General features: G+C 42.2%; 103 protein-coding genes, 4 tRNA genes and 3 pseudogenes. 54 read left to right on the top strand and 56 right to left on the bottom strand.

Annotation, left to right across the window (positions count from 1 at the left end; genetic code table 11):
• Positions 1 to 106 precede the first annotated feature (106 nt).
• Complete coding sequence (locus V7K25_RS19465; RefSeq protein ID WP_335160149.1) at positions 107 to 652, bottom strand: hypothetical protein; 546 nt, start codon at positions 650 to 652, stop codon at positions 107 to 109.
• A 346-nt stretch (positions 653 to 998) separates the two neighbouring features.
• On the opposite strand from V7K25_RS19465, the gene gor reads away from it, so the two are divergent.
• The 3 genes from gor (at position 999) to V7K25_RS19480 (ending at position 4,378) form a co-directional block, all read left to right on the top strand.
• Entirely contained in the window at positions 999 to 2,375 is a 1,377-nt protein-coding gene (gene gor / locus V7K25_RS19470; protein WP_335160150.1) for a glutathione-disulfide reductase, read from the top strand.
• Between the two features lie 101 nt (positions 2,376 to 2,476).
• Positions 2,477 to 3,112, top strand: coding sequence for a YqiA/YcfP family alpha/beta fold hydrolase (locus V7K25_RS19475; protein ID WP_335160237.1), 636 nt, complete (start codon positions 2,477 to 2,479; stop codon positions 3,110 to 3,112).
• Positions 3,113 to 3,232: 120 nt separating this feature from the next.
• Positions 3,233 to 4,378 (top strand): histidinol-phosphate transaminase, encoded by a 1,146-nt coding sequence (locus tag V7K25_RS19480; RefSeq protein ID WP_335160151.1) that lies wholly within the window; start codon positions 3,233 to 3,235, stop codon positions 4,376 to 4,378.
• 8 nt (positions 4,379 to 4,386) lie between these two features.
• Here the strand turns inward: V7K25_RS19480 and V7K25_RS19485 are convergent, their stop codons facing one another.
• The 3 genes from V7K25_RS19485 to V7K25_RS19495 form a co-directional block, all read right to left on the bottom strand.
• Complete coding sequence (locus V7K25_RS19485) at positions 4,387 to 4,947, bottom strand: hypothetical protein (protein ID WP_335160152.1); 561 nt, start codon at positions 4,945 to 4,947, stop codon at positions 4,387 to 4,389.
• Positions 4,948 to 5,496: 549 nt separating this feature from the next.
• On the bottom strand, positions 5,497 to 5,646 hold the full coding sequence (locus V7K25_RS19490) for a hypothetical protein (RefSeq protein WP_335160153.1): 150 nt from the start codon (positions 5,644 to 5,646) through the stop codon (positions 5,497 to 5,499).
• A 139-nt stretch (positions 5,647 to 5,785) separates the two neighbouring features.
• Entirely contained in the window at positions 5,786 to 6,418 is a 633-nt protein-coding gene (locus V7K25_RS19495; RefSeq protein WP_442948101.1) for a GNAT family N-acetyltransferase, read from the bottom strand.
• 1,242 nt (positions 6,419 to 7,660) lie between these two features.
• Between V7K25_RS19495 and V7K25_RS19500 the strand changes: the two genes are divergently transcribed.
• The 3 genes from V7K25_RS19500 (at position 7,661) to V7K25_RS19510 (ending at position 12,631) form a co-directional block, all read left to right on the top strand.
• Entirely contained in the window at positions 7,661 to 11,191 is a 3,531-nt protein-coding gene (locus V7K25_RS19500) for a response regulator (protein ID WP_335160154.1), read from the top strand.
• Positions 11,192 to 11,259: 68 nt separating this feature from the next.
• Positions 11,260 to 12,510, top strand: a complete 1,251-nt coding sequence (locus V7K25_RS19505) for a hypothetical protein (RefSeq protein ID WP_335160155.1) — start codon at positions 11,260 to 11,262, stop codon at positions 12,508 to 12,510.
• A 50-nt stretch (positions 12,511 to 12,560) separates the two neighbouring features.
• Positions 12,561 to 12,631: transfer RNA gene (locus V7K25_RS19510), tRNA-Gly, on the top strand.
• Between the two features lie 530 nt (positions 12,632 to 13,161).
• Here V7K25_RS19510 and pstB read toward each other — a convergent pair.
• The 4 genes from pstB to pstS form a co-directional block, all read right to left on the bottom strand.
• The gene (gene pstB / locus V7K25_RS19515; RefSeq protein ID WP_335160156.1) at positions 13,162 to 13,968 is read right to left on the bottom strand and encodes a phosphate ABC transporter ATP-binding protein PstB; all 807 of its coding nucleotides are present in this window, start codon (positions 13,966 to 13,968) and stop codon (positions 13,162 to 13,164) included.
• 57 nt (positions 13,969 to 14,025) lie between these two features.
• On the bottom strand, positions 14,026 to 14,907 hold the full coding sequence (pstA, locus tag V7K25_RS19520; RefSeq protein ID WP_335160157.1) for a phosphate ABC transporter permease PstA: 882 nt from the start codon (positions 14,905 to 14,907) through the stop codon (positions 14,026 to 14,028).
• Positions 14,908 to 14,926: 19 nt separating this feature from the next.
• Positions 14,927 to 15,877, bottom strand: coding sequence for a phosphate ABC transporter permease subunit PstC (gene pstC, locus V7K25_RS19525; RefSeq protein WP_335160158.1), 951 nt, complete (start codon positions 15,875 to 15,877; stop codon positions 14,927 to 14,929).
• A gap of 184 nt (positions 15,878 to 16,061) precedes the next feature.
• Complete coding sequence (pstS, locus tag V7K25_RS19530; protein WP_335160159.1) at positions 16,062 to 17,246, bottom strand: phosphate ABC transporter substrate-binding protein PstS; 1,185 nt, start codon at positions 17,244 to 17,246, stop codon at positions 16,062 to 16,064.
• 878 nt (positions 17,247 to 18,124) lie between these two features.
• Here pstS and V7K25_RS19535 point away from each other — a divergent pair.
• A complete protein-coding gene (locus V7K25_RS19535) occupies positions 18,125 to 18,712 on the top strand; it encodes a biotin transporter BioY (RefSeq protein WP_335160160.1) in 588 nt (195 codons plus the stop codon).
• A 93-nt stretch (positions 18,713 to 18,805) separates the two neighbouring features.
• Complete coding sequence (gene lspA / locus V7K25_RS19540) at positions 18,806 to 19,282, top strand: signal peptidase II (protein WP_335160161.1); 477 nt, start codon at positions 18,806 to 18,808, stop codon at positions 19,280 to 19,282.
• Positions 19,283 to 19,490: 208 nt separating this feature from the next.
• On the opposite strand, the gene V7K25_RS19545 is transcribed toward lspA, so the two are convergent.
• Complete coding sequence (locus V7K25_RS19545; RefSeq protein ID WP_335160162.1) at positions 19,491 to 20,192, bottom strand: hypothetical protein; 702 nt, start codon at positions 20,190 to 20,192, stop codon at positions 19,491 to 19,493.
• A gap of 432 nt (positions 20,193 to 20,624) precedes the next feature.
• Between V7K25_RS19545 and V7K25_RS19550 the strand changes: the two genes are divergently transcribed.
• Together V7K25_RS19550 and V7K25_RS19555 are read left to right on the top strand one after the other, a co-directional pair.
• Entirely contained in the window at positions 20,625 to 22,895 is a 2,271-nt protein-coding gene (locus V7K25_RS19550; RefSeq protein WP_335160163.1) for a transglycosylase domain-containing protein, read from the top strand.
• A 208-nt stretch (positions 22,896 to 23,103) separates the two neighbouring features.
• A complete protein-coding gene (locus tag V7K25_RS19555; protein ID WP_335160164.1) occupies positions 23,104 to 23,469 on the top strand; it encodes a four helix bundle protein in 366 nt (121 codons plus the stop codon).
• 41 nt (positions 23,470 to 23,510) lie between these two features.
• Here V7K25_RS19555 and V7K25_RS19560 read toward each other — a convergent pair whose 3' ends face one another.
• Together V7K25_RS19560 and V7K25_RS19565 are read right to left on the bottom strand one after the other, a co-directional pair.
• Positions 23,511 to 24,923: a DUF4335 domain-containing protein gene (locus tag V7K25_RS19560; protein WP_335160165.1), complete on the bottom strand. Its 1,413-nt coding sequence runs from the start codon at positions 24,921 to 24,923 to the stop codon at positions 23,511 to 23,513.
• Complete coding sequence (locus tag V7K25_RS19565) at positions 24,920 to 25,546, bottom strand: DUF3038 domain-containing protein (RefSeq protein ID WP_324977801.1); 627 nt, start codon at positions 25,544 to 25,546, stop codon at positions 24,920 to 24,922. Before V7K25_RS19565 ends, V7K25_RS19560 begins: the two co-directional genes overlap by 4 nt.
• A 399-nt stretch (positions 25,547 to 25,945) precedes the next feature.
• Here V7K25_RS19565 and V7K25_RS19570 point away from each other — a divergent pair, with 399 nt between their 5' ends.
• The 3 genes from V7K25_RS19570 to V7K25_RS19580 all read left to right on the top strand — a co-directional run bounded on the left by V7K25_RS19570 (position 25,946) and on the right by V7K25_RS19580 (position 27,931).
• On the top strand, positions 25,946 to 26,464 hold the full coding sequence (locus V7K25_RS19570; RefSeq protein WP_335160166.1) for an adenine phosphoribosyltransferase: 519 nt from the start codon (positions 25,946 to 25,948) through the stop codon (positions 26,462 to 26,464).
• A 59-nt stretch (positions 26,465 to 26,523) separates the two neighbouring features.
• The gene (locus V7K25_RS19575; RefSeq protein WP_335160167.1) at positions 26,524 to 27,570 is read left to right on the top strand and encodes an ABC transporter permease; all 1,047 of its coding nucleotides are present in this window, start codon (positions 26,524 to 26,526) and stop codon (positions 27,568 to 27,570) included.
• A 79-nt stretch (positions 27,571 to 27,649) separates the two neighbouring features.
• Positions 27,650 to 27,931 carry a hypothetical protein gene (locus V7K25_RS19580; protein WP_100898347.1) on the top strand — a complete coding sequence of 94 codons (282 nt, stop codon included), beginning with the start codon at positions 27,650 to 27,652 and terminating at the stop codon, positions 27,929 to 27,931.
• 74 nt (positions 27,932 to 28,005) lie between these two features.
• On the opposite strand, the pseudogene V7K25_RS31670 reads toward V7K25_RS19580, so the two are convergent.
• From V7K25_RS31670 to purL, 5 genes and pseudogenes are all read right to left on the bottom strand, one after another.
• Positions 28,006 to 28,426: pseudogene (locus V7K25_RS31670) on the bottom strand (type II toxin-antitoxin system VapC family toxin).
• Positions 28,423 to 28,704, bottom strand: a complete 282-nt coding sequence (locus V7K25_RS19595) for a type II toxin-antitoxin system Phd/YefM family antitoxin (protein ID WP_335160169.1) — start codon at positions 28,702 to 28,704, stop codon at positions 28,423 to 28,425. The pseudogene V7K25_RS31670 and the gene V7K25_RS19595 overlap by 4 nt, the downstream one beginning before the upstream one ends.
• A 41-nt stretch (positions 28,705 to 28,745) precedes the next feature.
• Positions 28,746 to 29,332 (bottom strand): annotated as a pseudogene (locus tag V7K25_RS19600) (Uma2 family endonuclease).
• 124 nt (positions 29,333 to 29,456) lie between these two features.
• Complete coding sequence (purF, locus tag V7K25_RS19605; protein WP_335160170.1) at positions 29,457 to 30,956, bottom strand: amidophosphoribosyltransferase; 1,500 nt, start codon at positions 30,954 to 30,956, stop codon at positions 29,457 to 29,459.
• A 170-nt stretch (positions 30,957 to 31,126) separates the two neighbouring features.
• Positions 31,127 to 33,499, bottom strand: a complete 2,373-nt coding sequence (purL, locus tag V7K25_RS19610; RefSeq protein ID WP_335160171.1) for a phosphoribosylformylglycinamidine synthase subunit PurL — start codon at positions 33,497 to 33,499, stop codon at positions 31,127 to 31,129.
• A gap of 363 nt (positions 33,500 to 33,862) precedes the next feature.
• On the opposite strand from purL, the gene V7K25_RS19615 reads away from it, so the two are divergent.
• Together V7K25_RS19615 and V7K25_RS19620 are read left to right on the top strand one after the other, a co-directional pair.
• Positions 33,863 to 34,291 carry a hypothetical protein gene (locus V7K25_RS19615; RefSeq protein WP_335160172.1) on the top strand — a complete coding sequence of 143 codons (429 nt, stop codon included), beginning with the start codon at positions 33,863 to 33,865 and terminating at the stop codon, positions 34,289 to 34,291.
• On the top strand, positions 34,288 to 34,497 hold the full coding sequence (locus V7K25_RS19620; RefSeq protein ID WP_335160173.1) for a hypothetical protein: 210 nt from the start codon (positions 34,288 to 34,290) through the stop codon (positions 34,495 to 34,497). The genes V7K25_RS19615 and V7K25_RS19620 overlap by 4 nt, the downstream gene beginning before the upstream one ends.
• Before the next feature lie 627 nt (positions 34,498 to 35,124).
• Here the strand turns inward: V7K25_RS19620 and V7K25_RS19625 are convergent.
• Positions 35,125 to 35,610 (bottom strand): allophycocyanin subunit alpha-B, encoded by a 486-nt coding sequence (locus V7K25_RS19625; protein WP_109007747.1) that lies wholly within the window; start codon positions 35,608 to 35,610, stop codon positions 35,125 to 35,127.
• A 214-nt stretch (positions 35,611 to 35,824) separates the two neighbouring features.
• Between V7K25_RS19625 and rlmD the strand changes: the two genes are divergently transcribed.
• On the top strand, positions 35,825 to 37,231 hold the full coding sequence (gene rlmD / locus V7K25_RS19630) for a 23S rRNA (uracil(1939)-C(5))-methyltransferase RlmD (RefSeq protein WP_335160174.1): 1,407 nt from the start codon (positions 35,825 to 35,827) through the stop codon (positions 37,229 to 37,231).
• A 389-nt stretch (positions 37,232 to 37,620) separates the two neighbouring features.
• Positions 37,621 to 38,070 carry an ATP-binding protein gene (locus V7K25_RS19635; RefSeq protein WP_118168487.1) on the top strand — a complete coding sequence of 150 codons (450 nt, stop codon included), beginning with the start codon at positions 37,621 to 37,623 and terminating at the stop codon, positions 38,068 to 38,070.
• Positions 38,071 to 38,232: 162 nt separating this feature from the next.
• Here the strand turns inward: V7K25_RS19635 and V7K25_RS19640 are convergent, their stop codons facing one another.
• Complete coding sequence (locus tag V7K25_RS19640) at positions 38,233 to 38,508, bottom strand: DUF6439 family protein (RefSeq protein ID WP_335160175.1); 276 nt, start codon at positions 38,506 to 38,508, stop codon at positions 38,233 to 38,235.
• Positions 38,509 to 38,552: 44 nt separating this feature from the next.
• Between V7K25_RS19640 and V7K25_RS19645 the strand changes: the two genes are divergently transcribed.
• Together V7K25_RS19645 and asnS are read left to right on the top strand one after the other, a co-directional pair.
• A complete protein-coding gene (locus V7K25_RS19645; RefSeq protein WP_335160176.1) occupies positions 38,553 to 38,915 on the top strand; it encodes a hypothetical protein in 363 nt (120 codons plus the stop codon).
• Positions 38,916 to 38,917: 2 nt separating this feature from the next.
• Positions 38,918 to 40,309, top strand: coding sequence for an asparagine--tRNA ligase (gene asnS / locus V7K25_RS19650; RefSeq protein WP_335160177.1), 1,392 nt, complete (start codon positions 38,918 to 38,920; stop codon positions 40,307 to 40,309).
• 110 nt (positions 40,310 to 40,419) lie between these two features.
• Here asnS and V7K25_RS19655 read toward each other — a convergent pair whose 3' ends face one another.
• Entirely contained in the window at positions 40,420 to 40,635 is a 216-nt protein-coding gene (locus tag V7K25_RS19655; protein ID WP_335160178.1) for a hypothetical protein, read from the bottom strand.
• Between the two features lie 55 nt (positions 40,636 to 40,690).
• Positions 40,691 to 41,359, bottom strand: a complete 669-nt coding sequence (locus V7K25_RS19660) for a cadmium resistance transporter (protein ID WP_335160179.1) — start codon at positions 41,357 to 41,359, stop codon at positions 40,691 to 40,693.
• 360 nt (positions 41,360 to 41,719) lie between these two features.
• Between V7K25_RS19660 and V7K25_RS19665 the strand changes: the two genes are divergently transcribed.
• The gene (locus tag V7K25_RS19665; RefSeq protein ID WP_335160180.1) at positions 41,720 to 42,838 is read left to right on the top strand and encodes an aliphatic sulfonate ABC transporter substrate-binding protein; all 1,119 of its coding nucleotides are present in this window, start codon (positions 41,720 to 41,722) and stop codon (positions 42,836 to 42,838) included.
• 39 nt (positions 42,839 to 42,877) lie between these two features.
• Here the strand turns inward: V7K25_RS19665 and V7K25_RS19670 are convergent.
• Positions 42,878 to 43,096: pseudogene (locus tag V7K25_RS19670) on the bottom strand (Rpn family recombination-promoting nuclease/putative transposase); the annotation flags it as partial.
• Between the two features lie 582 nt (positions 43,097 to 43,678).
• Between V7K25_RS19670 and V7K25_RS19675 the strand changes: the two are divergent.
• Positions 43,679 to 43,987 (top strand): NIL domain-containing protein, encoded by a 309-nt coding sequence (locus V7K25_RS19675; RefSeq protein WP_335160181.1) that lies wholly within the window; start codon positions 43,679 to 43,681, stop codon positions 43,985 to 43,987.
• A gap of 77 nt (positions 43,988 to 44,064) precedes the next feature.
• On the opposite strand, the gene V7K25_RS19680 is transcribed toward V7K25_RS19675, so the two are convergent.
• Positions 44,065 to 44,742 (bottom strand): response regulator transcription factor, encoded by a 678-nt coding sequence (locus V7K25_RS19680; protein ID WP_012407592.1) that lies wholly within the window; start codon positions 44,740 to 44,742, stop codon positions 44,065 to 44,067.
• Positions 44,743 to 45,243: 501 nt separating this feature from the next.
• Positions 45,244 to 45,549, bottom strand: a complete 306-nt coding sequence (locus tag V7K25_RS19685; protein WP_335160182.1) for a hypothetical protein — start codon at positions 45,547 to 45,549, stop codon at positions 45,244 to 45,246.
• A gap of 307 nt (positions 45,550 to 45,856) precedes the next feature.
• Here V7K25_RS19685 and groES point away from each other — a divergent pair, with 307 nt between their 5' ends.
• From groES to V7K25_RS19705, 4 genes are all read left to right on the top strand, one after another.
• On the top strand, positions 45,857 to 46,168 hold the full coding sequence (gene groES, locus V7K25_RS19690) for a co-chaperone GroES (protein WP_100898362.1): 312 nt from the start codon (positions 45,857 to 45,859) through the stop codon (positions 46,166 to 46,168).
• Positions 46,169 to 46,276: 108 nt separating this feature from the next.
• A complete protein-coding gene (groL, locus tag V7K25_RS19695; protein WP_335160183.1) occupies positions 46,277 to 47,911 on the top strand; it encodes a chaperonin GroEL in 1,635 nt (544 codons plus the stop codon).
• Between the two features lie 181 nt (positions 47,912 to 48,092).
• Positions 48,093 to 48,293, top strand: a complete 201-nt coding sequence (locus tag V7K25_RS19700; RefSeq protein ID WP_335160184.1) for a hypothetical protein — start codon at positions 48,093 to 48,095, stop codon at positions 48,291 to 48,293.
• A gap of 41 nt (positions 48,294 to 48,334) precedes the next feature.
• Entirely contained in the window at positions 48,335 to 48,394 is a 60-nt protein-coding gene (locus V7K25_RS19705) for a hypothetical protein (RefSeq protein WP_335160239.1), read from the top strand.
• Positions 48,395 to 48,437: 43 nt separating this feature from the next.
• Here the strand turns inward: V7K25_RS19705 and V7K25_RS19710 are convergent, their stop codons facing one another.
• Both V7K25_RS19710 and V7K25_RS19715 read right to left on the bottom strand, forming a co-directional pair.
• Positions 48,438 to 48,665 (bottom strand): type II toxin-antitoxin system HicA family toxin, encoded by a 228-nt coding sequence (locus V7K25_RS19710; RefSeq protein WP_335160185.1) that lies wholly within the window; start codon positions 48,663 to 48,665, stop codon positions 48,438 to 48,440.
• A 7-nt stretch (positions 48,666 to 48,672) separates the two neighbouring features.
• Entirely contained in the window at positions 48,673 to 48,903 is a 231-nt protein-coding gene (locus V7K25_RS19715; RefSeq protein ID WP_335160186.1) for a type II toxin-antitoxin system HicB family antitoxin, read from the bottom strand.
• A 144-nt stretch (positions 48,904 to 49,047) separates the two neighbouring features.
• Here V7K25_RS19715 and V7K25_RS19720 point away from each other — a divergent pair, with 144 nt between their 5' ends.
• From V7K25_RS19720 to V7K25_RS19765, 10 genes are all read left to right on the top strand, one after another.
• Positions 49,048 to 49,827 (top strand): class I SAM-dependent methyltransferase, encoded by a 780-nt coding sequence (locus V7K25_RS19720; RefSeq protein WP_335160187.1) that lies wholly within the window; start codon positions 49,048 to 49,050, stop codon positions 49,825 to 49,827.
• 66 nt (positions 49,828 to 49,893) lie between these two features.
• Positions 49,894 to 50,832 (top strand): SPL family radical SAM protein, encoded by a 939-nt coding sequence (locus V7K25_RS19725; protein ID WP_335160188.1) that lies wholly within the window; start codon positions 49,894 to 49,896, stop codon positions 50,830 to 50,832.
• On the top strand, positions 50,825 to 52,111 hold the full coding sequence (locus V7K25_RS19730) for a photosystem II assembly protein (protein ID WP_335160189.1): 1,287 nt from the start codon (positions 50,825 to 50,827) through the stop codon (positions 52,109 to 52,111). Before V7K25_RS19725 ends, V7K25_RS19730 begins: the two co-directional genes overlap by 8 nt.
• Positions 52,112 to 52,168: 57 nt before the next feature.
• Positions 52,169 to 53,008 (top strand): urease accessory protein UreD, encoded by an 840-nt coding sequence (locus tag V7K25_RS19735; RefSeq protein ID WP_335160190.1) that lies wholly within the window; start codon positions 52,169 to 52,171, stop codon positions 53,006 to 53,008.
• A 39-nt stretch (positions 53,009 to 53,047) separates the two neighbouring features.
• Entirely contained in the window at positions 53,048 to 53,350 is a 303-nt protein-coding gene (ureA, locus tag V7K25_RS19740) for an urease subunit gamma (protein WP_335160191.1), read from the top strand.
• A gap of 18 nt (positions 53,351 to 53,368) precedes the next feature.
• On the top strand, positions 53,369 to 53,674 hold the full coding sequence (locus V7K25_RS19745; RefSeq protein ID WP_335160192.1) for an urease subunit beta: 306 nt from the start codon (positions 53,369 to 53,371) through the stop codon (positions 53,672 to 53,674).
• Between the two features lie 60 nt (positions 53,675 to 53,734).
• The gene (ureC, locus tag V7K25_RS19750) at positions 53,735 to 55,450 is read left to right on the top strand and encodes an urease subunit alpha (RefSeq protein WP_335160193.1); all 1,716 of its coding nucleotides are present in this window, start codon (positions 53,735 to 53,737) and stop codon (positions 55,448 to 55,450) included.
• Positions 55,451 to 55,563: 113 nt separating this feature from the next.
• Entirely contained in the window at positions 55,564 to 55,779 is a 216-nt protein-coding gene (locus tag V7K25_RS19755; protein ID WP_442948102.1) for a hypothetical protein, read from the top strand.
• Positions 55,776 to 55,958, top strand: coding sequence for a hypothetical protein (locus tag V7K25_RS19760; protein WP_335160195.1), 183 nt, complete (start codon positions 55,776 to 55,778; stop codon positions 55,956 to 55,958). Before V7K25_RS19755 ends, V7K25_RS19760 begins: the two co-directional genes overlap by 4 nt.
• Before the next feature lie 43 nt (positions 55,959 to 56,001).
• Entirely contained in the window at positions 56,002 to 56,148 is a 147-nt protein-coding gene (locus tag V7K25_RS19765) for a PIN domain-containing protein (RefSeq protein WP_335160240.1), read from the top strand.
• Here the strand turns inward: V7K25_RS19765 and V7K25_RS19770 are convergent.
• Both V7K25_RS19770 and V7K25_RS19775 read right to left on the bottom strand, forming a co-directional pair.
• Positions 56,127 to 56,345 carry a trypsin-like peptidase domain-containing protein gene (locus V7K25_RS19770; protein ID WP_335160196.1) on the bottom strand — a complete coding sequence of 73 codons (219 nt, stop codon included), beginning with the start codon at positions 56,343 to 56,345 and terminating at the stop codon, positions 56,127 to 56,129. The genes V7K25_RS19765 and V7K25_RS19770 overlap by 22 nt on opposite strands.
• Positions 56,346 to 56,354: 9 nt before the next feature.
• Entirely contained in the window at positions 56,355 to 56,699 is a 345-nt protein-coding gene (locus V7K25_RS19775) for a CU044_2847 family protein (RefSeq protein WP_335160197.1), read from the bottom strand.
• Between the two features lie 186 nt (positions 56,700 to 56,885).
• On the opposite strand from V7K25_RS19775, the gene V7K25_RS19780 reads away from it, so the two are divergent.
• Positions 56,886 to 58,031, top strand: coding sequence for a hybrid sensor histidine kinase/response regulator (locus tag V7K25_RS19780; RefSeq protein ID WP_335160198.1), 1,146 nt, complete (start codon positions 56,886 to 56,888; stop codon positions 58,029 to 58,031).
• A 190-nt stretch (positions 58,032 to 58,221) separates the two neighbouring features.
• Positions 58,222 to 59,604 (top strand): aldehyde dehydrogenase, encoded by a 1,383-nt coding sequence (locus V7K25_RS19785; protein ID WP_335160199.1) that lies wholly within the window; start codon positions 58,222 to 58,224, stop codon positions 59,602 to 59,604.
• 132 nt (positions 59,605 to 59,736) lie between these two features.
• On the opposite strand, the gene V7K25_RS19790 is transcribed toward V7K25_RS19785, so the two are convergent.
• The 3 genes from V7K25_RS19790 to V7K25_RS19800 all read right to left on the bottom strand — a co-directional run bounded on the left by V7K25_RS19790 (position 59,737) and on the right by V7K25_RS19800 (position 61,403).
• Complete coding sequence (locus tag V7K25_RS19790) at positions 59,737 to 60,342, bottom strand: sulfite oxidase-like oxidoreductase (RefSeq protein WP_335160200.1); 606 nt, start codon at positions 60,340 to 60,342, stop codon at positions 59,737 to 59,739.
• 306 nt (positions 60,343 to 60,648) lie between these two features.
• Positions 60,649 to 60,822: a 50S ribosomal protein L32 gene (gene rpmF, locus V7K25_RS19795; protein ID WP_094328804.1), complete on the bottom strand. Its 174-nt coding sequence runs from the start codon at positions 60,820 to 60,822 to the stop codon at positions 60,649 to 60,651.
• A gap of 113 nt (positions 60,823 to 60,935) precedes the next feature.
• Entirely contained in the window at positions 60,936 to 61,403 is a 468-nt protein-coding gene (locus tag V7K25_RS19800; RefSeq protein WP_335160201.1) for a hypothetical protein, read from the bottom strand.
• A 200-nt stretch (positions 61,404 to 61,603) separates the two neighbouring features.
• Between V7K25_RS19800 and V7K25_RS19805 the strand changes: the two genes are divergently transcribed.
• Entirely contained in the window at positions 61,604 to 63,484 is a 1,881-nt protein-coding gene (locus tag V7K25_RS19805) for a caspase family protein (protein ID WP_335160202.1), read from the top strand.
• A gap of 84 nt (positions 63,485 to 63,568) precedes the next feature.
• On the opposite strand, the gene V7K25_RS19810 is transcribed toward V7K25_RS19805, so the two are convergent.
• The gene (locus V7K25_RS19810) at positions 63,569 to 63,946 is read right to left on the bottom strand and encodes a Mo-dependent nitrogenase C-terminal domain-containing protein (RefSeq protein ID WP_335160203.1); all 378 of its coding nucleotides are present in this window, start codon (positions 63,944 to 63,946) and stop codon (positions 63,569 to 63,571) included.
• A 558-nt stretch (positions 63,947 to 64,504) separates the two neighbouring features.
• On the opposite strand from V7K25_RS19810, the gene V7K25_RS19815 reads away from it, so the two are divergent.
• Positions 64,505 to 65,701 carry an anion transporter gene (locus tag V7K25_RS19815; RefSeq protein WP_335160204.1) on the top strand — a complete coding sequence of 399 codons (1,197 nt, stop codon included), beginning with the start codon at positions 64,505 to 64,507 and terminating at the stop codon, positions 65,699 to 65,701.
• A 71-nt stretch (positions 65,702 to 65,772) separates the two neighbouring features.
• Here V7K25_RS19815 and V7K25_RS19820 read toward each other — a convergent pair whose 3' ends face one another.
• The 5 genes from V7K25_RS19820 to V7K25_RS19840 form a co-directional block, all read right to left on the bottom strand.
• Positions 65,773 to 66,366: a hypothetical protein gene (locus V7K25_RS19820; RefSeq protein ID WP_335160205.1), complete on the bottom strand. Its 594-nt coding sequence runs from the start codon at positions 66,364 to 66,366 to the stop codon at positions 65,773 to 65,775.
• A 399-nt stretch (positions 66,367 to 66,765) separates the two neighbouring features.
• A complete protein-coding gene (locus tag V7K25_RS19825; protein ID WP_335160241.1) occupies positions 66,766 to 67,044 on the bottom strand; it encodes a Uma2 family endonuclease in 279 nt (92 codons plus the stop codon).
• A 166-nt stretch (positions 67,045 to 67,210) separates the two neighbouring features.
• Positions 67,211 to 68,983: a ribonuclease J gene (locus tag V7K25_RS19830; RefSeq protein WP_335160206.1), complete on the bottom strand. Its 1,773-nt coding sequence runs from the start codon at positions 68,981 to 68,983 to the stop codon at positions 67,211 to 67,213.
• A 279-nt stretch (positions 68,984 to 69,262) separates the two neighbouring features.
• On the bottom strand, positions 69,263 to 70,147 hold the full coding sequence (gene dapA / locus V7K25_RS19835; RefSeq protein WP_335160207.1) for a 4-hydroxy-tetrahydrodipicolinate synthase: 885 nt from the start codon (positions 70,145 to 70,147) through the stop codon (positions 69,263 to 69,265).
• A 133-nt stretch (positions 70,148 to 70,280) separates the two neighbouring features.
• Positions 70,281 to 71,324 (bottom strand): aspartate-semialdehyde dehydrogenase, encoded by a 1,044-nt coding sequence (locus tag V7K25_RS19840; RefSeq protein ID WP_335160208.1) that lies wholly within the window; start codon positions 71,322 to 71,324, stop codon positions 70,281 to 70,283.
• A gap of 849 nt (positions 71,325 to 72,173) precedes the next feature.
• Here V7K25_RS19840 and tig point away from each other — a divergent pair.
• The 4 genes from tig to V7K25_RS19860 all read left to right on the top strand — a co-directional run bounded on the left by tig (position 72,174) and on the right by V7K25_RS19860 (position 76,987).
• Positions 72,174 to 73,613 carry a trigger factor gene (gene tig / locus V7K25_RS19845; protein ID WP_335160209.1) on the top strand — a complete coding sequence of 480 codons (1,440 nt, stop codon included), beginning with the start codon at positions 72,174 to 72,176 and terminating at the stop codon, positions 73,611 to 73,613.
• A gap of 300 nt (positions 73,614 to 73,913) precedes the next feature.
• Positions 73,914 to 74,612 (top strand): ATP-dependent Clp endopeptidase proteolytic subunit ClpP, encoded by a 699-nt coding sequence (gene clpP / locus V7K25_RS19850; RefSeq protein ID WP_190730227.1) that lies wholly within the window; start codon positions 73,914 to 73,916, stop codon positions 74,610 to 74,612.
• A 9-nt stretch (positions 74,613 to 74,621) separates the two neighbouring features.
• The gene (gene clpX, locus V7K25_RS19855) at positions 74,622 to 75,962 is read left to right on the top strand and encodes an ATP-dependent protease ATP-binding subunit ClpX (RefSeq protein WP_109007714.1); all 1,341 of its coding nucleotides are present in this window, start codon (positions 74,622 to 74,624) and stop codon (positions 75,960 to 75,962) included.
• Between the two features lie 104 nt (positions 75,963 to 76,066).
• Positions 76,067 to 76,987, top strand: a complete 921-nt coding sequence (locus V7K25_RS19860) for an alpha/beta fold hydrolase (RefSeq protein WP_335160210.1) — start codon at positions 76,067 to 76,069, stop codon at positions 76,985 to 76,987.
• Between the two features lie 14 nt (positions 76,988 to 77,001).
• Here the strand turns inward: V7K25_RS19860 and V7K25_RS19865 are convergent, their stop codons facing one another.
• Both V7K25_RS19865 and V7K25_RS19870 read right to left on the bottom strand, forming a co-directional pair.
• Positions 77,002 to 78,198 (bottom strand): FAD-dependent oxidoreductase, encoded by a 1,197-nt coding sequence (locus tag V7K25_RS19865; protein WP_335160211.1) that lies wholly within the window; start codon positions 78,196 to 78,198, stop codon positions 77,002 to 77,004.
• A 151-nt stretch (positions 78,199 to 78,349) separates the two neighbouring features.
• On the bottom strand, positions 78,350 to 79,333 hold the full coding sequence (locus tag V7K25_RS19870) for a GntR family transcriptional regulator (RefSeq protein WP_229471108.1): 984 nt from the start codon (positions 79,331 to 79,333) through the stop codon (positions 78,350 to 78,352).
• A 279-nt stretch (positions 79,334 to 79,612) separates the two neighbouring features.
• Here V7K25_RS19870 and V7K25_RS19875 point away from each other — a divergent pair, with 279 nt between their 5' ends.
• From V7K25_RS19875 to V7K25_RS19895, 5 genes are all read left to right on the top strand, one after another.
• Positions 79,613 to 80,353, top strand: coding sequence for a dienelactone hydrolase family protein (locus V7K25_RS19875; RefSeq protein WP_335160212.1), 741 nt, complete (start codon positions 79,613 to 79,615; stop codon positions 80,351 to 80,353).
• 115 nt (positions 80,354 to 80,468) lie between these two features.
• Positions 80,469 to 81,371, top strand: a complete 903-nt coding sequence (locus tag V7K25_RS19880) for a S1 RNA-binding domain-containing protein (RefSeq protein ID WP_335160213.1) — start codon at positions 80,469 to 80,471, stop codon at positions 81,369 to 81,371.
• A 1,538-nt stretch (positions 81,372 to 82,909) separates the two neighbouring features.
• On the top strand, positions 82,910 to 83,785 hold the full coding sequence (locus tag V7K25_RS19885) for an SDR family oxidoreductase (RefSeq protein WP_335160214.1): 876 nt from the start codon (positions 82,910 to 82,912) through the stop codon (positions 83,783 to 83,785).
• 71 nt (positions 83,786 to 83,856) lie between these two features.
• Complete coding sequence (locus tag V7K25_RS19890; protein ID WP_335160215.1) at positions 83,857 to 85,365, top strand: HlyD family efflux transporter periplasmic adaptor subunit; 1,509 nt, start codon at positions 83,857 to 83,859, stop codon at positions 85,363 to 85,365.
• Between the two features lie 394 nt (positions 85,366 to 85,759).
• The gene (locus tag V7K25_RS19895; RefSeq protein WP_335160216.1) at positions 85,760 to 87,445 is read left to right on the top strand and encodes a flavin monoamine oxidase family protein; all 1,686 of its coding nucleotides are present in this window, start codon (positions 85,760 to 85,762) and stop codon (positions 87,443 to 87,445) included.
• Here V7K25_RS19895 and V7K25_RS19900 read toward each other — a convergent pair.
• Complete coding sequence (locus V7K25_RS19900; protein ID WP_335160217.1) at positions 87,424 to 89,067, bottom strand: S8 family peptidase; 1,644 nt, start codon at positions 89,065 to 89,067, stop codon at positions 87,424 to 87,426. The genes V7K25_RS19895 and V7K25_RS19900 overlap by 22 nt on opposite strands.
• A gap of 245 nt (positions 89,068 to 89,312) precedes the next feature.
• On the opposite strand from V7K25_RS19900, the gene V7K25_RS19905 reads away from it, so the two are divergent.
• A complete protein-coding gene (locus V7K25_RS19905) occupies positions 89,313 to 89,489 on the top strand; it encodes a hypothetical protein (RefSeq protein ID WP_335160218.1) in 177 nt (58 codons plus the stop codon).
• A gap of 18 nt (positions 89,490 to 89,507) precedes the next feature.
• Here V7K25_RS19905 and V7K25_RS19910 read toward each other — a convergent pair whose 3' ends face one another.
• The 3 genes from V7K25_RS19910 to V7K25_RS19920 form a co-directional block, all read right to left on the bottom strand.
• Positions 89,508 to 92,210, bottom strand: coding sequence for a type I secretion system permease/ATPase (locus V7K25_RS19910; protein ID WP_335160219.1), 2,703 nt, complete (start codon positions 92,208 to 92,210; stop codon positions 89,508 to 89,510).
• Positions 92,159 to 92,941, bottom strand: a complete 783-nt coding sequence (locus V7K25_RS19915; protein ID WP_335160220.1) for a peptidylprolyl isomerase — start codon at positions 92,939 to 92,941, stop codon at positions 92,159 to 92,161. The genes V7K25_RS19910 and V7K25_RS19915 overlap by 52 nt, the downstream gene beginning before the upstream one ends.
• A gap of 440 nt (positions 92,942 to 93,381) precedes the next feature.
• Positions 93,382 to 94,179, bottom strand: a complete 798-nt coding sequence (locus V7K25_RS19920; protein WP_335160221.1) for a TIGR00297 family protein — start codon at positions 94,177 to 94,179, stop codon at positions 93,382 to 93,384.
• Positions 94,180 to 94,597: 418 nt separating this feature from the next.
• Between V7K25_RS19920 and V7K25_RS19925 the strand changes: the two genes are divergently transcribed.
• Positions 94,598 to 95,029, top strand: coding sequence for a VOC family protein (locus tag V7K25_RS19925; protein WP_335160222.1), 432 nt, complete (start codon positions 94,598 to 94,600; stop codon positions 95,027 to 95,029).
• A 165-nt stretch (positions 95,030 to 95,194) separates the two neighbouring features.
• Here the strand turns inward: V7K25_RS19925 and V7K25_RS19930 are convergent, their stop codons facing one another.
• Entirely contained in the window at positions 95,195 to 95,830 is a 636-nt protein-coding gene (locus V7K25_RS19930; protein WP_335160223.1) for an esterase/lipase family protein, read from the bottom strand.
• Positions 95,831 to 96,341: 511 nt separating this feature from the next.
• On the opposite strand from V7K25_RS19930, the gene V7K25_RS19935 reads away from it, so the two are divergent.
• Positions 96,342 to 96,875, top strand: a complete 534-nt coding sequence (locus V7K25_RS19935; RefSeq protein WP_335160224.1) for a hypothetical protein — start codon at positions 96,342 to 96,344, stop codon at positions 96,873 to 96,875.
• Positions 96,876 to 97,036: 161 nt separating this feature from the next.
• On the opposite strand, the gene V7K25_RS19940 is transcribed toward V7K25_RS19935, so the two are convergent.
• The 5 genes from V7K25_RS19940 to V7K25_RS19965 form a co-directional block, all read right to left on the bottom strand.
• The gene (locus V7K25_RS19940) at positions 97,037 to 98,122 is read right to left on the bottom strand and encodes a tetratricopeptide repeat protein (RefSeq protein WP_335160225.1); all 1,086 of its coding nucleotides are present in this window, start codon (positions 98,120 to 98,122) and stop codon (positions 97,037 to 97,039) included.
• A gap of 68 nt (positions 98,123 to 98,190) precedes the next feature.
• Entirely contained in the window at positions 98,191 to 98,898 is a 708-nt protein-coding gene (locus V7K25_RS19945) for a 16S rRNA (uracil(1498)-N(3))-methyltransferase (RefSeq protein ID WP_335160226.1), read from the bottom strand.
• Positions 98,899 to 99,193: 295 nt separating this feature from the next.
• The gene (gene sir / locus V7K25_RS19955) at positions 99,194 to 101,110 is read right to left on the bottom strand and encodes a sulfite reductase, ferredoxin dependent (RefSeq protein ID WP_335160227.1); all 1,917 of its coding nucleotides are present in this window, start codon (positions 101,108 to 101,110) and stop codon (positions 99,194 to 99,196) included.
• A gap of 58 nt (positions 101,111 to 101,168) precedes the next feature.
• Complete coding sequence (locus V7K25_RS19960; RefSeq protein ID WP_335160228.1) at positions 101,169 to 101,363, bottom strand: hypothetical protein; 195 nt, start codon at positions 101,361 to 101,363, stop codon at positions 101,169 to 101,171.
• An 11-nt stretch (positions 101,364 to 101,374) separates the two neighbouring features.
• The gene (locus tag V7K25_RS19965; protein ID WP_335160229.1) at positions 101,375 to 101,914 is read right to left on the bottom strand and encodes a hypothetical protein; all 540 of its coding nucleotides are present in this window, start codon (positions 101,912 to 101,914) and stop codon (positions 101,375 to 101,377) included.
• A gap of 392 nt (positions 101,915 to 102,306) precedes the next feature.
• Between V7K25_RS19965 and V7K25_RS19970 the strand changes: the two genes are divergently transcribed.
• A complete protein-coding gene (locus V7K25_RS19970) occupies positions 102,307 to 103,248 on the top strand; it encodes an ADP-ribosylglycohydrolase family protein (protein ID WP_335160230.1) in 942 nt (313 codons plus the stop codon).
• Between the two features lie 203 nt (positions 103,249 to 103,451).
• Here V7K25_RS19970 and cutA read toward each other — a convergent pair whose 3' ends face one another.
• The 5 genes from cutA to V7K25_RS19995 all read right to left on the bottom strand — a co-directional run bounded on the left by cutA (position 103,452) and on the right by V7K25_RS19995 (position 106,659).
• Complete coding sequence (gene cutA / locus V7K25_RS19975; protein ID WP_335160231.1) at positions 103,452 to 103,784, bottom strand: divalent-cation tolerance protein CutA; 333 nt, start codon at positions 103,782 to 103,784, stop codon at positions 103,452 to 103,454.
• A gap of 5 nt (positions 103,785 to 103,789) precedes the next feature.
• Positions 103,790 to 104,791, bottom strand: coding sequence for a transposase (locus V7K25_RS19980; RefSeq protein WP_335160232.1), 1,002 nt, complete (start codon positions 104,789 to 104,791; stop codon positions 103,790 to 103,792).
• Positions 104,792 to 104,812: 21 nt separating this feature from the next.
• Positions 104,813 to 105,664, bottom strand: a complete 852-nt coding sequence (locus tag V7K25_RS19985; RefSeq protein WP_335160233.1) for a hypothetical protein — start codon at positions 105,662 to 105,664, stop codon at positions 104,813 to 104,815.
• Positions 105,665 to 105,788: 124 nt separating this feature from the next.
• On the bottom strand, positions 105,789 to 106,448 hold the full coding sequence (locus V7K25_RS19990; protein ID WP_109007685.1) for an Npun_F0813 family protein: 660 nt from the start codon (positions 106,446 to 106,448) through the stop codon (positions 105,789 to 105,791).
• A gap of 85 nt (positions 106,449 to 106,533) precedes the next feature.
• Complete coding sequence (locus V7K25_RS19995) at positions 106,534 to 106,659, bottom strand: hypothetical protein (RefSeq protein WP_335160234.1); 126 nt, start codon at positions 106,657 to 106,659, stop codon at positions 106,534 to 106,536.
• Positions 106,660 to 106,806: 147 nt separating this feature from the next.
• Here V7K25_RS19995 and V7K25_RS20000 point away from each other — a divergent pair.
• Both V7K25_RS20000 and V7K25_RS20005 read left to right on the top strand, forming a co-directional pair.
• Positions 106,807 to 106,879 (top strand) — tRNA-Arg (locus V7K25_RS20000).
• Positions 106,880 to 106,947: 68 nt separating this feature from the next.
• Entirely contained in the window at positions 106,948 to 107,646 is a 699-nt protein-coding gene (locus V7K25_RS20005; RefSeq protein ID WP_335160235.1) for a group I intron-associated PD-(D/E)XK endonuclease, read from the top strand.
• A gap of 323 nt (positions 107,647 to 107,969) precedes the next feature.
• Here the strand turns inward: V7K25_RS20005 and V7K25_RS20010 are convergent.
• The 3 genes from V7K25_RS20010 to nadA form a co-directional block, all read right to left on the bottom strand.
• Positions 107,970 to 108,041 (bottom strand) — tRNA-Thr (locus V7K25_RS20010).
• An 87-nt stretch (positions 108,042 to 108,128) separates the two neighbouring features.
• Positions 108,129 to 108,214 (bottom strand) — tRNA-Tyr (locus V7K25_RS20015).
• A 124-nt stretch (positions 108,215 to 108,338) separates the two neighbouring features.
• On the bottom strand, positions 108,339 to 109,313 hold the full coding sequence (nadA, locus tag V7K25_RS20020) for a quinolinate synthase NadA (RefSeq protein ID WP_335160236.1): 975 nt from the start codon (positions 109,311 to 109,313) through the stop codon (positions 108,339 to 108,341).
• Positions 109,314 to 109,450: the final 137 nt, after the last annotated feature.

Here is a 109,450-nt window from a genome sequence, read left to right on the forward strand (position 1 = left end):
GTAACCTCAACTACTTCAACGCCTGTAACCTCAACTACTTCAACGCCTGTAACCTCAACTACTTCAACGCCTGTAACCTCAACTACTTCAACGCCTGTAACCTCAACTACTTCAACGCCCGTAACCCCAACTCCTCTAACGCCCGTAACCTCAACTCCTCTAACGCCCGTAACCTCAACTCCTCTAACCCCTGTAACTCCAAATCCTCTAACGTCTGTAACCTCAACTCCTCAAACGCCCGTAACCCCAACTGAGCCAACACCCGTAACCCTAACTCCTCAAACACCCGTAACCCTAACTCCTCAAACACCCGTAACCCCAACTCCTCAAACACCCGTAACCCCAACTCCTCAAACACCCGTAACCCCAACTCCTCCAACGCCCGTAACCCCAACTCCTCCAACGCCCGTAACCCCAACTCCTCAAACACCCGTAACCCCAACTCCTCAAACACCCGTAACCCCAACTCCTCCAACGCCCGTAACCCCAACTGAGCCAACACCCGTAACCCCAACTCCTCCAACACCCGTAACCCCAACTGAGCCAACACCCGTAACCCCAACTCCTCCAACGCCCGTAACCCCAACTCCTCCAACACCCGTAACCCCAACTCCTCCAACACCTGTAACACCAACTCAGCTTCCAAGCACATAAAAACTGCTAATGGAGGTACAAAATGTTCTGCGAATGCCGAAGGCGGTTGGTTTTGTCATAATTTTAATTTTGCGTAAGTACTGTGGGACTTAGCTGCTCCAAGGCAGTAGCACAGATTTATGCCCGAAACCAGAGGCAGAACCATGACAAACAATTTTAGTTACTGCCTCTACAGCAACCAAAGCAAAAAGTGATATTCCCTACGACGAGAGAACATCTGCTAACGCTAGATTAAATCAAGGACAGGACTTACACAGGGTTCACCGGATATCCTTATATAATTCAATGACGTTTTCTGTGTAAGTTCCCAGGAACTAATTTATTGCTAAAGAGAACATAAATTTATGACTTTTGATTACGACCTGTTTGTAATTGGTGCGGGTTCTGGAGGTTTGGCGGCTTCCAAACGGGCAGCTAGCTATGGGGCAAAGGTGGCGATCGCAGAATATGATTTAGTTGGTGGCACTTGTGTTATTCGCGGTTGCATTCCCAAAAAACTCATGGTCTATGGATCTCACTTTCCTGCACTGTTCAGTGAAGCTTCAGGCTATGGCTGGAAAGTAGGTAATGCCGAGTTAGACTGGGAATATTTCATTACATCTATAGATAAGGAAGTTCGGCGACTGTCGCAACTACATATCAGCTTTTTAGAAAAAGCGGGAGTAGAATTAATTTCTGGTCGCGCCACATTGCTAGACCCTCACACAGTAGAAGTGGATGGACGGAAAGTTACAGCAGATAAAATTTTAATTGCTGTTGGTGGGCGTCCCATCAAGCCAGATTTACCAGGGATGGAATATGGCATTACCTCCAACGAAATCTTTCATCTAAAAGAACAACCAAAACACATCGTCATTCTTGGCGCTGGTTATATTGGCACAGAATTTGCCTGTATCATGCGTGGTTTGGGTTCTGAGGTTACACAAATTACCAGAGGTGAAAAGATTTTGAAGGGGTTTGATGAGGACATCCGTACAGAAATTGAAGAGGGGATGACGAACCACGGAATTCGGCTAATTAAGAATAATGTGGTAAAAACAGTTGAACGCGTGCCGGAAGGTTTTAAACTGACTTTATCAGGGGAAGACCAAGAACCAGTAATTGCCGATGTGTTTTTAGTGGCGACTGGTCGAACTCCCAATGTCGATGGACTAGGTTTAGAAAACGCTGGGGTTGATGTTGTTGCTACTTCTATGGAAGGGCCAGGTTACAATACCACAAATGCGATCGCAGTCAATGAATATAGTCAAACTAATCAACCGAATATCTTTGCCGTTGGCGATGTCACAGACCGAATCAATTTAACTCCCGTCGCCATTGGTGAAGGTCGCGCCTTTGCTGATAGTGAATTCGGTAATAACCGCCGCGAATTCAGTCACGAAACTGTTCCCACTGCCATATTTTCTACCCCAGAAGCCGCTACAGTCGGCTGGACTGAAGCTGAAGCACGGGAAAAACTCGGTGATGCCGTCAAAATTTTTCACACTCGCTTTCGACCTATGTACTATAGTTTGACTGGTAAGCAAGAGAAAACAATGATGAAGTTGGTGGTTGATAGCAACACTGACAAAGTGCTAGGCGCTCACATGGTGGGTGAACATGCTGGTGAGATAATTCAAGGTGTAGCGATCGCTGTGAAGATGGGCGCAACTAAAAAAGACTTTGACGCTACCGTTGGTATCCATCCCTCAGTAGCGGAAGAATTTGTCACAATGCGGTAATAAGATTTAGGAGTTAAGAGTTAAGAATTTTAAGTTATGAGTTGAAGAAAGAAACTCATAACTTAAAATTCTTAACTTCTCACTCCCAACTATCTACAGCTTTGCAATATATATATCTTCACGGTTTCGCTTCTGGCCCTAATTCTGCCAAAGCGCGGGATATAGGCGATCGCTTTGCCCAAATTCACACAAAGCTAAAAATTCCGGATCTAAATGCTGGCGATTTTTCGCAGTTGACAATCACTCGTCAAATTACTCAAGTTGCCGCAGAATTCAGTAATAATTCTACGCCAGTAACGCTCATTGGCTCAAGTTTAGGCGGCTTGACCTCTGCCCACTTAGGACAGCAATATTTACAAGTACAACGTCTCGTGCTGCTAGCACCAGCTTTTGAGTTTTTATCCCATTGGTTACCCAAGCTAGGCGATGAAGAACTACAACGTTGGCAGCAAGAAAAATATATCATGGTCTACCACTATGGCCAGGAGCGAAAGCTTCCCTTAAGTTACGATTTTGTTACAGATGCTGCCCAATACCAAGAGAAGTTTTTGCAACGTCCTATCCCCACCCTGATTTTGCATGGAAAAAACGATGAAGTTATCCCCATCGAAGCCAGTCGTAACTTTGGGCGTTCGCGTCCTTGGGTAGAGTTAGTCGAACTCGACAGCGATCACGCCTTGGGTAATGTTATAGAAGAAATTTGGCAGGCAATTCGCCTCTTTTGCCAATTACCTTGAAGCTGTAAAATATTAAACTCTTACATAAATAATGTCCTTAGTCATTTGTCCTTTCTTTAGTTACAAATGACAAATGACAAATGACAAATGACCAATGAATAATTACTAATTACTAAAATTATGCTTCCCTTTATCCGGTCAGATTTAGCCAAATTTAGTGCGTACAAAGCTCACCCTAGCAGCGATACAGCCGAATCTGTCCCCGGGCAATTTGATCGGCTAGATACAAATGAAAGCCCTTATGATTTACCACCTGAGTTAAAAGAAAAGTTAGCCTGGACATATCAGCAAGTAATTGAAACAAATCGTTATCCCGATGGCGGACATGAGACACTTAAAGATGCGATCGCCCAATACGTAAATGAATCAGCCGGTTTTTCGCTATCCAATACTGCTGCCAATATTTCTGTTGGAAATGGTTCAGATGAACTAATCCGTTCTTTATTAATCGCCACCTGTTTAGGAGGAGAAGGTTCAATTCTAGTTGCCAATCCCACTTTCTCGATGTACGGAATTTTGGCACAAACTTTAGGTATTCCTGTAGTTGCGGTGGGTAGAAATGAAACAAATTTTGAAATTGACTTAAAAGCTGCACAGGCTGCGATCGAAAATACTCAAAATCCCCCCATTCGCGTAGTTTTTGTAGTGCATCCCAATTCACCGACAGCCAATAGCTTAACTGCGGCAGAGTTGGCATGGTTAAGAAGTTTGAGTGAGCATATTTTGGTAGTAATTGATGAAGCTTACTTTGAATTCAGTCAAACTACCCTAGTAGGTGAATTAGCACAGCGTCCTAATTGGGTAATATTACGCACTTTTTCTAAAGCTTTCCGGTTGGCAGCTCTCCGTATTGGCTATTGCGTCGCTCATCCCGAAGCGATCGCCATCTTAGAAAAAGTTCGCTTACCTTACAATCTCCCTAGCTTTTCCATAGCAGCAGCATTAGTTGCTTTACAAAACCGTACAATCTTATTAGAGTCAATTCCCCAAATCCTGAGTGAACGAGCCAAACTCATCGAAATTTTATCCCAGCAACCAGAACTACAAATTACCGCAAGCGCTGCTAACTTTATTTACCTACGTCTTAAACCAAATAGCTTTAATTCACAAGATGCTGCGTTAAAAACTTTCCACCAGAAACTTAGAACACTTGGCACCGTTGTGCGACACATTAGCCCAGGATTGCGAATTACTGTAGGAACAATCGAGGAAAACGCCCGTACTATTAATCGAGTTCAAGCTGCTTTGGCAAATTTGGAATTTTAGCAATTCACTCAGTAATTAAATCGGCTGTTTACCTCACTGCCTAAACGGCGTACCATTCCCACTGTTTGCGGCAGCACACCTACTAAAAGAGCAAAAGCAACATCCGGCAGAAGAGCCACTATATCTGGTGGAAAGTATTGTTCAAATTGATCGAGAATTTTCTGAACTCGCTGCCCAGGCACTGGGTTTTCTGTAATTTGTTTGATCAATCGAATCCACTGTCGCCTAATCTTGTAAGCATTCTGGCGTTCTTGATTAGAATTAGATTCGAGAGTTAATAAAGACAGATTACCTATGGGCAGTGCCCTTTGGCAATCACAATCGTAATCCCCACCTACAGCAGCCCCAGGCCCAGCAAACTCTGCATGGTAGCGTTTAAAGAGGATTAATCCATTTCGTCTACGACTATTGACGATGAAAACTTCCCCACTGTGTAAACGTGTAAGGATATCCGAGCCTTGCGATTGCTCAGTTCCGTCTGGCATGACAAGAGAATCATGGAAACTAGCTTCAGGGTAATAAGTTGATACCATAGAGGTCTGATAGCGCCGATGCTGTTCGCTATCCATGTTTTTTAAACTTTCAACGAATTTGGTAGTAGTATGCACTTCAAAACAAAATTAGCTTTTATGTCAAATCAGGTTTTTGAATTCTTTATATTATCAAGACTATTTGTGCCAATTTTCCTAAGATAGTAATAAATAGGCAGTGTTTAGTAATTGAGTGATTATATTTTATGAGATATAACTACATTTGTCTTCCAATTATGAGAGGGTTTTCTTAAAGTTTTTATAAAGATGAATATCTTAATTAAAAAGTTATTATGAGCTATTGCTAGTTTTATCCGAGCAATTCTACAGCTATTTTCATTATAATTAATTTATTTATCTATATAAAATATTCTAAAATACTTGTCGTTTAATAGCAAACAAAAAAGGCAAAGTTTAATAAATTAATCCTTTAAGATAAGTTTTTCAAAGTTATATATTTTTTAATATTACGAATAAAAAGCTCTATAAAAAGTACAAACAGAATGTGCTTAAAAAAATTATTTAAAGCTATATAACAGTCCTAAATGATTCGTAAACTTTTTTGCTTCTTTTCTTCTTTACGAGACGCTACGCATCGGCGGAAACCTCTCGTAGATGTAGTGGTTCAATAATTTTTTCAAAAATATAAGTATGTGTAGGGTGCGTTAGAACGGAGTCTGTAACAAAGTCTTTGGACAGTGCTGTACTCTCGTCTGGCACACCTTGCATGTATTTCAAAAATAAAATATCAGTCCTTTAGCTAATAGTAGCTTAGTTTTAATTAAGTTATTTTGTGCTTTAATTATCTATATTAGTAAAAATTTTCCCAAAAGTAATTACAACATCAAAACTTGCTTATTCTCTGCCCAAATAAAATTCAAATAGTGGAATCAGTACTCAAAGGCTTGTGCAATAACATTTGGCTTGAGCGTCTTAGGAAAAATTTATTCCAATTCGATTCGACTTTATGCACCCGATATCCCAACTTGAAATAAAGTTGCCTTGCTTGATGGTTATTTTCCAAAACGTGGAGATATAAGTCTTGAAATCCCCAGTCACGAGAAACTTTTTCACAGCTAGTCAGTAACCCTGAAGCAACACCGTGTCTACGGTATTGTGGGTGAACTGCTAAATTAGATAAGTAAGGAAAACCCATGCCAACCTGGCTCCACGAATCACTGTAACGTACACCCAGTTCTACACTTCCCACTAAGTTGTTAGCCGCACCACTAGTAGCTTCAAAAGCGACTAAACAAATATGACGCGACGGAGGTGATGCCATGCGATGCCTTAAGTCTTCGTAAATACCGAGACGTAGCAATGGAAAAGCCCATCCCCACATACCCTGTTGGGAGTGAAAGCTTTCAGCAATAATTTGAGAAACACTGATCAAATCAGCGGATGTAGCTGTACGAATTTGAAATTGGCAGCAAGCTGGATTGATTGGCTGTTGCTGGCATGGATGAAAAAACCGATATTTCAAGGCTAGTTTAGTATTGATTTTATTCAACGAAAATTTTCTCAAATCTCCTCAAATACCATTTCAACTGAAGAAAAACTTTATATCTGCCCAGGATATTGAACTAACCTAAGATTGCTAATTCGCTTTTGCTTGTGGAGCATACAAAGTTTTCCACTTTAGTTTGGGGTTTTATAGCCTGTATTTTTGGAAAAGTCAAAGTCTTACAAGTTACAGCTTCATCAAGCTACAATCTTAAGTTCAGTAGGTTCAAGTGCATCCCTTGCTTTAGGTAGGGAGAATATCAGTTTGTTTACCACAAAAACATCTGTAAAGTGGAACAGGTTTAGGTGAATGGGTAGATAACTAGCATAACCTGTCCGTAAACATTACCTACAAAATTGTTAAGTAAGTACACTACTGACAAATTCTGCTTGCAAACCACCTTTAGTTACAGTACTGAACTCGCTTAGGCAATTGCCGCTACACTAACAGGACTTTACTACTACATACAGGTCGGCAGAAATAAACCTATCATTTCATTACAGCCAAACAGCTCAAAATTATAGACTTTTAACTTTTGAGAGCCAGTTGCTTCTCTTCTCTACGAGAGGCTGCGCCCTAAGCGAATCTAATGCCGCAGGCTTTACGAGACGCTGTGCGTAGCTTGCTTCCTCGGAGGAGTACAAGTCGGCACCGCAAGGGCGCACTGGCTTTGATAGGTCATAGTAACAGCCTGTGCAGGTGCTGGGGAAGAATCTTCAATATCTAAAATCCCTAACTTATTAACCCTACACTTGTCTTAATGATAGTTCTGATTGCTAAATTAGAAGGAGGTATTTGTCTAATAGTATACTTTAGGCTTTAAATCTTTTTATTTTAATATTACTGACTCTACCATGACTACCATAAATAAAATTTACCTGCAAGTGTTAGTACAACCGCTGCAAAGGGCAAACTTAATATGCAGCTTCATGTGGATTTGTCAGCTAGCTATGAGCGCTGTATGTAGTATCAGACATTACTCACAGGAGGTGAAGGAAGATTTGGCAAGGAAGCAGCGACTCTGTAACCCTAAAACTGATTATGAAAGCAATTACACTGCACCAACGCAAACGGTAATAGGCATAAGCCATTGAGACTAATTACTGTGCGTAAACGCTCCTACACTCAGCAGTCATGTAGCCAAAAAGCCTTATTGGTCGAAATGCTCTGCTCTTACCTGACTCAGAAAAATCCTTACCTGATCAGATTATTCTTTATCCGACTGCCGTTGCAGCAGGAAAGCGGTGCATGAAATCCCAAGCAAACAGTAAGCCTAAAATTTTGGTTGTCGATGATGAACCAGACAACCTTGACTTGCTTTACCGCACTTTCTATCGCGACTATAAGGTGCTAAGGGCAAACTCTGGCCCTGCGGCACTCGATCTGCTGGCTCAAGAGGGGGAGGTCGCGGTAATCATCTCCGATCAGCGGATGCCGATGATGAGCGGTACAGAATTTTTGAGCCTGACAGCAACTCAATATCCAGATATTATCAGGATTATTTTAACTGGCTACACCGATGTCGAAGACCTGGTGGAAGCTATCAACGCTGGTAAGGTATTTAAATATGTTACTAAACCGTGGGAAGCTGAGGAACTCAAAGCAGTGGTACGACAAGCTTTGGATACTCACAATGTCCTCAAAGCCCGCACCCGCGAACTTACCCGCACACTCCGACAAGAATCGCTGCTGAATACTGTCACAAATACGATTCGCAGTGCTTTAGACTATCGCCAAATTTTGCAGGCAATTGTAGATACAGTAGGTCACATGTTGGAGGTGGATGTTTGCCTATTGCGTCCCTTCCAAGATGAGCAGTTAGCAGATAAAGGATTTATTTATCAGAAGCCTCTTTCTGAAGAAACAGGGGTGCAGGCAAATAATTCTTCTGCTGTACCCCTCTCACCCTCTGTCCCTCTGCCTCTTTTGGCTCAAACTGTGTGGGAAACTCGTGAAGTCCAGGTGATTCACTATGTAAGTGATGATAAGCGGATTCATGGTAATACTCCCGAACTGCGCCAACGTGGGGAAGCTTTTACTGCCGCTAACATTTGCTCTAGTTTAGTTGTGCCATTGATCTGCCAACAAGAACTGATGGCAGTGCTGGCACTGCATCAGTGTTCTCTGCCTCGCTTGTGGGAGGAGGATGAGGTGCAGCTAGTGTTGATGGTGGCGGATCAGGCAGCTTTAGCTTTGTCTCAAGCTTATGCTTACGAGCAAGTACGTGCCCTTGCCAAGCGAGAAGCCCTAATTAATACAATTACTAGCGCGATTCGCTCTAGCTTAGACCCCCAAGATATTTTTGCGGCGATCACCCAGCAATTGGGACAAGCATTACAAGTCGATGGCTGTGTCTTGTCTTTGTGGACAGAGGAAGATGAGTTTGTCCAGTGTGTGGGCTTGTATGACAGTTTTCAACATTCGGAAAATTTACGTAGGCACAGCCCAACCCAGGTATCACCAACCCTAGACAGTAATTCCAGTAGCAATAATCACCTGTTACCTCCGAGATTACCCTATTCTCAAGCATCTATACAGGAGAATCCAATCCTCCAACAAATGCTACAGACACATGAACCTGTGGTAATTGGTAATGTGAGCCATTCTCCCTCAGATGTGCAGGGTTTTGATTTGCCGTTAAACATGCCAGCGCGATCGCTAATGTTTGTGCCATTATTGGCTGATGGTAAATGTATCGGTAGTATTACTTTACATGAAGGTAAAAAAGTACGCCGATGGCTGTCATCTGATATTGATTTGGCTAAAGCAGTAGCAGCTCAAGCAGCGATCGCTGTACAGCAGTCATACTTATATCAAAAAACTCGCCAACAAGCTGAACGCTTACTGGAATTAGATAAACAAAAAACTGAATTTTTCCAAAATATTTCCCATGAGTTTCGTACACCCATCACCTTGATTCAAGGACCTTTAGAATCGGCGGTGGCGGCTGGTGAAGGATTATCTTACTCCCAAAGTGCGATCGCCCTGCGTAACTCCCGCCGTCTACTGCGACTGGTAAATCAACTCCTAGATTTACAACGCCTGAATGCGGGGAGAATGCAGCCTAGTTTCCATCCCTGCGATTTAGCAGAATTTGTCACCCAAATTGTGGAATCTTTTCGTCCCTACTGCGAGAAAAAGAGATTGCATCTCGTCACCCAGTTAGATGAATGTTCTCCGGTGTACTTGGACATGGAAAAATTTGACAAGGTGGTTTATAACCTCCTGTCAAATGCCATGAAGTTTACTCCCGAAGGTGGGACGATTAGTGTCAGACTAAAATCTGAGCGCGATCGCTGCATATTGCAAGTACAAGATACTGGAATTGGTATTGTTAAAGAACAAATTCCCCACCTTTTTGAGCGCTTCCGCCAAGCTGAAGGTTCAGCAAACCGATCCTATGAAGGTAGTGGTTTGGGTTTAGCTTTAGTTAAAGAATTAGTCGAATTACATGGTGGTCAAGTCACTGTGGAATCAGTTTACGGCCAAGGCACTACCTTTAGTTTATTGCTTGTGACTGGAAATGCTCATTTACCCACACAGCAAGTAATAGAAACGCCTACCGAACTTAATACAAGCCGCGCTAGCGTAGAATTGGCTGATTTAGAATTGGTAGAGTCAACAACAGACAATATTGAAGATATTAAAATAAACCTTTCCCCCAGTATTGATACTCAAGACTCAGCACTTAAGACTCAGCACTCAATTTTAGTTGTAGATGATAACCCGGATTTACGAACCTATGTATCTGAGATTTTCCGGCGTAATGGCTATCATGTGCAGACAGCTCGTAACGGTTCTGAAGGGCACAGTAGAGCTAAGGAAATTATACCCAGCTTGATTGTGACTGACTTAATGATGCCCTTGGTGAGCGGACTTGAAATGATTCAGATGATCCGCAAAGAGGAGAAGTTGAGAGGAATACCAATCATTCTGCTGACAGCAAAAGCTGATGAGGAAACCCGCATCGAAGGTACAGAACATGGTGCAGATGCTTATTTAGCAAAACCATTTAATGATCGGGAACTTTTGGCGGAAGTTCGGAATCTTTTGGCATTGAAGGAAAATGAACGGCGAATTGTGGAGTTAAATACTTATCTAACAGAATCGGTGCTAAAGCGCTTTTTACCAGCTGTATTGGTACAAAAAGCCGCAACCGGAGATTTAACGTTAGATTTGCGCCCAGAACCACGCTTAATTACAGTTTTGTTTAGTGATATCGTGGGTTTTACACAGCTATCAAATACTCTCAGATCCCGACGAGTCGCAGAGTTACTAAATGAATATTTAGAAGCCATGACCAAAGTTGTATTTGGCAATGGCGGCACTGTAGATAAATTTATGGGAGATGCTATCTTAGCTTTATATGGAGCGCCGGAAGAGCTAACCCCCAATGAACAAGTGCGTCGTGCCATCAGTACAGCAAGAGCAATGCACCGCTCACTGGCTGAGTTGAACCAGCGCTGGCGAAACCAAGGCGTATTCGATGGTGACAGACTTACTAGCGTCCAGTTTCGGTGCGGTATCCACCAAGGTACTGCTGTTGTGGGGATGTTTGGTAGTTCTGAACGGGCTGATTATACTGCTATTGGCCCAAGTGTGAATATTGCTGCAAGATTGCAAGCTGCTGCTGTTCCCGGTACGATTCTAGTTTCTGCTGCCGTGGCAGATTATTTGCAGGAAGAAGAAATTACTAAAGGTAGTCCGCTAGAACTTAAAGGAGTAGATGAAACAGTTTTGACTTTTGCTGTTACACCAGAAGTAATGGTTAATCGCTAAAATTTAGGCTGGTATTTTAAAGCATTAACAATGAGTAAGAGTGCCTAATCATATCCAGTTTATATAATATGCCACTATCAGTTGCAGACAAAACTCCAATTCCAAGCAAAGTCTGGAGGCGACACAGCGATCCACCAGCTTTGTGGATTTCTGTTGTTATAGGTTCAGTCTCTCTGCACTTGCTAGCGTTCTGGCTAATGCGCTCATCTAATGCATTTAGTCTGTGGTTTCCCCAACAAAGTCAATCTGCTGTTCCCATTGAATTGATAGACATTGCTCCCAAATCAAAATCAATAACCAAAATCAAATCAACAGCTAAAACAGTTTCGCCAAAGCCAGCATCCGCAACTCAAAAGTCTGTACCAGCACGTTCACCACAAAAGGCACGAACTACGCCCAGAAATCAAGATTTTGGCGCAATAAATTCTGCGGATAATCTCCAACAGAAGAGGCAAACTCACGCCTCTCAACCTAATAGCCAACCCTTTAGACAACAGAGAGTTGCTACGGCGACACCAAAATCTACACCGACACCTACAGTTCCAGTCGGTAATCTACCTTGGAACCGCCGTCAAGAAATCAAACTGGGAAAGGGAACGCTACTACCAACAGGTGTTCCATCAAATTCACCAGGTTCGGAAGCTGAAAACAGAGAAACGCCACGTACCTTCGCTCAGAAAACTCCAGCAACACCGACTAAAGAAACTCCACCAACTCGAACTAGGGAAACTCCACGCATCCCCACTCAGGAAACTCCAGCAACACCGACTAGAGAAACTTCAGCAACACCGACTAAAGAAACTCCACGCACCCACACTCAGGAAACTCCAGCACCACCGACTAAGGAAACTCCACGCACCTCTACTCAGGAAACTCCAGCAACTCCGACTAGAGAAACTCCACGCACCCACACTCAGGGAGCATCGGTAGCAATAGTAGCTCCTTTGCTTAGAGATGAAGTGAGTAGCTTGATACAATCAGGAAGATTACGACAAGATGCTTTACCCGACGTTATCGCTTTATACAGGGGAAGCAACACAAAAGAATTAGACTCAAGTTTTCTTGTTCAGAATTCTGGCCTTGAACCAGCACAACTCTTGGCTAGCTTAATAATTGATAAGAATGGCAATTTTCAACAGGCTGTAGTTCTAGAAATAGAACCAGCAACATTGCAAAGTGAAAAAAGCACATATCAGCAAGTCCTCAGCGAAGTTTTCAAAACAGAAAAGTTTATTGCTGCTCACAACAACGATGGCACAAAACCAGAATTGAGCAATCTGTATGTCAGGATCAAAATCCAACCTGCTAATTCCAACTAAACTCTTGAATTTTTGCAAAAACTGTGTTACATTTATATGGTTGGAAAGTTGCGGGCGTAGTTTAGTGGTAAAACTATAGCCTTCCAAGCTATTAATGCGGGTTCGATTCCCGCCGCCCGCTTAGAAAAAGTCTATAATGCCCTAGTGCAGCACGGTGTAAATTCATCAGATATATTAATATATTAAAGGCAAGAGACAAAATCCCGTTTTCCAAGCTAGGCAAATTTCCGCCACAGTGTACTACTACTCTGTCAAGCTAACAATGCTTGGATTAAATAACCAACCGCAGAGGCACAGAGAACACAGAGAAAGATTTTAAGATTTGGTTTACCAAGGACTCTATAATTATCACAAAACTTACAGTTAGATAATAACTAGCAAGCCAAGCCAATAGTAGTACTGCGATATGTGTGGGACTTATTTTTGAGTGGGTATCTTACCCATGCAGTCAATGTAAGTCTTAATATTAAACAGCTTAATTATTGCTTTTATTGAATAAGAAACAGCCATGATTGAGTAAGCGATGCCTGCGGCAGGCTACGCCTACGCTAACCTTGGCAAACAAATAAAAAACTAGAGGAATATCGCCCAGCTTTAGTTTCCGAGTATCCCTCAATGTTCTAAGATCAACAATGTGTAATATTTATCTACTTATCCAAATCTGCCGCTAACGTAATCTCTAGTATCTTGCTGCTGAGGATTGTTGAAAATTAGTTCTGTGGCGTCGTACTCTACCATGTAGCCGTTACGACCTCCGTTTTCTGTAGTTTTAACATTAAAGAAGGCTGTCTTATCAGAAACCCGCGCTGCTTGCTGCATATTATGGGTAACGATAACGATGGTATATTGCTCTTTAAGTTGGTGAATTAATTCTTCAACCCGCAACGTAGAAATAGGGTCAAGGGCAGAGCAAGGTTCATCCATTAATATAATTTCAGGTTGGACTGCGATCGCACGAGCAATACATAACCTCTGTTGTTGTCCACCAGATAAAGACGAACCACTTTGTCGCAGTTTATCTTTTACTTCGTCCCACAAAGCTGCTTGTCGCAAACTCCGTTCTACTAATTCATCCATATTACCTTTGTAGCCGTTGATTTTGGCTCCAAAAGCAATATTGTCATAAATCGATTTGGGAAAAGGGTTTGGTCTTTGAAACACCATCCCAATCCGACGACGCACTTCTACAGGATCAATGTCGGATGCATACAAGTTTTTATCGTAAAAAAGTATTTTACCATCTGCCCGAAATGACTCAATCAGGTCATTGAGGCGGTTATAGCATCGCAACAAGGTACTTTTACCACAACCAGAAGGGCCGATAAAGGCTGTCACCTGATTTTTTGGTATATCTAGCCAGATATCTTTCAAGGCTAAAAATTTGCCGTAGTAAACGTTGAGGTTTTCGGTGCGTAAAACGGTTTGAGTATCGTTGACTGTGCTAATGTTGTTAGCCATAAATTAAATGTAGTATTAGTTTTAGCGATACAAATCCGCTATGTAGATGCTATTTGACTAAGCTTTCTGGCGAGTTGCCCAGCGAGCGATGATACTTGTGATTAGAACCATCAAGACCAAAATTAAAGATGCTGCCCAAGCTAATGATTGCCAATTTTTAAACGGAGAAATAGCATATTTGTAAACTAAAACAGCAAGAGAAGCTGTCGGTTCAAATAAGCTACCAGGCCAAAAATTGGAAAATAGCGCGGTAAATAGTAAAGGTGCGGTTTCTCCAGATGCTCTGGCGATCGCTAGGGTTGCCCCAGTTACAATTGCAGGTAAGGCTGCTGGCAGCACTACTTGACTCACTGTTTGAAAGTTAGTTGCTCCTAACCCTACAGATGCTTGTCGCAAATCTTGCGATACTAACTGCAAGGCTTCATCAGTGGTTCGGACAATAATTGGCAACATCAAAATTGCCAGTGCAAACCCTCCACCGAGAGCAGAGTATGATCCTAAGTTTAACTTTACCAGTGTCAAAACTACAATGCCATAGGCAAAGACTCCAGCAATGATTGAGGGGACTCCACTCAGAACATTAGCTGCAAAACGTACCCATCTCGCTACATTGGCCGAGCTAAATTCTGTGATGTAAATCGCCGCCAAAACACCAAATGGGATGCTAATCACCGCAGCAATTCCTACCATTAATAGTGTGCCTAAGATTGCATTACCAAAGCCTCCTCCCTGCTGTAGAGCTTTGGGTGGCAGTTCAAAAAAGACGCTGGGACTCAAACTGCTAAAGCCTTGAATAATGACGTAAGAAAGCACTGCTATCAAAGGCACAAGTGCCAATATCCCACAGATAAATGCGACTACAGTCATTACTGTATTAAACAGTGTCCTTTGAGACATGGGAGCGCGAGTTAGACTGCGCTCTGGAAAACTAGAAGTCATAATTCAACCCAAAACTAAGCTATAGTCGCTTGACTCTCAGAACGATAAACTCGGCCATGATATTGACTACCAAGGTCAAGAAGAATAGAACTAAAGCAGCATACATTAAAGCCGAAACTTGCAAACCACTAGCTTCTGAAAATTGATTTGCTAGTAGAGAAGAAATCGTATTGCCTGGTGCTAACAGTGAAATACTAATGTTGTTGGAATTACCAATCAACATTGTTACAGCCATTGTTTCTCCCATTGCTCGACCGAGTGCCAACATCACAGCACTAACTATCCCTGAAAAGGCTGCTGGGATCAGAATTTGTAAGATGGTTTCCCATCGGGTTGCCCCTAGTCCTATAGCGGCTTGGCGCAAACTGGGGGGTATAGAAATCAAGGCATCGCGCGATAGGGCTGTAATGATAGGCAAAGTCATAATTGCTAATATGACTCCCGCCGGTAACATTCCTGGCCCTGTAGGGGAGGTGCTAAAAAATGGTATCCAGCCAAAGTAACTGTTGAGCCATTTTCCCAAGTTAGTTATAATAGGCACTAAAACAAAAATACCCCACACGCCGTAGACAACGCTGGGAATAGCTGCAAGCAGTTCTACCGCAAAAACCAGTACCAACTTCACTTTTGCGGGTAAAAAATCCTCGCTTAGTACAATAGCAGTACCAACTCCAATCGGTACTGCTATCAGTAAACCGATAAAAGAACTCAAGAGAGTTCCATAAATTTGAGGTAGAACCCCGTAGGTATCATTAACCGGGTTCCAAGTGGTGTTAGCTAAAAAGCTAGCACCAAACTTTTGGATGGCGGGCCCAGAAGCAATTGCAACCTGGAAGCCGATCCATAGTAAAGTGGCAGCAACCCCAAAGGCGAAAATTTTAGTAAGCCAAATAAAACCCCGATCTAGGGATTTTTCTACATCAGAGCGATTTTTTGTCGCTGATGAAAGGTTTTGAGAATTTGTAGTCATGACTACCGACTTTCACAATTAAATCAGAGGAAGATATGGGAGGCAACCATATCAACAAATTTGTTGCCTCATCGTCTTTTGAAACCGAGACATTGGTAAAACAGAGTTCCAAATTACGAATGCCTATAGTTTAGTAAGCAGCCTAAAAATTATTGTCTAGGAATGCTTCATGTCTTGACTGTAGCTACTTGCTAGCACTAGTACCACTACCAACAGCGATTTTATAATCTGGACTAATTTGATCGGCAGCAGCAGCCACCTTTGTAATGACGTTTTGGGGTAGAGGAACATACCCTAGTGCAACAGCCTGTTTTTGTCCCTCAGTTAAAGCGTATTCGATCGCAGCTTCAACTGCCTTACCTTTCGCCGCATTGGGATATTTCTTGTAAGCCAAAATCCAGGTATAAGTGACGATGGGATAGGAATCAGCCCCTTCTGGATCGGAGATGAAAACACGGAGATCGGGTGGTAGAGTTGCTGATGCTAGAGTTTTAGAGGCTGACTCCTCACTAGGTACAATAAACTTACCGCCTTTGTTTTCTAAAGCAGCAAACTTGAGATTATTTTGTTTGGCATAGCCGTACTCGACATAACCAATAGAGCCTTGTGTTTGTTGGATTTGGGCGGTAATACCTTCATTACCCTTAGCACCAACTCCCGTAGGCCAGTTGACAGTTTTGCCTTCACCAACTTTAGTCTTCCACTCTGGGCTAATAGCGCTGAGGTGTTTTGTAAACACACCTGTTGTTCCGCTACCATCTGAACGATAAACAACTGTGATTGGCTGTTTAGGAAGCTTTGCACCTGGGTTAGCCTTGGCAATTTGGGGATCATCCCAAGACTTAATTTTGCCTAGTAGAATATCGGCGTAAACAGTTCGTGGTAGCTTTAGTTCTGCAACATCTGGCAAGTTGTAAGCTAGCACGATGCTACCAGCAGTTACAGGCAGTAAAATAACGCCTCTATCTGCTGGCACTTTCTGAATTTCTTCATCCTTCATGGCAACATCGCTGGCACCAAAGTCTACAGTCCCTTTGATAAATTGCTCAACTCCAGCACCGCTACCAACTGAAGCATAATCAACTTGTAGATTTGGATATTTTTTGTTTAAATCCGTAAACCATGTATCATACAGTGGTGCTGGGAAAGACGCACCAGCCCCGCTTAACTTGACATTTCCACCCAAATCTAATTTGGTTGTACTGGAAGCTGTGGTATTTGTAGCAGTACTAGAAGGAGTATCCTTAGTGGCTGTGTTATCTGGGTTTTGCTGTCCGCCACCACATGCAGCTAGGCTGATTGTCAGTGCTAACACTGAAACTGAAGCTGTGAGGCGATGGATTTTTATTACACTAAAATTTGAGGGCATCGCTATCAATGTTTGAATAACTTTTCAGGTGAGCGCTTCTCAGGATACCCCTAAAGGATGAAGGTTAAGGTAAAGGATAGGTTAACAAAGCAAAAAATGCTTGTTTTTTTTTGATGAAGAACAAACACTCGTTTCTACTTTTATTTGATAAAATTTATACTGTTAATTTAGTCACACCTTACAAATATTACCACAGGAACTTGGTTACAGGTATTTACAAAAATTTTAGTACTAGTGTAAATTTATTGGTCAAGTCATAAAAAAATGTATAAAAAATGGCAACCTATGGTAGGATTTAAGCTTTATAAATTTGGGTGTTAAGATAAAAATTGTTTTTGTTTATCAGTTTAAGCAGACTTCAAGCCATAACTAAACAATTTAAGTTTAGTAAGTGAAACTATTGTTGAGAGAAAACAGAAGAAAAACCATAAATTGCCTATTTTATGAGAGTAGGTAGTGCGATCGCTAAAAAATAGTGAATTAAGAAACTATATTTAACGCTTTGTAGCAAAAGTTGGTATTGAATCTAAAAATTTATAAATACTATATTTTATTTACTACTATTATTAACATGTATTAGGTCAAATACCATAATTAGACTCCGCTTCAGCCAATAAAATTACAGCTATAGACACCTAAGCCATAATTTGCAGAACTGAAAAGTTACATACCAAAAAGGCAAAAAAAATATGCTAATTCTTAGAGGTGTCAGCACAAATCTCATTTTAACACTAATGAATATACTAGTACGGCGGACGCAAAAATAAACATACTATTTAAAATGCACAAAAGCCTGAAATACAATCCTTTTGACTTTTGCCTTGCGGTACTAGTTGCAGTTGGTTTTCCCTTTTGCCTTTCCCTGGTTGACTGAATAAATGTTTGCTGCTTCCAATCAATTACTATGGTCAATGATTGGCTTACTCCTAACAATGGGTGGCACTTTCCTAGAAGTTTATGGCATCACCTTACCTTGGAATTGGAGTAAGCACGGAATTCAGACAATTTCATTAGGTGTCACTTTTCAAGTTGGCGCAGTATTGTTAGTGGGTTGTTTAGGGGGCAAAAATGCTGGTGCGCTCTCACAAATTGCCTATTTAGTCATGGGGTTAACCTTATTACCTGTATTTGCGGATGGGGGCGGTATTGGTTATGTTAAGTTATCTCAATTTGGCTATCTATTAGGCTTTATTCCTGGATCTTGGATTTGTGGCTTGTTCGCTTTTAAAGCTAGACCTCGACTAGAAACTCTCACCTTTAGTTGCATTTGTGGCTTGTTAACTATCCACCTATGCGGTATTACTTATTTGATTATTAGCTATATTTTTCAGTGGAAAGGCACAGAAAATCTCCCCTTGATGCAAGCAATCCTTAGATACTCCTGGTTTGCACTACCAGGGCAATTAAATGTGGTCTGTGCCGTTACTGTAATAGCATATATATTGCGTCACTTAATGTTTTATTAGTCATGAAGGGGCTAGAGGCTAGGGGCTAGAAATTTAAAATTTTTCTAATCCTTAGTCCTTAGTCCCTAGTCCCTAATCCTAGCCCCTAGTTTCATGCGTTTAAAAAATCGTCTTTTCTGGATAGCTGCCTTCATAGCTTTTTTCTTAGATCAAATAACAAAATACTGGGTAGTGCAAACCTTTAGCTTGGGGCAAACACTACCACTCTTACCTGGAATATTTCACTTCACCTATGTCACTAATACTGGTGCAGCTTTTAGTCTGTTAAGTGGGAAAGTAGAGTGGTTGCGCTGGTTATCTTTAGGAGTGAGTTTAGTATTGATAGCCTTGGCCTTGTTTGGCCCAACATTAAATTTGTGGGATCAATTAGGCTATGGCTTGATTTTAGGTGGAGCTATGGGCAACGGTATCGATCGCTTTGTTTTAGGCTACGTTGTTGATTTTCTTGATTTTCGCCTGATTAATTTTGCTGTATTTAATGTGGCAGATTCATTTATTAGTATCGGTATTGTTTGCCTATTAATTGCTTCCTTTCAAAAAACACCGACTTCAACTGATAGGTCGCATTAAACTATTAAGCCTGGAATGATTAATCATCCCAGGCTATTAATTGCTAAAACCTTTGCTCAATCCTATATGCGAAGACTTGCTCATTGGTTTGAGCTATTTTGATCTGTTATTTTACACCAGTTTACATAACTGGTGTAAGAGGTCAATATGCACTGGCGATCGCTGATGGCAAACTATTATTCAGATTATGCCTCAGCTTTTAATTTAATTATCGGCTAGGAGTTGGCGAACTAGAGCCTGGAGTATTATTGGGAGAACCAGTACTTGGTTCGGGATTGCTGTCAGTAGTACCAGACTCAGGTGTAGTTGGGTTTCCTGGTACGGTAATGCTGCCAGGAGCGCCAGACTCAGGCGAACTTGAGCTACTTGGTTCGGTACTGCTGCCAGGAGTGCCAGGAGTGCCAGGTTGAACTGGGGTAACGCTTCCTGGTGGAGTTAAGTTGCCAGCAGGGCCTTCAGGTGGGGTAACAGTTCCTGGTGCTGGTGGAGTTAACTTGGTAGGAGCGCTAGAATCTGGTGGGGTAACGGCTCCTGGTGCTGGAGTGCTTTCAGGAGTGGCAGATCCAGCACCAGGTTCAGTTGTGCTACCTGGTGCAGTTGTGCTACCTGGTGCAGTTGTTCCACCTGGTGTAGTTGTTGTGCTACTGGGCGTGGTTTCTGCTGGCGCCGTAGTGCTACCAGGAGCGCTAGTAGGGGTGAGGGCTGTGCCGCCAGGACAACGGGAGTTGAGCGGAAAATACTCGCACAGAATTTTCATCCCTTCTGGCGACATCTTAATTTCCGTTGGTGCACTAGTGGAGTCGCTACTGGATTGGGCTATGGGGGATTTACTGGATTCGGCTACAGCAATGTTAGCGGTGAATGCTAAAGATAAAGCTGCACCAATCAGAGTCAGAGATTTTCCCATCATTCTGTAATTAACCTCAACGGAACACTCGGCCCATTAAAACAGACAATAGGATTTAGAAAATCTTCCTAAATGAATATATTTAGGTTTATTTCAGAATATGTGGATATGTAAAATTGGTAAAAATTAAATCTGTTGTCTACCAATGATTAGTGTTTAAAAATACGTAAATTAAAATCATGTTCGTAGTCATATAATGATTTATATTGATATAGTAAGCCTTTAAGAATGGATATTTTTTTATACTTCTGTTTTAAAGTAATAAAAAATACAGACGCCTTTTAGTAGTAGGCTAATATAAAGTATAAATTAAGTCAAAATATTCCGTATAGATAATTTATGCTTTGGCTTATGAGTAAAATGATGAAAGACTAACATCTAAAATTGATTGTAATTCGCCCGATTCTTCACTAAAAAGTGTGATGTAAATAGCCGATGAGTTCTCCCCAACCCCCTCAAAAGCCACAAACTTTACTTGGTCAACTGACTCAAGCGGTACATACTATCCAAGCTAGGGTCGATTTTTCTAAATTGGCGCTCAAGCCTAATGCTAAAGTACCGGAACTCTGGGTGCAGGATGCGGGGGCGGATAAAGCAGAGGTATATCCACTGTTGGGCGATCGCTATATTCTAGGTCGTAGCTCTAAATCCAGCGATATCGTCATCCGTAACCCTGTTGTCAGCCAAATTCACCTGTCGCTATCGCGGAATTCTACTCAACGCACACCAGTTTTCGTCATCAAAGACGAAAACTCTACCAATGGCATTTATCGTGGTAAGCGTCGTGTCAATTCTCTAGAACTGCGTCACGGCGATATTCTGACTCTGGGCCCCCCAGAACTTGCCGCTTCTGTGCGGTTGCAATACGTCGATCCACCAGCCTGGTATGTGAAAGCTGCAAGTTGGACAGCTTGTGGTGTCGGCGGTGCTAGTGCCCTGTTAGCGTTAGTAATTGGTGTCGAATGGCTAAAATTTCAAGTTAAACCCCTACCCACAGCTACACGCGCCCCAGTAGTTGTTTACGCCCGTGATGGAGCTACTCCCCTGAGAGAGCCTCGGACTACCTCCCACATAGACATGAAGCGATTAGACGAATTTGGCCCTTATTTGCCTGCTGCGGTGGTGGCTTCAGAGGATAGTCGTTATTACTGGCACTTTGGGGTTGACCCTGTAGGAATTTTACGAGCCGTATTAATCAATAGCCGTAGTGGAGATGTGCAACAAGGAGCCAGCACTGTAACCCAGCAAGTTGCCCGCAGTTTGTTCCGTGAGTATGTAGGCAGACAGGATACCCTTGGACGCAAATTGCGAGAAGCAGTTGTTGCCCTGAAGCTTGAAACCTTTTACAGCAAAGATGATATTTTGCTGATGTACTTAAATCGGGTTTTTTTGGGGGGAGATACCTCTGGCTTTGAGGATGCATCCCGGTATTATTTTGAGAAGCCGGCTAAAAAATTAACTTTGGCAGAAGCAGCAACATTAGTAGGAATTTTACCTGCTCCCAACGCCTTCGATTTTTGTGGAGATAGTCCAAATAAACTAGAAGCGGCTGAATACCGAAATCGTGTGATTAAGCGGTTGCTGGAGATGGACAAAATTAAACCTGAGGATGCGAACCGAGCTAGACGCTCCACTGTCCAAATTAGTCCTAAAGTCTGCGAACAGCAAGCTAAGACGATCGCTCCTTATTTTTACAGTTACGTCTTCTCTGAACTTGAATCAATTTTGGGGGAGGGAGCCGCAAGAGAAGGAAATTATATCATTGAAACCAAGCTTGATCCAGCCATACAGAGCCAAGCAGAAGCAGCATTAAATAATTCAGTGAACAATGGCGGTAGAAATTTTAATTTTTCTCAAGGGGCGGTAGTCACTCTTGACTCTAGTACAGGCAGTATCCTGGCAATGGTGGGCGGGACTGATTACAGAAAAAGTCAGTTCAATCGTGCCGTTCAAGCCAAAAGACAACCAGGTTCCACCTTCAAAATCTTTGCTTACACGGCTGCTATTCAACAGGGAATTCCAGAATCAAAAAGTTATTCTTGCGCTCCTTTAACTTGGCAAGGCTTTACTTATAAACCCTGTCGTGCTGGTGCTGGCGGTAGTTTAGATATTGCCACGGGGCTAGCTCTTTCAGAAAATCCCATCGCTTTGCGAGTTGCCAGAGAAATCGGGCTGAATAAAGTCGTGGCAATGGCACAGAATTTAGGAATAAAGTCAACCCTCGATCCAGTTCCTGGCTTGGTACTAGGTCAAAGTGTAGTCAATGTTTTGGAAATGACTGGTGCTTTTGGCACTATTGGTAATGGTGGTGTACGGAATCCTCCCCATGCGATTAACCGAATTTTAGACAGTGGTGATTGCCGCGATCGCAATGATATCAAAACCTGTCGTGTAATCTACTCCTTCGACCAAGATCCAGATGCCAACAAACGAGTTCTGTCAAATGGTGTAGCCGATGAGATGACTAGTTTGATGCGTGGCGTAGTCGCCAGAGGGACTGGTCGTAGTGCTGCTATTGGGCTAGGGGAAGCCGGTAAAACAGGCACGACTGATAAAAACGTTGACTTATGGTTCATCGGCTTTATCCCCAGTCGGCGGCTTGTAACTGGTGTCTGGCTGGGAAACGACAATAATTCCCCAACAACTGGTAGCAGCGCTCAAGCAGCCCAGTTATGGGGGAATTATATGCGGAGAATTACAAGGTAAATTGGGAATTGGGCATTGGAAACTATTGATCAATAAATGATCAATAGAATTTTGTGAGAAGACCTGATTTTGAGGAATTAGAAGTTTATCAACTTGCCCAAAAGCTAGCTAATGAAACTTGGCGTATTGTTAAGGGACTTCCAAGAAATAAATTATTCCAAGAAACGAACCACAGAGACAAGGCAGCGCGGTCTTGGGGGTTTCCCCCATGAGCGACTGCCGCGCAGAGAACGCAGAGAGAAGAAATAGAGAGAGTTTTGGAACATTTTTTTATTTGGAAGTCCCTAAGGCATGGGACAATTTCACTAAAGATACACTGGGCAAGCAAATTGTTCGGTCTGCTGATAGTACTTGTGCGAACATTGCAGAAGGTAGAGGTAAGTACAATGACCAAGACAATCGACGTTTTGTCAAGGTTGCAAGAGGGTTTTTATATGAAACTATCAGCTGGTTGAGGTTAGCCTACGCCAGACAGTTATTGACAAATGAACAGGTAAGCAGATTTAAACCAATTCTTGATGAACTATTACCCAAGCTCAATGCTTATCTAAAATCTATAGGGAATAGGGAATAGGGAATAGCAACTTAATTCTTTTCCCAATGCCCCATGCCCCATTATTGATATCCCTGCCAAGGCTTAACTTCCAGCGTACCGCTAGGCTTAAATATTACTTGGAAGTGTGCGAGAGGTTCTTTATTATTGGGAGCTACTACATTGGAACCGTAGACCGCGTTGAACATCTTGGGAAGGGGTGTTTCGCGGAAATAGTCAAAGGCGACCTGGTTTAGTGGTTCATAGTCAGCAATTATACCATCTTTGTTGACTGCTACCCGATATTTCAAATCTCGCGTAAAGGTGGGGGTACCATTCCAGCTTTGGCGAACTGTCTTATAAAGCTTTTGGTTTAAACCTTTGACTATATTAGAGTCAGTAATTTTTGCACCTACTACTTCTGGTGTCCTAGCATACCCCCGCCAAGGGCTAACTTCTAGCACACCATTTGTATTAAATACTACCCGAAATTGAGCGATCGGTTCTTTAGAAATGGAAGGGCGGCTAACTGGATTGTAAAGTACGTTAGATAGAGGAGTTTGACCTACTCCTATATTTGCTTCTTTATTTACTGCTTTATAACCGACGATCGCTCCATCCGCAGCTACACCCAGACGATAGATCAAATCCTGTTGCAATTCTGAGCGATTAGTCCAAACTGGATGAATTTTGTTGTAAACTATACGATTTAATGCACGCAGCTGCGATGGATCAGTTATTTCTGGAACTGTATTTAAAAGTGCTTCTAAATCTTGAACTGGCGGCTTTGTATTAGCTGTGGGTGTTCGTGTAGGCGTTGCAGCAGCTGATGCTGGAGCAGCGATATTGTTTGTGGTAGAGCTAGTTTGCTCATCTGGTTTAGGCTGTGGTGGACGGATTTGGGGAGGTGGAATCAAGTTAAAGGCGATCGCTGCTACTGCTAAACTTGACACACCCACAGCAGCAGGAACAGCCTGTCTGATTACAGCCTGACTAGCACCGCCATAGCGTCTGGTAACCGGTTGTAGTTCTAAAGAAAGTTCAGGTAAAGTTTGAGTATCAGCAAAAAACTGATCCACTGCTTCCACTAAATCAAACAACTGTACTGTATTTAAATCTATTTCGATAGGCGGACGTTTGGAATTGTTAGAGTTATCGAATCCCTCTGGAGCGCCTTCTGAATATATAATTAACCTATGTCGGTTGCTATCAATTTTCCGAAACTCTACTAGCTCAGATTCCTGGTTGTGTGCCTGCGGATTGGGTACACTACTTAAAAATTCTTGGGCATAGCCACTAACAGCCCTCACCAAACTTTCAAAAAATTCCCGCCCTCCCGTTAAGGGTTGGTTGTAACCAGATAAATAACATTCTGCATTTACCAATATTGATAATTCCGGGCGCATTTCCTGGAAGTGTGCAGCCCTAGTGACATCACTTAACCCTTCTAAAAGCAGTGTACAATTAGGCAAACTGTACTTACGTTGAATATTCATTCCACTTCACCGTCAAAAAGACTAATCCAGAATCGCTGCATTCCTGCTGTACCAGTACAGAATAGTAATTGTCCTAACAAATTTATAGCTAGCTCATCTAATTTTGCATCAGAAGTTAATGCCAGGACACCAGAACGTCGAGCATTCATCCGACTCTTAAAATGCGCTCTAAACCTCTCTAAGTAATTAGATAGGCGCAAATTCTGTTCTAATGGAATCTGCTTTTCTTCCATTTGTTGACAGATCATTAGTAACTGGCGAATCACAACAGTTAAACGCCGGGCTATGTGGCAAGCAATGACCACCAGAGCTTTTGCTTCCATGATACTTAAGGGACGGCGCATGTGCGCTCTCCGTAACGGATTAGAGCTACGCATCCGCCATAAATTCACCCTGTCTTTAACAATTCCTTTTAGATCCAACTCTTGAGCAAAAGTCAGGATTGCTTCTGAACCACCAAGCTCTAAAGCTTCAATTGCCAGTAAAATCAGGTCAATTTGCAACCGGGTTCTGCGAGGACACGTTTTGGAAGCGATCGCAGGATCTGGCAAAGTGTCCAGAACCATCGGTAGTGAATCTTGAGTTGGACTGTTGAACGGCGTTAAACTTGCTGAGACATTCATCCTATAAATACCTTATGCGGTTCCAACAGACTAGATAAAACAAATTTAAGATCGGTAGCCAAGACTTAAGCATTAAACTTGTAGTAGTAGCATGACTACCTGATATATACATTACTTAACTCTTTCTACTCAAAGTTTTCCCTATATTGAAATTAAAATTTTAAAACATAACTTAATTCACCTCATTTATTTAGTGCAATACCTCTTATAGCTTGATTTAGATTCTAATTATCGTCAATAAAGGGCGAAACATCAGCCTCGATCCCCAGCGTATGACATTATAGTGTACGATTTTTCAGGTATCTGAAATTTGGCATTTGGCATTGGGCATTGATTATTAATTCTCCTCCCTCATCTCCCATTCCCGCTCCCCACTCCCCACTCCCCACTCCCCATTTTATGGATTTGAAGTCTCTCGTTCGTGACATCCCAGATTTCCCTAAACCCGGAATTTTATTTCGGGATATTACTACCCTGCTGCGCGATCCAGAGGGACTGCGCTACACTATTGACTTTCTAGCACAAAAATGCACTGAAGCTGGGATAACGGCGGATTATGTCATTGGTATAGAGTCGAGGGGATTTATTTTTGGTTCACCCCTGGCTTATAAAGTAGGAGCTGGTTTTATTCCCGTCCGTAAAAAAGGTAAGTTACCAGCAGCCGTTCATTCAATTGAATATGAACTAGAGTATGGTATGGACTGCCTAGAAGTGCATCAAGACGGTTTACACCAAGGTAGCCGAGTTTTAATTGTGGACGATTTGATTGCCACGGGTGGAACTGCGAGTGCAACAGCAAAGTTAGTGCAGAAGATTGGCTGCGAACTTGTAGGATTTGGGTTTATTATCGAGCTACGGGATTTAGAAGGGCGTAAATATCTGCCAGACGTACCGATTATCTCTCTAATTGAATATTAGTTATTTGTCATTGGTCATTAGCAAAGGACAGATAACAAAGGACAAAGGACAAAGGACAAATGACATCTACGAGAATTTCATTGGAGACAGGTCGAGATTGGCTAATAACGCTAGTCACGAGTGAAACTTTTGTTTATGTGGGAAAGCGGGTATTGCAGGCACTACTTACTTTGTTGTTGGCGTCAGCGTTATCGTTTTTCATTATTCAACTTGCTCCAGGAGATTATGTAGATACGCTGCGGCAAAACCCGAAGATATCGCCAGAAAGAATTGAAGAACTCAAGCGGCAGTTTGGTTTGGATAAGTCTTGGCCAGAGCAATTTTGGCTATGGTTATGGCGAATCTTGACAAAAGGAGATTTTGGCACGAGTTTTATTTATCAACGTTCAGTAGCATCACTTTTGTGGGAGCGAGTACCAGCGACTTTACTATTAGCGATCGCATCTTTAATTGTCACATGGGCGATCGCCATCCCTCTAGGAATCTTTGCTGCTGTTAACCAAAATAAGCTATCAGACCGGGTTTTACAGGTAATTAGCTACGCCGGACAAGGCTTTCCCAGTTTCATCACTGCCTTAGCGCTGCTGGTTTTAGCCCAAATCACCTCGCCGTTTTTCCCAGTCGGTAGCATGACTAGCATTGATCACTCGGAACTAACGTGGTTTGGCAAAATCTTAGATATCGGCTGGCACATGATTTTACCCACGATCGCTCTCTCAATTACTAGTTTTGCTGGTTTACAACGCATCACTCGCGGCGAATTATTGGATGTGCTGCGTCAAGATTACATCCAAACGGCTCGTGCTAAAGGTCTGCCAGAAAACCGTGTGATCTACGTTCATGCACTCCGCAATGCGATAAATCCCTTGATTACCTTATTGGGTTTTGAATTAGCTGGTTTATTAAATGGTGCTTTCATTGCCGAATTTTTCTTCAACTGGCCCGGTTTAGGAAGGTTAACCTTACAGGCTTTACAAGCTCAAGATTTATATTTGTTAATGGCAAGCTTGGTAATGGGCGCAGTCTTGCTGATTGCTGGTAATTTAATCGCCGATTTAATGTTAAAAGCCGCCGATCCACGCATTCGCTTAGAAAGTCTCAATTAGTCATTTGTCATTTGTCATTAGTTACTGTCCCCCGCTCCTCTGCCTCCCCTGCTCCCACACTCTCCCCATCCCCATCTCCATGCTGTCCGAAGTCTATTACTTGGTGCGCTCAAAAACTGACGGTAATTATCTCATAGCTCGTCCTGATACCGAAACATCAGGTTATTTATTGCTGTTTCAAGAAAACTTTGATGCCCTTAGCTATCTCAACACCCACGCAGCAGAAGTAGCCAATCGCTTTTCTGTGGAATCTATTCCGCGTACACAGTTGGGAAACTTGCTCAAACGCTGGGGTTTTAGTGGTGTGGGTATTGTGACTGACCCGTTATTGCCCAAAGTTGAGTTTTTGCAGCATAGTTAAGCTGTACTTTCTAATTGCATATCGATGCATAAATGTTGGGTTTCGTTCCTCAACTAACAAGGGAGCGATCGCACTTAATAAAACCAATTTTCTAATTGAAGTTCTTGAAAATCGGCATAGTCTGAAACATTATTTGTTACCAAAATCAGACCATTTACTTTTGCGATCGCTGCAATCTGTCCATCTGGATATGCGGGAGTTTTTCCTATAATTACTAGTCGCGCTCTTTCTAAAGCAAACCATTCGGCTCCCACATTATCATAGGGCAGGATAGGAATATTTGGTTGGACTATATATATGCAAGAGATACTGCTCAATTCTCTCTCGCCTTTTAGAAGCGGACAGACGATAGCAACCAAATAGCAATTCATGCCAAGTAACGGAAGCAATAGCAAATTCCCCCTGATACTGTTGCAACCTTTGGATAACTGCTGGATTCGGTTGTGGCCTTAATGGCTCAGAGATAACGTTAGTATCCAGTAAAAAGCGGCTCACAACATGATCTCTCGTCCAAGAGACTTGTCGCGTACATCTTTCCAAACCTCATCGGGATCAATCTCGGTTCCTTCTTCCATGATTTCTTGACGAAATCGATCCACCGATTCCCAAAAACCCGGCTTTCCATGCAACAAACGCTGATATTCGGCCGCAGGTAGAATCACAGCAACTTGCTGCCCCTGTTGCGTAATTTGTACTGATTCGCCTTGTTCAATTCCCTGAAAAATTTTATCTAGATTCTTAGGAACTTGCTCAATTGAATACTGCTGAGACATTGCGCTTTTACCTGTGTGCGTCACTATTTATTAAAATTGTATTAGGTAAAGAAGGATGCGTAGGCGTAGCCCGTCGTAGACATCGCACAATTAAAATTAGGCAATATGGGTGAGTTCAACTCATCACCATTGAATAACGTAGCAACTAACTTTAAACTCGCTTGCTCACGTCGATAAACTTCCACCTGTTGGTTGCGCCAATCCACAATCCAATATTCCCTAACACCTCTTGCGGAGTAAGCTTTAGTTTAAATTCCCGATCTCGCTTTTCATTTTCAATACCAGCAGATAGCACCTCTACTACCAGTTCTGGCGCACCAGCCAAATGCCCCGCCTCGTCTAAAAGTAGGGGCAATCTCTCATTGCTAGCCCAGACAACATCAGGAATTACATTATCATTATCGCCAAAAATTATACCTGGAGCAGTCACAGCTTCTCCCAAACCAGTAGTCTGTGATCAAGTATCCAAGGAAGTACTAATTCTGACACAAGTTTTTTGATGATTCCAGTGAGGCGCTCTGGTCACAAATAATTCTCCGTCAATAATTTCATAGCGGTTCCCGTTATCTGGAAACAACTCTAAATCGGCGGTAGTCCAGCGTACTCTTTCAGATATCGGCTGGTTCATAAACCATCTTTATTAGGGGATTTAGTTATTTTAGCCTGAGTGGAAATAGGGCATTAGTTAGGAGTTAGGAATTATTAACGCCTTTCTCCTCCTAACTCCCTCATCTCCCTAATGCTCCCAGCGTCTATACCACTATCTTTTCTAAACTCAATTTAGAACGCTTCACTAGCTCAGGAATCGCTACGGGATAATCTCCAGTAAAGCAGGCAGAGCAGAAACTATTGGTGTCTTCTCGTGTGGCTTCTAGCATTCCTTCCCAACTGAGATAGGCGAGGCTGTCTACTTCCAGTTGCTTGGCAATTTCCGCTACTGACTTGGTAGCAGCAATCAACTGATCTTGAGAATCGGTGTCGATGCCGTAGAAGCAAGGATGAGTTACTGGCGGGGAAGATATTCGCATGTGTACTTCAACTGCACCAGCTTCCCGCAAGGTTTTAACTAGTTTCCGGCTGGTAGTACCGCGAACAATGGAGTCATCAACAATAATTACTCGTTTACCCGCCAGGACATCTTTGAGGGGGTTAAGTTTCATGCGGATACCTGACTCGCGCATGGTTTGGGTTGGTTGAATAAAGGTTCGTCCAACATAGCGATTTTTAATCAGTCCTTCAGCGTAAGCTACGCCAGAAGCTTGAGAAAATCCGATCGCAGCTGGGATACCTGAATCAGGAACACCAAAGACTATATCGGCATCGACACAAGATTCTTTAGCTAGTTGATGCCCTAACCGCATCCGATAGCTGTACAAACTCTCGTTGTGCATAATGCTATCAGGGCGGGCAAAGTAAATCATCTCAAAGATACACAATTTCCTCTGAGGCTGTTGACTCCAGTGATAGGAAGCTAAACCATCTTCAGTAATCCAAACTAATTCGCCTGGTTCTACATCTCGTAGGTATTCGGCTCCAATAATGTCTAAACCACAAGTCTCCGATGCCAAAACGTAACGGACTGGATTTCCTGCTAAAGTTCCAATTACCAGGGGACGAATACCATTGGTGTCACGGACACCCATAACCCCGTTAGGAGTGCCAATAACTAAACTGAAGGCTCCTTGGCAACGGTGAAATGCCTGAATTGAACCTTCTAGCCAATCTGCACCAGCGTTGACGGCTTCTGCGATCGCAAAAGCGATCATTTCTGAGTCTGTTGTAGTAACTAAGTTGTATTTTTTCTCAAGCAACTCTTGACGCAGTTGCACTGTATTGACTAAATTACCATTGTGTGCAAGAGCTAAGGAACCTAAGCGAGTTTCCAGTACTGCGGGCTGGGCATTAACTTTGCGGCTAGAACCTGTGGTGGAATAACGAGTATGACCAACAGCAAGGCTACCAGGCAATTGATCCAAAACGGATTCATTGAAGACTTGAGACACCAAGCCCATATCTTTGTGGAGGTGGACTTGTGTACCCTCAAAGGTGGCAATACCAGCTGATTCTTGACCCCGATGCTGGAGGGCATACAATCCAAAGTAGGTCAGTTTAGCAACGTTTTCTCCTGGTGCGTAGATGCCAAAAACACCACAAGCTTCTTCTGGCTTGTCAGGCTGATTTTCATGACTATTGATTGGGTTGTTGTTCTGGTCGGGGTATTCATCCGAAGTGACAGAATGAATCGAAATCATGCTAGCTTTGCTCCTGGTGGGGGGGTCAAGTCACTGGGATTATGTCTATAGATAGTTGTAGCTTTCTTAATAAATCTTTAACCATCTATTAAAACAGTACCGTAATTATGATCAGAGACGCTACTAAAAGAGTTAGGAGTTATGCTGTTTATTCCTAGCTCCTCACTTGTTTAACTGGGGTTAGTGGTGTGGATGGCAAGCCGTCTAGCGATCGCGTGGGAATAGCGATCGCTCATATCTTCGATCCTAACTTTGATTAAGGCTTGGTTATCAGTAGTGAAAACCCCCAAACCCGTCTCATAATTACGAACGATACCCAGTTTTTGCCACTCTTGACCAAGATGTTCCTGTAAGTATGATTCCCAAATTTCTTGTTGTTCTGATGCTACAGAAACTAAAATCCTGGCACCACCTTCGGCAAACAACACCTCATCCAGACGAGATAGTGTCTGGGTTGGTGCTATTTCTAAATTGATTTCGGCACCAAGATTGCCAGAAATACAACATTCTGCTAATGCGATCGCTACTCCCCCCTCAGCAGAATCGTGGGCTGAACGTACCCAACCATTACGAATTCCTTCACGACAAACTTTCTGGACGCGGCGTTCTAAGTCAAAATCTACCCGTGGCGGTTTTCCGGCCACAGTACTGTGGATAGTAGCTAAATACTCTGATGCTCCCAAACTGATTTTGGATGCCAGAGGCAATCCGAGAAGATAAATTACATCGCCGACTGCTTGCCAACCCTGTCCACAAATTTTGGTGATATCGGGAATCAAGCCCACCATTCCCACTACTGGGGTGGGATAAATTGGTTGTGGGATGCCTTGAGAATCAAGAGTTTCGTTATACAAAGAGACATTACCGCCTGTGACGGGTGTTGCCAATTCTCGACAACCTTCTGCCAAACCGCGACAAGCTTCTGCCAATTGCCAGTAACCAATCGGTTTTTCTGGAGAGCCAAAATTTAGGTTATCCGTCACCGCCAGAGGTTCTGCACCCACACAGCTAAGATTGCGTGCAGCTTCTGCCACCACTGCCTTAGCTCCTTCGTAAGGATCAAGATAAACATAGCGAGGATTGCAATCTACCGTCGCCGCCACCCCTAATTTTAGATTTGGGATTTGGGATTTTAGATTGGGGATTTGTTCTAGGGGGCGCAAACGGATAACAGCCGCATCTGCACCACCTGGCAGTATTACTGTATTATTTTGTACTTGATGGTCATACTGACGATATACCCAGTTTTTAGATGCGATCGTGGGTGTATCGAGCAAAGCTAACAAAATATCATTCCAACTTTGCACGCCTCCTTGGAGTTCTATTCCAGCAGTTGTGCAAGGAGGTAAGGAATCAGGTGTCCATTCCCAAGCTTGACGTGCATATTCTGGCGGTTCTGTCAATAATTCCCGCTCATATAGTGGGGTATTCTCCGCCAAAGCCTCGGCAGGAATTTCTGCTGCTACTTCACCCTGAAAGAGAATCCGCACGATGGGTTCAGTGATGACAGTACCAGCGACAACGGCTTGAAGCCCCCAACGGTGGAAAATGTCGATTAACTCTTGCTCACGCCCCTTGTGGGCAACGAATAGCATTCGTTCTTGAGATTCCGAAAGCAGATATTCATAAGGAACCATTCCCCTTTCTCTTGCGGGAATTTTATCTAAATCTAGTTCAATTCCCACACCGCCTTTTGCTGCCATCTCTGAAGTAGAACAGGTGATACCGGCTGCTCCCATATCTTGGGCGGCGACAACTGCACCTGTCTTAAACGCCTCTAGACAAGCTTCAATTAACGACTTTTCCAAAAATGGATCGCCCACTTGCACAGCAGGGCGATCGTCTATTGACTGATCGCTCAATTCTGCACTGGCAAAACTCGCACCTCCCATGCCATCGCGCCCAGTGGTGGAACCAACATAAAGCACGGGGTTGCCTAAACCAGATGCTCCAGATTTGACGATTTCTGGTGTTTCCATCAACCCTAATGCCATAACATTCACAAGGGGATTACCAGAATAAGCCGGGTCAAAGTACACTTCACCACCAATGGTGGGTACTCCAACGCAATTACCATAATGTGAAATTCCTGCCACTACCCCTTGGAACAGCCTTTGAGTTTTGGCATCTTCTAAGGAACCGAAGCGCAGTGAGTTTAATAGAGCAATGGGACGCGCACCCATTGTAAAAATATCTCTGAGAATACCGCCTACTCCCGTTGCTGCACCTTGAAATGGTTCTACAGCTGAAGGGTGGTTGTGGGATTCAATCTTAAAAGCTAGTTGGAGTCCGTCGCCCAAATCTACAACACCAGCATTTTCACCAGGCCCCACGAGGATACGGGGCCCCTCAGTAGGAAATTGTTTGAGTAGAGGTCGAGAATTTTTGTAACAGCAATGCTCTGACCACATCACGCCAAACATTCCCAGTTCAGCTTTGTTAGGATGACGCCCTAACCGACGGACAATTTCTGCGTATTCTTCTGGTTTAAGACCTTCAGCAGCGATTTCTTGAGGGGAGAAAGCAGGAGATGTGGCGGTCATGGAAATAATGCACCAATTGTACAGAGCATTATTCTATCGATTTACTTGCCCTGTAGGTTCAGTTCTAGGATGGTTCATGGTTAAATGCTAAAGATTAACTCAATAAATATTCCTAATACGTCTAAAGATAAATTGTATTAAATCCTAAAGTAGTGGTAATTGTACTGAGTAGGAAGTAATAAAATTTTATTTTTTTGTAACACGCATAGATAATTTTCGGGCTATAGAAATGGCTATCAGCCTGTCAGATAAGACATTATTCTGAACGCAAAAACAATTCATAGGACGCGATGCCTGTGGCGAACTATGCCTACGCACCTACATGAATATGGGTATTTAAGCCTAATTCAGAGGATTTTAATTATGCCTAGACTTACCGTTCCACCAAATTTCATTGGCACTACTGGTTCCGACAGTTTAATCGGAGAACAGTTAAATGTATCCGTGGCAATTGGCATTGATATTTTAACTGGAGGTTTTATTTGTACGCGCTCAGGAAAAGACACGATTACTGGCATCGCTACAGGCACAAACGACCTCGAAGGTAGCAGCAACGGAGGTACTGGGAGAGGCATTGCCAATAGTGGCAAACTGAATGCAGGCGATGGAGAAGACACGATCACAGGTACAGGTACTGGCGGCAACGGCGGCAAGGGCATCGAACTCGCTCCTGGAGGCGATGGTGGTAGTGCGATCGGTATCACCAATACTGGCAGTCTGAATACAGAGAACCGAAACGACGCGATCGCGGGTACGCGGGTACAGGGACTGGCGGCAACGGCGGAACTGTGATCGGCATCACCAACAGTGGCAAACTAGATACAGGAGAGGGAGGAGACACGATTATCGGGACTGGTACTGGTGGCAATACCCTTAAAAGTGCCAACCTCACTTTCAACAACAATGAAAACTCCATTAGCTTATCTACCACTGGCTTTGAGAAATTTATTTTTGCAGATAGCTCTTTCTGCTACAGTACTTTAGCAAACGGGGCATAGGTTTGTTAAAGCAGAATTCAGAATTCAGGAGTAAAACACGCTTTATACCTGGGTAACAGACGACTTAGCTTGTGTACCTCACCAATATGAAATCTGCTGTAATTCCTCTATCTCGTGTTTTAACCTTTGAGTGTTTAATTGGTGTTGTTTGCTCTGAAGCTGAAAAAGCATTTACCAGCGTATATATTCTTAGCTAAAAGTTACGGGTATTTACTGATGGTCAGAAATTATTCTGCTATATGCAGTTTAGTTGTAATAATCATGTGACGAGAATCACACATATCTATGATTAGGATCGTCACTTTGCGATCGCTAGCTAGGCATAATTAATGACAACTGAACTCTAGCCGAGTCATTAATAGGGAACACACTTAATAGCCGACAGCCTTAATCAAGGACTGTCGGTTTTTTATGTCCATATGTTCTTCATCTTTTGAGAAATGCCCCATAAATATACTTAAATAAATTTCCCCACAACTGGTTAGTAACTTGACAGAGATTTAGCCATAGCCACTACCAAAGGTGGGGAAGGTATGATCAAATTGGGTATCTTATGCCTATCGAGCGCTTATTGCACTCATTTTAGTAGACCGGAAGTATACTCCTAAAACCAGCACACACTTTGTATTAAGACATCGCTTGAATGATGTAATCAAAGTAGGGTGCTGCTTCGGCAGCGTCTTCTGCACTCAGTAAGCTAAGGGAGGCTGTTTTGAGGGAATTGATCGCTTCTACCATTCCAGGTACGGGAACGCCCAATGAGTTGTACATTTCCCGCACACCAATCAAACCAATTTTTTCAATTGGCTCTTTATCGCCGGCAAGTACACCATAGGTAATTAGACGCAAGTACCAGCCAAAATCGCGGATACATAGAGAGCGTTGGCGTTCGCCGTAAGCATTACCTCCGGGGGAGATAAAGTCAGGACGCTTCTGCCAAAGTTGTTTGGTTGCTTCTTGAACTATCTTTTTTTCGTTTTCGGCTAAGGTAGCCGCAATCCGCGTCCGTTGTACGCCGGTTTCCAAAAAGTCTTTGATGTTTTTAAGTTCGCCACTGCTGGGATAACGCAGTTCGTCGTCGGCTTTGAGAATAACTTGGCTAATTACAGTCATGATTATTGAAATCACCTGAAATATTATCTGTTAGTTTAGCGAGTTGGAGGTACACAAGTGAAGGGATCGGAGCTAGTTATGTATTGAATTTATCTATTTAGGGAGTGGGGAGTCGGGAGAAATCAATTCAAAATTCAAAATTCAAAATTAAAGAACTTCTACCTCCTGCCCCATGCCCAATGCCCCATGCCCAATTCTCAATAATAAATGACCAATGACTAAAACAATTTGGCAACAGGGTGAATTAATTGAAGTGACGATCGCTAACCTGAGTGATACAGGTGAAGGTGTGGGACGCGCTGATGAGCGTGTAGTGTTTGTCCCAGATACAGTACCAGGCGATCGCGCTATTATCCGCTTAGTTCATGTTAAACCAAAATACGCCCACGGGAAGCTCCAGGAGCTATTGGAACCATCTCCCCACCGTATCCGACCTAGTTGTATTGTGGCGGATAAGTGCGGTGGTTGCCAGTGGCAGCATGTTAATTATGATTACCAGCTAGTAGCCAAGCAAAATCAAGTTATCCAAGCAATGGAGCGCATTGGCGGTTTTGTCCAACCACGGGTAGATCCCGTACTCGCCGCCGCTTCTGCTTTCGGCTATCGTAATAAATCTACATATCCTTTGGGTACATCGGCAACGGGACAGGTACAAGCTGGTTACTACCAAAAAGGTAGTCACCAATTAATTAATTTAAATCAATGTCCAGTCCAAGATTCACGATTAAATCCCTTACTTGCCGAAGTTAAGCAGGATATCCAACAACAAGGTTGGCGAATCTATGACGAACAGCACCATCTTGGACAAATTCGCCATCTTAGTTTACGCATTGGCCGACACACTGGAGAAATGTTGCTGACTTTGGTAGTGAAAGACTGGAATCTATCAGGAATTGAAACCCAAGCGCAAGAATGGTTAAAGCGTTATCCGCAGTTAGTAGGAGTATCACTCAACCGCAATAGCGATCGCACAAATGCTATCTTTGGATCAGAAACCCGTTGCATCGCTGGAGTCCCCCACCTGCGTGAAAAGTTTGCTGGACTAGAATTTCAAGTGCGCCCAGATACATTTTTCCAAGTGTATACAGAAACAGCAGAGGCACTATTGCAGATAATTCAATCAGAACTCAATCTTCAAGGGCATGAGTTGCTAGTTGATGCCTATTGTGGTATTGGGACTTTAACTTTACCCCTCGCCAAAAAAGTACGGATTGCTACAGGATTAGAAGTGCAACCAGCAGCAGTGGAACAAGCTATTTTGAATGCCCACCGCAACGGAATTGATAACGTAACATTCCAAGTCGGGGCAGTAGAGAAATTGCTTCCCAAAATGGGCACAATACCAGAAGTAGTAATACTCGATCCACCACGTAAGGGGTGCGATCGCGCAGTCATCGATACTTTACGGCAATTGAAACCATCTCGGATCGTTTACGTCAGTTGTAAAGTAGCCACCCTCGCCCGCGACCTGAAATTGCTTTGTCAAGATGGGCAATATACTATCACACGGGTACAACCTGCTGATTTTTTTCCTCAAACTGCTCATGTTGAAGCTGCCGCATTTCTTGTGCTATCACATTTGGACAAGGATAGTAATTCCTTTGCAAAAACTGAAATTTGAAATTTTTAGTCTAGTGCATACTAAAGATGCTAAAATTGAATTAAGGCAAAAATAAAAATTCATTTTGTTTAAATAAATTCAAGCTGCATAGGTTCTTAAAAATATGAATTGGATTGTGTAAATGGCAAATCGGCAATTAACTTGAGTATTGCAATACTCTGTCAAATTACTAGCATCTTTTTAAGTTGCTTAATTCATTATCAAAACTATTCCAGCCGTTATCTATCTAAACAATCCAAACTCATACTATAGAGCTAATGCTCCCTAGCATTTTCAAAATTTAGTTTTAAAGACGCAAGTTTGAAGGCAGCATGACCACCTCAATTTTATCAGGGTGCCTGTAATAGCAAACTGATGTCTAGCTAACTGAAAGCTATGGGGTTTCTCTTGTGATTACAATTTCACTCCGTCCAGTTGCACGTTATTGGGGCACTATTAGCTTCGCCTCAACCCTCTACCTTTGTCCAATCTTAGATTTACTGTTGGCAGAAATTCCAGCCAAATTACAAGCAGAACTGCGGCTAGGGCTTCAAGAAGCCCTCGTAAACGCAGCTAAACATGGCAATAATCTCGATCCCAGTAAAACAGTTGTAGTCCGTTTTTCCTTAATAGATAATCAATATTGGTGGATAATATCAGACCAGGGTAGCGGCTTTACTCCTTCATCTAGTAATGAAGAAGAACCAACAGACTATCTCCCACCAGATGAATCAGAAAATGGTCGTGGTTTATGTCTTCTGCATCAAATCTTTGATCAGGTAGAGTGGAACCGCAAAGGCACAGAATTAAGGCTTTGTAAACAAATGGAAACTCGCCGGGGATTATCTCTGCGGCGATAAGAGGTGAGTGGGGAGTGGGGAAAGTTATTAAGCTTTTACGTATATAACTTGCATTATCAGGGCGGGCAGGATGCCCACCCCACAATCATCTTGAAAAAATATTAGTGCAAATTAAAGGCGCAACAGCTTAGTTGATTGATTTTATTCCCTACTCCCTACTCCCTACTTACCGTGAGTCGGACAAGGAGGGGCATAAATGGAGCGATCTAACCAACCAATTGCCTGTTCTAATCTAGCTTGAGCTTCTTGTGGCTGATTCTTTAAAAGATATACAATCGCTGCTGCCACTTGTTCATTAGCGCGGGAATTGCGGTTAGACTTGAGGCGATGCCAATCGTTAGGGGAAATGCTCAGTCTTTCCATGAGGGCTTGAGCTAGTTCTAGAGTACTAAGTTCATTCAGTTGACTGGTTTTCGGCAGCTGGGTAGATTGAGACATAACTATTGGCACATTTGCATTTACTTCTACTTTACTACTTGTAAATGAAGCCGCCTAAACAATCACAGCCGTCAGCAGAAAATCCCGAACCAGATTTTGAACAAGAACTAGAGGAAGTAGAGCGATCGCTCCTATCCTTAAAAGAACGTTACGATCAAGTGCTACGCGATCGCCAACAACAGGCACAATGGCAACAGCGCCGGGATCAACTAAAGCACAATAGATATCAGACACCAGAAATCAAAGCAGAGTTACGGCACATTCAACAGCAGTTAGAAAGGCTAGAACTAAACTTAGAAAGCCAGTTATTTTCTTGGCGTAGCCTCAAAAAACCTTTCTGGCAAGTCGTCCGCTTTGGTGGAATGGGCGTTATCATAGGCTGGATATTAAAGTCTTATGCTGGGTAAATATGGTAAATCGACGGATTGCAGAAATATTGCGAAGTGGCCAACCTGATGAGTTCCTCCAAGTTCAAGGCTGGGTGCGGACGAAACGCGAGTCCAAAGGGTTTGCTTTTATTGAAGTCAATGACGGCTCATCACTAGCTAATTTGCAAGTCGTCATTAATCAGGATTTGCCAGATTACGAAGCTATATTGAAAAAACTGAATACAGGTGCTGCTGTCGAGGTGACAGGGGTACTAGTGGCTTCTCTTGGTAAAGGACAGCGAATTGAGTTGAAAGCCGAGACAGTGAAAGTTTACGGCGAAGCTGATCCCGATACATATCCCCTGCAAAAGAAACGCCATTCCTTTGAGTTTTTGCGAACCATTGGACATTTGCGATCGCGGACTAATTCTTTTGGTGCAGTTTTCCGCATCAGAAATGCTTGTTCGACAGCAATTCACCAATTTTTCCAAGAAAGAGGTTTTTTGTGGGTACACACACCGATCATCACCGCTAGCGATTGCGAAGGTGCGGGTGAACTGTTTAGCGTTACCAGTTTAGATTTAAAGAATATTCCCCGTACAGAAAACCAAGCAGTAGATTACAGCCAAGACTTTTTTGCTAAACCCACATATTTAACAGTTAGCGGCCAGTTGGAAGCGGAAGTGATGGCAATGGCGTTTTCTAACGTCTACACCTTTGGCCCTACCTTCCGTGCAGAAAATTCCAACACCTCCCGCCACTTAGCAGAATTTTGGATGGTTGAGCCAGAAATGGCTTTTTGTGACTTAGAAGGCGATATGGATTTAGCTGAGGCGTTCCTCAAACACATTTTTAAATATGTATTGGAAACTTGCCCAGAAGATATGGAATTTTTCAATGAACGCATTGATAAATCTGTGTTGGCGACAGCCGAAAATATTATTAATAATCAGTTTGAACGGTTAACTTATACAGAAGCGATCGCACTTTTAGAAAAAGCTGATGTGAAATTTGAATATCCTGTGAGTTGGGGTTTAGATTTACAATCAGAACACGAACGATACTTAGCTGAACAATTATTTAAAAAGCCTGCGATCGTCACAGATTATCCAGCACAAATCAAAGCCTTTTATATGCGCTTGAACGACGATGAAAAAACCGTCCGCGCAATGGATATTCTCGCACCAAAAATTGGCGAAATTGTAGGTGGTTCACAGCGTGAAGAACGCCTAGAAGTATTAGAACGCCGGGTATTAGCGCAAGGATTAAAGCCAGAAGACTTGTGGTGGTATCTTGATTTGCGTCGTTATGGTACTGTTCCCCACGCTGGTTTTGGGTTAGGTTTTGAACGACTTGTGCAATTTATGACGGGTATGGGAAATATTCGTGATGTGATTCCCTTTCCGCGTACACCACAAAGTGCTGAATTTTAGTTTAAATTTTAGACCTGGCCATTTCTAATCGCCAGGTTTTTGAGTTTTGTGGATAAAGAGAAATCCAGATGAATTGATAAAAATTAGGTATTCTCATATCCATCATTTATTTATATAGTTATTGAACTGTCCCCCATGCGGGTTTTGGGTTGGCTTTTGAACAACTCGTGCAATTGATGACGGGTATGGGAAATATTCGTATCTCTGACTTTTATTTCTAATGCTCTAAGTTTTTTCTGTTTTTCCAAAGCTCTATCTTTCCAATTGTCTCGACCGTTGCGAAACAATCTTGCTAATCGGCTGATTAGGCTTTTAAACTCTTGCATTAACTTTTGTAGAGCTACGTACTTCTTGCATGAAAATTTACCACCTTAAAACCCGTCAAGTTTTGGGGAGAAAAATACGATAAGATTCGCTGTCTACCAGAATTCTGAAACCCAGCCACATCAGAACGAAGGGGAAAATCTTGCTAGCATAACGGCTGAGTATCAAAGCGATACCAGGTAAACGAGTCAGATTATAGGACATAAACAGCCAGCAAAAAACAATGAAATAGCAAACTGGTACGATCACAGTGAGATTTTGGATTGAGCTAGTGGCAAATAGGGGGATATAGATGCCAAGATTGTTGCCACCGTTGGCAATTGTGACCGAGGAGACGCGATAGGTCTGGGGATCGCGGATTACGTCCCAGAGCGATCGCTTTCTGGAATCAAATCCTCGAAATTTAGAGTTTCTTTTCAGATTGGCTGATTTATCTTCGGCTGAGTCATCCTTATTCAGGTTGAGCAAATTGTTCAAGCCAATGAGTATCGGCAGAATCCCCAGTAAACCAGTCCAAGTTGATGGAATTGCTAGACCCAGTAAGAAACCAAGTAAACTTACTATTATTAATGCCGTGAACCCTAGAATCTCACCAACTACAACATGTTGAGGACGAAAAGTCCGATTGACGTCACTGAAGAAGGCAGTCAAATAAATATTGTCATCAAATGTTGTTGCCACAGCCGCAGCTAGCCCAATCTTAATTGTTGCAATTAACCAATCCATCACCATTCCTCACTCAACACCTATCTGATGACCAAAACTAGCGCTCGCTCAACCTTTGTAGAGAATTACCACAATATCGGTATGATAATGTGAGTATCGCATATTGAGTGTAACAAGGGAGCAAGTTTGGTAGTTTATATATGTCAAACGGTGCTTTGACTTTATCCCCCATCTCCAATTCATCCGGCAATTTGCATCACCTAATTTATCAAAGGAGTCATTATGATTAGCCGTTTGATTGACCTTCTGCCTAGATGCACAGGTCAAAATATCTTACGGTCGCTCAGATCAGTCACTCGTAGATCGGCTACCTACAGGTTTGCAGTTCGATTTTGCATTGGACTTGTCTCGATTTTGGTCTTGCCTCTAGTTTTTGACGGTCATGCTATTGCTGCTTCTGAATCTGGTAATCAGTTTCAACTATCCGAAAGATCCACAATCCAGTTATTGGAAACTGTGGGACTGTTTATGGGGGGAATAATTTTCTGTGTAATTTTGGATCGCTGGTTTTCTCAGCGTTCTGCTCAATCTAGCAACACGCCTTTAGCAGAGCAAGCGCGGCGGCTGAAGCAACTCAAAATTGGATATCCAGAGGGGATGACAAATCTGGAAGTTCTCCGGACTCAAGGCTTGCTGGAAACGCGTTTGCGACCTTATGGGCTGACTATCACCTGGACAAGCTTTTTATCAGCCTCTTCTCTGATAGAAGCACTTAGCAACGGGATGATTGACTTCTGCGGCGGTGGTGGCACAGCCAGCATCTTCTCTCAAGCGGCGGATCATGTATTTGTGCGGGTGGCGAAAGAAAAATATACCGCTCCCAAAGGTCAAGCGATTTTGGTGCCAGAAGATTCGCCGATTCAGACACTAGCAGACCTGAAGGGCAAAAAGATCGCTTTTGACAAAGGCTCAAGCGCACATTATATACTTGTGCGATCGCTGGCAAAAGTCGGTCTAGATTTTAGTGACATCGAGCCAGTTTATCTGACACAACCGGAGGCGCTGCCCCAATTTTGCCGGGGTGAAATCGATGCTTGGGTGATTTGGGTTCCCTACACAGCGACTCAAGCCCGAAGCGCTTACCCAGGGCGATCAATTACAGACCTAGAGAGCATATTTGGTGACAAAACCTCCGTGGAAGTTCCCACTTATTACTACGCGATTCCAGAACTGGTACGCGACTATCCCGACTTGCTTAAGGTGATTTTAGAAGAGGTCAACGAAGCTGGAACTTGGGCTAAGAAACAGGAATTAGAAGCCGTTCAACGATTGGCTAAACACCATGAAATTGATCCATCCATCGTAGAAATTTTACAGAAACATAGCGGCGAACGCGCCATCATTCCGATTGACGACCAATCGCTCGATGCTCTACAGCATCAGGCAAATATATTTAGAGATTTAAATCTGATTCCTGAGCGGGTGAATGTGAAAGATGGAACCTATAGTTTGCAGACTAAGCAGAACTGGACTTATTAGCCCTCTTCTAAGAAACATTTCTGTTTCTTAGAAGAGGGCTAATATCCGAAAGGGGATATCCTCGTCAGGATCGGTTTGAAATTCGGTATGTAGAACTAAATCATCAGATTGCAATAAAATTAATGAATCGGCGCGAATTGGTTCGCTTGATAATTCAGTAGGACTAAGTTCTGTTAATTTAATCGGTGAGCCTAGTAACCAAGTTACTAAATCATCTTTAAAGTTTTCGGCAATGAATTTACAGATGTTGTCATACATCGCAGCTTGAAAGAATAGGTATCACGTATTGCTGATAAAATTAAATTTGTTAGTGTTGGGTTAAGTAACGAAGCCTAACCGAATGCTATGGGTTTATGTTCATTTGATTTAAAATAATTAGTTCAAAAAGGTTTTCGATCCTTAAAATCACGAAGTCTAATTTTTAAACTTTCTATTTCACTTATAACTTTATCTAAATTCTCGCTTTGTGATACTAATCGGGTATCATTAATCCATTTAGCGGTTCTCACTTACCATGCAGTCTGAACCTCACCCCGTATTTGCTGACGCAATAAGGAGAGGGGTTGGGGGTGAGGTTTAAATTTTATACACAATAAATTAGGGTTGCAACAATTATTGTAACCCTACAGATTAGCTATATTAAATCTGCTCGAAAACCGCTAATAACAATTAACCTCATAACTACCGAATTATGAGCAATTATTCACATTTACTACATTTAGATTAATGGTTTGCCAAGGCAAATACTTTCTTGCTTGCCTGCGTGGGATAAGTGACGCTAGTGTTAAAAGAATTGTGCAAAGTCAAACCTTCATCCCAGAAGTCGAGTAGGAAGCTAGAATGGCAATTCCAAATAAACAAGTAAAATCTAATACAGATATTTTAGATAATAGACGCACCCAAACTCGTATCCAAGTTCGCATTCCTAGAGACTTACATGAGGAACCAGTCATTTCACGGCTGGTTTCTCACTATGGAGTCATAGTCATTATTGCTGATGCTCAGGTAAGCGCAAACGTGCCACAATATAGCTGCTTCGATCTGGAACTGCGAGGTACTGTTTCTCAGATTGAAAGCGCCCTAACCTACCTGGATGAACTGGATTTAGAAGTTTTGCACCAATCCAGCCCTGAAGAAGATGGGTGGTAAATCTTAGTTAGGAGTTAGGAGTTAGGAGTTAAAAAATTCATAATTCGTAACTCCTAACTTTTAACTCTTAACTTTGTTTAGGCCATTTGATTTTCAATCGCCCACCGCGCTAGTTCAGTGCGGTTGTGGAGATTGGTTTTGCCCAACATATTGGACACATGGCTTTCAACCGTGCGCTGACTAACATTTAGTTCTTCAGCAATTTCCCGGTTAGCTAAACCCCTAGCGACGAACTGGACTACTTTCAGCTCGGTTGGGGTTAATTGCACATCGAAGGGAACCTGGATGCGGGAACCGTTTTCGCCTCCTTTAGCTTGGTGTTCTTTCCAACGGATAGTTTGTTTCAGTGAGGATTCAACTTGCGCTACGAGTTCTTCTGGTTCAAAGGGTTTGACCATATAAACATCAGCACCTTTATTCAGACCCTTAACTCGGTCTGCACTTTGTCCCTTAGCTGAAAGGAAAAGAACCGGAATCCAACTGGTGCGTTCGTTTTGCCGGACTTGTTCTACAAAAGTATATCCGTCCATTTCCGGCATCATCACGTCGCAGATAATCATGTCTGGAACATCTTGCTCTAAAATTTCCAGAGCTTCGCGTCCATTTTCGGCGGTGATGACTTCGTATCCCCGGAATTCTAAGTAATCCTTCACCAGCAAGATGAGGTTAGGGTCATCATCAATCAATAGAAGTCGTTTGTGATCTTTCATGCTGGGCTCTTTCATAGCAGTGGCACTTGTCGCGCTTCGGTCCATCAAAGTCTTGAATATTTATCCTCTATGGTGGGTTATTTCGAGATGTTGTCCTTTTTCCTACTTAAGTTGCCTTTGCTGTCTCGAAACCTCAAAAATGCCGGGCACTTTCAAGAGACTAGTAGCTCGATAGCAAAAGTCCAGCAAGGATACGTATAGCAGTAGTATCTATAATGCGCTATTATATATCGCATTGAAAGTGACGGGCGAAAAAACACTGATTAAATAATAATCCTTCTGACTCACAAGTAATTATTGGCTTAAAGATGACCCTACCTCAAAACCAACCCGCACTTTCTTAAAGCTTACTGCTGTACCATATCCTTCGGTTATTAAGCCTCTATGAGGTGTTTATAAGAAACTAGGGAAGTTTCTGGCAAAGGATGGATTAAAAATGCATATTCTTCTACCACCTTATTGCCTATTACACCTTATTAGCCTATCAAGTGTTCTTGGATGATCCGCTCAATAAATTCCGGGCTTGCTTGGCGATATCAGACACCATCAGGGTAAACCACCATTATGAGTCCAGAACAACAAACGCGCAAGCAGTTGGCTTTTAGTTCTATAGACGCGAATAGGATGACTCTGTTGCGGCTCATCAAATTTTAACTCTTTAAGTCGCTTTTTTAGGTATTCCCAGGATTCCAGACTAGCTCGTTTTGAGCAGCAGCTAGCAATTGTCTGGTCAGCGCGAATAAAAATGTGTCGCTGAATTTTTGCAAGTCCTAAAGTTTCTACACAATTACTTAGGGCTTTATGTTCTAGAGACTTAGCGGCTTTGGGGATTTGATGGCTGGACTGGATCACTGTATTGTTACTTATCGAGCGGCTCCCTGGTTACTGTTCTATAACAATTTCCAAGCTTTGGAAATAGAAGGGAATGGGAAAGAAGAATAAGAATTCTCCTAACTCCTAACTCCTAACTCCCTACTCTCTTCGTAACTTACGGAACAAAACCCGAAAAGTATAAATAATTAAGCATTTATACTTAAGTACATTTCTGACCCTGTAGTTCGGGAACCCGTACTCAAAGAATTCTTGCCATTGGACGCTACTTTTCGGTAGATTAGCACTCAGGAGTTGAGAGTGCTAATCTCTAAAGGAAAGAAATAATATGGCAGCTTTATCTCTAAGCGTTTCTACAGTTAAACCTTTAGGCGATCGCGTTTTCGTAAAAGTGAACGCCTCTGAGGAAAAGACCGCAGGTGGTCTGTATTTGCCCGATACGGCCAAGGAAAAGCCCCAGGTAGGGGAAGTAGTGGCTCTTGGCCCTGGCAAGCGTAATGACGACGGAAACCGTCAGGAATTAGAAATCAAAGTCGGCGATAAAGTGCTGTACTCGAAGTACGCTGGCACTGACATCAAGCTTGGCACCGAAGAATATGTACTGCTTTCTGAAAAAGATATTTTAGCAGTCGTTATCTAGTGGGGAGTGGGGAATGGGGAATAGGAAAGAGTTTTCCGGATGCCCAATGCCCAATACCCAATGCCTAATTCAACAAAAAATTGACTTACTCCTGGAATTTAGACACCTATGGCAAAGCGCATTATCTACAACGAAAACGCCCGTCGCGCCTTGGAACGAGGCATTGACATCCTGGCTGAGGCTGTAGCTGTTACCCTTGGCCCCAAAGGTCGTAACGTAGTCCTAGAAAAGAAATTTGGCGCACCACAAATTGTTAATGACGGTGTAACGATCGCCAAAGAAATCGAATTAGAAGACCATATTGAAAACACTGGTGTAGCTCTGATTCGTCAAGCTGCTTCTAAGACCAATGATGCTGCCGGCGATGGTACTACCACTGCTACCGTTTTAGCTCATGCGATCGTCAAAGAAGGCTTGCGGAACGTTGCAGCTGGTGCTAACGCAATTTCCCTGAAGCGCGGTATTGACAAAGCTACTGCCTTCTTGGTAGAAAAAATTGCTGAACACGCCCGTCCAGTGGAAGATTCCAAAGCCATTGCCCAAGTAGGTGCGATCTCGGCTGGTAATGACGAAGAAGTTGGTCAGATGATTGCCCAAGCAATGGACAAGGTAGGCAAGGAAGGCGTAATTTCCCTAGAAGAAGGGAAATCTATGTTTACCGAGTTGGAAATCACTGAAGGGATGCGCTTTGACAAAGGCTACATCTCTCCTTATTTTGCTACCGACCCTGAGCGGATGGAAGCGGTTTTTGATGAGCCTTTCATACTGCTGACCGATAAGAAAATCGCTTTGGTACAAGACCTCGTACCAGTGTTAGAGCAAGTAGCTCGTGCTGGTCGTCCTTTGGTGATTATCGCCGAAGATATTGAAAAAGAAGCTTTGGCAACCTTGGTAGTAAACCGTTTGCGCGGTGTACTCAACGTGGCTGCTGTTAAGGCTCCTGGCTTTGGCGATCGCCGCAAAGCACTACTAGAAGACATCGCTGTTTTAACTGGTGGTCAACTAATCACCGAAGATGCTGGTTTGAAGCTAGATAACACCAAGCTAGATAGCCTGGGTAAAGCTCGCCGAATCACCATCACTAAGGACAGCACCACAATTGTTGCCGAAGGTAACGAAGCTGCTGTTAAGGCTCGTGTCGAACAGATTCGTCGTCAAATCGATGAAACCGAATCTTCTTACGACAAAGAGAAATTACAAGAGCGTCTTGCTAAACTCTCTGGTGGTGTTGCTGTAGTGAAAGTGGGTGCAGCGACCGAAACCGAAATGAAAGACAAGAAGTTGCGCCTAGAAGACGCTATCAACGCCACCAAAGCTGCTGTGGAAGAAGGTATTGTTCCCGGCGGTGGTACAACTCTGGCTCACCTTGCTCCTGAATTGGAAGTTTGGGCAAAGAGCAATCTTAAGGATGAAGAGTTAATTGGTGCTTTGATTGTCGTTCGTGCCTTACCCGCACCTCTGAAGCGGATTGCTGAAAACGCTGGTCAGAATGGTGCTGTTATTGCTGAACGCGTCAAAGAGAAGGATTTCAACATTGGCTACAACGCTGCAACCAACGAGTTTGTTGATTTGTTAGCTGCTGGTATTGTTGACCCTGCTAAAGTGACTCGTTCTGCTCTGCAAAATGCTGCTTCTATCGCTGGTATGGTGTTGACAACCGAATGTATTATAGTTGACAAGCCTGAGCCTAAGGATGGCGCTCCTGCTGGCGCTGGTGCTGGCGGCGGCGACTTCGATTACTAATACTTTGTAGTTACATAATTTGTAAAACAGCTGCTTCCTTTATGGAGGCGGCTGTTTTTTTTGTTGGAACCCCAAAGCGAAGGCGCTCCAGGGATGGAGAGTCGCTTGGAGATTGCTTTATGTAAAAAAAATACTGGTTTAATAATATACTGATCAAGCTTCAACTTTAAGTTTAATAAGTATGGAAGATTACCAGGCAGCTTTTCTTGAGCGCCATATTGATACTGAAAGACTACTAGACTCCATAAGGAAAGTTGGGGCTATGCACTTTGGTGGTGTAACCATTGAGTGTCTGATAAAAGCAATTATTTGTAACACTCTAACTGAAGTTACAGGTCAGAATTTGAGGACACATAGTTATACAGAACTGATGTATCATTAGTTGAGCAGGTTAGGAATCTATCTGCTAAACAGTTAGAGGAGTTGGGCGAAGAGTTGCTTTATTTTTCGGAAGTTGCTGATTTGGTAGCTTGGTTAGAATAGCAAGAACAAGCTTAATCAAAATGAATACAAACGCCCTTTATTACTAAGAGCGGTTAATAAAATCTTCAGGTTCAATACCAGCTTGCTTTAAAATTGCACGTAATGTTCCTTCTGGCATATCACCAGAATGATTGGGAATAGTAGTGTAACGATTAGTTTCAGGATTAAACCAGATTTCATGACTCCCTGCTGCTTGACGATGAAAAACAAAGCCAAAGGTTTTTAAGATTTTGATAATCTCTCTGTACCTAAACCCAGCTAGGCGTCCCATTAATTGACTATTGACCTATAACTAAAGGATAGTTAAATTGTTCAGCTATTGGTTGCAAATAATCTAGTTCTTCATCCTGAGATTGTGCTTCTAATAACTTACGCGCTACATCACGGGCAATTTCTAAAGTTTCAGAAACAGTCCGTCCTTGAGCTACTAAACCTTGAAGATCGTCAGATGTTGCTAAATAAATGCCTTCTGGTAGTTTTTCAATGTGGATGTTTAGCAATCTTTCCATTATTGTATGTAGATGTTACTGTCTGGAGCGGTTTAATTGTTATGATATCGCTTTTCTGAACTACAGCAATGTCTACGACGGTCACTGAGCGCAGCCGAAGTGCGGGCTATTCGGCGTCGCACTTCTACTTTTATATAAAAACCTATGAGCCAAATTAATCCTGAAACAAGTCCCTTACATACCTTAAACCCACTCAACCGATTTTCTGACAGAGCAGAAAATTATGTAAAATATCGACCAAGTTATCCCGCAGATGCAATTAATATTATCTTGGAAGGATTAGGTGAAAATTCACAACTCGTAGCAGCAGATATTGGTGCAGGTACAGGAATTGCTTCAAGATTGTTAGCTGAACGGGGGGTTAATGTCATAGCCATAGAACCAAATGCGGCGATGCGAGAAGCTGCTAAACCACATCCTTTGATAGAGTTTCGTGATGGAACAGCAGAATTTACCCAACTATCTGATAATTCAGTTGATTTAGTTACCTGTTTTCAAGCTTTCCACTGGTTCAATCCCGAACCAACTTTATTGGAATTTCACCGCATTTTAAAACCATCAGCACGCTTGGCTGTGGTGTGGAATAATCGCGATCGAGAAGATGCATTAACCACAGAATATAGCAGAATAGTCCGCGAAGCATCTAATAATCACACAGCAGAATCCCGAATGCAGTCGGTAGAGCCACTGTTAGCAACTCCCGATTTTATTAATATCCACGAATATAATTTTACTTATAGACAACAGTTAGATTTAACTGGACTTATTGGACGAGCAATGAGTGTTTCTTATTTGCCGCGTGAAGGCTTGGCATACGAACAGCTTATTGATAGATTTCAAGAATTATATCAGCACTTTCGTGATGAGAGTGGTTTTGTCTATATGGTCTATCGGACTAGCGTACACCTTGGTGAAGTAATTTAAAAATAAAAATGGGAATCATAAGAAGTAGGGCGCGTTAATTCCCTCTCAATAAATATCAGGATTCACATGGCACAACCCAAATATGAAGGTTATTGCGAATGCATTCCTACCAAGTTAGTTAGAGAAAAATTTGGAGATGTCAATGTTTATGCACAAAATGTTAAATCACTCTTAACAAAAGCTACTGGTTTCATTGGTAATTATGATTTTACTCTAAATCCTTACAGGGGATGTCAATACGGTTGTAGTTATTGCTATGCTGCTGCATTTACTCCTAATGCTCAAATGCGCCAAGATTGGGGGAAATGGGTAATTTTTAAACAAAATGCTGCTGAAGTTTTAGCGAAAGAATTAAAAAAATGGTATGAAAAAAATCCCCAGACTCCTCCTAGTATATACATGAGTAGCGTTACCGATCCTTATCAACCACTTGAGTCTAAACATCAATTGACTCGTCGGTTGTTGGAGGTAATGCTAGATATGGGGATTGATGGTTATCCAACTCCAACTTTGGTAATTCAAACTCGTAGCCCAATTATTGTTAGAGATATTGATTATTTACAACGATTTAAGCGATTGCGAATTAATATGAGCATTCCCACTGGGAGCGAATTAGTACGAAAGGATTTTGAACCGCGATCGCCCAGTATTAAAGCTAGACTAAATGCTATCAATAAAATTAAACAAAGTATTGATTATTTCAAAGGTTTTGTTCCTAAAATTTCTATAACTATTACCCCTTTACTTCCTACTTTACCAACTGATGAAGCTGCTTTTCTTGAAAAACTAGCCATTGCTGATAGGATTGTAGTTCAAGCTTTTCATGCTAGCCACAGTCGTTCTCTCATAGCATCAACTCGGCAAGAAGCTGAAGAAATTAAGCAAAAATACTCTTGGTGGTATGAAGATGAGAAATTAAACTATATTAAATTTAAGGAAAATTTAGTTTATCGGCTTCCATCTGTAGAAATTATGGAAGGCAAAGAAGGATTTGGTTATGAATAATCCTATCCTAAATTGGTGGCGAAGTCAGCAGTTAAAATTATCTTTAAAACGTGGAGATAACCGACGTGCAGTCCAACTATTACAAGAGATTCAAAAATCAGGTGCAAGATTCTCATGGTTAGAAAAACTATTTAGGGATAAACTTCAACTTGAACGTTATTCCCAAGAATACAAACGACAAACAGAAACCTTAAGTAAACAATTAACAGAAGCATCCCAGCAAAAAAATAATCTCATATTAATGCCAGATGAAGAATTTGTTAAATATATTTATAAAGTTTTTAAGTTAATACAGCACGATGAATATAAATTGCAATCTACTGGTATTGATGAACGGATATTTGATGATTTTGAATCAAGTTTAGTTGAATATCTTAAAGAAGAATTTAGTAGAATTCCTGATAAACAGTTATTTATTAAGTTAGAAGACACTCTTGAGGATATTAATAACTTAAAAATTGGACAAGACCCAGACTACCGTTTTAGTCTAACTCCTCATGTCTACTTTATGAAGTATTTTTTAGAAAATGTATATTGTATATATTTAGTTTGGTTTCTCATTTACCAGGATACTTTACTACCAAGTAAGGTTAATATCCTTGATATTGCAGCCGGCCCAGGAACAGTTGCTTATGGTTTAGCTTTATTTCTCCAAAGTAGTAGCGGTTTTTTTCAGATTCCGCACATGCACATATCTTATTACTCTTTAGAAAAACAAGATGCCTTCCAATTTCGTGGACTTCAGTTTTGGCGGCGATATATAGAGTCGCGTTTAACCACGGTGAATGCTTATTTTCGTTTTGTTACTACTGATATTTTTACTTGGAAAACTCAATCGAATAATCTACCCAAAGACTTTTTCGACTTTATCGTAATTTCCCACTGCTTCTTTGCAGATCCAGCTAAAAGGGTTGAAGCTAATAATACTTACAAGCAAATATTTGCCATTAGCTTAAAAAATTCAGGTTATGTTCTGCTAATTGTGCAAAATAAAAAGTTATTTAAAATTTCCGATGTTCACCAAGTTGAAAATCAAGAAGAGGAAAAAAATGTAGTGCATAAATTTCTGACAGAATTGGGTTTAGAGTTGGTTTGGTATAAATATCTAACCTCAACAGATTCAAGAATACCTTTGTCAGGTGTTGAATTTGGTAAGTTTGCTCGAGAAAAATTACCAAAACAACTGTATATGAGTCCAATACTCCAACAGTATTTTGGTCATAAGCATCACTTACACTATACATTAGATGATTATGTAATATTGGCGAAAAAATTATAATAAATTGCAGGGAAGATATTAAATAAATATATCTGAACTTTAATCTTGAATTTTTAAATGACCTGCAATCCGCAAATAGCAGAAGGTTGGCATGGCAAACTTAATTTAGTCTATGCCGATCGCCAGGGTAAAACCCAATTAATTTACAATCACCAACAAGCACCCCTGAAGGTACAACGCCCATTTTACCCAGAAGGTGAAAAAGTTTGTCATAGCGTAATTTTACACACGGCTGGGGGAATGGTGGGAGGCGATCGCTTATCCTCTAACATTCACCTCCAACCCCAAACCCAAGCCTTAATCACTACATCTGCTGCAAGCAAAATATACCGCAGCAATGGCTTACAAGCTAGACAAACCATCCAGATGCAAGTTGACGCTGGTGCTTGTTTAGAATGGTTACCGCAAGAGACAATTTTATTTAATGATGCGATTTATCGGCAAGATTTACGGGTAGAATTAGCAACCGGGGGCAGTTGGTTAGGCTGGGAAATTACCCGATTTGGTCGCAGTGCTAGAGGAGAAAAATTCTTGCAAGGAGAATGGCGATCGCACACAGAAATTTGGCAGCTAGATGTTCCCTTATGGATTGATCGGCAATGGTTACGGGGTAGCGAAGAAATTTTCCACAGTCCCCACGGTTTAGCTGGAAAACCAATAGTAGGTAGTCTAGTTTGGGTTGGTGGTGCAGTTTCAGCAGAGATTGTCGAAAAAACGCGAAATTTATGGGATGGGAAAGGAGAAGCGGGTGTTAGTCGATTACAACATGGATTATTGTGTCGATATCGCGGTGCTTCTACATCTGAGGTGAGAAACTGGTTTATTGATGTTTGGCAGTTGCTACGAGTTTCTTTTTTGAATCGTGGTAATTGTATACCAAGAGTGTGGCAGGTTTAAACGAACCGCAGAGGCGCAGAGAACACAGAGGAGATAAGAATGCAACTTACGCCGCAGGAAAAAGATAAGCTATTAATTTTTATAGCTGCTTTATTAGCAGAAAGACGTAAAGGAAGGGGTTTAAAGCTGAATTATCCTGAAGCGATCGCTTATATTTCTGCTGCTATTTTAGAAGGTGCAAGAGATGGGCAAACTGTAGCTGAATTAATGAGTTATGGTACAACTCTATTGACGCGAGATGATGTCATGGAAGGAATATCAGAAATGGTGCATGATGTGCAGGTAGAAGCTACTTTTCCTGATGGCACAAAGTTAGTGACAGTACATAATCCAATTCGTTAAGTTTGGAATGAATTTATTATGATTCCTGGAGAGATTATCACACCAGCAGGTGAAATTGAACTAAATGTTGGTCGTCCAACTATAAAATTGCTAGTGTCAAATACAGGCGATCGCCCCATACAAGTTGGTTCCCATTATCACTTTTATGAAGTCAATACCGCCTTAAAGTTTGACAGAGAACAAACACGAGGAATGCGCCTCGATATCCCCGCCGGAACCGCAGTTCGCTTTGAACCAGGCGACGAAAAAGAAATAACTCTAATCTCCCTCGTTGGTACTCGCCAAGTCTACGGCTTCAACGCCAAAATTAACGGAAACCTCTAAAAACCTCCGCGTACCTCTGCGCTTCCCTCAGCGTCCCTTTGCGTTAAAAAAGGATTTTATATGCCTTACAGAATGGATCGCCGCGCCTACGCCGAAACCTACGGGCCAACACTAGGCGATCGCATCCGACTTGCAGATACAGAATTATTTATTGAAGTTGAACAAGATTTCACCATCTACGGCGATGAAATGAAATTTGGCGGCGGAAAAGTTATCAGAGACGGAATGGGACAATCCCCAATTTCTAACGCCGATGGTGCTGTAGATTTAGTAATTACCAATGCCTTAATTCTCGATTGGTGGGGTATTGTCAAAGCGGATATCGGCATTAAAGATGGCAAGATTTTCAAAATTGGTAAGGCCGGAAATCCTTATATTCAAGACAATGTAGATATTATTATCGGCCCTGGAACCGAAGCCTTAGCTGGTGAAGGAATGATTCTCACTGCTGGTGGTATTGATGCCCATATTCATTTTATTTGTCCCCAACAAATTGAAGTTGCGATCGCTTCCGGGATTACCACCATGATCGGCGGCGGTACTGGCCCTGCCACAGGTACAAATGCCACTACCTGCACCCCCGGACCTAGGAATATTTACCGAATGCTGCAAGCTGCTGATGCTTTTCCCGTCAACTTAGGATTTTTGGGTAAAGGTAACGCCAGTCAACCCCAAGGACTTGTAGAACAAGTGGCCGCCGGTGCAATGGGATTAAAACTCCATGAAGACTGGGGAACCACACCCGCAGCAATTGATACTTGCCTCAGCGTTGCCGATGAATATGATGTGCAAGTAGCAATTCATACTGATACCCTGAACGAAGCCGGATTTGTCGAAGATACGATCGCTGCTTTCAAGAATCGTACTATCCACACCTACCACACCGAAGGCGCAGGTGGAGGACACGCACCAGATATCATCAAAGTTTGCAGCCAAGCTAATGTTTTGCCATCTTCCACTAACCCCACACGCCCTTACACCCTTAACACCTTAGACGAACACCTGGATATGTTGATGGTATGTCATCATCTTGATCCTGCGATCCCTGAAGATGTCGCTTTTGCCGAATCTCGCATCCGTCGAGAAACCATTGCTGCGGAGGACATTTTGCACGACTTAGGCGCATTTAGCATGATTTCTTCCGATTCTCAGGCTATGGGAAGGGTAGGCGAAGTGATAATTCGCACCTGGCAGACATCCCACAAAATGAAGGTGCAACGGGGAAGTCTTAACCCACATGGAACTGAGCAAAAAGCAGACAACTTTAGAGCAAAAAGGTATGTTGCTAAGTATACGATTAATCCTGCGATCGCTCACGGAATTGCTGAATATGTGGGTTCAGTGGAAGAGGGAAAATTAGCAGATTTATGTTTGTGGCGTCCGGCATTTTTTGGTGTGAAACCAGAGATAGTTATTAAAGGCGGAATGATTGCATGGTCGCAAATGGGCGATGCTAACGCCAGTATTCCTACACCGCAACCAGTGTATATGCGACCGATGTTTGGTAGTTTTGCAGGTGCGCGTCATGCCACATCATTAACTTTTGTTTCCCAAGCAGCTTTAGAGAAAGAAATTCCTAGTCAGTTAGGTTTACAAAAAGCAGCAGTTGCAGTTTCTGGAACACGGCAATTGAGTAAGCGGGATATGAAGCTGAATGATGCATTACCCCAGATTGAAGTAGATGCAGAAACATACCAAGTTAGGGCTGATGGTGAGTTGCTGATTTGTGAACCTGCGACAGTTTTACCAATGGCACAGAGGTACTTTTTGTTCTAATTTATGACCGAGCAACTTATCGCTTTTAAGGATAAGAGTAATATTGCCCTGATAAATTTTTTGTTTTAGAGTTACTATCAAATAGTAAAACGTTGCATCTGATGTAGAAAATCATGCTACCTTTTAAGAAAAAAATTGTGACTGATGAAGCCATGCGTCCGGTAGCAGTGTTGATAGATTATCAGGACTGGGAGAAAATTGAGAAGATATTAGAAGCTCATCAATCACAACAAAAACAAAAGTTTAATTTAAACCAGTATGCGGGTGTAATTCAACTAACTCAAGACCCTTTGGAATATCAGCAGCAAATTAGGGATGAGTGGTGTTGACACAACCTTTAATTTTGTTAGATACAAATATAGTCTTATACTTTTTGGGTGGTCGCTTGGTAAATCCACTACCATCAGGACAATATTTTATTTCAGTGATTACTGAGATTGAATTGCTCTCTTATCCGAGTCTCAGTTTAGAAGAAGAAACACAAATTATTGATTTTTTAATTAAATAAAATTACAATCATTGGTATTGATAGTAATATTAAAAATTTAACAATTGCATTTCGCAAACAATACAAACTCAGGCTTCCTGATGCAATAATTGCAGCAACTGCAAAATCTCTAAATGCAACATTGTTTACAAATGATGTAACATTGGTTAATTTAACAGAAATTAACATTCAGTCAGTGCAAATTGTGTAATGGGTGCGATCGCCTAAATAAACCAACTCAACCCCTTGTCCATTGACTCGCACTTCTTCCCAACCCCCTGCCGACTCAACGACATGGGCACAGGTGAGTAAATGTCCATTGGGTGAGATAAAAAAGCCCGTGCCTTGGATGTAACCTTCTGGGGTAGCGATCGCTACGGTACAAGCTTTAACTAATTCCCAATTCATGAAAATTTATTACTTGTTTTCTTCTGATGCCAGTTTCCAAGTTATTTTCACCTTTAGTGATGCCTGTCCAGTGGATTCGACCACATAAACCAAGCCTCTGGCGGTAAAATTCACCCCAAACTCAACTTCTACGCTTACAGGTTGCGATTCTTGCTGCAAAATACGAAACGCCTTTGTAATTGGGCGACACCCGCGAACAATCAAATCCTTAACTGCATCGAAGTTAGCCTCTACTCTTTCTATAGGTAACTCACCAGTGGGCGCTACACGACCTACTGATGCATCGGGTAGATCAACTGCTACCAAAATCGTGCCGCCATCCTCTGTATTCAGTTCTAGAAGCTTACGAGCCATAATTTAATTAGCTTGTGGCTATATCTTAAAAAGGTAAGTAAAGTTGTTTTGAAAGTAAATTTATATAAATTTCTAGGTAAACAATTTTTTTTTGGAGAAAGTATATCTAAAGGTAATATCTAAAAAAACTATATCAATAAACTAGCTACTCTAAAAATTTACTTTTACCCTGTACCTTGCATCTATATGACTTCACAATCTTCTCGCTCTGACAAAATTCTAGTTGTCGATGACTCTCCTGATAACGTGTTTTTGATCAAAACTATTTTGGAGGAAGAAGGTTACACCATTAGCACCGCAGAAAATGGTATTTCAGCTTTGGCAGAATTGAAAGCATCTCCTTGTGACTTGGTTCTGCTGGATCTGATGATGCCAGATATGGATGGGTACGAAGTCACCAAGCACATTCGTGGTGAAATGAAATTGCCGCAATACATCCCCATACTGTTGATCACTGCCCACGATGCGCCCAACGTCGCCCACGGATTAGACTTGGGTGCTGATGATTTTATCCGTAAACCTGTAACAGTAGATGAATTGCTGGCACGAGTGCGATCGCTCCTGCGTTTGAAGCATAGTATGGATGAACGTGATGAAATTGCCCGTCAGCGAGAAGATTTTGTCTCCCGTCTTACCCACGATTTACGCACTCCCTTGGTAGCCGCCGATCGCATGTTGATGCTATTTCAGCAAGGAGCGTTGGGAACATTATCAGCGCAAATGCAGGAAGTAATCGCCATCATGGCCCGTAGCAATATCAACCTGCTTTCTATGGTGAATACTTTATTGGAAGTTTATCGTTTTGAAGCAGGCCGCAAAACTCTGGCATTTCAACCGGTTAATCTAGGCCAATTACTAGATGAAGTGACAGGAGAATTGTCACCTTTAGCTCAAGATAAAACACTGTCCCTAAATTTGGACGTTACTGAAGAGTCAGTCACAAATACAGTGATGGGCGATCGCTTGGAACTGCATCGTCTATTTACCAATCTCATCGGAAATGCGATCAAATTTACCGACTCCGGGTCTATTACTATTCGTTTTACTTCTCAACGCCAGTTAGATAAAAGTAATCAATCTCAGTTCTCTGAAAAATCCAATTCCGTTGACTACATTAGAATTGAGATAGCGGATACTGGCCCAGGTATTCCCCCTGAAGAACAAGCCACCATCTTTGAACGATTTCGCCAAGGCAATCATAAGAGTTCTGGTAGTGGCTTAGGACTTTACCTTGCTCGTCGAATTGTCGAGGCACATCAAGGCATTATTCTACTTAATTCCGAGTTGGGCAAAGGTAGTGTATTTATTGTGCTTCTACCCACCAAAGCATGAAAAAATTAGTAATTATAAATTATGAATTGTAGAGTTTTAATCCTGGCAATTCATGATTTATAACCTTACTACTCTCTACCGATAATTTAAAGTAAAAATTTTAATTAGAAAATCAAACGCTAAAAATTGATGAATGAAATATGCTGAGATAATAACATTAGCATTAAATAGTTTTTGATAGGGCAAAAAAATGATTACCACTGAATTATCTAACATTGGCAATATTATCCAGACTCAGCGAGATTTTTTTCAAACGGGCAAAACTAAAGATGTAAATTTTCGCATTGAACAACTGAAAAATCTTAAGCAAGCAATTATCGAGCATGAACAGTCAATAGTCGAGGCATTACAAGCGGATTTACATAAACCAGAAGTAGAAACTTACCTTACAGAAATCAGCGTAATTAAGGATATTGATTACGCCATCAAACATCTTCAAAACTGGAGTAAGTCCAAAAAAGCACCCGTTTCTTTTGATTTTTTTTCCTACTCGGCGAGAATTTATCCAGAGCCGTTAGGCGTTGTTTTAATTATTGGCCCTTGGAATTATCCATTTCAGTTAATTATCTCACCGTTAGTAGGTGCGATCGCAGCTGGTAATTGTACAATTATCAAACCTTCAGAAATTGCTTCTCATACGTCTGATGTCATTGCTAAGATTATTACCAAAAATTTTGACCCTGCTTATATTGCAGTAGTTGAAGGAGGCGTGGAAGCAAGTCAAAAACTACTTGCAGAAAAATTTGACCATATCTTTTTTACTGGTGGCACAGCCGTCGGCAAAATCGTTATGGCAGCAGCAGCAAAATATCTTACACCAGTTACTTTAGAATTGGGTGGTAAAAGTCCTTGTATAGTAGATAGTGACATTAATCTTGAACACACTGTCAGACGAATTACTTGGGGCAAATTTATCAATGCTGGACAAACTTGTATCGCTCCTGACTATCTTTTAGTTAATAAAACAATCAAGAAAGATTTAATAGATGGGCTGGAAAAATGCGTAAGAGAATTTTATGGTGATAATCCTGTAAACAGTCCTGATTATGCCAGGATTGTCAGTCAAAAACACTTTGATAGGTTGGTTAACCTTCTTAAAGATGGTAAAGTTATTATTGGTGGAGAAACTCAACCTTCAGAGTGTTATATCGCCCCTACAGTGATTGATAATGTCTCCTTAGAAGATTCTATAATGCAGGAAGAAATTTTCGGCCCAATTCTACCCATTATTGAATATACTGACATTGCAGAAGCGATCGCCTTGATTAACTCTAAATCTAAACCCTTAGCGTTATACTTATTTTCTCAAAACAAAAATCTACAAAATCGAGTCTTGCAGGAAACCTCCTCTGGTGGAGTTTGTATTAACGACACAGTGATGCAGGTTGGTGTCTCGTCTTTACCATTTGGTGGCGTGGGAGATAGCGGCATTGGCAACTATCATGGCAAAGCTAGTTTTGACACCTTTTCCCATAACAAAAGTGTATTGCAAAACTCTTTCTGGCTGGATTTAAAATGGCGATACGCTCCATATCAGGGCAAATTGCCTCTAATCAAGAAACTTCTCGGTTAAAAAAGTTAGGAGTTATGAATTATGAATTATGAGTTATGAATTTTTAACTCTCAACTCCTAACTCTTGTACAGACGCGATTAATCGCGTCTCTAACTCCTAACTCCTAACTCCTAACTCTTAATTATTAATTATTAAAGCCCAAAAGCGTTGCTGTAACGCTCCTCAGCCCAAGGTTCGCCACGGCGGTGGTAGCCATTGCGCTCCCAAAAACCAAGTTCTTCAGCAGCTAAAAATTCCAAACCATTAATCCACTTAGCACTTTTCCAAGCGTACAAATGGGGAACAACTAGCCGCATCGGGCCACCGTGTTCAGATGGAAGATTTTCACCAAAGACTTTAAAAGCAAAGAAGTTTTCTTCGCGCATAAAATCTTCTACAGAAATATTGGTAGTGTAGCCGCCGTAACAGTGTTCCATAATATGGGCTACTTTGGGGTCTAGTTCAATCAGACCCATGAAATCTGTTACTTTTATGCCAGTCCATTTGACATCCAGTTTAGACCAGCGCGTTACACAGTGAAAGTCTGCCGTAAATTCGTGTTGAGGCAGCCCCATAAAGTCTGACCAACTAAAAGTAGCAGGTTTTGCCAAACCCCAAACTCGAAATTCCCATTCCTCAATGCTGACTTGGGGAGTTGCACCGTAAGTTAATACGGGGAAACCTTTGGCTAAGTGTTGACCAGGAGGGACGCGATCGCCCTCTTCCTTCGCTGGTTTCTGAAAAAATTTTCCTAGCATAGTTAGAGAAAACTTATTTTTCTCAAGATGTGTACAAGCTTTTTTGCTGAGTTGCTAACAGCATCAGATGCTTGACTCTTTATATGATTACTTGATTGTTACTCGTAAATGATAGGTAATGGGTAATGGATATTCCCAATTACTCACTACCAATTTTTTCGATCTAATGAGCTTGTGTAGAGTATCTAAGATTCATAATGCAATCAGGAAAGCTAAAAAAAGCATTTATCCAGTGGTAAGAAGTTTGATTGGTGACTTTGGCAATCAAATCTATAGATGCTGCTCACGCTTTTCCTGAGTGTGAAATTATGATTCTTCTTCCTCTTCTTCAGCAGCTGGATATACAAATGTAGAACGTCCAGTCAAAATTGATTTGCCCAGAGACAGGGCTTTTTGAGCTTCAACGACGGCTTTGTGCCTCCAGGTAGCTCGACGTTTATCTCGTTTTGATTTTGAAGTTTTCTTCTTAGGAACAGCCATGTCAGCAGATATCGCGATTCTTGACAACCTTACTATTCTAGGCCATCCACTGACGCGAAGGACAACAGTAAAGGCAATTAATGAATTGCCTCTACAGAAAATTAGGGTTTCGGCTATTTTTTGGGTAAGTCCTGGCTATTTTCCAAGAAAAGTAGCGATCGCGCAGTTTTGAAGTAAGTCGCCCAATTTTGAGCATCGGGACGCGATCGCCATTCGGGACGACTGACATCTAATGCCAGAACTGGTGCGATCGATCCATTATTTTGTACGGACACAATAATTGAAACATCTGTCACCAAGATATCTTGGTCGAAACTTCGTTGAGCAGATGCTCTAGCGGCTGCTTCCGCCCTTCTGAGAACGGTTTCATAGTTTTCATCTGGCAGGCGGTCAATAGCTAGATCAACTCTAGCGGTGTAAGCTTGTACAACCTGATGCGCGATCGCTTCCATCAAAAACCACGCAGGAATAGTAGATATAAGCAAAACTACTAAAGGAATTATCCGGATTCTTCTGGCAATTTGGCTAATAACTGAAAAGGAAGTGATCGATGATGGTAAGTGAGCAGAAATTTTGCTCATAACCTTCTATCTCCTTAGTAATGATCTTTTATTGAAATTAGGTAAAAGGTATTTTCCGGTCTATCTACGTAATAAAAATTACATTTTAACTTAAGATTCAATCAGAATCACCTAGACTATAAAACATAGGTTAGCTTTGTTTTTTGGGCAAAGCCAACCGCAATTTTAAGACCAGCAAACAATAACTGACAAATAGCGGGATGGCAAATTACTGGGCGATCGCGATTGGCATCAATCAATATCAGTTATTTCAACCTTTAAGTTGTGCTCAAGCAGATGCTGAGGCACTAGAGGATTTTTTGGTGACGGAGGCAGGTTTTCTCCCCAAACACTGTCTCTTAATGACGGATACCTCGCCGCCGATTGGGGATAGATCAACTTATCCGACTAAAGAAAATATTTTGCTGCTGCTTGAGGATTTGGCAGCGACAAGTTGGCAACCAGAAGATTATCTGTGGTTATTTTTTAGCGGTTATGGGGTCAACTACAAGGGCAAAGATTACTTAATGCCAGCAGAGGGCAATCCCGAACTAGTGCAAGAGACTGGCATAGAATTGCGATCGCTAATGCAAAGTCTGCAACTTGCTGAACTAAATGTATTGTTATTACTCGATATCAATCGCGCTTTTGGCACTCAAGCGGATGCTCCCGTTGGTGAAGAAACAATAGAATTAGCCCAAGAACTACAGCTTGCAACCATTCTTTCTTGTCAACCAGAGCAATTTTCCCATGAAAGTAACGAATTAGGTCACGGATTCTTTACAGCAGTCTTGTTAGAAGCTTTACGTTCTGGTAATGGCAGCAACTTGGCAGATTTAGAAAGCTACCTAAGCCTGATCGTGCCAAAAGTATGTCACCACCACTGGCGTCCTGTGCAAAACCCTGCCACTATTATCCCATCAAGGCAGCAGGTAATCTTGCCAAAATTGGCAATGGAAAGCGACTTGCAATCAGAACCGGTGATTTATCCCGAAGAATCCTTTGCTATTGCCCGTGCTGCTCCTCCCCTCGACGATTACCCGAAAACTTCAGCAGAACGGGGCAGATGGGGAGAAGCTACTGTGAACTCCTCCCAACAGGTAAAGGCTCGCAAGGTCGAAAAATCTAAAGGTCAACAAGTCCAAGAGTCAGCTACCGGCTTAGTTTCTCAGCCAATGGCGGAAACTTCTTTAGGAGTGAATCCGAGCGGAAGATTTATCCCCAATTCCTCTAAAGGTTACGTTTCTCGATTGCCATCCAATCAGCCAAGCATCCCTTTTTGGAAACAGTTTATTTTATGGGGTGGAGGCAGCCTGCTAGTAGCAGGTTTAATCGCCGTAGTTTTTCTCCGTAATCAAGAAACTTTTAAAATTAAGCAAATATCAAGCACATCACCTAATGCTGCTGCAAGCGATCGCCAGGTTATCGAGAATTTACCAAGCGCTCGGACTCCACAAGTTAGACTTAAAAATCAATCTACCGCCCAAATAACTACTAGTTCCGAGCCAGAAAAGCGAAATCAAGCAGTATTAGACTTGGCCAAGATGTCGCTCAGACAAACTCAGGCTAGTGATTTGAACATGGCGATCGCTACAGCCCGGAAAATTCGACCTGGTGAACCACTCTACGATCAAGCTCAGGAAAATATTCAGATTTGGAGCCAGATGATTTTAGATTTAGCAGAGGGACGTGCTAAACAAAGAGAGTATGCTAGCGCTATTGCTGCTGCTCGATTAATCACCAAAGATGAAGCCCCCTATGCCAAAGCACAAGCAGCAATTAACCTGTGGCGGTTAGAGGGCAAGCAATATGTAAGTAACAAAACTCTTTTAGATGCAGCTAATGCCTTAATTAAGTCTGGACAGGCATCTACCTACAATCGTGCGATCGAAGTTGCGAAAAAAGTATCACCGGGTCAACCAGGCTTCGATACTGCCCAAAAATCGATCAATAAATGGAGTGAGAAAATTTTAGACCTGGCCAAGCATCGCGCCACCGAAGGAGAACTTAATGCCGCAATTGCGACTGCTGCTTTAGTGCCAGAGGAAACAGGCGCTTACGAAGATGCTCAGGATGCTATTCAAAAATGGCAAAAAAAATAGTTTGGAGTGGTGAGTAGGGAGTGGGGAGTTTGAAGTTTGGAGTTTTTATTCCTCACTCTTCACTCATAACTTTTCCCTCACTACTCAGCAGTACTGTGATACATCTTCGCCGCATTCATCGGCTAGATAGCACATTGCTCGGAAACGTAAACCAACCACTTCTTCATATAAGGGGTTAAGCTTGCACATGGGTGGAATGTGAAACAAGGTTTTCCCAAATAATTTGACATCTCGCTCAAAGGGACACTGAGATGGAATCAGTTTGCACAAACGGTGAGCTAGTTGGCGATCGCGGACTTGAATGTTTTCTATACGCTGCCGTAGAGGGTGGAGAATATCCCAGTAAGGCTTAGAAACAGAACGGTTTAGCTGGGTTACTTGATTGTCACTAGTCTCTGCTTGATTGATTGATACCCAGCTTGCCAGAAAAATCTTTTTAGTGGTATTGTCGAATACCTTCATAGTTAATCCTCTGTGTTATTGAGGCTATTCATCTTTTTGATGAATATATACAACGTGGCAACGAACTTTCCCGGAAAAATCGCGTTCTGACTGCGATATAATGTGATACCTGATTAGCCACTTAAGTCAGAACCTAATTTATTACTAAGTCAAGTTAATCGCAATTTTCTGGGGATCGGTAGTGTAATATTACGATCTTGTTCATAACTTGATATAGTTTAGATTTTAATAAAGACATCCGTCATTGGATAGGTTTTAGTGTAACATTTACAGAACTTAATATGAGATATTTTTGAGAGCATTTTTGCTAAGTATAAATATCGGTAATACCCTAGCAGGCGTCTTTCCTCCCCGTATTCCCACTTTCCCACGTAAGAGCATTCTTGTTATTGGTGGCTGAATCGCGTAGAAGTAGAGAGAAGTCTGTAGAAAAAGAGGCAGAGGGCAGAGGGCAGGGGGCAGGGAGACAAAGGGACAAGAGATGAGAAGTTGCAACAAGTCTTTCCGCTTGTTCTCCTCCCCCTGCCTCTTCGTCGTCGCAAAGTCTGGGTAAAGAAAGTGATTCTTCTCCAATTTGCAATCTATAGCGTCTTAGGGCTAACTTATCTGGGGTTAGCATTGGGCTACATTCCTGGTTTACGCATGAACCGTGCCACCATCGCTTTGGTCGGTTCTGCCTTTTTAATTGCTTTAGGTGTTTTGAATTTACAGGAAGCATGGCAGGCCATTGATGCCAATACCATCGTATTTCTCTTGAGCATGATGGTAATTAATGCCAACCTATCCTATGCAGGGTTTTTTAGGCGATCAATCTCAGCGATATTGAGTATTACTCGCAGCCCTCTAGGTTTGGTGATTGCTTTAACTTTTGGTAGTGGTATTCTCTCCGCCTTTTTTCTCAATGACACTATAGCGTTGATTTTCACACCCTTAACTTTGAGCCTGACTCAAGCTTTGGGTTTAAATCCGATTCCTTATTTACTAGCGATCGCAGGTGCAACTAATATAGGCTCGGTAGCAACTTTGAGCGGTAATCCCCAAAATATCCTGATTGGCTCCTTTTCTGGTATCTCCTATCTAGATTTTTTGCGTGTATTGACCCCAGTTGCCCTTGTCGGCTTAATAATTCAAGTAATATTACTGTGGCTACTTTACCCAGATGTGCGCTCAGTCAAACCTTGTCAAGAAGTCACAGTTGGCAATCAACGTATTTTTAAACCCTTATTAAAAAAAACATTAGTTATCACAATTGGGTTACTAATTGCATTTACTGTCGGTTTACCGTTAGGGGAGTCTGCTTTAGTTGCTGCTAGCGTGTTGCTAATCACTCGCCGGATTAAACCCCAGCGCATTTTGCAAAAGGTCGATTGGAACCTGCTGGTAATGTTTTCTGGATTGTTTATCCTGACGCGAGTCACACAAAAGTTGAATTTGCTCCAGCCATTTACCCATGCAATCAACTCTGCTGCGAGTTTTTTGGGTGTAACTGTTGTTTTATCTAACTTAATTTCTAATGTCCCTGCTGTACTTCTGCTGCATCCGCTGGTTCATCCAGGTGACACTAAGTATTGGCTATTGTTGGCAGCCGGATCAACTTTGGCTGGTAATTTGACATTGTTTGGTTCAGTCGCCAACTTGATAGTTGTAGAAGCTGCTACTGATTTAGGTTACAAGCTAACTTTTTGGGAACATCTAAGGTTTGGAGCGCCTTTAACAGTGTGTACTTTAGTTTTAGTATACCTTTGGGTTCATTGAGGGCGATCGCTCTAATTACTAAAGTGAGTCACGCAAATCAAATTATCTCAGTGTATGTTGCTAACTCTAGTTTAGTTTGGGCCAGTCCCCTTTCCAAACGTTATGACTCCAGATGAAGTGTCTGCACTGAATAAAGGTAATAAGATTGCAGTATCATTTGAATAACAAATTGCCTTGTAATTAAAGCTTGTATTATTGCTTCGCTGAACCCAGGTTACTGAACCATCGGCTGCAAGCGTTATACCGATGGAAGCTGGTTGATTGATAGAGAAGGGTTGAGAAGAGAAACTAAAAGGCCCTCCTCCTGGCAAACTAATAAATCGGTTACTCAACAATTGTGTAAAATCACCTGTGAGGTTGTTTCCATTTAGATTGAGTGTTCCAGTGGTGTAAGTAACTAGCTTGTTTGCTGCATTGTTAAAAACTACAGAGGCGGTTACAAAATTGAGAAAACTTCCCCTTTCCCAATCAAAATAGGGTTGTAAAAATGTTGAGCAAGGCACTTCGCTCACCGGAACTATCGCTTTGATTACCGATGGATTTATTCTGATTATCGATGGATTTAGCTTTATTTGTGCATTTGCTATCGGAATATTGAAGGTAAATCCGGTATAAAAAAGAAAGGCAGAAAATATAGAACCACAAAAAGTCACTCTGTTGTACATCTTTTCTCCTCTTATGAAAAAGAATTAGTGTTGGTTAAGTTAATACCTGATATTATTCAGCTTTAACACTGCGCTTCTACCTAACACCTGCTAATTATTTACATAAGTTTATACGTCAGATGTATTTTTTCATTCATCTGTAGACGCAAGTAGAGAAATTGGTAACGATATTGGCTAACCTCATCTGTTAAGGGACTTCCAAGAAATAAATTACTCAAATAAACGTAGACGTATTAGCGAAGCGGTAGCGACGTTCGCGTAGCGTCTCGCAGAGAAGGAGCGTCAGCGGCTTGCGGCAACAGAGACACAGAGAACACAGAGGAGAGAGTTTTTTGGGTATTTTTTATTTAGAAGTCCCTAAACCGAGAGATTTATAAAAAATATTAACTTCAACAAAATTTAAACTAAAACTATCTGCTGAACGGTTAGGGTTAATTCTGGGAACATTTGCCAAACAATCTGTTGGTTTTCAGCAAACACAAATTGCTTGTAATTACCCTGGTCTAACAAACACACCGTTACCTTATTTTCTAGAGGGTCAACAATCCAATATTCGACCACACCAATAGCTGCATACTCAGAGGTTTTTTGATTATAGTTTCGGTCAATAGATTCATGGCTTACCACTTCAACTAAAAGCGGTGGGGCAGTTTTGAGAATAGCCGAAGTACTTTCAATACTTTTTGCCTGTTCGTGTCATAGAGATCGCTTCCAAGAACTATAGGCAAGTACTATTTACTGTGGTTTCTATACCTATAAAGACTATTCTCACGCCAAAGCGCAAAGACATTCAGAAAAACTCTGCGTCTCTGCGCTTTAACGTGAGATTTTTATCTTAAATTCTCTATGATGCTACCTGAGCAGCAGTCCGAGTCCGCCGTCTTCTACCATCGGCAACTTTCACGGGTGGCTCATCAGGGATTTGCATCAACAAAGTCACAGATGGCTGACATTGCAGTTCGCGGCGGATGGAACGTTGCAATTCTCGTTCTAAAGTTCCTTGCAATCCACCCCAGTCTATATCTGCTGCTTGACCTTCGCCAGGAGCAAATTCTGTCCAGCGCACAGTTAAGATTTCTTCAATGCGTTGTTTTACCCAGGTTTGTAGGAGCGATCGCTCTACACTTGTCACTACACCCCGTAGGTGAACTTCTGGTTTGGCCAACAGTTTACCATTCCAATCAATGGCCGCTGCGATCGTAATAATGCCTTCTGAAGCCATGCGTTGCCGTTCTTGCAGCACTTTGGCACTGACCATACCCGAACTAGTAGTATCCACCAATTCGATACCAGATGGCACTTTACCAGCGACGCGAATCGCATCTTCAGTCAGTTCGACAATATCACCATTCTGAATGATAATCATATTTTCTGCGGGAATGCCCATACTCTGAGCCGTTTCTGCGTGCTTCACTAGCATCCGATGTTCGCCGTGAAATGGCACAAAGAATTTGGGTCGAGTTAAGGCAATCATCAGCTTTTGTTCTTCCTGACAGCCGTGACCGGAGACGTGAATCCCTTTATCCCGACCATAGACTACTTTCGCACCTTGAATCATTAATTTATCAATGGTGTTGACTACTGCGATCGTATTTCCGGGAATTGGGTTAGCAGAGAATACTACTGTATCTCCTTGGCGGATTTTAATGTGAGGATGTTCTTTGTTGGCAATGCGGGTCATTGCTGCCATCGTTTCACCCTGAGAACCTGTAGTTAAAATTAGTACTCTCTCATCAGGTAGATTGCGGACTGCGTGCAATGGTTGCAGCAGATTATCTTCACACTTGATGTAACCTAAATTGCGGGCATGAGCAATCAAGTTTAGCATCGAACGCCCGACAATTGTCACTACACGGTTTTGCTTCTTGGCGATATCCAAAATCATGTTGATGCGATGGACGCTGGAAGCAAAGGTAGTGACAAATAATCGCCCAGTGGCTTGACTAAATACTCTCTCCAGATTGGGATAAACTGAACGTTCCGAAGGTGTAAACCCTGGTATCTCAGCGTTCGTGGAATCACTGAGAAGGCAAAGAACGCCTTTTTCACCATGTTCTGCTAACCGTTGCAAATCAAACTTTTCACCATCCACTGGGGTATGGTCAATTTTAAAATCCCCTGTGTGAATGACTACACCAAGGGGAGTATGAATGGCAACAGTGAAACTATCAGCAATGGAGTGGGTATTACGGATATATTCAACTAAAAAGTTTTTGCCAATCCGCACCACATCGCGTGGTAGAACTGTTCTGATTTCTGTGCGATCGCGCACTCCTGCTTCTTCTAATTTACCCTCTAGCATTGCCATTGCTAGTCTGGGCCCATAAATCACGGGGATATCAAATTGCTTGAGATGGAAAGCAATCCCGCCAATATGGTCTTCATGACCGTGAGTAACGATCATCCCTTTAATTTTGTGGCGATTTTCCCGCAGATAGGTCGTATCTGGTAGAACAATATTTACTCCATGCATCGCCTCTGTGGGAAAAGCCAATCCTGCATCTAACAGGATAATTTCATCGTCATACTCAAAAAGACAGGTATTTTTCCCAATTTCGTGTAAACCGCCCAAAGGAATAATTTTCAAGGCGGAATTATCAGCTTCGTTTTTAGCCATTTTCTCCTTAGATTGTTACTTGTGGTTAATTTAGTTGATAGTTAACGAACTTGTATTTAAGACAACATCATTTGTCTCTTAATTCAGTCCCAAAGCAATCAAGTTTTAATTGAAGATTTCAATTTTTTATTCAATAAAATCGACTGTACATTGAAGAATTTATAGTATGTCTATCAGTCCTAACACAGATTTTTAAATTGCAACTTATGAACAATTATGAGCGTTGTTTATATGTATCTTAAGAAAGCAGCAGATTAACAGCGATTAACCGGATGGTGGCTAGATTAAACTAAGTTCCTTCAGAACCGCTTCTAACTTTTGGCTTACTTCTAAATCAGCTTCACATAGCGGTGGACGAGTTGAACCAACCTCCCAACCTTGAAGTTTCAGTGCTTTTTTCACTGGAATGGGATTTGAAGTGAGAAATAAAGCTTTAAACAACGGGAAGAGTTGGAGATGAATCTCAGTAGCTACTTCAATTTTTCCCGCCCTAAAAGCTTGGATCATCTGCTGTAATTGGTTTCCTACCAGATGAGAAGCCACACTTACCACGCCCTTTGCCCCGATCGCTAACAAGGGCAAAGTCATGTAATCATCACCAGAGTAAATGTCAAATTCTTTTGGTGTCAAGCGACGGATTTCGCTTGCTTGATCTATACTACCAGTGGATTCTTTAATTCCGACAATATTGCTAACCTCAGCTAACCGGGCAACTGTTTCTGGCTGAAGGTTTTGTCCGGTACGACCTGGGACATTATATAACAACAAAGGTAAGTCGGGACAGGCTTGTGCTATAGCCTGAAAGTGCGCTTCCAATCCCGCTTGTGGCGGTTTGTTGTAATAAGGAACAACTTGTAAGGAACCATGTACTCCTATTTTAGACGCTTTTTGGGTAGCTGCGATCGCTTCCTTGGTAGAATTTGAACCACAACCTGCGATGACCTTGGCTTTTCCTGCCACGGAGCGCAATACCTCAATAAACAGCTGGTATTCCTCATCCCAAGTTAAGGTAGGGGATTCTCCGGTTGTGCCGCACACCACCAATGTATCTGTTCCGTTGTTAGCTAGATGTGCTGCCAGTTCTGCCGCTACATCATAATCTACACTACCGTCTGCTTTAAACGGCGTAATCATAGCGGTTAAAACATTGCCAAAATCTCCCACCCTTTTTTCACTCCTGATTACCCATGTTTTTATATCTTGGTGGTTCTCTATTGTAATAACCTATATGCAAATTACTTTCAACAGTGATTTGCACATTTGCTCTTTTTCATTAGTTGTTTGTTTTTACTAATGATTAGCTTGAAACGTAAGCTTTAGCAGGTTTTAGTAGATTTTTTTCTACCAGTAATTCGGCGATTTGTACTGCATTTAATGCTGCGCCTTTGCGGATTTGGTCACCACATAACCATAATTCCAAGCCACAGGGATGAGAAATATCCTGACGAATTCTTCCCACTAAAACTTCGTCTTTACCAGTTGCTTCAATTGGCATCGGAAAATAGTTAGTTTCCCAATTTTCTACCAACTTCACTCCAGGGGAGGAATTTAAAATCTCTCTGGCTTCCTTTGCACTAAAGGGAGTCTCAAATTCTAAATTAATGGCTTCTGAATGGGCCCGAAGTACGGGAACCCGTATACAGGTCGCAGTGATTCTGATTTGCTGCGTACCAAATATTTTTCGGGTTTCGTTGACCATTTTCATTTCTTCCTCACAATAACCCAAATCGTTTAATGGTGAGTTATGCGGGAATAAATTAAATGCCAGTGGGTAAGGTAATACCTCAGCGACTGGCGGCTGTCCTTGTAGTATAGCGCTTGTTTGCCTTTTGACTTCTGCCATTGCTCTAGCACCAGCACCACTAGCAGATTGGTAGGTTGCAGCTACGATGCGTTGCACTGGTTTAATTTTATGCAATGGCCAGACTGCCACAGCCATTAAAATTGTCGTGCAGTTGGGGTTGGCAATAATGCCTTGGTGATTAGCTACGGCTTCTGGATTCACCTCTGGCACTACTAAGGGAACTTCCGGGTTCATCCTAAAGGCACTGGAGTTGTCAATTACCACTGCGCCCTTTTCTACGGCAATTGCTGCCCAAGTTTTGGATGTGGAACCACCCGCACTAGCTAATACTATATCTACATTTTCAAAGGCGCGATCGCTCACTGCTTCTATTGGTATATTCTCCCCTTTAAAGCGCAGCGATCGCCCTACACTCCGTTCTGATGCCAATAGCTTTAAGTCAGCAATCGGAAAATTACGGATTTCTAATAATTCCAGCAACTCTGTGCCAACGGCACCAGTCGCTCCTAAAATAGCTATACGATAGGATTTAGACAAACTCACTTCCTCCTTTAAGAGGTTTTTTTGCAATTTGGAACAGTTGAAGATTTACTTATATTTAAATAGCGATCGTACTCTTTAAATGCATTTTGAATAAATTTAAATTTTTCTCTGAATTTAGCCTATAATTTTTTTATTTCTAAATATTTAATACATTTATTTTTTGCTTAATTTAAAACATTAAGTTATGTTGCACTCTCCACCAATGGTTATCCCATTTGTCCATCGATTTCAACTATATATTATTATACAATAAACAGCGATTTAACAGAAAACTAGAGATATCTGCACTTAGGCGTTTCATAGGCATCTCACTTAATAATGCGACGAACGTCTTAGCTTCAAAGTTGCTTACCAAAATGATGAATATATTTACGATCAAAGTTGATAAAATCAGCACAGCATCAAACTGAGTTATACGCTTAGGTAATAGATGCGCTCTTGCCCCACAACTTACATAATAGCTAGACTCAACACTATAACTTTAACTTGGGAGTACTAACCAGTCGCTGAGAACCAGGATATCACGGCGTTAGCGCAGTGAGATAATTAATTCCTAAGTTTCAGAGGGAGTGGGGAGTGGTTCTGAGACAGCAGAGGGAGAAAGAATAACCAATGCCCCATGCCCAATGCCCCTACTAACTAAATTGTTATGAAGGTAATATGTCAAGTCCTTGGTGATTGGCAGTAAACTGGATCTTTGCCCCAGGACAAACATCCATCCTTGGATGTCATAAAGCCTTTTGGCATCCCATTCCCTTAAGACACATCAAGCCATAAACGCAAACAATTATTGCATCTTGTGTGTACTTGGAGTATAAAATACCAGAAAACTAGAGACGAAGTATGAAAGTTACCCAGGAAAAACTTCCCGCCAGCCAAATTGGGCTGGAAATAGAGATTACGCCGGAAATTACCAAGCAAACTTACGAACAGGTCATTAAAAACTTAGCGAGTACTGCCAATATTCCTGGGTTTCGTAAAGGCAAAGTACCTCGCCCAATATTGCTACAAAGGCTGGGTACAACTCGTATCAAGGCAGCAGCACTGGAAGAACTAATTCAAGACGGCATTGAGCAAGCAGTTAAACAAGAAGCCATTCCGGCAATAGGTCAGCCGCAATTGCGCTCCTCCTTTGAGGATTTAATTAAGAATTATGAACCTGGAAAACCCCTGACGATTTCGGCTGCTGTCGATGTAGAACCAGAAGTGAATCTAGTTCAGTACACTGACTTGCAAGCTAAGGCTGAAGAAGTCAAGTTCGATCCAGAACGAGTAGACGCAAACCTTGACAAGGAACGTCAAGAATTGGCGACATTGATTCCTGTGGAAGGACGTGCAGCCCAAATCGGTGATATTGCCGTAGTCGATTTTAAAGGCTCATTTGCCAGAGTTGAGGGCGAAGACGAAACAGCTGAACTAGAACCGATTCCCGGAGCTGAAGCAACTGATTTTCAAGTTGAGTTGCAGGAAGATAAGTTTATTCCAGGCTTTATTTCGGGAATAGTGGGGATGAATCCTGAAGAAACCAAAGAAATTGCGGCACAGTTCCCAGATCCTTATGCTAATGAAGATTTAGCTGGAAAAGCGGCAACTTTCACGGTGACACTTAAAGAACTGAAGGAAAAGGAACTACCAGAAGTAAATGACGATTTCGCCCAGGAAATCAGCGATTTTGAAACCTTAGAGGAGTTACGCGCTTCTTTGGTCGAGCAATATCAAAAAGAGGCGGACGACAAAACAAAAACAAATAAACAGGAAGCATTGTTAACGGAACTGCTCAAACACGTAGAAGTTGACTTACCAGCAACCATGATTGAGCAAGAAGTGGATGCAATGCTCACACAAACAGCAATGCGCCTGTCTCAGCAGGGATTAGATGTGAGGAAGTTGTTTACTCAAGATATTATTCCTCAATTGCGGGAGCGATCGCGTACAGAGGCCATTGAACGCATCAAACGCTCCTTGTCGTTGCGCGAAGTCGCTAAACGCGAATCTATTGAGGTAACACCTGAAGAAATCGCAGCCAGAGTCACAGAACTTTTGGAACAGTACCCAGAGGAGCAAGACGTTGATGAAGATAGACTGCGCTCAATCGTGGAAAACGAACTATTAACTGAAAAGACCATTGATTGGTTATTAGAACATTCCTCAATTGAACTTGTACTCGAAGGTTCCTTAAGTCCCGCAGAGGAAACGGAAGACGCAGAATCAGATGCTGAAGCTGATGCACCTCAGACAGAGGAAGAAATCAGCGAAGCTTCAACTGAAGTCACTGAAGGATAATTAAAAACCACACAGCCATGAGTTCACCAGTCCTGAGTTAAAGTACTGGTGAAATGGGTAAGTTAAAAGAGATGGGGGAGAAGGGAGCAGGGGGAGATGAGGAATAAAGGCAGAATAATTAAAGAATGAATTTTCAGCAAATTGTGACACATCTTATCGCCTGAGCTTGATACTGTGTTACACGAGGGGAAATTATATGAGGCATAATGGTTAACACGTACCTATAAAAATTCCATTCGTTGAAAAGGCAGCATCTGCTGCTGAAACACTTGTCCTAAATTATCGTCAAAGAAAGCTTGTATGCTTGTATCGCAGTCGGGAAACTACCCCATCAGCAACCAAAGTCGAATCAACATTAACTCCCAGTTGAACAGCCCTAGTAACATCGTGCCGATGGTGGTTGAACAGTCTGGCATGGGTGAAAGGGCTTTCGACATCTACTCCCGCCTGCTGCGAGAGCGGATTATCTTTTTGGGAACGCCAATAGATGATACTGTAGCCAACTCAATCGTGGCTCAGTTGTTATTTCTAGACGCCGAAGACTCAGAAAAAGACATCCAACTGTATGTTAATTCTCCTGGCGGCTCAGTCTACGCAGGCATGGCAATCTATGATACAATACAACAAATTCGCCCTGATGTTGTTACCATCTGTTTTGGATTAGCCGCGAGCATGGGGGCATTTTTGTTGACAGCAGGGGCTGCCGGTAAGCGAATGTCTCTGCCCGACTCCCGGATTATGATTCACCAACCACTTGGTGGCGCTCAAGGTCAAGCCATTGACATTGAAATTCAAGCCAGAGAAATTCTTTACATTAAGGGTAAGTTAAATGAGTTAATGGCTCATCATACTGGTCAACCCATAGAAAGAATTGAAGCAGATACTGAGCGCGACTTCTTTATGTCGGCAGAAGAGGCGAAGAATTACGGTTTGATTGATCAGGTCATTTCCAGGCAAAATCTTCCCACAGCAGGGGAAAACGTCACCATTCTGAAATAAGAGGCTGGTATGTCTAAGTACGACTCCCATTTAAAATGTTCGTTTTGCGGCAAGTCTCAAGAGCAGGTGCGTAAATTAATCGCGGGGCCGGGAGTCTACATCTGCGATGAATGCGTTGACTTGTGTAATGAAATACTAGACGAGGAGTTACTCGATACCAATGGTGCGGCAGCACAACCTGCACCAAGAGCAGAACCACCTCAAAAACGACGGACTCAATCTTCTAGTATTTCGTTTAATCAAATACCCAAGCCAAGAGAGATTAAAAATTATCTAGACGAACACGTCATTGGTCAAGACGAAGCAAAGAAAGTGCTGTCAGTAGCCGTTTATAATCACTACAAGCGGTTAGCGGTAATTCAGTCTAAAACCAGTGGCAAAGCTGCGGCAGATGATGCTGTAGAATTGCAAAAATCCAATATTTTGTTAATTGGCCCAACTGGTTGCGGCAAAACTCTCTTAGCGCAAACCTTAGCAAAAATCCTGGATGTACCCTTTGCCGTCGCTGATGCTACGACGCTGACAGAAGCGGGGTACGTAGGAGAAGATGTGGAAAATATCTTGCTGCGACTGTTGCAGGTGGCAGATTTAGATATAGAGGAAGCGCAACGAGGAATTATCTACATTGATGAAATTGACAAAATTGCTCGCAAGAGTGAGAATCCGTCAATTACCCGCGATGTTTCTGGCGAAGGCGTGCAGCAAGCCTTGCTGAAAATGTTAGAGGGAACGATCGCCAATGTACCACCCCAAGGAGGGCGTAAGCATCCCTATCAAGACTGCATCCAGATTGATACAAGTAATATTTTGTTCGTCTGTGGTGGTGCTTTCGTAGGTCTAGAAAAGGTTGTGGATCAGAGAGTTGGCAAAAAAGCAATAGGCTTTGTGCAACCTGGAGAAGGCCAATCGAAAGAAAAACGGGCAGCAGATACTCTCCGCCATCTAGCACCAGACGATCTAGTAAAATTTGGTATGATTCCCGAATTTATTGGGCGCGTGCCAATGGTAGCAGTAGTAGATCCGCTAGATGAAGAAGCGTTGATGGCGATTCTCACCCAACCACGCAGCGCCTTAGTCAAGCAGTACCAAAAACTGCTGAAGATGGATAATGTCCAGTTAGATTTTAAACCAGATGCTTTACGAGCGATCGCTCAAGAAGCCTACCGTCGTAAAACTGGTGCTAGAGCGCTGCGGGGCATTGTGGAAGAATTAATGTTGGATGTAATGTACGAGTTACCATCTCGTAAGGATGTGACACGCTGTACAGTAACACGGGAGATGGTTGAGAAGCGATCGACTGCCGAACTGATAATACATCCATCTTCACTACCGAAGCCAGAATCAGCTTAATAGTCATTAGTCATTGGTCATTAGTCATTGGGCAAAAACTAAGGAATAATAACTATGTACCAAGGACAAATGACTAATGACAACTGACAAAGGACTAATGACTAATGCCTTATATTAAAGTTCGTGGCGTTGAGCATTACTACGAATGGGTGAAAAAACCATCTGGTTCTTTGGTAAAACCAGTGATGATTTTCATCCACGGTTGGGCTGGTTCGGCTAGATATTGGCAAAATACCGCGAATGCTCTATCGGAGCAATTTGATTGTTTACTCTACGATATGCGGGGATTTGGGCGTTCTGGTGGGAAGCCAACCATAGCTGAAGCAAGTGAAACTGTTGCCGAATCTGAGTCTTCCCAGGAAGAATCACAGGCAATCAGAGAGTTAACCTATGAATTAGAAGAATACGCTGATGATTTGGCAGCTTTGTTAGATGGGTTGCATCTTCAGCGTGTTTATATCAATGCTCATTCAATGGGCGCGTCTGTTGCTACTTTATTTTTTAACCGCTATCCCCAACGAGTGGAACGAGGAATTTTAACCTGTAGCGGCGTTTTTGAGTACGACGAAAAATCTTTTAGTGCTTTTCATAAATTTGGTGGCTATGTAGTTAAATTCCGTCCCAAATGGTTAAGCAAAATTCCATTTGTTGACCGGATGTTTATGGCCAGATTTCTACATAGTTCCATACCACATTCTGAGCGGCAAGCTTTTTTGGAAGATTTTCTCGAAGCAGATTACGATGCGGCTTTAGGAACAATTTTTACTTCAGTCAGCAAGGCTCAATCTGAAGTGATGCCGGAAGAGTTTGCCAAGCTGACAGTGCCGACTCTGCTTGTAGCGGGGGAGTATGACAAGATTATTCCAGCCGAGATGGGGCGTCAAGCAGCTGCACTAAGTGACAAAGTGGAATTTGTGATGATTCGTAACACAGCGCATTTCCCAATGTTGGAAGATGCGCCAACTTACTTGCAACGGGTACAAGAGTTTTTGCAAATTAACACCCCACAACCACAAGTTGGATAACTGCTGGCGGTTTTTTAGACAGTTAAGTGTACCTGTGTGATACCTTGACGCATTTTATATTGTCGCCTTAACCAAGACTTTTTAATTATTTTACGGAGTAAGGGAGCAAGTTGAATCAATAGCGATCGCAGCAGTGTATTTTTTCGCAGTAGTTCGCCTTGTTTAGCTTCTTCTAACTGGAGTTGCTGGGCACGGATAATTTCTGGCTCACGTTCCGCTTGGATTTGCGGTAATGCCATATCAATATCCTGGTGTCCAGCTTCTCTGTGCAACAGTGGCACAAGATGATTAGCAGCGACAATCACATCACGGAATGCTAGATTAATTCCTTGAGCGCGGACAGGAGACATTGGGTGTGCAGCGTCACCCAGAAGCAATACCCCTGGTGCGTGCCATTGTGGGCAATAACCAACCACAACAGACAGCCGAATCGGGGATTCGATAGTGTCTGCATGATTACGGAAATGCTCCGCTAGCCATGAGGGTGATAATGAGGCAAAAATCTCTCCCCAGTTGGTTTGCTTAGAGTCAGTATTTTCGGTTGCGGACATCACCCAAACCAGATGCAGTTTACCTGACTCTGCTCCGTGAAAGATGGTAAATACGCGATCGCCATTTACAATAGTACGAAATACATTGTCGGCTGCAAACTCAGGGCTGGCGGCAAGCTTAAACCAGAGAATATCAATATTTTTGGGCTGGCGTACCAATTCCAATGCTATACGTTGTCGCACAAGAGAATTTCGACCATCTGCCCCAATCACTAAATCAGCAGTTAGTTCTCTGCCATCGCTCAGTACTACACCTGCGACACGTTGATTCCTCCACCGTAAATCTTTGACTGGAACACCCTGGATAAATTTAAACCCATCATTGGTTTGAGCTTCAGAAATCAGTGCATTGAGTAGTGGTGGTTGTGAAACCAGTGTACAGGGTCGGGTTGCTCCCATTGGTTCATCAACTCGAAACAACTGCTTTTCACCCAGAATGAATTCCCATGCGTCGAGTTGTCGATGGGGAATATGTTCTAACAACGGTGATAGGCCCATTTGCTCTAGTGCATCTAACCCACTGGGCATTAATCCTTCACCGCGAAAAACACGATGAAAGTCTTTTGCTGCTTCAATTAATGTTACAGGAATACCACGTTTTGCAAGGAGCAGGGCAAGTGTTACGCCTGTTGGGCCTGCGCCGACAATCACAATTTGCACTACTTTATCCCTCCTGTATCAGTTGCTCTTAAAGATGTTGGTCGAATTATCTTGAGATTAAAGGACTGGTACGAGTTAGAGAATAACAAACCACAGAGGCGCAGAGGGCACAGAGAATGAGAGTTTGAGAAATATTTTGCGTAAGTGTTAATTAACTTAAACCTAGTTCTCGTTTTAGCAAGTTAATTGAGTTAGTACCTATATAATTTTCAACCTTAATCAGCTTCGGTGGACGAATAATATCTTCATCACATGCTTGCACGGCTGCTTGCACTGCCGCAAAACTGGCTTGATCGCTTATGATTACCTCAGCCCGTTTAACCATTGCCTGAAGTTTATAAGCATCTTTTGGTTGCGAAGTCATCACTAATAGTTCATCTCCTCGCAAACCGTGGAGGATGACTTCTGCGGCTCGTGCAATCCCGGAACTGAGGCTAACTATACCTACACAGTTTTCTTTTGGTAGGGTTTTCAATAGGCTGAGTTCTTTGCTGTAGTCGTAGATATCTAGAGGAATTACTCGTGCAGCTTTAGGAGCTGCGATCGCTTCCACATTACTGATAAAATATCGACTTGTAACTACTGTTGCAGAGGTAGTTTTATCTAACACAGCAGTTAATTCTTCCATTGCTACCAACTGGACTGGTATTTTTAGCGATCGCTCTAATTCATAGACCATCAACTCACCAGCACCCATGTCATAAGATGGAACTGCAACCAGTACCCGCGCACTACAACGCAAGCGCCAGTCAATTTCCGCTAAAAATAGCTCTCTGGCTTGATTGAGTGAACATCCTTGGGTGAGCAAATCATCGAGTGCTTTCTGGACAACTTGATATGCATCAGGATTTTGTTTAAGTATTGGTGATTGCAGCCTGCTACCGCCCTCATGACCTTGGGGACGAACATAAATTCCTGAACCAGCCATACTTTCAACAAATCCGTCTTCTTCTAGTTGACGGTAAACTTTGCTAATGGTATTACGGTGTAATCCAGTTTGCATTGCTAACGCTCTTGTGCTTGGCAATTTGTAAGCAGGGGGATATTGCCGAGAAGCGATCGCAAACCGGATTTGATTAAACAGCTGGGTTGATGCGGGAATTTCGCTGTCTGGCTGAATACGGAATTGAATCATCAGCAAACCTCCTGAATACTGAGTGGGGAGTGGGGAGTGGGGAGTGGGGAGTGGGGAATGTTGATTTACTACTCAGCACTTTTAACTCAGCCCTCCTTTAATGACCAGCTGCATTTGCTACATGTCAAATATTTTATTTACACATGAAGTTTTTCTGGTACAAATTTCTAATGCGCTCCTATTGGTAATTGATAATTTGAATGGAAATAACCTGGGCATACTGGCATAGTTATATCAAATAAACACACGGCTAATCATACAGCACTGGTAAAAATTATTATGACAGAGCAAGGAATAATTACCACAACGGTTAATCTTTTGCAAGATACTATTCAAATTTCAGCTTATTTGGCAGAACCAAAAGAAGTTGGATCTTACCCAGGAGTCTTGGTATTACAAGAGATTTTTGGTGTTAACGTTCACATTCGGGATGTTACAGAACGAATTGCCAAACTTGGGTATGTAGCGATTGCACCTGCACTTTTTCAACGGACTGCTCCTGGTTTTGAAACCGGATACACACCCGAAGATATTGAAACGGGCAGAGGCTACGCTACGCAAACTAAAGCCTCAGAGTTATTGAGCGATATTCAATTAGCAATTGACTACCTCAAAAATCTGCCTCAAGTGAAAAAAGATAGTTTTGGTTGTATTGGCTTCTGCTTTGGTGGTCATGTTGCATATCTTGCAGCTACCTTACCAGATATTAAAGCTACGGCTTCCTTCTACGGTGCTGGAATTACCACTCGCACACCAGGAGGTGTAGCTCCCACTGTCACCCGCACCAGAGAAATTCCAGGCACTCTCTATGCCTTCTTTGGTAGAGAAGATGCTAGCATTCCAGGCGAACAAGTAGATGAGATTGAAGCAGAGTTAGAAAAATATAAAATTCCTCATCGTGTGTTTCGCTACGATGGAGCTGATCACGGATTTTTCTGTGACCGTCGTGCCAGTTATAATCCTAAAGCTGCTGCTGATGCTTGGGAGCAAGTCAAACAACTCTTTAGTCAACTGAACTAGTCATTAGTCATTAGTGAATAATAAACGACAACTGACGAATGACAAATGACAAGTGACAAATGACAATCTAAACTCCAGTTGCACCATATCAAATAACAATTAATCTTCAAAAGTCATGAATTCCGAATCGAAACTTTCTCAAACAGCCAATTCGCCGTTTACGATGGACGATTTTGCCAAAGCACTAGAAAAACACGACTACCAGTTTCAAAAAGGACAGGTTGTACATGGCAAAGTGTTCCAACTTGACCATGATGGAGCTTATGTCGATATTGGTGGCAAGTCGTCAGCTTTTCTGCCGCGCGATGAGGCTTCTTTGAGAGCAGTTACCGATTTATCGGAAGTGCTGCCATTGCAAGAGGATATGCAGTTTTTGATTATCCGAGATCAGGATGCAGAAGGTCAAGTCACCCTTTCTCGAAAGCAGTTGGAAATTCAGCACATCTGGGAACGACTGGCCGAAATGCAGGAAAATGCTCAGACTGTGCAAGTAAAGGTTATGGGTGTAAATAAAGGTGGTGTCACCGTAGATATTCTCTCCTTGCGGGGATTTATTCCGCGATCGCACCTGGCCGAGCGTGATAATTTAGAAGCTCTCAAAGGTCAAAATCTGACTGTGGGCTTTTTGGAAATCAATAAAAACACCAACAAACTCATCCTTTCCCAGCGATTAGCAACTCGTTCTAGCAACTTCAGCTTGTTAGAACTAGGTCAACTGGTGGAAGGTAAAGTTACTGGCATCAAACCTTTTGGTGTATTTGTTGATTTAAATGGTATGGGAGCTTTGCTTCATATCAAGCAGGTAAGCCAAAAATTCATCGACTCTTTAGAAAAGGTATTTCAAGTTGGTCAGCAAATTAAAGCTGTAATTATTGACTTGGATGAGGGTAAAGGGCGGGTTGCCCTTTCTACCAGAGTTTTGGAAAACTTCCCTGGTGAAGTGCTAGAGAATATGGATGAGGTGATGGCTTCGGCTGAGGCGCGGGCTAATAGAGCTAATAACAAAGCTGCTGAATAGTTTTGAAGTGGGGTGTTTGCACAAAGCGTTTAAATACCCATGTGAAACAATTTTGAATTGTTAATACTCCCTCTGCATCTGCAAAGATGTGGGGGGATTTTAACTCAGCCTAATACTGTGTAGTTTTGCCTAAAAAATAACTCCAATGTAGGTTGGGTTGAGGAACGAAACCCAACCTTTTCACAGCTTTGTTGGGTTTCACTCCGTTCAACCCAACCTACAAATCTTCTTAACGTAATTACTTAAGTTATACCAATTCTGTATGAAGATGCGCTTATGGTGCAAGAAATAAAGAACGAACCGCCAAGAGCGCCAAGTACGCCAAGAAGAAATAAGAAATTAAAAGATTTGGCGCAGCTTCACAAAGAAACGGTATTACGTCGAATTTAATAAGCAAAATGACATTTGACTTACTCAAAAGAAGCTTTTACTTTCTCAAACCTCAGTTTGCTTTCTCATTTCAGTGTTTTCCGCAAGCAAAATCAGCTTTTACTTTCTCAAACCCCAGTTTGCTTTCTCATTTTGGTGTTTTCCGCAAGCAAAATCAGCTTTTACTTTCTCAAACCCCAGTTTGCTTTCTCATTTTGGTGTTTTCCGCAAGTAAAAGGAGCTTTTACTTTCTCAAACCCCAGTTTACTTTTTTATTTCGGTGTTTTCCGCAAGCAAAAGAAGCATATTGCTTTTTCAATATGCTTTGAAGCAAGGTAAAGGGTTAAAATTCCCTAACTTTAACGCTATCCAGATAATCAGTTCTGCTATAGAAGAGATGAATTCACCCACAGATGAATGAGCAAGCAGCACTAATTCAGATAACTTTAGAGGGCAGAAAAATGAGCTATCCTGACCGATACGACCAGGAGAACCTGCTGAACTTGCACAGGGCTAAGATGTCGCTTGAACAAGCTATTGACTTGTTGAGCCAGTAAAATTAATCCCATTACCCCATCCTCTACATCTTTGGAGATACAGGGGATAATTTTTTGAGATTAAGATAAATAAGGTATGACTTATTGGCTAATAGAGACCTAACCCCCAACCCCTTCCCTATTAGGGAAGGGGAGTAAGATTCAAAGCCTCTCTCCTCTTAGGAGCTACGGTGTACACACAAGTCGAATTACCCCCCTTAATCCCCCCGATATATTGGGGGGAAACCGGAAATCTAGTTCAATCCCCTTTATAAGGAGGGAAACCGGAAATCTAGTTCAATCCCCTTTATAAGGGGGGAAACCGGAAATCTAGTTCAATCCCCTTTATAAGGGGGGAAACCGGAAATCTAGTTCAATCCCCTTTATAAGGAGGGAAACCGGAAATCTAGTTCAATCCCCTTTATAAGGGGAGGGAAACCGGAAATCTAGTTCCCTCCCCTTTATAAGGGGAGGGTTAGGGTGGGGTAAAACCTTGGGTTTTTCAGCTATTTCAGACTTGTGTATACACCGTAGCCTCTTAGGAGAGAGGAATGGAAGTGAGGTCAAAGTGTATTGCATACAAACGAGCGAACCTCTATATAAACCCTGTAACTATTCAATTTAGGTATTTATATGTTTCTAATAACTGGAGCAACGGGAGGAATTGGTCGTAGAGTTGTGCGACTTCTACGGCAACGAGAACAGTCTGTGCGGGCATTTGTCCGTCTAACTTCGCGCTACAGCGAGTTAGAACACCGGGGTGCAGAAATCTTTATCGGTGACTTGCTAGAAGAAAGAGATATCCAGAAAGCTAGTCGGGGTGTCAAGTATATTATCAGCGCCCACGGTTCTGATAGCGATGCTCTATCTTTAGATTACCGCGCCAATATTGAACTAATAGACCAGGCTAAAGCCAATGGTGTAGAGCATTTTGTCTTTATTTCTGTACTGGGAGCCGATCGCGGATATGAAGACGCTCCTGTATTTAAAGCCAAACGAGCAGTAGAACGATATTTAGCAGCTAGTGGCTTAAATTACACTATTTTACGCCCATCTGGATTAGCATCTAACTTGCTACCACTCGTAGAACAATTTCGGGAAACGGGATTGTATCTGCTAATTGGCGATCGCAAAAACCGTACCTCAATTGTCAGTACCGATGATTTAGCAAAGATAGTGGTGGATTCTGTGACAGTTGAAGGCGCTCGCAACCAGATTTTACCTGTAGGAGGCCCAGAGATTTTATTACGAGAAGATATTCCCCGGATTTTTGGCCGGATCTTCAACAAAGAACCAGTAATAATTAACTCACCACTATTTGCCGTTGATGGGTTACAAAGTGCATTAGGTTTAATTAATCCCCAAATCCAAAAAGCTTTGGGAACTTATCGCACATTGCTAGCAAATGAATTTTTCTGTACAAAAGATGAAATTGCCAATTTAGAAGCGATTTATAACTTCCAGTTGGAGACATTAGAAAGTTTTTTGCGGCGTTATCTAGCAGTTTGAATAGTCATCAGTCATTAGTCATTGGTCATTAGTGAATAACTATTGGACTTTAGACAAATGACGAATGACAAATGACAAATGACAAAGGACAAAAACATATGGTAAATGCTGCTCAAGCACGTCAGACAAAAGAGCGATTCGCCCAACCAGAGGAACAACTTACTTATGAGTTGGGGAAGGCGGTACAGGAATTGCCACCTCTGTACACAAGATTATTAGCGGGAACGATGAGCGTCATCGTATTTGGAACAATCGCCTGGGCGTACTTTTCGCAAATAGATGAAGTAGCAACAGCACCAGGAGAATTAATTGCTTCCACGCAGGTAAGACCGGTGACATCCTTGGGTGGGGGGTCAATTGTTGCTGTTAAAGTACGAGAAGGCGATCGCGTTACTAAAGGTCAAGTTCTGGTTCAAAAAGATCCAGACTTGCAAATAACCGATGTTTCCCGTCTAGCCAAATCTTCTAGATTGATTCAGGACGATTTGCAACGTTTGGATGCAGAACGCACCGGAGGCAAAGCTACTGGAACGAAACTGCAAGATGAACTTTTAAGTTCTCGCCTGCAAGACTTCCAAGCGCGGCAAGCAGGGGCGGAAGCAGAAGCAAATCGCCAATTAGCACTCATAGATCAAGCCAAAGTCCGTTTGACTCGATTGCAAGACAACTTAGTTAATGCCAAAACCAGCGTTGCCAATGCCAAAACTAACCTTGCCAACGCAGATAGCATCCGAATTAAAATTGAAAGTAATTTGGCACTTGCCGAAGAAAGGGAAAAAAGCCTACGCAGCTTAATGACTCCTGGTGCTGTACCTCGTGTCGATTACTTGGATGCCCAAGAAAGATTAACTCGTGCAAAGACAGAAATCACTAGATCGCAAGATGAAGTGACTAACGCCCAGAATAAAATCACAGAGGCTCAAGATAAAGTTACATCATTAGAAAAAGATATTGCAGCCCAAGTCCAAGAAATTCGCCAAGCAGAACAATCTTCCAATGCTGCACGCAGTCAGGCCCAGCGTGTAGCATCAGAACGCCAAAGTGAAATTTTGACCCAGTTCAACAAGCGTAAAGAAGAACTGACAACTGTTCAAGGCCAATTAGAACAGGCGAGGAAGCAGCAAGCTTTAGAAACGATTGAGGCTCCTGTTGCCGGTACAATTTACAGAGTTAAAGCCACCAAGGGGCCAGTGCAATCAGGTGAAGAATTGCTGTCAATTTTGCCGGAAGGGGAAGAAATGCTTCTAGAAGTGAAAGTTCTCAACCGCGATATTGGCTTTATTCGTCAAGGAATGAAGGCAAAAGTGAAAATGGCGACTTTCCCTTTCCAGGAATTTGGCACTGTGAATGGAGAAGTTATGCAAGTCAGTCCGAATGCAATTGTTGATAAAGAATTAGGCTTAGTTTTTCCCACCAGAATTAGGCTAAATAAACACTCAGTTAACGTCCGGGGTCAAGAAGTAGAATTTACACCAGGTATGTCTGCTTCAGGTGAAATTGTCACTCGTAAAAAGTCAATTTTGACATTCATCACTGAGCCTGTGACACGGCGGTTCAGCGAGGCATTTTCAGTTAGGTAGTGTTTTTAGCCTCTGCTGTTTTTATAGCATTTCCTAATCATACAAGGTACATCAGAGCAAGCTCTTCGCAAGCGGGGAGCGGTTCTTGTACTTAACTCAATCGACAACCGCTAGCTATATCAGGTACGCCTAGCATCCCACAAAATACTGATTTAGTCTTGGTAAACCAAAGCTTTCAAGAATAATTTAATTATTTTTCATATTTAATTTCATTACTTTATCAAAAAAGTCATTTCAACCTGCAATTATTAATTTTATTTGATATGGCGGTTCCCATTTAGATGGAGTACAACATTACATAACGAGGTGTAGGGGCACGGCAGTGCCGTGCCCCTACGGGTATATCTCACGTAAACGAGAACCGCTATAATTAGCGGCAATAAAGGTGTGCTTAATGGCTAGGTCTGCACTAATAGTATCTTTGCAACGCGCTTATAAAATTGCAAGGGCATCGCTCAAAACTGGCATTCCCACCGATGAGATAGTTGATATTTTAAAACAAAGAACCACTCGTCGCCGCTTACTTTATAGTGGTTTGGGATTAGCAAGCGCATTAGCTACAGCTACCTGGCATAATGGACGTGATTCTACGGCTTTTGCCACGATTCCCAAAGTGCTGGTAGTGGGTGCGGGAATTGCTGGCTTGACTGCTGCCTACCGCTTACATCAAGCTGGAGTTCCTGTAGACATCATTGAAGCGAGGAGCCGCGTTGGTGGTCGGATACGTAGTTTAGCTAACGCAGCAGGTACTGGCGTGACTGTGGAACTTGGCGGAGAATTTATTGATGCAGATCATACGAAATTGCGATCGCTTGCTCAAGAGCTTGGTTTAACAATAGTCGATTTACTCCCTACTGATAAAGGATTAGTACCAGAAACATGGTACTTTCAAGGACGCAAAATTCCTGAACTAGAAATTATCAATTACTTCATTCCTTTAGCACAGAAAATTGACGAGGATTTAGTTGCCATTGGGGATGGAGATGTAACTTATCGCTCTTACAATCAGGCAACTTTCGCTTTAGATAATACCTCCATTGCAGAGTATTTAGAGCAAGCAAAAATTAATCCCATTCTGCAAGAAATGCTGTATGTTTCTTATACTACTGAGTATGGACGAGAAGCAGCAGAACAATCGTGTTTGAATCTGGTGTTTTTGATTGGTACTAACACCGATAAATTCTCAGTCTACGGTGAAAGCGATGAACGTTACACCATTCGTGGTGGTAACGACCAAGTACCCCGTCTGCTAGCAGATTATTTAGCAAATACTATACAAACTGAAACAGAATTAGAAGCTATTTGTATCCGTCCCGATGGTCGCTATCGAGTTAGTTTACGGTCTGGGTATAGAACCTTTGATCGTACTTATGAAAGAATTTTGTTGACATTGCCCTTTAGCACTTTGCGTTTAGTGAAGTTGCAAGTCAATTTACCAGCAATCAAACAGAAAGCGATCGCCGAATTAGGATATGGTACAAATGCCAAATTAATTACAGCCTATCAACAAAAGTTGTGGCGCACTAAATATAACTCAACAGCAGCAACATTTACTGATACAGGCTTTCAAAACACCTGGGAACCCAGTCGCTATCAAAAAGGCCCCAAAGGTCTGATTACTGACTTTACTGGTGGTGAACATGGTTTATCTTTGGGCAAAGGTTCAGCAGAATCTCAAGCCGAAATACTATTACCACAATTAGATCGAATTTTCCCCGGAATCAAAAACCTACGTCAAGGTCAAGCCATTCGCGCCTATTGGCCTGGAGAACAGTACACAAGAGCCTCCTATACTTGCTATTTAGTCGGACAATGGACAGGCATAGGTGGAGCTGAACAGGAACGTGTAGGTAATCTATTTTTTGCTGGTGAACACTGTTCTCAGTCCTACCAGGGATATATGGAAGGGGGTTGTAGAACAGGTGAAGTTGCAGCTAAGAGAATACTCAAAGATTTAGGTTGGCAAAATATCTCTGCTGAACAGAAAAAACTAATTACTACCAATCGATTAAATCGCTATCATCCCAGGGTTCCAAGGAACGAACGTTTTTCTGACGACTACACCCAAGAGTCAAGGTAATTGTCTAGCAGCTTGTCATTAGACATCGCCTGACCGATTAAAGAACCGACATCATAACTATTAAAACTAGAAATAGTATCTGGTGTTAGATATTGTGCTGTTTCTGTAATCGTCTGACCGATTAAAGAACCGACATCATAACTATTAAAACTAGAAATAGTATCTGGTGTTAGATATTGTGCTGTTTTTGTAATCCCCTGACCGATTAGAGAACCAAAATTGGAACTATTAAAACTAGAAAATGTCTGTGATGTGAGATGATTTTCGGCTATTGCGTTTAGATTTAGCAAATTGTTGCTAGAAATCACCTGCCTTGCCAGAGAACTAACATTGGAAATCTTAAAATTAGAGAAACTAGAGATTGTACTTTGTGAACTATTTTCTGCTGTGTCTGCGTAGGCGTGGCTCGTCGTAGACATCGACTGACTCGGCACAGAACTAGAAATATTTGAACTATTTGTACTTTGTGTACTATTTTCTGCGGTTTCTGCCACAATCTGACGGACTTGGGCATCAGTCAAGTTGTGGTTAGCACTAAGCATCAGAGCAACTATACCAGCAACATGGGGAGCAGCCATAGACGTGCCGCTATAAGTGGCATATTGATTATTCGGAACTGAGGAATAGACCTTGACTCCTGGGGCTGTGACATAGGAAATTTCATTTGTTCCAGAACGGTTAGAGAAGTCGGCCAGATTATTATTTTTATCCACAGCGCCAACGGCAATTCCCGACTTGGATGCATAGCGGGCGGGATAGTCTGGTGATGAGTCACCATCATTACCTGCTGCCATGACGACAATCACTCCTTTGCTGCTGGCATAGTCAATAGCTGACTCTAAAGTACGGTTGGAATAAGCACCTCCTAAACTGAGGTTAATCACGTTAGCTCCATTGTCCACAGCATAATGAATGCCTTTAGATATGGAACTATAGGAACCGGAGCCAGAGTCATCTAAAACTTTGACGGGCATAATTTTGGCATCATAAGCAATACCAGTGACACCGTAGTTATTATTTTCTCCGGCGATCGTCCCGGAAACATGAGTGCCATGACCGTTGTCATCTAGGACATTATTATTATTGTCAACAAAGTTCCAGCCGTGGATGTCATTAGCATAGCCGTTGCCATCATTATCTTTACCATTGCCAGCAACTTCCTTGGGATTTGTCCAGATATTATTTTTTAAATCCTCGTGGTTATAATCAACCCCAGTATCTACAACAGCAACAACAACGCCTTTACCTGTGTATCCATGTGCCCAGACTTCCGGTGCTTTCACAAGGTCTGCTCCCCAATTATTGCCACCAAGGTTAGGAACATCAGCAAAGGTATTCTGACCAATAGCTCTAGCCACTGCTGCTGCTCCATTAATCAAGCCATAGCCATTAGTGGAGTTATAATTTTGGGCGCTAAAAGCATTAGTAGTAGCATTATTGCTATTTTCAGAGTCACCGTTGTTTAGCAACTGCACATCAGCATCGGCTGAGTTATAGCTACTAGGTCTACTGAAGTTGAGGCTGTGGTCATCTTTCGTCTTAAAGCTATCTAATGAGGAAATTGAAGTGACATTTAGCTGTTGATTTGACAACACATTGTTATTAACATCATCAATGAGCATAAGTATTTTTTCTCAAAGATAGCAATCATTTTTGACGGTTTGAAGCTTTAAAATTTTGATAAAAAATTCAATTTTTCAATAAGCCTCATTGTCAATAATTACTATGAAATTTTAGAAGAAAATGCTAATTTTATTACCAAAAAAGGTTCTGACAACTGTGGTTTTTATTAAGAGTAAATTCATCAAGTGAATCTTAAATCTTTAAAGTGTAAGAATGGACACTAAGGCAATGAGAAGAAAACGTTATGACTGTTACTATTTTTAAAACTATTGCGATCGCTGCCTATAAAATTATTTACACCGCTCAAACTGGAGTGAGGGTAATTATCAAAATCATCAAAATTAAAATGGCGAATGGAGTTATGCTCCATTCGCCAAAGGCTATCCTTAATCAGCTTTCCAAACGTTTATCTTTTATGTAGCCACAAGCTTTGAGTTAGTTAAATATTTGCTTGCTGTCGTTGATATAATGACCAATACAAACCCTTTTGTTGCAACAATTGTGAGTGAGTACCACGTTCGGCAATCACGCCTTGCTCCAATACCAAAATCAAATCAGCACGTTTGAGAGGGGCAAAGCGGTGAGCAATTAAAAACACGGTACGGTTAGCAGAAATTTTTTGCAGGTTTTGCAGTACTTGTTGTTCAGTTTCACTATCCAAAGCGCTGGTAGCTTCATCCAAAACTAAAATCGGCGCTTGGGAAAGAAATAGCCTTGCAAGGGCAATACGCTGTCTCTGTCCGCCCGATAAAGCTGTACCGCGTTCGCCAACATTGGTTTCGTAACCGTAGGGTAATTGACTGATGAAGTCGTGGGCTACTGCTAATCTTGCCGCCTCTACTACTTGCTCTGCGGTAATGTCGGGACTACCGAGAGTGATATTTTCCAAAATGGAACCGTTGAATAAAAAGTCTTCTTGGAGAACTACACTAACTTGTTGCCGCAGTGATGCTAAATCGGCACTTTTTATATCAAAACCATCAATAAGAATGCGTCCTGATTCAATTTGATAGAGGCGTTGCAATAGCTTAGACAGGGTACTTTTACCAGAACCGCTACGTCCGACAATGCCAACAAATTGCCCTGGTTCGGCATTGAAAGAGATTCCCCGCAGAATTGCTTCAAAGTTCGGCCGGTAGCGGAAAAATACTTGCTCGAAGGTGACTTGTCCTTTCAGGGGTGGTAAAACTAGACCAGTTCCCAGTTCAGCTTCTGGGGAGACGTTGAGAATATCACCAATGCGATCTACAGAAAGTAGCACTTGTTGGAGGGTTTGCCACAACTGTACTAAGCGCAAAAGTGGGCCTGTGACTCTACCAGAGAGCATTTGAAAGGCAACAAGCTGTCCAACTGTGAGTTTTTGTTCGATGACTAACTTAGCGCCAAACCAGAGAATCAGCAGGGTGGAAAAATTGGTAAGAAAGTCACCAATATTGCTACTGATATTGGAGGTAGTAGAAGCTTTAAAACCTGTGCGAATGAAGCGAGCAAATAAGCCTTCCCAGCGATCGCGGGCTACTGGTTCTGCTGCATGGGCTTTAACGGAGTGAATTCCGGTGATTGTCTCTACTAGAAACGATTGACTATCGGCACTCCGATTAAAGGTTTCGTTGAGCCAGTTACGCAGAATCGGTGTTGCAACTATCGTCAAAGTCGCAAATAGCGGCAGTACTGCTAAAGCTACAAAGGTGAGTGGGATATTATAGTAAAACATCAATGCTAGGTACACCACAGCAAAGATGCTATCCAGAATCACAGTTAATGCTGTACCTGTGAGAAACTGACGAATTTGTTCGAGTTCCTGGACTCGTGCTACTGTATCTCCGACGCGCCGCGCCTCAAAATAAGCCAAAGGCAAACGCATCAGATGGCGAAATAGCTGTGCTGATAAACTCAAATCCAGACGACGAGCTGTATGGGTAAAGATGAATAGGCGCAGAATGCCAAGTATGGACTCAAATATAGCTACGAACAAAAGTGCGATCGCCATTACATCGAGAGTCGGCAAACTCCCCTGCACCATCACTTTATCAATGACGACTTGCGTAATTAGTGGTGTTGTTAACCCCAAAAGCTGCAAGGTAAAAGATGCTAACAATACTTCTGTGAGTAATCCCTTATACTTCCAAACTGCTGGGGTGAACCAACTGAGGTTAAATTTTTCTTGCTGGGATATGAGTTCTACTTGCCACAATCGCCCATCCCAAGACGCTTCAACTATCGACTGCGGTAAGCTTTCACAAATGCGATCGGGATTTAGAGGGTTAGCGATAATTAAGCGATCGCCTTTAACTCCATAAGCCACCACCCAAGATGGACTCTGGGGTGAATCAGAATTCCACAGCAGTAAAGCTGGAAATGATAACTGTCGCAACTCACCCCAACTCACTTGTAACCGCCGCAACACTAACCCTAACTTTTCTCCTGCTTCCACAACCTGTTTTGGGCGTTGTCCTCTGAGTTGACGCTGCACCCATTCCAGTTGCACAGAATTTTCTAACTGTTGCGCCACCATTGTTAAACAGGCAGCAGCAGTGTTCCAGCTGGCAACAAAAGGATAATTTGAAATGATCAGATTGGCGGCTGGAAGTCCTCTTTGGGGTTGGAGGCTGTGGGGGCTAGAAGTTCCCTCTGAGGCTGGTGCTAGTGAAGGAGTAGAAGAAAAGGAAAATGTGTCTTTCTCTCTTTCCACATTCACTGGTAACACTTGCCAGAATTCCTGAATTTGTGGGTTAGAAAATTCTGCCCACAGCGCTGTATGCCAACACACTACTACTACTTCTTTACTAGCAGCTACAGCTTTAAAATCCCCAGATAGCTTTTGGAAGTCACCAAACCAATCCCCCACATCGAGGGCTGCTAAAGGTTTACCAACTCCCTCTTCTCGTAAGCGGACTTTTCCAGCCACAATTAAGAATTGGTAACCGCCAACATCGTTTGACCAGATTTTCTCTCCAAGACGATACTGACGAGTTTGAGACTCTTTTTCCAATCGGGATTGTTGTTCGGGAGTCAGCCAACATAATGGTGGCTGATTCCAAGGCAAAGAAGCTAGCACTTTTAATCGTAAAGATTCATTATCCAGAATATTTAACTCACTTGTAATTTGACTGTCAGTTTTTGAATTTTCTCTGCTAGCCATTTCTCAAACAACTCATTTTGTAGTGCTTGCTTTAGTTGAGTATCTTCTAAAGACGCTGGCAGAAATTGTTCTACTCGAAACAAACCATAAGGTCCTTCTCCTTGGGGAGAGTCTTTGCCAACGATTTCTATTGGGCCGATCAATTGTCCAGGACTGGCCACATCAATAGCTGCCCGTAATATATCCGGCATACTTCCTCGGCTGACTATTCCCATCATGCCGTTCACAATTCGATCATCTGAAAGGGAATACTCTTTAGCTAGTTGCTCAAAACTACCTCCTTCTTCAATTTGGGTGTGTAGTTCGTCTGCCAATTCTCGATTATCAACAACGATCCGAGAAAGTACCACCCGATCCAAAAAAATTTTACGTTCAATAAAATATTCTGGGACTTTTGCTTGAGTCACTACAGCTTTTAGCTTTTCTAACTTGTAACCAAAAGCTACTGATGTATGAAAGGTAGCGTAATCTGTGTTGTTGGCTTTTAACCATTCTTGAAAACTTTGCGGGTCAATCAGTTGGTTTTTCAGTCTAAAGTCAATAATTGCTTGTTCAGTTATTGCTGTACCAATCTCAATATCGTCTCGTGTTCGGATTTCTTCTTCAATTACGTACTGACGGAGAATATCTCCAATGAACTGTCCCAATTTTCCAGAGGCTTGCAGGTACTTTACTGCTTCCTCAATAGAAATTATTTTGTCATTGATTGTCAAAAATGATAAAGATTCCATGAAATAACTATGTGAAAATGGTTAAGCATTTATAAGACTTTTAAATTAAATCATATAAAAAGTATTTGGTCATTGATGATTAAATATGATAAAGATTTTATGAATTAATTACATCTAAATGGTCAAAAAATTATATAACTAGTAAATAAAATAATTTCCCATGATTACTTTTACGGTCTAATGGGGACAGAACAGGATTTAAAATATCAGTTATAAGGCAAAATCAGTTATGTAACCAAATCTTTATAAATTCACAGAAATAATCAGGTAAGTAGATAGGCGAAAATAAAGCAAAACATATTAAGAATTGTTTCTTACAGTTTTCTATGCCAGTTGCTACAAGTCGAGTGACTGCATTGCTTATGTGACTAAAGTTGTAGCAACTAACATGGAAAACCTTTGTCATGCGATTTAATAAGTAATCCTTTATTCTCACCTGTCTACTTAATTATATTTATCCATGTCCAGGCAAGTAGCACAGCCGCGATCGCACCGATCAATGTATTAAAAATGTTTACGACCTCATTAGTCAGCCAAGTATACTTAGATTGCAATGTTGCCCCAATCACACTTTCTAAGTTAGTAGCAATAAAAGCTGCGAGTACACACCAAGCTACTCCTAATAGATCAATTAAACCAACTCCCCAACCAACAAATGCGATCGTAACAGAAGCCACAATCCCAGCTAAAGTCCCTTCCAAGCTTATCGCTCCTTCTGTACCGCGAGGCACTGGTTGGAGTGTGGTAATTAGAAAGGTGCTTTTACCATAGGCTTTACCGACTTCACTAGCAGTAGTGTCAGCCAGCTTGGTACTGAAACTCGCTACATAGGCTAATAATAATAGGGACTGGGGATCGGGGACTAGAGATTGGGAACTAGGTACAATAAATCCCGAATTTATTATCCCTACTCCCAAAGCACACAGCGCCCCAGTCAAAGCCGAACCCCAAACATTTTCTGGGCCTCTTGCCCCAGAACGCTTTTCGGCAATTCCTTCAGCCTCTTTCTGCGCCATTCCGATACGGGTAACCCCAGAACCAACGAGAAAGTAGAACATTACTACTGCATATCCTTGCCAGCCCAGAGTTACCCAAATTAGGATGGCCAAAAACCAGGCGTGGAATAATCCAGCAGGGGTAAGCAGCTTTTTCGGAGCAATCCAAGCTAAACCCAATAGAATTGTGTTTAATCCTACCGCCACCAACCAGGGATTAACAGAATCAATTAAGGATGACATCAGCAATTAATCAATGAGTAATTTTGTCTGAATATCAACAGAATAACGAATTTGTTACCCTTAGTACCGCAAGGCGGAAGTCAAAAATCAAAATGATACAACGTAAGAGTCTTGTTGATTTGGAATGAGTGTTTTATTTACGTCATGCTGTACTAGTGCTTAATTTATGACACCTCCGCAGCTAAAGTAATATGTTTGTATTATTAACTAAATAATTAAGTGTAAATTATCTAGATGCAGGGCGAAGTCCATAGTTGTAGGGGGCAACAGCTGAAGTGCTACTCAATCTCCAATCTTAGTCATAAGGATAAAGGATATAAGTTAATGTCAATTAAAACTGTGTTCAAGTTGACCACAATGAAGATTTAACAGCATAAATTATAGATAGCATCAACTACTAGTCTTTTCCACACAAGCTATGAGCCAAACTTTATTCCATCTTGCTTTCCCTGTGACTGACATTGCCCAAACAAAAGCATATTATGTTGATGGCTTGGGTTGCATTCCTGGTCGTGAAAACCATCATGCCCTGATTCTTAATCTCTACGGTCATCAATTAGTGGCTCATGTCACCAAAGAACCTTTGACACCGCAACACGGTATATATCCTAGACACTTTGGGCTAATTTTTACCCAAGAACGAGACTGGCAAGACTTACTAGAAAGGGCACAACAACAACAGCTACTTTTTCGTGAGGAAACCAAAAACCGCTTTGTTGGTTCTCCTCTTGAGCATCGCACTTTCTTTTTAGAAGATCCTTTTTATAACCTCATGGAGTTCAAGTATTATCGTCACCCAGAGGCGATTTTTGGAAGTTACGAACATACGCAAATTGGGGATAAAACTTGAGAAATCGGTAATTCGTAATTTCTAATTCGTAATTAAATATGAATCAATCCAGCGTAGCAAGCGTTTTACTACAACTGGCGCGTAAATCAACATACCATTTCAAATGCCGCAACAGCTTGGAATACAATTATGCGTGAATGCATGACTTCCGCCTTGCGGTACTAGCTACTGACTGGATTTCTTATTTATTGAGAGTAGCTTAATAGGTTCTGCTAAAGCTGCTTTTACTACTGCCAAACTCCTGGGGTCTGTCAGCATCCAAGGGTGTAGAGAAACTGGTACTATGACTTCGCTTCCTACAGACATTTGTGAACTATTGGCTGGGACAATCATCAAATCATAAGGTGTCCAGATAGATGTAAAATTTAGCTGTTTTAACATCTCAGCATCAGAATTTAAATCCTTGAGAAAAATGCTGTCAGGGCGCATTTGCACGCAACCAGGACGCCAGGAACCATAAGCAACCACAGTTCCATTATGGGGCGAAGAGATTGTGATAAACCTCTGCACGCGGTTAATTCCTCCCAGTCGCTGGACATAGTAACGGCTGACAATTCCTCCCATGCTAAAGCCTACTAAATCTAGGCGTTGTTCTGGCGCAAAGGTGGCTGTAACATAATCGGCTACTTGCTTTGCCAACTCATCAAGACCCACATTACCATTGTTAGGTACGAGATCCAGGGAATATACAGGCCAACCCTGTAGTCTTAACTGAGCCGCCATTTTATGGAAAACTGCCTCTGTGTCGTCAATCCCATGTATTAACAAAACGGGATTGCGTTGTTGATTTTCAATGTTCATTGACAAAATCTGGCTGAATTAAGGGATGTATTTCACTTTTGTAGGTGCATACTGCTTTACAAACTGAAGCTGTTGCTTTTCGGATTCTTTAAAAAATATTTTTGCAAAACTGAAATGCTCCCAAATATACTTCGTATAAAATTTAACTTATAGCCAGCGCTATTTGCCAACAGGCTATGACACTCCCCCCACTGGTTGAAAGTAAAGCGCTTGCTTTTCTCCAATCAGTAATTTCAAACAATTAAATGTTAATTTTTGTAAAGCCTGCTTTCAGAATCTTGCTCTTAGTTACAGTAAAATTTAATAATTAGTTCTCGGTGTATACAGGTCGCAAGTGCTTGCAAAAGAACATTTGCTCTATAGTTTTACTACAATGTTGATTAAGCACAAACCTATAAGGGTTGTCACCACAATGGGGTGACGCAAAGTAGAAAATGTAACATTTTGTCGTAATTTTTAACAATTACGGTCTAGTTTCAAATATAAAAGGTAAAAGGCAGGAGTAATTGTAATGGATTTTATCAAAAAGTTAATTTCAGGTATTTTGGATTTTGTTACCGGACTGTTACGAGGAAAGAAGAAAAGCAACGGCTACTTCTTGGAATTGGACGAAGCCAAAGATGCTGCTAAAGATGCTGCTAACGAGGTAGCATCGAACGTAAAGAAAGTAGCAGAGACAGTTGTATCGAATGCTAAAAAAGTAACGGCAACAATTGGATCAGAAGCACCAGAAGCAGCAGAAGCATCTAAGCCAGCTTCATTGAACGGAACAAAAACCGCGGCCACTAAAACTAAGGAAAAATCAGCTAAAAATCCCAAACCAGCCGATGTTACCCTAGTGCAGACTGCTGAGGGTCTTAAAGTTGAACCTGGCAAAAATGCAAAAGCCGCAGCAGCCAAAGTCCTCAAAGAGGAGCCAAAGGAAACTACCTTTGCGCCTAAATATCTCGCTCCTTCAGCTACTAGCTCTAATGGCCGTCGGCGTCCAGGGGCAAATATGAGCGCTTACCTAGACATGGCACGTCAGATTAAAACCCCTGGTTAAATCATAGAGACGCGAAATTTTGCGTCTCTATACTACCGATGAGTTAAGTGTGCATACGTAATATTAAGACAAGTTTACCAGTTGTAGATGGGGGAACTCTCCAAAGTAGGAGCGATCGCTTAATTTCTCCACTACAACTGTATCTTTTAGGTTAAGATAGTTTATTTGTATGACTTATTGGCATATTTAACAAATACCAGTCCACTATATAAATGAAAAGCTGAGTCCCAATTAGTCTGTTCCCTACGCAACAAATGAATATGAGACTTAATATGGCCCAACATTTCTGTTTGATCTAATGTTGTATCTGCAAAAGATGTGAAATCTGACCAGATTTGGACTTGAGGCAGTTGCTGGTTAATCCAACTCGATAAACTATTCCAATTAATTCTGATTGTATTTTGGTTAGCTTGGGGAATAATTTCTAAACCTTGTTGAAATTCATAGCCATTATCATAAAGTCGGAGAATGCAACGTCTACCAGGTATGTGTAAATCACAAAACTGAGTATAGTCTTGTGTTTGAGTTTTCCATTCCAGTTTCCGGTAGGCATCAACATCTACAACTTGTTCAAAAATAGGTAACAATCCCACTACTCTTGCTGTTACTTCTGACCAGTCAAAGGTAAGAGAACCGAGTTGATTTGTCTCATTACGGCAAACAACAGTAGCTTGTGGAGTAGATTCTTGGAAATATTTGACTTGATAAACTTGAATTTGTTGAATTTGAGCTATTGTTGCCCAAAAGCAAGGAATGCCAGCCTGCTGTAGCTGTTTCCCGTAAAATTTTAGTTCTCCCACTTGGCCAATGCGGTACAACCTCCAGCCACGACTTGGCAGTAGCAGGCGTGCAGTATAGGGGTCTAGCTGCATAATTTGGGCAAAATTTCGAGACGCTTCTGTTTTGAGTTCGTTACTAAGTGGCTCTAAAATTAGTACCCCAAGTTCGCTGTTATTCCCATCGGCTGTTGCTTGGGAAATAGCTCTTTGTCTTTCTTCTAGTTCGATTTCTTGTAGTCGTCGTAAACCTTGACGTGCGAGCGTCACTATTCTAGTATTCCTCGTATCTCGCAGCAGTTGCCGATAAACTTTTTCCGCATCCTGGAGCTTTCCAGATACTTCATGCAGCCGACCGAGATAAAATTGTACCCAAGGATGTTCTGGCGATTCTACTAGCAGCTGTTTGAGTAATTTAGCAGCTGTTTGATAATCTTTATGCTCAAAGGCGATCGCAACTTGCTCAATCATCACTTACTTTAAATACACGCTGGAGTGATGTCTCACGCAAAAGAGATTTTGCGTGAGCTATAAATCATTTATACTTCACAACTTGCGGTAATCAAGGATAATGCTACTACTGGGGCTGTAACTGCTCTCAGGATGCGGCGACCAAGGGAAACAGGCTGAAATCCAAATGCGATCGCATTTTCAATTTCTTGTGTTGTCCATCCTCCCTCTGGGCCAGTAGCAATGATAATCTCGTCAGAGATGCTACTCAGCACCTTGTTCAAATGGGGATACTCACCGCGAGCCTCACAAATGTAACGGTGATTTGTCTGATTAGCGTTGACAGCAGTGTTAAAAGTAACAGGCTCTAAAATTGTTGGTACAAACGAGCGCTCTGATTGCTCGGCGGCTTCCGCAGCGATGCGCCGCCAGCGTTCCAGCTTTTGAGCGCTAGGATGAAGTAAAGTGCGATCGCTCAATACTGGTGCAATACAAGTTACTCCCAACTCTGTACAACACCGCACTACTTCATCAAATCCATTGCCTTTGGGCAACGCCACCATCAGCGTAATCGATACAGGTAATTCTGTTTCCACAAAAAGCGCTTCTAAAACCTGTGCTTGTTCCCCTGCTAGCTGTGATAACCACCATTTTCCTTTACCATCCATTGCAATAAAGCGATCGCCTTCACGCAAGCGCAACACACGCCCTAAATAATGCTGCTGTTCTTTGGTGAGTAAAATTTGCCCTTGTTGCAGTTGGGAGGGTGCGATCGCAATTCTTTGCAGTTGAGACATTTTTCTTAATAAATTATTGCCCTGCTGTAGACATCTGTTGTCTAACCCAGGTACGGAAAGCACGAGTTGCTGCTATTTGTTCTAGTTTCTTGCTTTCTTGGATAAATCGGGGAATCTCTGTCACCAGAGCTGATGTTTTGCAGCACATCCCTAGTTTCTGCGAATTTTTGCTGTTGTTACCATAGTTCAGTTTTCCTGTGGATGTGTTACCTAACTGTATCAGGACTTACGCGAGAGAGACACAGATGAATTTATCTGTGTCTCTCCTTAATTTCATTATCTTTAATTTTTCGGCTTAAGAAAGATTCTGGAAGTAAGCCTCTAGCGCTTCAGTCACTAACTGAGTCATCGGCTTACCTTGGCTTTCTGCTACTTCCTTCAACTTGCTATAAACCTCTTCTTTTAAATTGACCCGATGACGCGATTTGTTTGCACCATTAGCGGTGTTAGGATCGTAGCTAGCAGCAAACTCGCGGATGGCATCAAAACCAATGCGATCGCAAAAATCACCAAAGCTTTCTTTCGATTTCCGAGATTTCTTAAAGTAAACAAATATCGGCTCTAAGAAGATTTCTAAGTCATTGTGGTGCAGTTTCTCTGTGTAAGGTTGTGCCAGTCGAGTTTGATTTGGCGAACCCCCTAACCATAATTGGTAAGATTCTGGAGCGCTACCGACAAAGGCCAATTCTGCCAAATAAGGACGAGCGCAACCATTGGGACATCCTGTCATCCTTATCACAAAATGTTCTTTTTGTAAACCTAATTTATCTAAAAGGGCGCGAACCCGCTCCAAAATGCCTGGTATTGCCCGTTCTGATTCTGTGATTGCCAAGCCGCAAGTGGGCAAAGCCGGACAAGCCATTGCATACCGCACTAAAGGTTCGATTTTACTAGGGTCGTCTGCGACACCGTGACGGCTGAGAATGTCTTGAATAGCTTCCTTGCTATCTGGCTCAATATCGTAAAAAATCAGGTTGTGGTTGGCACTCAGACGGATGTGTAAGTTGAACTGTTCAACAATTTCCCGCAAAGCGGTTTTCAGTTGAAACGAACCTTCATCTTTGATTCGACCATTGTCTATGGAAATTCCTAAAAATAGCTTGCCATCACCTTGTTCATTCCAGCCGAGGAAGTCGTAATATTTAAACTCTGGCAGTGGTTTGAAGGCTTCGACTGGTTTACCGAAATATTCTTCAACTTGGGTGCGGAATTTATCTACGCCCCAATCGTTGATTAAATATTTTAATCTGGCATGACGACGATCGGTGCGATCGCCATAATCTCTCTGGGTAGCAACAATCGCTTTTACAATGTCGTAAACGTCATCTTTCGCCACATAACCAATGGGATCTGCTAACCTAGCGAAAGTTTCTTCTTTACCGTGGGTTCTACCTAAACCACCACCAGCAAAAATATTAAATCCTTCTAATTGCTTCTTCTTATTGGTAATCACTACCAACGTCAGGTCTTGGGAATACAAATCAATCGAATTATCCCCTGGAACCGTCACGCAAATTTTGAACTTGCGGGGCATATAGTGCGTGCCATAAATCGGTTCTTCGTTGTCATGGATAATTGTCCCATTCCCATTGCGCTGTCGTGCTGCTTTCACCTCTGGGTCTTCTTCAGCACTAATTGCTTTTTCCCCATCTAGCCAAATTTCGTAATAAGCGCCTGTTTGCGCTGTCAGCAAGTCAGCAATATTCTGAGCATACTCCCAAGCATACTGATACTCTGGGCGATTCTTAAAGGGGGCTGGTGGTGCCATGACGTTGCGGTTAATGTCACCGCAAGCTCCTAAAGTCGAACCCAGGTTCTTGACAATGGTGGCTATTGCTGATTTAAGATTTTTCTTTAAAATTCCGTGCAGTTGGAAACCTTGACGGGTAGTTGCTCGTAACGTGTGGTTGCCATACTCATCAGCTATTTTATCTAAAGCCAAATATAGCTGCGGCGGTACTAAACCACCGGGATTTTTTGTCCGCAGCATAAACTGGTAATCTTTTTCCTGTCCCTTGGTGCGGTTGTCGCGGTTATCCTGCTGGTAAGAACCATGAAACTTCAAAAGCTGTACCGAATTTTCGGTAAAATGGGTAGTGTCTTGAAGGATCTCAGTTGCTACAGGTTCACGCAAAAAATTGCTATTTTCCTTGATTCCTTCTACTTTGGAAGGCTTACGGGTTGCGATGGGGGAAGGAGCAGATTTAACCATTAGACTTGTATAGTATTCTCAATAAAGCATTAGTAGACGCCGAATCAGCACCCTTCGGCTATTTGATCCCCGGTAATCCGGCCGGAATAATGAGGAATAATTTAATTTTACCACGGCAAAAGTCGGCTTCGTCAGTGATGTAACACTTAACAAAACCAGCTTTTTGGAGTAGTTTTTGAGTGCTGTTAGCGGTAGCGGGGCGTTTAGCCCGTCCTGAGTACTTAAGTAAAGTATAAAGCGACTGAGGACTCAATAATTTTTTATTTATTTGAAGCAATAGCCAAGACCGCCATTGATGCTAACAGCAGGAGTATCGCTATTTTGATCAGCACCAATTTCTTCCTTGGCGTTAGTGTAGACGAGAAAATTGTTAGCAACTTCCGATTCAACACCAGCACCTACCACAACTGAATCTTTGTTGCCTATAGCAGTTGGTAAGCCATCTTTCTCTACAAAAGAATAACCACCAGTTAAATAGGCATTAGTTTTATTAGCGATAGGCACATCCACAGAAAGTTCTGGGATAATGGCACTTGTCTTATCACTCCAAAGGACATTACCGCGTGCAGAAAATGGCGTAGTTCCTAATTTCAAGCGACCTGTGACATTAGCACCAAATGTTGCATCATCGTTAATACCTTGTCCGCCGCTAGTAACGCCACCTGCAACACCAGCACCAACATAGCTAGCATCAGTACCTTTTTTGGTTTCAGCAGAAGCTTGACCAGCTGATAGAACAAGAGGAGCAATTATTAAAGAAGATAATGCAGAAATTGTTATCAAAGACTTTAGTAAGCGCTTCATAAGTTTTACCAAGTTTTGTGTTTTTTACTTGTATATTCCAAGTAAAAAGTTGTGTGATAATATTCCAAAATTTTCAAAACTTTATTAACTTAATGTTGCTATTGATGCATGATATTTACAGCTTAACTATCCCTGAAAATCATAAATAAGCTGTTATAATTACATTCAATGTCTTTTCATCTGGGTTCTTTGTTCCAAAAATAGACGCTTTTAAAACTGGCACAATATTTGGAACCAAAACTAAGTCGGAAGATGGTAAAAAAAATACCTGGTTAACAATTTTTTGCCGAGCTTTTCACAGATGATGAGAAGTAGGCTGTAGCATCCGTTGCAACAAGCTATAGAGGGAATCTATAAAGTTAATTTTGAGCAATTCTTGTGGAGATTGAATAATGCTAACCGCTACAAAAACGTTGTCTGGTTTGATGGGTTTATGTGTCGGTGATGCGTTGGGTGTGCCGGTGGAGTTTACTAGCCGCGCTGAACGAGTAAAATCTCCAGTGACAACGATGCAGGGTTATGGCACATGGAATCAACCACCAGGAACTTGGTCAGATGATAGTTCATTAAGCTTTTGCTTGGCAGAATGCCTTTGTAGGGGGTATTCGTTGGATGCTATAGCTAATTCTTTCTGGCGTTGGTACAAGGAGGCTTACTGGACTCCGCGTGGCGATGTCTTTGATATTGGTCAAACTACCCACACAGCAATTATGCGCCTGAAACAGGGAGTTGTTCCCCATCAGGCGGGTGGAAAGGTTGAAAATAGTAATGGCAACGGTTCGTTGATGAGAATCTTGCCGATGGCTTATTGTCACAGAAACTTCACTTTAGGCGAATTGCTGGCGCGGGTTCATGATGTTTCGGCGATTACTCATGCTCATGCGCGATCGCAAATGGCTTGTGGCATTTATATTAGTATTGCAGTGGCGCTCTTGGAAGGGGCTGACCCGCAAACAGCTTATTTACAAGGATTACAAGATATCCAAACAATTTATTCTGTGCGGGAATTTTTGTTAGAAAAGCCGCATTTTGGCAGAATTTTCAGTGGTGAGATTGCCAAAGTACCAGTGGAAGAGATTAATTCTGGTGGCTATGTGATTGATACCTTAGAATCATCCCTGTGGTGTTTATTAAATAGCTCGTCTTATTCTGAAGCGGTACTGAAAGCTGTCAATTTAGGCGGAGATACAGATACTACCGCCGCCGTTACCGGTGGGTTAGCGGGAATTTATTACGGCGTGGAAAATATTCCTAAACAATGGATGAACCAAATTGCTCGTAGACAGGACATTATTTACTTAGCAGAGCGTTTTGCAAGGGCTGTTTACGCTTAGTACAACATTTCATTAATTTCTTTGCGTCCCTCTGCGCTTAACTCTGCGCCCCTACCCTACGGGAAGGCGTTCGCGTAGCGTCTCGTAGAGAAGCGCCTATGCGTTTAAATTTCAACCCTCAATTCGCCACGATTTTACGCAAAGCTGTATTTAGAGTTATTAGTTGAAAGTAAAGAGTGAGGAGTTATGAAAATCCTAAGTCCTCAATCTTTACTTTTAATTTGCTGAGAAATCCACTGCAAATAAGCTTGAGAACCGGCAACAATTGGTAAAGCAATGATTTCTGGCACTTCATAGGAGTGCAGTTCCTTAATTTTGGCCTCCATTGCCGGAAATTGCGCCAAATCAGTTTTAATCACTAATTGCCATTCTTGCTCTTTATGCAGTTCCCCTTGCCAGGTGTAAATTGAGTGGATTGGTAACAGACTTACACAAGCAACGAGTTTAGCTTCCACAAGGGCATTTGCAATTGCTTCTGCCTCCTGGATGTTGCCAGCTGTTACCAATACCACACCATAGCCAGCAGGTGTCTCCATGACCTCTAAACCGTCGCAGACAACGAGTAGACCTGACCATCAATGAGCAGTCGGGTGATGCCCTTAGCTTGCAAATGAGTCCGAGCCTTATGGAGCATTTTACTATCAGGAACTTTAATCACGCGATCGCGTTTAGTAGAAAAGCGCTTGGCTACCCGATGGTTATCAAACACCGGCAGAGTTCTTTGCTGGGTTTCCAAGCTGGGAATTTGCCCCAAATCACCAAAGTCTTTCAAAGGACGGGTAATTAATTCCGAGGAACGGTCAATTACCAAATAGCAAGTTTTGGGCAAATTCGCTATCGACAGAGGTAAAACTTGAACTGATGCTTCACCTGGTCTACGTTTTGTGACTAAAGGTCTTTGGTCATCCAGGTCATCGTCATCAAAATCTTCTTCCTCAAAGTCATCATCTTCTAAATCATCATCTTCTAAATCGTCCAAATCCTCCGATTCGTCTAGCAAATCTTCGCCCAGCATCTGCGCGATGACGGCGGCTCCTGGATGTTCATTCTTTAGCGGTGGGATGGGGATGCTGACTATTTCCGGCGGCTTTGGCTCTGGAGTTTCTAATTTCTCTGTGACTCGGAGCTTTGGTTTTTCCGTCGCCGAGGGGCGTCGCCGCAGCCGTCTACTAGCAGCGAGTGACTCCGCCGTTTCCTCTGAGTAAAGTTGCTCCTCTACATGAATTACCCGACGTGGTAGTGGCTCAACCTTTGGTACTTCCAAGGGGTGGCTCTCGATGGGTGGAACTTCTATCTCCGGCTCTGGTTGAGTCAGCAGAGGTAACTGCTCGTAGTTTACCTGCGCCCTACCCTCAGGAGTTCTCGCAGCCCGTTTTAAGGAGACTAAGTATTCATACTCATCTTCTGGCAAAGTGCTTTTGAGCAGGCGACTAATTGTCGAGTTACTCACACCATAGCGGTCTGCCAAAGTTGAGGTTGTTTCGGCAGTCTCTCGATATAACTTCAGAATTTCTTGCTTGTCAGAGTCTGTTAATTTTCTCACGGTAGATACCAAAAATCTTTACTAAGCTCGTTTTCGTCCACTGGTACGGCGCGTTCGTCTTAGTGATGCGTCATATTCTAAGACAGCGCCCATACCAAATAACACTCCACTAAACACCCAAAACACTTCTAATATCTCTCCACTTTGATAATTGGGGCCTTGGGCATATTTAAACCACATATCTGCAATGTAAAGCGAAAAGGCCGCGGCTGCAATCATTCGCCAAGACTGGGAAACTCTTCCCCCCCAAAAGGCTAGTAGCAGAGTGGTAGCAATAATTAACAGAACCACGTCGCTAACTACGTAAAACCAATTTAAAATAACGACTAGTAGTTCTGAGGGTTTTTCCTGTTGCATAGAAATCCACCATGCTAACAAACTACCGAAAACTGCAATTGCTAACACAATTAGCCACTGCCATTTTTCCAGATTGATTCGCCTGGAAGCCACAGCTAAAATCATGCCTGCGCCAAGTAATAGATAAGTCAGTACAAAAAATATATCGCCTACAGACACATCCGGTTCATCTTTTAAAACTATTTCCGTATAGCCGAAAATTATCCCCCCGACGAAATAGGAAAGCATACCTAAGCCAATCAAGAGCCAAACATTTCGACCACTGACGATTTGCGGACTCAGCCAGTTCCTCAAGCATAAGATACCGGCAGCCAAATAAGCTAAAGCTTCAAAAATATTTGTGCCAATCACATACCACTCGGCTCGGCTTTCTATGCCATCTGCTCCGGGAACTTTGGCACTAAACAACAAAAAGTATAGCAGTGCCAGTACAGCCCAGCCAATATTAGCTAAGACAATGTTCTGAGTGTTGAAAATTGATTTAGAAAAGAACGAATTCTCGTAAGAGTTATTCATAAGACTTGACTATGTAGATGCTCTATGGCAGTATTTTGAGTTAAAGAACTGTATATATAGCAGTGTGTCTGCTAAGTAATCCACAATCGAACACCAAAAGCAAGTGCCATTAGTAGGAATTTTGTTACTGCCATAGTTTACCCAGTGGTGATTGATTTAGCCAAGTGATAAACAGCGATCGCTCGGCTTCTGGCATATCTTCTAGCTTATAAATCACTTGTTTGGTAAAATTAGCGTTGCCAAAATAGCCCTTTCCTAATCGATGCAGTTCTTGTAACAGGATCACTACATGATTTTCTTGCCAATCAGGTATTTTAGCTGTCGGTAACGGATTAGTAGATACCAAATATTTAACTGCTTCTAAAGAAGATGCTTGGGGAAATTGTTTCTGCTTGAACACCTCCGCAATATCTTTTTCAAATAATGCAGCTTGCCTAGCACCTAAAAACTCTTCAATGTCGATAGAAACACCCTGCAACAGCAAAATACTGGCTTGGATTAAAATCGCCGTTTTGCCATGACCACCTGTATCACCATCCAGCTGCTCTAAACGGATTTTACCCCAAACACTAAAACGTTCTGGTTCTTCTAGTAAAACACAGGCTTTACCTCGGTTATCCGTTAATTCTCTCCATAAGGCTCTAGCTTCTTCTTCTTGACTAGCTTTAAATACACTAATCAAGCGAAAAGTCTGCCCTTGATAACTGAGGATCGGCACCTGCTGATCCTTTTTTGGGTGCTGAATGCTTGATATTTCAACATCCTGCCGTTTGAGAATAAACATGGCACTAGCAAATAACTCCTCACAGGGGCACTCTTAATATGGAATATATAATGGCATTTGGCAGCATCGCCAAGGCTGAAATTACCTAGCATACTGTGGAAATGGGCCTAGCGATCGCCAGTTCTTTCCCAAAGGTAGCCGCCCAGAGGGCGTTGGCGTTAACAGGCAAATAACCCCTTGACAACTTAATATATCTAAACCAATACCCCATCTGTTTCGTTTTCGGTGTAGATTGCACTAACTAGCGACTAGCATCTTAGCCTTGCTAGTGGTAAATCTGCAATTTTCGATTGCTTCTTGGTAGGTGAACACGATATAATAATGTACGTGACTCCTTCGGGAGCCATTATTTTGTGTTGGGCGCGTAGCTCAGTGGATAGAGCAATTGCCTTCTAAGCAATCGGTCGCAGGTTCGAACCCTGCCGCGCTCGTTTTAACTCAATATGAACCCTCAAGCACCGTGAAGTGATACAATCATTTGCACATTTGAGGGTTCGTTTTGCTGCATCATACTAAGAACAAGGGCGATATTGCTGCTACGAAAGCGATCGCCGATCTAACACTTAAAGGATACTTGATTCTTACACCGCTTGTTTGTGAGCATTTACCTTTTGATTTTGTTGCTTACAAAGATGATAAATTTTACAAAATCCAAGCTAAATATGCCGGAGATAACAGGGTAGTCAATAAAACTATTTGGGTAGATAAAAATGGTACTCATCAGAAGAAGTACAAAGTAAATGACTTTGACTTTTATGCTGTTTATCTGCCTGATATAGATAAAGTTGTTTATCCATCAATTAACTTTGATGGTTGCTACATAACTACCCAAATACCTAATTCAGCTACACCGTTTTACTGGTGGGAGGATTTTACATACTTAACTGAAGCAGCGTCTAAGCGAACCTACAAAGAGTTTGGCATTGATTTAAGAACTAGAAAGGTTAACCCAGACTCTAGAATTCATACCAGAAAAGTTGAAAGGCCATCAAAAGAAGAACTAGAAAAACTAGTTTGGGAAAAGCCAACCGCACAAATTGGGAGAGATTTTGGCGTGTCTGATAAGGCTGTAGAAAAGTGGTGTAAGGCTTATGGGATAGAAAAGCCACCTAGAGGGTATTGGGTGAAAAAGGCTTATGGAAAAGTGGAACGACAGTTAACAGGCCATAACGAAACGTTCTCTAGGATAGAATTTTAGCTTTTTTATAAAAATTCTAGCCTTGGCGATATCACCTGTGGAGGGAGAAAACTTTTAAATATATTGACGTAGACTAAAAAAATATTTATCAAATTAAACCCTCTGGCTTCCAGATGCTGATTTTTAAGGTTTTGGCTAACTGACGCACCCTAACTACAAAAACTACAAAATTATAGCCATATCATAGCCAAAAAACAAGCTGATAGCCAAATCATAGTCAGAATAGCCACGAATGCAACTAAGAGACTTAGCTTTTGAACATCTAAATCTCTTAAAAAGGCTGAAACCCTTGACTTTACGTTAGTTGTTTTATCAATTTAAAAAGCCCGTGACGAGGATTGAACTCGTGACCTCACCCTTACCAAGGGTGTGCTCTACCACTGAGCCACACGGGCAAAATATGATTTTGCTTTTTCAGCTAGAAGTTAAAATGCTGGGAGTTTTGATGCTTACCCAGTCATTATAACTTATAACTTCGTAAGTGGTGGGCCGGGCTGGATTTGAACCAGCGTAGGCGCAAGCCAACGGATTTACAGTCCGTCTCCATTAACCACTCGGACACCGACCCGATTTGTCTCACGATTTAAAATCTTAGCACCACCTTTTATAAATAGCAAGTGATTAGAAAAAATAACTTGTGGGTAGAGATCGCAACAAAACTGCGTCTCTACCATTTAGATAAAAAATACTGGTTACACGCTCATTTCCAACATTCGTTGCATTGGTCGCAGTGCAGCCAGCCGAATATCCTCTGACATGGTAATTTCAGGAGTACGATTTTTCATTGCCCAGTAGAGCTTTTCTAGGGTATTTAACCGCATAAACGGACATTCGTTACAAGCACAGTTATTCATCGGTGGCGCAGGAATAAAACGCTTGTCAGGAGCTAATTTTTGCATTTGATGAATGATTCCCGGCTCTGTCGCAACGATAAATTCCTTGGTGGGGCTGCTTTGACAATACTTGAGTAAAGCGGCTGTAGAGCCAATAAAACTGGCGTGGCGCAATACACTACTTTCGCATTCTGGATGTGCGATCGCCTCTGCTTCTGGGTGAGCAATTTTTAACTGGACAATTTTCTTTTCCGAAAAGGTTTCATGGACAACACAGCTACCTTGCCATAGCACCAAATCTCGTCCCGTCTGTTCCATGACGTACCGCCCTAAATTCCGATCTGGAGCAAAAATAATCGGCTGTTCCTTCGGTATCTGCTGCACAATTTTCACAGCGTTAGAGCTAGTACAAATAATATCGCTCATCGCCTTGATATCAGCAGAACAGTTGATATAAGACACCACCAAATGATCTGGATGTGCTGCTTTAAAAGCTGCGAATTCGTCTGCTGGACAACTATCTGCTAAAGAACAACCAGCATTCAAATCTGGTAAAAGTACTAATTTATCGGGATTAAGTATCTTTGCTGTTTCTGCCATGAAGTGAACGCCAGCAAAGACGATCGCATCCGCATTGGTTTTTTCGGCGGCTCTTGCCAGTTGTAATGAATCCCCAATAAAGTCGGCAATATCCTGAATATCTGGCTCTTGATAATAATGTGCCAGGATAACGGCGTTGAGTTCTTTTTTGAGACTCTGAATCGCGGCAAACAAATCTAGTGGTAGTTCACCCAGTTGGGTGTTTTCTCGTTGAGCTAGTGCAGTGGTAAACACAGTTTAGGGGTGCTTTATGTTGCAAATGTATGTCCTGTGGATTCAATTATAGTAGTTTTTACCAAAAATAGTGGACGGTTGATATTTTGGGGTTGTGTCCAAATCGGGCTGAGTTTCATATCCTGGAGATAGACGGC

It is taken from the genome of Nostoc sp., assembly GCF_036919495.1.
Lineage (GTDB): Bacteria > Cyanobacteriota > Cyanobacteriia > Cyanobacteriales > Nostocaceae > Nostoc.

Bases quoted from the DNA above. Each gene is read 5' to 3' on its own strand.
- V7K25_RS19465 (WP_335160149.1), bottom strand. From the start codon at position 652: ATGTGCTTGGAAGCTGAGTTGGTGTTACAGGTGTTGGAGGAGTTGGGG.
- gor (WP_335160150.1), top strand. From the start codon at position 999: ATGACTTTTGATTACGACCTGTTTGTAATTGGTGCGGGTTCTGGAGGT.
- V7K25_RS19480 (WP_335160151.1), top strand. From the start codon at position 3,233: ATGCTTCCCTTTATCCGGTCAGATTTAGCCAAATTTAGTGCGTACAAA.
- V7K25_RS19485 (WP_335160152.1), bottom strand. From the start codon at position 4,947: ATGGATAGCGAACAGCATCGGCGCTATCAGACCTCTATGGTATCAACT.
- V7K25_RS19500 (WP_335160154.1), top strand. From the start codon at position 7,661: ATGAAATCCCAAGCAAACAGTAAGCCTAAAATTTTGGTTGTCGATGAT.
- V7K25_RS19505 (WP_335160155.1), top strand. From the start codon at position 11,260: ATGCCACTATCAGTTGCAGACAAAACTCCAATTCCAAGCAAAGTCTGG.
- pstB (WP_335160156.1), bottom strand. From the start codon at position 13,968: ATGGCTAACAACATTAGCACAGTCAACGATACTCAAACCGTTTTACGC.
- pstA (WP_335160157.1), bottom strand. From the start codon at position 14,907: ATGACTTCTAGTTTTCCAGAGCGCAGTCTAACTCGCGCTCCCATGTCT.
- pstC (WP_335160158.1), bottom strand. From the start codon at position 15,877: ATGACTACAAATTCTCAAAACCTTTCATCAGCGACAAAAAATCGCTCT.
- pstS (WP_335160159.1), bottom strand. From the start codon at position 17,246: ATGCCCTCAAATTTTAGTGTAATAAAAATCCATCGCCTCACAGCTTCA.
- V7K25_RS19535 (WP_335160160.1), top strand. From the start codon at position 18,125: ATGTTTGCTGCTTCCAATCAATTACTATGGTCAATGATTGGCTTACTC.
- lspA (WP_335160161.1), top strand. From the start codon at position 18,806: ATGCGTTTAAAAAATCGTCTTTTCTGGATAGCTGCCTTCATAGCTTTT.
- V7K25_RS19545 (WP_335160162.1), bottom strand. From the start codon at position 20,192: ATGATGGGAAAATCTCTGACTCTGATTGGTGCAGCTTTATCTTTAGCA.
- V7K25_RS19550 (WP_335160163.1), top strand. From the start codon at position 20,625: ATGAGTTCTCCCCAACCCCCTCAAAAGCCACAAACTTTACTTGGTCAA.
- V7K25_RS19555 (WP_335160164.1), top strand. From the start codon at position 23,104: ATGAGCGACTGCCGCGCAGAGAACGCAGAGAGAAGAAATAGAGAGAGT.
- V7K25_RS19560 (WP_335160165.1), bottom strand. From the start codon at position 24,923: ATGAATATTCAACGTAAGTACAGTTTGCCTAATTGTACACTGCTTTTA.
- V7K25_RS19565 (WP_324977801.1), bottom strand. From the start codon at position 25,546: ATGAATGTCTCAGCAAGTTTAACGCCGTTCAACAGTCCAACTCAAGAT.
- V7K25_RS19570 (WP_335160166.1), top strand. From the start codon at position 25,946: ATGGATTTGAAGTCTCTCGTTCGTGACATCCCAGATTTCCCTAAACCC.
- V7K25_RS19575 (WP_335160167.1), top strand. From the start codon at position 26,524: ATGACATCTACGAGAATTTCATTGGAGACAGGTCGAGATTGGCTAATA.
- V7K25_RS19580 (WP_100898347.1), top strand. From the start codon at position 27,650: ATGCTGTCCGAAGTCTATTACTTGGTGCGCTCAAAAACTGACGGTAAT.
- V7K25_RS19595 (WP_335160169.1), bottom strand. From the start codon at position 28,704: ATGTCTCAGCAGTATTCAATTGAGCAAGTTCCTAAGAATCTAGATAAA.
- purF (WP_335160170.1), bottom strand. From the start codon at position 30,956: ATGATTTCGATTCATTCTGTCACTTCGGATGAATACCCCGACCAGAAC.
- purL (WP_335160171.1), bottom strand. From the start codon at position 33,499: ATGACCGCCACATCTCCTGCTTTCTCCCCTCAAGAAATCGCTGCTGAA.
- V7K25_RS19615 (WP_335160172.1), top strand. From the start codon at position 33,863: ATGCCTAGACTTACCGTTCCACCAAATTTCATTGGCACTACTGGTTCC.
- V7K25_RS19625 (WP_109007747.1), bottom strand. From the start codon at position 35,610: ATGACTGTAATTAGCCAAGTTATTCTCAAAGCCGACGACGAACTGCGT.
- rlmD (WP_335160174.1), top strand. From the start codon at position 35,825: ATGACTAAAACAATTTGGCAACAGGGTGAATTAATTGAAGTGACGATC.
- V7K25_RS19640 (WP_335160175.1), bottom strand. From the start codon at position 38,508: ATGTCTCAATCTACCCAGCTGCCGAAAACCAGTCAACTGAATGAACTT.
- V7K25_RS19645 (WP_335160176.1), top strand. From the start codon at position 38,553: ATGAAGCCGCCTAAACAATCACAGCCGTCAGCAGAAAATCCCGAACCA.
- asnS (WP_335160177.1), top strand. From the start codon at position 38,918: ATGGTAAATCGACGGATTGCAGAAATATTGCGAAGTGGCCAACCTGAT.
- V7K25_RS19655 (WP_335160178.1), bottom strand. From the start codon at position 40,635: ATGCAAGAGTTTAAAAGCCTAATCAGCCGATTAGCAAGATTGTTTCGC.
- V7K25_RS19660 (WP_335160179.1), bottom strand. From the start codon at position 41,359: ATGGATTGGTTAATTGCAACAATTAAGATTGGGCTAGCTGCGGCTGTG.
- V7K25_RS19675 (WP_335160181.1), top strand. From the start codon at position 43,679: ATGGCAATTCCAAATAAACAAGTAAAATCTAATACAGATATTTTAGAT.
- V7K25_RS19680 (WP_012407592.1), bottom strand. From the start codon at position 44,742: ATGGACCGAAGCGCGACAAGTGCCACTGCTATGAAAGAGCCCAGCATG.
- groES (WP_100898362.1), top strand. From the start codon at position 45,857: ATGGCAGCTTTATCTCTAAGCGTTTCTACAGTTAAACCTTTAGGCGAT.
- groL (WP_335160183.1), top strand. From the start codon at position 46,277: ATGGCAAAGCGCATTATCTACAACGAAAACGCCCGTCGCGCCTTGGAA.
- V7K25_RS19700 (WP_335160184.1), top strand. From the start codon at position 48,093: ATGGAAGATTACCAGGCAGCTTTTCTTGAGCGCCATATTGATACTGAA.
- V7K25_RS19710 (WP_335160185.1), bottom strand. From the start codon at position 48,665: ATGGGACGCCTAGCTGGGTTTAGGTACAGAGAGATTATCAAAATCTTA.
- V7K25_RS19715 (WP_335160186.1), bottom strand. From the start codon at position 48,903: ATGGAAAGATTGCTAAACATCCACATTGAAAAACTACCAGAAGGCATT.
- V7K25_RS19720 (WP_335160187.1), top strand. From the start codon at position 49,048: ATGAGCCAAATTAATCCTGAAACAAGTCCCTTACATACCTTAAACCCA.
- V7K25_RS19725 (WP_335160188.1), top strand. From the start codon at position 49,894: ATGGCACAACCCAAATATGAAGGTTATTGCGAATGCATTCCTACCAAG.
- V7K25_RS19730 (WP_335160189.1), top strand. From the start codon at position 50,825: ATGAATAATCCTATCCTAAATTGGTGGCGAAGTCAGCAGTTAAAATTA.
- V7K25_RS19735 (WP_335160190.1), top strand. From the start codon at position 52,169: ATGACCTGCAATCCGCAAATAGCAGAAGGTTGGCATGGCAAACTTAAT.
- ureA (WP_335160191.1), top strand. From the start codon at position 53,048: ATGCAACTTACGCCGCAGGAAAAAGATAAGCTATTAATTTTTATAGCT.
- V7K25_RS19745 (WP_335160192.1), top strand. From the start codon at position 53,369: ATGATTCCTGGAGAGATTATCACACCAGCAGGTGAAATTGAACTAAAT.
- ureC (WP_335160193.1), top strand. From the start codon at position 53,735: ATGCCTTACAGAATGGATCGCCGCGCCTACGCCGAAACCTACGGGCCA.
- V7K25_RS19755 (WP_442948102.1), top strand. From the start codon at position 55,564: ATGCTACCTTTTAAGAAAAAAATTGTGACTGATGAAGCCATGCGTCCG.
- V7K25_RS19770 (WP_335160196.1), bottom strand. From the start codon at position 56,345: ATGAATTGGGAATTAGTTAAAGCTTGTACCGTAGCGATCGCTACCCCA.
- V7K25_RS19775 (WP_335160197.1), bottom strand. From the start codon at position 56,699: ATGGCTCGTAAGCTTCTAGAACTGAATACAGAGGATGGCGGCACGATT.
- V7K25_RS19780 (WP_335160198.1), top strand. From the start codon at position 56,886: ATGACTTCACAATCTTCTCGCTCTGACAAAATTCTAGTTGTCGATGAC.
- V7K25_RS19785 (WP_335160199.1), top strand. From the start codon at position 58,222: ATGATTACCACTGAATTATCTAACATTGGCAATATTATCCAGACTCAG.
- V7K25_RS19790 (WP_335160200.1), bottom strand. From the start codon at position 60,342: ATGCTAGGAAAATTTTTTCAGAAACCAGCGAAGGAAGAGGGCGATCGC.
- rpmF (WP_094328804.1), bottom strand. From the start codon at position 60,822: ATGGCTGTTCCTAAGAAGAAAACTTCAAAATCAAAACGAGATAAACGT.
- V7K25_RS19800 (WP_335160201.1), bottom strand. From the start codon at position 61,403: ATGAGCAAAATTTCTGCTCACTTACCATCATCGATCACTTCCTTTTCA.
- V7K25_RS19805 (WP_335160202.1), top strand. From the start codon at position 61,604: ATGGCAAATTACTGGGCGATCGCGATTGGCATCAATCAATATCAGTTA.
- V7K25_RS19810 (WP_335160203.1), bottom strand. From the start codon at position 63,946: ATGAAGGTATTCGACAATACCACTAAAAAGATTTTTCTGGCAAGCTGG.
- V7K25_RS19820 (WP_335160205.1), bottom strand. From the start codon at position 66,366: ATGTACAACAGAGTGACTTTTTGTGGTTCTATATTTTCTGCCTTTCTT.
- V7K25_RS19830 (WP_335160206.1), bottom strand. From the start codon at position 68,983: ATGGCTAAAAACGAAGCTGATAATTCCGCCTTGAAAATTATTCCTTTG.
- tig (WP_335160209.1), top strand. From the start codon at position 72,174: ATGAAAGTTACCCAGGAAAAACTTCCCGCCAGCCAAATTGGGCTGGAA.
- clpP (WP_190730227.1), top strand. From the start codon at position 73,914: ATGCTTGTATCGCAGTCGGGAAACTACCCCATCAGCAACCAAAGTCGA.
- clpX (WP_109007714.1), top strand. From the start codon at position 74,622: ATGTCTAAGTACGACTCCCATTTAAAATGTTCGTTTTGCGGCAAGTCT.
- V7K25_RS19860 (WP_335160210.1), top strand. From the start codon at position 76,067: ATGCCTTATATTAAAGTTCGTGGCGTTGAGCATTACTACGAATGGGTG.
- V7K25_RS19870 (WP_229471108.1), bottom strand. From the start codon at position 79,333: ATGATTCAATTCCGTATTCAGCCAGACAGCGAAATTCCCGCATCAACC.
- V7K25_RS19875 (WP_335160212.1), top strand. From the start codon at position 79,613: ATGACAGAGCAAGGAATAATTACCACAACGGTTAATCTTTTGCAAGAT.
- V7K25_RS19880 (WP_335160213.1), top strand. From the start codon at position 80,469: ATGAATTCCGAATCGAAACTTTCTCAAACAGCCAATTCGCCGTTTACG.
- V7K25_RS19885 (WP_335160214.1), top strand. From the start codon at position 82,910: ATGTTTCTAATAACTGGAGCAACGGGAGGAATTGGTCGTAGAGTTGTG.
- V7K25_RS19890 (WP_335160215.1), top strand. From the start codon at position 83,857: ATGACAAATGACAAAGGACAAAAACATATGGTAAATGCTGCTCAAGCA.
- V7K25_RS19895 (WP_335160216.1), top strand. From the start codon at position 85,760: ATGGCTAGGTCTGCACTAATAGTATCTTTGCAACGCGCTTATAAAATT.
- V7K25_RS19900 (WP_335160217.1), bottom strand. From the start codon at position 89,067: ATGCTCATTGATGATGTTAATAACAATGTGTTGTCAAATCAACAGCTA.
- V7K25_RS19905 (WP_335160218.1), top strand. From the start codon at position 89,313: ATGACTGTTACTATTTTTAAAACTATTGCGATCGCTGCCTATAAAATT.
- V7K25_RS19910 (WP_335160219.1), bottom strand. From the start codon at position 92,210: ATGGCTAGCAGAGAAAATTCAAAAACTGACAGTCAAATTACAAGTGAG.
- V7K25_RS19915 (WP_335160220.1), bottom strand. From the start codon at position 92,941: ATGGAATCTTTATCATTTTTGACAATCAATGACAAAATAATTTCTATT.
- V7K25_RS19920 (WP_335160221.1), bottom strand. From the start codon at position 94,179: ATGTCATCCTTAATTGATTCTGTTAATCCCTGGTTGGTGGCGGTAGGA.
- V7K25_RS19925 (WP_335160222.1), top strand. From the start codon at position 94,598: ATGAGCCAAACTTTATTCCATCTTGCTTTCCCTGTGACTGACATTGCC.
- V7K25_RS19930 (WP_335160223.1), bottom strand. From the start codon at position 95,830: ATGAACATTGAAAATCAACAACGCAATCCCGTTTTGTTAATACATGGG.
- V7K25_RS19935 (WP_335160224.1), top strand. From the start codon at position 96,342: ATGGATTTTATCAAAAAGTTAATTTCAGGTATTTTGGATTTTGTTACC.
- V7K25_RS19940 (WP_335160225.1), bottom strand. From the start codon at position 98,122: ATGATTGAGCAAGTTGCGATCGCCTTTGAGCATAAAGATTATCAAACA.
- V7K25_RS19945 (WP_335160226.1), bottom strand. From the start codon at position 98,898: ATGTCTCAACTGCAAAGAATTGCGATCGCACCCTCCCAACTGCAACAA.
- sir (WP_335160227.1), bottom strand. From the start codon at position 101,110: ATGGTTAAATCTGCTCCTTCCCCCATCGCAACCCGTAAGCCTTCCAAA.
- V7K25_RS19965 (WP_335160229.1), bottom strand. From the start codon at position 101,914: ATGAAGCGCTTACTAAAGTCTTTGATAACAATTTCTGCATTATCTTCT.
- V7K25_RS19970 (WP_335160230.1), top strand. From the start codon at position 102,307: ATGCTAACCGCTACAAAAACGTTGTCTGGTTTGATGGGTTTATGTGTC.
- cutA (WP_335160231.1), bottom strand. From the start codon at position 103,784: ATGGAGACACCTGCTGGCTATGGTGTGGTATTGGTAACAGCTGGCAAC.
- V7K25_RS19985 (WP_335160233.1), bottom strand. From the start codon at position 105,664: ATGAATAACTCTTACGAGAATTCGTTCTTTTCTAAATCAATTTTCAAC.
- V7K25_RS19990 (WP_109007685.1), bottom strand. From the start codon at position 106,448: ATGTTTATTCTCAAACGGCAGGATGTTGAAATATCAAGCATTCAGCAC.
- V7K25_RS19995 (WP_335160234.1), bottom strand. From the start codon at position 106,659: ATGGGGTATTGGTTTAGATATATTAAGTTGTCAAGGGGTTATTTGCCT.